This is a genomic window from Streptomyces sp. NBRC 109706 (assembly GCF_000974485.1).
Taxonomy (GTDB): Bacteria; Actinomycetota; Actinomycetes; order Streptomycetales; family Streptomycetaceae; genus Streptomyces.
Genome location: NZ_BBOM01000005.1, coordinates 456,706 through 542,097, shown reverse-complemented (window position 1 = coordinate 542,097; position 85,392 = coordinate 456,706). Strand labels below are relative to the sequence as shown.

General features: G+C 71.7%; 82 protein-coding genes and 1 pseudogene (1 of these 83 only partly in view). 48 read left to right on the top strand and 35 right to left on the bottom strand.

From position 1 onward, the window contains the following. Window positions 1-95: 95 nt before the first annotated feature. From AOM46_RS07370 to AOM46_RS07355, 4 genes are all read right to left on the bottom strand, one after another. Window positions 96-974: an aldehyde dehydrogenase family protein gene (locus AOM46_RS07370; RefSeq protein WP_062207206.1), complete on the bottom strand. Its 879-nt coding sequence runs from the start codon at window positions 972-974 to the stop codon at window positions 96-98. Further along, window positions 967-2,400: an aldehyde dehydrogenase family protein gene (locus AOM46_RS07365; protein ID WP_062207204.1), complete on the bottom strand. Its 1,434-nt coding sequence runs from the start codon at window positions 2,398-2,400 to the stop codon at window positions 967-969. The genes AOM46_RS07370 and AOM46_RS07365 overlap by 8 nt, the downstream gene beginning before the upstream one ends. A gap of 5 nt (window positions 2,401-2,405) precedes the next feature. Beyond that, a complete protein-coding gene (deoC, locus tag AOM46_RS07360) occupies window positions 2,406-3,353 on the bottom strand; it encodes a deoxyribose-phosphate aldolase (protein WP_234313716.1) in 948 nt (315 codons plus the stop codon). 210 nt (window positions 3,354-3,563) lie between these two features. Further along, the gene (locus tag AOM46_RS07355; RefSeq protein WP_062207201.1) at window positions 3,564-4,196 is read right to left on the bottom strand and encodes a PH domain-containing protein; all 633 of its coding nucleotides are present in this window, start codon (window positions 4,194-4,196) and stop codon (window positions 3,564-3,566) included. A 210-nt stretch (window positions 4,197-4,406) separates the two neighbouring features. Here AOM46_RS07355 and AOM46_RS07350 point away from each other — a divergent pair, with 210 nt between their 5' ends. Then, a complete protein-coding gene (locus tag AOM46_RS07350) occupies window positions 4,407-5,696 on the top strand; it encodes a glycerophosphodiester phosphodiesterase family protein (RefSeq protein ID WP_062207199.1) in 1,290 nt (429 codons plus the stop codon). Here AOM46_RS07350 and AOM46_RS07345 read toward each other — a convergent pair. Then, the gene (locus AOM46_RS07345) at window positions 5,693-6,055 is read right to left on the bottom strand and encodes a hypothetical protein (RefSeq protein ID WP_062207197.1); all 363 of its coding nucleotides are present in this window, start codon (window positions 6,053-6,055) and stop codon (window positions 5,693-5,695) included. The two genes, AOM46_RS07350 and AOM46_RS07345, sit on opposite strands and share 4 nt — an antisense overlap. Window positions 6,056-6,344: 289 nt before the next feature. Here AOM46_RS07345 and AOM46_RS07340 point away from each other — a divergent pair, with 289 nt between their 5' ends. Further along, window positions 6,345-7,232 carry a S1 family peptidase gene (locus tag AOM46_RS07340; protein ID WP_062207195.1) on the top strand — a complete coding sequence of 296 codons (888 nt, stop codon included), beginning with the start codon at window positions 6,345-6,347 and terminating at the stop codon, window positions 7,230-7,232. A 155-nt stretch (window positions 7,233-7,387) separates the two neighbouring features. Here the strand turns inward: AOM46_RS07340 and AOM46_RS07335 are convergent, their stop codons facing one another. The 3 genes from AOM46_RS07335 to AOM46_RS07325 form a co-directional block, all read right to left on the bottom strand. After that, window positions 7,388-9,106 (bottom strand): phospho-sugar mutase, encoded by a 1,719-nt coding sequence (locus tag AOM46_RS07335; RefSeq protein WP_062207193.1) that lies wholly within the window; start codon window positions 9,104-9,106, stop codon window positions 7,388-7,390. Between the two features lie 31 nt (window positions 9,107-9,137). Continuing rightward, on the bottom strand, window positions 9,138-9,923 hold the full coding sequence (locus AOM46_RS07330; RefSeq protein WP_062207191.1) for a purine-nucleoside phosphorylase: 786 nt from the start codon (window positions 9,921-9,923) through the stop codon (window positions 9,138-9,140). A gap of 120 nt (window positions 9,924-10,043) precedes the next feature. Continuing rightward, window positions 10,044-10,490: a gamma-glutamylcyclotransferase gene (locus AOM46_RS07325; RefSeq protein WP_062207188.1), complete on the bottom strand. Its 447-nt coding sequence runs from the start codon at window positions 10,488-10,490 to the stop codon at window positions 10,044-10,046. Between the two features lie 127 nt (window positions 10,491-10,617). Between AOM46_RS07325 and AOM46_RS07320 the strand changes: the two genes are divergently transcribed. Then, on the top strand, window positions 10,618-12,060 hold the full coding sequence (locus tag AOM46_RS07320; RefSeq protein WP_078856576.1) for an NAD(P)H-quinone dehydrogenase: 1,443 nt from the start codon (window positions 10,618-10,620) through the stop codon (window positions 12,058-12,060). 168 nt (window positions 12,061-12,228) lie between these two features. Then, window positions 12,229-13,125: a DeoR/GlpR family DNA-binding transcription regulator gene (locus AOM46_RS07315; RefSeq protein WP_062207186.1), complete on the top strand. Its 897-nt coding sequence runs from the start codon at window positions 12,229-12,231 to the stop codon at window positions 13,123-13,125. An 887-nt stretch (window positions 13,126-14,012) separates the two neighbouring features. On the opposite strand, the gene AOM46_RS07310 is transcribed toward AOM46_RS07315, so the two are convergent. Both AOM46_RS07310 and AOM46_RS07305 read right to left on the bottom strand, forming a co-directional pair. Next, a complete protein-coding gene (locus AOM46_RS07310; protein ID WP_062207184.1) occupies window positions 14,013-15,788 on the bottom strand; it encodes a biotin carboxylase N-terminal domain-containing protein in 1,776 nt (591 codons plus the stop codon). A 718-nt stretch (window positions 15,789-16,506) separates the two neighbouring features. After that, entirely contained in the window at window positions 16,507-17,094 is a 588-nt protein-coding gene (locus tag AOM46_RS07305) for a nucleoside triphosphate pyrophosphatase (RefSeq protein WP_062208644.1), read from the bottom strand. A gap of 165 nt (window positions 17,095-17,259) precedes the next feature. Here AOM46_RS07305 and AOM46_RS07300 point away from each other — a divergent pair, with 165 nt between their 5' ends. Both AOM46_RS07300 and AOM46_RS07295 read left to right on the top strand, forming a co-directional pair. Further along, complete coding sequence (locus AOM46_RS07300) at window positions 17,260-17,601, top strand: hypothetical protein (protein ID WP_062207182.1); 342 nt, start codon at window positions 17,260-17,262, stop codon at window positions 17,599-17,601. Between the two features lie 73 nt (window positions 17,602-17,674). Continuing rightward, window positions 17,675-18,001, top strand: a complete 327-nt coding sequence (locus tag AOM46_RS07295) for a hypothetical protein (RefSeq protein WP_062208642.1) — start codon at window positions 17,675-17,677, stop codon at window positions 17,999-18,001. A gap of 26 nt (window positions 18,002-18,027) precedes the next feature. Here AOM46_RS07295 and AOM46_RS07290 read toward each other — a convergent pair whose 3' ends face one another. The 3 genes from AOM46_RS07290 to AOM46_RS07280 all read right to left on the bottom strand — a co-directional run bounded on the left by AOM46_RS07290 (window position 18,028) and on the right by AOM46_RS07280 (window position 20,276). Continuing rightward, entirely contained in the window at window positions 18,028-18,924 is an 897-nt protein-coding gene (locus AOM46_RS07290; protein ID WP_078856573.1) for a DUF2797 domain-containing protein, read from the bottom strand. Beyond that, entirely contained in the window at window positions 18,921-19,802 is an 882-nt protein-coding gene (locus tag AOM46_RS07285) for a helix-turn-helix transcriptional regulator (RefSeq protein WP_199823944.1), read from the bottom strand. Before AOM46_RS07285 ends, AOM46_RS07290 begins: the two co-directional genes overlap by 4 nt. 78 nt (window positions 19,803-19,880) lie before the next feature. Beyond that, window positions 19,881-20,276 carry a helix-turn-helix domain-containing protein gene (locus tag AOM46_RS07280; protein ID WP_062207181.1) on the bottom strand — a complete coding sequence of 132 codons (396 nt, stop codon included), beginning with the start codon at window positions 20,274-20,276 and terminating at the stop codon, window positions 19,881-19,883. A 25-nt stretch (window positions 20,277-20,301) separates the two neighbouring features. On the opposite strand from AOM46_RS07280, the gene AOM46_RS07275 reads away from it, so the two are divergent. The 3 genes from AOM46_RS07275 to AOM46_RS07265 all read left to right on the top strand — a co-directional run bounded on the left by AOM46_RS07275 (window position 20,302) and on the right by AOM46_RS07265 (window position 22,049). Then, window positions 20,302-20,760, top strand: a complete 459-nt coding sequence (locus tag AOM46_RS07275) for a nuclear transport factor 2 family protein (RefSeq protein WP_078856572.1) — start codon at window positions 20,302-20,304, stop codon at window positions 20,758-20,760. A gap of 66 nt (window positions 20,761-20,826) precedes the next feature. Next, complete coding sequence (locus tag AOM46_RS07270; protein ID WP_199823932.1) at window positions 20,827-21,282, top strand: hypothetical protein; 456 nt, start codon at window positions 20,827-20,829, stop codon at window positions 21,280-21,282. A gap of 71 nt (window positions 21,283-21,353) precedes the next feature. Further along, window positions 21,354-22,049, top strand: coding sequence for a maleylpyruvate isomerase family mycothiol-dependent enzyme (locus AOM46_RS07265; protein ID WP_062207179.1), 696 nt, complete (start codon window positions 21,354-21,356; stop codon window positions 22,047-22,049). A 56-nt stretch (window positions 22,050-22,105) separates the two neighbouring features. On the opposite strand, the gene AOM46_RS35155 is transcribed toward AOM46_RS07265, so the two are convergent. Together AOM46_RS35155 and AOM46_RS35150 are read right to left on the bottom strand one after the other, a co-directional pair. Beyond that, entirely contained in the window at window positions 22,106-22,351 is a 246-nt protein-coding gene (locus tag AOM46_RS35155) for a helix-turn-helix domain-containing protein (protein ID WP_234313715.1), read from the bottom strand. A 229-nt stretch (window positions 22,352-22,580) separates the two neighbouring features. Continuing rightward, window positions 22,581-23,018: pseudogene (locus AOM46_RS35150) on the bottom strand (AraC family transcriptional regulator); the annotation flags it as partial. 171 nt (window positions 23,019-23,189) lie between these two features. On the opposite strand from AOM46_RS35150, the gene AOM46_RS07255 reads away from it, so the two are divergent. Beyond that, entirely contained in the window at window positions 23,190-23,834 is a 645-nt protein-coding gene (locus AOM46_RS07255) for a class I SAM-dependent methyltransferase (protein WP_062207175.1), read from the top strand. Window positions 23,835-23,841: 7 nt separating this feature from the next. On the opposite strand, the gene AOM46_RS33040 is transcribed toward AOM46_RS07255, so the two are convergent. The 5 genes from AOM46_RS33040 to AOM46_RS07230 form a co-directional block, all read right to left on the bottom strand. Then, a complete protein-coding gene (locus AOM46_RS33040; RefSeq protein ID WP_062207173.1) occupies window positions 23,842-24,045 on the bottom strand; it encodes a hypothetical protein in 204 nt (67 codons plus the stop codon). A 117-nt stretch (window positions 24,046-24,162) separates the two neighbouring features. Next, window positions 24,163-25,005 carry a helix-turn-helix transcriptional regulator gene (locus AOM46_RS07245; RefSeq protein ID WP_062207171.1) on the bottom strand — a complete coding sequence of 281 codons (843 nt, stop codon included), beginning with the start codon at window positions 25,003-25,005 and terminating at the stop codon, window positions 24,163-24,165. Between the two features lie 180 nt (window positions 25,006-25,185). Further along, the gene (locus AOM46_RS07240) at window positions 25,186-25,386 is read right to left on the bottom strand and encodes an acyl-CoA carboxylase epsilon subunit (RefSeq protein ID WP_062207169.1); all 201 of its coding nucleotides are present in this window, start codon (window positions 25,384-25,386) and stop codon (window positions 25,186-25,188) included. Between the two features lie 36 nt (window positions 25,387-25,422). Then, a complete protein-coding gene (locus AOM46_RS07235) occupies window positions 25,423-27,003 on the bottom strand; it encodes an acyl-CoA carboxylase subunit beta (protein ID WP_062207168.1) in 1,581 nt (526 codons plus the stop codon). Between the two features lie 59 nt (window positions 27,004-27,062). Next, complete coding sequence (locus AOM46_RS07230) at window positions 27,063-27,683, bottom strand: TetR/AcrR family transcriptional regulator (RefSeq protein WP_062207166.1); 621 nt, start codon at window positions 27,681-27,683, stop codon at window positions 27,063-27,065. A gap of 202 nt (window positions 27,684-27,885) precedes the next feature. On the opposite strand from AOM46_RS07230, the gene AOM46_RS07225 reads away from it, so the two are divergent. The 7 genes from AOM46_RS07225 to hutH all read left to right on the top strand — a co-directional run bounded on the left by AOM46_RS07225 (window position 27,886) and on the right by hutH (window position 36,145). Further along, entirely contained in the window at window positions 27,886-28,833 is a 948-nt protein-coding gene (locus AOM46_RS07225) for an NmrA family NAD(P)-binding protein (RefSeq protein WP_062207164.1), read from the top strand. Window positions 28,834-29,444: 611 nt separating this feature from the next. Further along, complete coding sequence (locus AOM46_RS07220; RefSeq protein ID WP_062207162.1) at window positions 29,445-29,876, top strand: GrpB family protein; 432 nt, start codon at window positions 29,445-29,447, stop codon at window positions 29,874-29,876. Window positions 29,877-29,905: 29 nt separating this feature from the next. After that, window positions 29,906-30,793 carry a biotin--[acetyl-CoA-carboxylase] ligase gene (locus AOM46_RS07215; protein WP_062207160.1) on the top strand — a complete coding sequence of 296 codons (888 nt, stop codon included), beginning with the start codon at window positions 29,906-29,908 and terminating at the stop codon, window positions 30,791-30,793. A gap of 213 nt (window positions 30,794-31,006) precedes the next feature. Then, window positions 31,007-32,065, top strand: coding sequence for an adenylate/guanylate cyclase domain-containing protein (locus AOM46_RS07210; RefSeq protein ID WP_062207158.1), 1,059 nt, complete (start codon window positions 31,007-31,009; stop codon window positions 32,063-32,065). 33 nt (window positions 32,066-32,098) lie between these two features. Further along, window positions 32,099-32,935, top strand: a complete 837-nt coding sequence (locus AOM46_RS07205; protein WP_062207156.1) for an enoyl-CoA hydratase/isomerase family protein — start codon at window positions 32,099-32,101, stop codon at window positions 32,933-32,935. Window positions 32,936-33,005: 70 nt separating this feature from the next. Continuing rightward, on the top strand, window positions 33,006-34,052 hold the full coding sequence (locus AOM46_RS07200) for a diguanylate cyclase (protein ID WP_062207154.1): 1,047 nt from the start codon (window positions 33,006-33,008) through the stop codon (window positions 34,050-34,052). A gap of 551 nt (window positions 34,053-34,603) precedes the next feature. Next, window positions 34,604-36,145 carry a histidine ammonia-lyase gene (gene hutH / locus AOM46_RS07195; protein ID WP_062207152.1) on the top strand — a complete coding sequence of 514 codons (1,542 nt, stop codon included), beginning with the start codon at window positions 34,604-34,606 and terminating at the stop codon, window positions 36,143-36,145. Window positions 36,146-36,308: 163 nt separating this feature from the next. Here hutH and AOM46_RS33860 read toward each other — a convergent pair whose 3' ends face one another. Continuing rightward, entirely contained in the window at window positions 36,309-36,482 is a 174-nt protein-coding gene (locus AOM46_RS33860; RefSeq protein WP_158920279.1) for a hypothetical protein, read from the bottom strand. A 105-nt stretch (window positions 36,483-36,587) separates the two neighbouring features. On the opposite strand from AOM46_RS33860, the gene AOM46_RS35145 reads away from it, so the two are divergent. Together AOM46_RS35145 and AOM46_RS07185 are read left to right on the top strand one after the other, a co-directional pair. Further along, complete coding sequence (locus AOM46_RS35145; protein WP_234313669.1) at window positions 36,588-37,274, top strand: hypothetical protein; 687 nt, start codon at window positions 36,588-36,590, stop codon at window positions 37,272-37,274. Between the two features lie 175 nt (window positions 37,275-37,449). After that, window positions 37,450-38,706: an Ig-like domain-containing protein gene (locus AOM46_RS07185; protein ID WP_062207150.1), complete on the top strand. Its 1,257-nt coding sequence runs from the start codon at window positions 37,450-37,452 to the stop codon at window positions 38,704-38,706. Window positions 38,707-38,787: 81 nt separating this feature from the next. On the opposite strand, the gene AOM46_RS07180 is transcribed toward AOM46_RS07185, so the two are convergent. Further along, window positions 38,788-39,450, bottom strand: coding sequence for a GntR family transcriptional regulator (locus AOM46_RS07180; RefSeq protein ID WP_062207148.1), 663 nt, complete (start codon window positions 39,448-39,450; stop codon window positions 38,788-38,790). Between the two features lie 224 nt (window positions 39,451-39,674). Between AOM46_RS07180 and AOM46_RS07175 the strand changes: the two genes are divergently transcribed. The 14 genes from AOM46_RS07175 (at window position 39,675) to AOM46_RS07110 (ending at window position 53,568) form a co-directional block, all read left to right on the top strand. Further along, window positions 39,675-40,358, top strand: coding sequence for an RraA family protein (locus AOM46_RS07175; protein ID WP_062207146.1), 684 nt, complete (start codon window positions 39,675-39,677; stop codon window positions 40,356-40,358). A 50-nt stretch (window positions 40,359-40,408) separates the two neighbouring features. Then, a complete protein-coding gene (locus AOM46_RS07170) occupies window positions 40,409-41,275 on the top strand; it encodes an NAD(P)-dependent oxidoreductase (RefSeq protein ID WP_062207144.1) in 867 nt (288 codons plus the stop codon). Between the two features lie 45 nt (window positions 41,276-41,320). Further along, window positions 41,321-42,313, top strand: coding sequence for a carbohydrate ABC transporter permease (locus AOM46_RS07165; RefSeq protein WP_078856567.1), 993 nt, complete (start codon window positions 41,321-41,323; stop codon window positions 42,311-42,313). Then, a complete protein-coding gene (locus AOM46_RS07160; RefSeq protein WP_062207140.1) occupies window positions 42,310-43,203 on the top strand; it encodes a carbohydrate ABC transporter permease in 894 nt (297 codons plus the stop codon). The genes AOM46_RS07165 and AOM46_RS07160 overlap by 4 nt, the downstream gene beginning before the upstream one ends. Window positions 43,204-43,213: 10 nt before the next feature. Continuing rightward, window positions 43,214-44,563, top strand: coding sequence for an ABC transporter substrate-binding protein (locus AOM46_RS07155; RefSeq protein WP_062207139.1), 1,350 nt, complete (start codon window positions 43,214-43,216; stop codon window positions 44,561-44,563). Window positions 44,564-44,593: 30 nt separating this feature from the next. Further along, window positions 44,594-45,814, top strand: a complete 1,221-nt coding sequence (locus AOM46_RS07150; protein ID WP_062207136.1) for a CaiB/BaiF CoA-transferase family protein — start codon at window positions 44,594-44,596, stop codon at window positions 45,812-45,814. Continuing rightward, window positions 45,811-46,611, top strand: a complete 801-nt coding sequence (locus AOM46_RS07145) for an enoyl-CoA hydratase (protein ID WP_062207134.1) — start codon at window positions 45,811-45,813, stop codon at window positions 46,609-46,611. Before AOM46_RS07150 ends, AOM46_RS07145 begins: the two co-directional genes overlap by 4 nt. 2 nt (window positions 46,612-46,613) lie before the next feature. Next, window positions 46,614-47,477, top strand: coding sequence for an amidohydrolase (locus AOM46_RS07140; RefSeq protein WP_062207132.1), 864 nt, complete (start codon window positions 46,614-46,616; stop codon window positions 47,475-47,477). Next, the gene (locus AOM46_RS07135) at window positions 47,474-47,986 is read left to right on the top strand and encodes a gamma carbonic anhydrase family protein (protein WP_078856563.1); all 513 of its coding nucleotides are present in this window, start codon (window positions 47,474-47,476) and stop codon (window positions 47,984-47,986) included. Before AOM46_RS07140 ends, AOM46_RS07135 begins: the two co-directional genes overlap by 4 nt. Window positions 47,987-48,003: 17 nt before the next feature. Further along, the gene (locus tag AOM46_RS07130; RefSeq protein WP_234313668.1) at window positions 48,004-49,200 is read left to right on the top strand and encodes a fumarylacetoacetate hydrolase family protein; all 1,197 of its coding nucleotides are present in this window, start codon (window positions 48,004-48,006) and stop codon (window positions 49,198-49,200) included. Continuing rightward, a complete protein-coding gene (locus AOM46_RS07125; RefSeq protein ID WP_062207128.1) occupies window positions 49,197-50,153 on the top strand; it encodes a C-terminal binding protein in 957 nt (318 codons plus the stop codon). Before AOM46_RS07130 ends, AOM46_RS07125 begins: the two co-directional genes overlap by 4 nt. Window positions 50,154-50,459: 306 nt before the next feature. Beyond that, complete coding sequence (locus AOM46_RS07120) at window positions 50,460-52,055, top strand: alkaline phosphatase (protein WP_062207126.1); 1,596 nt, start codon at window positions 50,460-50,462, stop codon at window positions 52,053-52,055. A 182-nt stretch (window positions 52,056-52,237) separates the two neighbouring features. Next, complete coding sequence (locus AOM46_RS07115) at window positions 52,238-52,909, top strand: lytic polysaccharide monooxygenase (RefSeq protein WP_062207124.1); 672 nt, start codon at window positions 52,238-52,240, stop codon at window positions 52,907-52,909. Between the two features lie 218 nt (window positions 52,910-53,127). Further along, entirely contained in the window at window positions 53,128-53,568 is a 441-nt protein-coding gene (locus tag AOM46_RS07110) for a helix-turn-helix domain-containing protein (protein WP_078856678.1), read from the top strand. Between the two features lie 863 nt (window positions 53,569-54,431). Here the strand turns inward: AOM46_RS07110 and AOM46_RS07105 are convergent. The 5 genes from AOM46_RS07105 to AOM46_RS07085 all read right to left on the bottom strand — a co-directional run bounded on the left by AOM46_RS07105 (window position 54,432) and on the right by AOM46_RS07085 (window position 59,722). Beyond that, window positions 54,432-55,025: a ClpP family protease gene (locus AOM46_RS07105; protein ID WP_062207123.1), complete on the bottom strand. Its 594-nt coding sequence runs from the start codon at window positions 55,023-55,025 to the stop codon at window positions 54,432-54,434. Window positions 55,026-55,062: 37 nt separating this feature from the next. Then, the gene (locus tag AOM46_RS07100; protein WP_062207121.1) at window positions 55,063-55,686 is read right to left on the bottom strand and encodes a ClpP family protease; all 624 of its coding nucleotides are present in this window, start codon (window positions 55,684-55,686) and stop codon (window positions 55,063-55,065) included. 224 nt (window positions 55,687-55,910) lie between these two features. Next, a complete protein-coding gene (gene msrA / locus AOM46_RS07095; RefSeq protein WP_062207119.1) occupies window positions 55,911-56,555 on the bottom strand; it encodes a peptide-methionine (S)-S-oxide reductase MsrA in 645 nt (214 codons plus the stop codon). An 810-nt stretch (window positions 56,556-57,365) separates the two neighbouring features. Beyond that, window positions 57,366-58,190, bottom strand: a complete 825-nt coding sequence (locus tag AOM46_RS33855; protein ID WP_158920277.1) for a hypothetical protein — start codon at window positions 58,188-58,190, stop codon at window positions 57,366-57,368. Between the two features lie 1,337 nt (window positions 58,191-59,527). Beyond that, window positions 59,528-59,722, bottom strand: coding sequence for a hypothetical protein (locus AOM46_RS07085; protein WP_062207116.1), 195 nt, complete (start codon window positions 59,720-59,722; stop codon window positions 59,528-59,530). Window positions 59,723-60,013: 291 nt separating this feature from the next. On the opposite strand from AOM46_RS07085, the gene AOM46_RS07080 reads away from it, so the two are divergent. Next, window positions 60,014-60,277, top strand: a complete 264-nt coding sequence (locus tag AOM46_RS07080) for a hypothetical protein (RefSeq protein WP_062207115.1) — start codon at window positions 60,014-60,016, stop codon at window positions 60,275-60,277. 118 nt (window positions 60,278-60,395) lie between these two features. Here AOM46_RS07080 and AOM46_RS07075 read toward each other — a convergent pair whose 3' ends face one another. From AOM46_RS07075 to AOM46_RS07060, 4 genes are all read right to left on the bottom strand, one after another. Then, on the bottom strand, window positions 60,396-61,091 hold the full coding sequence (locus AOM46_RS07075; RefSeq protein ID WP_234313667.1) for an aminoglycoside phosphotransferase family protein: 696 nt from the start codon (window positions 61,089-61,091) through the stop codon (window positions 60,396-60,398). Window positions 61,092-61,435: 344 nt separating this feature from the next. Then, window positions 61,436-61,843, bottom strand: coding sequence for a hypothetical protein (locus AOM46_RS07070; protein ID WP_158920275.1), 408 nt, complete (start codon window positions 61,841-61,843; stop codon window positions 61,436-61,438). A gap of 1,318 nt (window positions 61,844-63,161) precedes the next feature. Next, window positions 63,162-63,824, bottom strand: a complete 663-nt coding sequence (gene msrA, locus AOM46_RS07065; protein WP_062207113.1) for a peptide-methionine (S)-S-oxide reductase MsrA — start codon at window positions 63,822-63,824, stop codon at window positions 63,162-63,164. Window positions 63,825-63,868: 44 nt separating this feature from the next. Then, window positions 63,869-65,008 (bottom strand): hypothetical protein, encoded by a 1,140-nt coding sequence (locus AOM46_RS07060; protein ID WP_062207112.1) that lies wholly within the window; start codon window positions 65,006-65,008, stop codon window positions 63,869-63,871. Window positions 65,009-65,278: 270 nt separating this feature from the next. Here AOM46_RS07060 and AOM46_RS07055 point away from each other — a divergent pair, with 270 nt between their 5' ends. Beyond that, window positions 65,279-66,439, top strand: coding sequence for a cystathionine gamma-synthase (locus AOM46_RS07055; protein ID WP_062207111.1), 1,161 nt, complete (start codon window positions 65,279-65,281; stop codon window positions 66,437-66,439). A 95-nt stretch (window positions 66,440-66,534) separates the two neighbouring features. Here AOM46_RS07055 and AOM46_RS07050 read toward each other — a convergent pair whose 3' ends face one another. Further along, window positions 66,535-67,122: a MarR family winged helix-turn-helix transcriptional regulator gene (locus tag AOM46_RS07050; RefSeq protein WP_078856560.1), complete on the bottom strand. Its 588-nt coding sequence runs from the start codon at window positions 67,120-67,122 to the stop codon at window positions 66,535-66,537. 106 nt (window positions 67,123-67,228) lie between these two features. Here AOM46_RS07050 and ilvA point away from each other — a divergent pair, with 106 nt between their 5' ends. The 4 genes from ilvA (at window position 67,229) to AOM46_RS07030 (ending at window position 74,104) form a co-directional block, all read left to right on the top strand. Next, window positions 67,229-68,443: a threonine ammonia-lyase gene (gene ilvA / locus AOM46_RS07045; protein ID WP_062207110.1), complete on the top strand. Its 1,215-nt coding sequence runs from the start codon at window positions 67,229-67,231 to the stop codon at window positions 68,441-68,443. Window positions 68,444-68,632: 189 nt separating this feature from the next. Next, the gene (locus AOM46_RS07040) at window positions 68,633-69,682 is read left to right on the top strand and encodes an ATP-binding cassette domain-containing protein (RefSeq protein WP_062207108.1); all 1,050 of its coding nucleotides are present in this window, start codon (window positions 68,633-68,635) and stop codon (window positions 69,680-69,682) included. 2 nt (window positions 69,683-69,684) lie between these two features. Beyond that, a complete protein-coding gene (locus AOM46_RS07035; RefSeq protein ID WP_234313714.1) occupies window positions 69,685-70,548 on the top strand; it encodes an ABC transporter permease in 864 nt (287 codons plus the stop codon). Window positions 70,549-70,816: 268 nt separating this feature from the next. Further along, complete coding sequence (locus tag AOM46_RS07030) at window positions 70,817-74,104, top strand: tetratricopeptide repeat protein (protein ID WP_062207107.1); 3,288 nt, start codon at window positions 70,817-70,819, stop codon at window positions 74,102-74,104. A 751-nt stretch (window positions 74,105-74,855) separates the two neighbouring features. On the opposite strand, the gene AOM46_RS07025 is transcribed toward AOM46_RS07030, so the two are convergent. Continuing rightward, window positions 74,856-75,071, bottom strand: a complete 216-nt coding sequence (locus AOM46_RS07025) for a hypothetical protein (RefSeq protein WP_062207106.1) — start codon at window positions 75,069-75,071, stop codon at window positions 74,856-74,858. 1 nt (window position 75,072) lies between these two features. Then, complete coding sequence (mca, locus tag AOM46_RS07020; protein WP_062207104.1) at window positions 75,073-75,948, bottom strand: mycothiol conjugate amidase Mca; 876 nt, start codon at window positions 75,946-75,948, stop codon at window positions 75,073-75,075. Window positions 75,949-76,178: 230 nt separating this feature from the next. Between mca and AOM46_RS07015 the strand changes: the two genes are divergently transcribed. From AOM46_RS07015 to AOM46_RS07005, 3 genes are all read left to right on the top strand, one after another. Further along, window positions 76,179-76,595: a DUF4307 domain-containing protein gene (locus AOM46_RS07015; protein ID WP_062207102.1), complete on the top strand. Its 417-nt coding sequence runs from the start codon at window positions 76,179-76,181 to the stop codon at window positions 76,593-76,595. A gap of 196 nt (window positions 76,596-76,791) precedes the next feature. Then, complete coding sequence (greA, locus tag AOM46_RS07010) at window positions 76,792-77,289, top strand: transcription elongation factor GreA (RefSeq protein WP_062207100.1); 498 nt, start codon at window positions 76,792-76,794, stop codon at window positions 77,287-77,289. A 326-nt stretch (window positions 77,290-77,615) separates the two neighbouring features. Next, on the top strand, window positions 77,616-78,347 hold the full coding sequence (locus AOM46_RS07005; RefSeq protein WP_234313666.1) for a restriction endonuclease: 732 nt from the start codon (window positions 77,616-77,618) through the stop codon (window positions 78,345-78,347). A gap of 7 nt (window positions 78,348-78,354) precedes the next feature. Here AOM46_RS07005 and AOM46_RS07000 read toward each other — a convergent pair whose 3' ends face one another. After that, window positions 78,355-79,611, bottom strand: coding sequence for an MFS transporter (locus AOM46_RS07000; protein ID WP_062207098.1), 1,257 nt, complete (start codon window positions 79,609-79,611; stop codon window positions 78,355-78,357). 381 nt (window positions 79,612-79,992) lie between these two features. Here AOM46_RS07000 and AOM46_RS06995 point away from each other — a divergent pair, with 381 nt between their 5' ends. From AOM46_RS06995 to AOM46_RS06970, 6 genes are all read left to right on the top strand, one after another. Next, window positions 79,993-81,207, top strand: a complete 1,215-nt coding sequence (locus AOM46_RS06995; RefSeq protein ID WP_158920273.1) for a glycosyltransferase — start codon at window positions 79,993-79,995, stop codon at window positions 81,205-81,207. Continuing rightward, window positions 81,204-82,247 carry a glycosyltransferase family 2 protein gene (locus AOM46_RS06990; protein ID WP_062207093.1) on the top strand — a complete coding sequence of 348 codons (1,044 nt, stop codon included), beginning with the start codon at window positions 81,204-81,206 and terminating at the stop codon, window positions 82,245-82,247. Before AOM46_RS06995 ends, AOM46_RS06990 begins: the two co-directional genes overlap by 4 nt. Window positions 82,248-82,322: 75 nt before the next feature. After that, a complete protein-coding gene (locus tag AOM46_RS06985; protein ID WP_062207091.1) occupies window positions 82,323-83,537 on the top strand; it encodes an MFS transporter in 1,215 nt (404 codons plus the stop codon). Continuing rightward, window positions 83,509-84,612: a hypothetical protein gene (locus tag AOM46_RS06980; protein ID WP_062207088.1), complete on the top strand. Its 1,104-nt coding sequence runs from the start codon at window positions 83,509-83,511 to the stop codon at window positions 84,610-84,612. The genes AOM46_RS06985 and AOM46_RS06980 overlap by 29 nt, the downstream gene beginning before the upstream one ends. A 124-nt stretch (window positions 84,613-84,736) precedes the next feature. Further along, a complete protein-coding gene (locus AOM46_RS06975) occupies window positions 84,737-85,114 on the top strand; it encodes a DUF4259 domain-containing protein (RefSeq protein ID WP_062207086.1) in 378 nt (125 codons plus the stop codon). Window positions 85,115-85,189: 75 nt separating this feature from the next. Continuing rightward, on the top strand, window positions 85,190-85,392 hold the start of the coding sequence (locus tag AOM46_RS06970; RefSeq protein ID WP_062207084.1) for a pyridoxamine 5'-phosphate oxidase family protein. The gene runs 226 nt beyond the window's last position; only the first 203 of its 429 coding nucleotides appear in the window; the start codon lies at window positions 85,190-85,192; its stop codon lies beyond the right edge, outside the window.

The window sequence follows — 85,392 nt, the reverse complement described above, 5'->3', positions numbered from 1 at the left end:
TCGGTCGGCCGGGGGGTCCGGCCAACCCCCGCGCCCCCGCCGCGTTTTCTGCGTTTTCCGTGTTATCTGCGGTTTCCGCGAAGGGGCCCCGGAGGTCAGACGCCGGTGGGGTGCCAGACCGTCTTGGTCTCCAGGAAGCCCAGCAGCCGCCCGGTGCCCGGATCGGCCGCGAAGTCCTCCGCCGGGTCGGGACGCCGCACCCGCTTGAGGTTCTCCGCCGCCAGCACCTCCAACTCGGTCGCCAACTCCGCGTCGGCGCCCGTCAGATCGATGGCGTTGACATCCTGGTGCGCGGCCAGCGGACGGCCCAGTTCGGCGGTCCGCCCGCTGAGCACGTTGACCACCCCGCCGGGCACATCCGAGGTGGCCAGCGCCTCGGCGAACGACAGCGCCGGCAGCGGCGCGCGCTCCGAGGCGACCACCACGGCCACACTGCCCGTGGTCAGCACCGGCGCCAACACCGACACCAGCCCCAGCAACGAGGACCCCTGCGGCGCCAACACCGCGACCACACCCGTCGGTTCGGGCGTCGACAGATTGAAGAACGGGCCGGCCACCGGGTTGGCGCCACCCGCGATCTGGGCCACCTTGTCGGACCAGCCCGCGTACCAGACCAGCCGGTCGATCGCCGCGTCGACGGCCGCCGTGGCCTTCGACTTCGACAGCCCCTCGCTCAGCGCCACCTCGGCGCGGAACTGCTCCCGGCGGCCCTGCACCATCTCCGCGATCCGGTAGAGGACCTGGCCCCTGTTGTACGCCGTCGCCCCCGACCAGCGCGGAAACGCCTTACGCGCGGCGACCACCGCGTCCCTGGCGTCCTTCCGCGAGGCCAGCGGGGCGTTGGCCAGCCACTCGCCCTTGGCGTCGGTCACCTCATACACCCGCCCGCTCTCGGATCGGGGGAACGCGCCCCCGACAAACAGCTTGTAGGTCTTGAGAACGGGCAGCTTGAGACCCGACTGCGACTCAGACATCAAGGTAGGCCCCCAGACCGTGACGGCCACCCTCGCGGCCGTAACCCGACTCCTGATAGCCGCCGAACGGCGAGGTCGGATCGAACTTGTTGAACGTGTTGGACCAGATCACGCCCGCCCGCAGCCGGTTGGCCATCCACAGGATGCGCGAACCCTTCTCCGTCCAGATGCCGGCGGAGAGCCCGTACGGCGTGTTGTTCGCCTTCTCCACCGCCTCCTGCGGGGTGCGGAATGTCAGCACCGAGAGCACGGGGCCGAAGATCTCCTCCCGCGCGATCCGATGCGCCTGGGTCACCCCGGTGAACACCGTCGGCGCGAACCAGAAGCCCTGGGACGGCAGTTCGCACTCCGGCGACCAGCGCTCCGCGCCCTCGGCCGCCCCGGCGTCCGCCAACGCTCTGATCCGCGCCAGCTGTTCGGCCGAGTTGATGGCCCCGATATCGGTGTTCTTGTCCAACGGATCGCCCACCCGCAGGGTGCTCATCCGCTCCTTCAGCGCGGCCAACACCTCGTCGGCGACCGACTCCTGCACCAACAACCGCGAACCGGCGCAGCACACATGGCCCTGGTTGAAGAAGATGCCCTGGACGATGCCCTCGACCGCCTGGTCGAGCGCCGCGTCCTCGAAGACGATATTGGCCGCCTTGCCGCCCAGTTCGAGGGTGAGCCGCTTGTCGCTGCCGGCCACCGAACGGGCGATCGCCTTGCCCACCTCGGTCGAACCGGTGAACGCCACCTTGTCCACGCCCGGATGCGCCACCAGCTCGGCACCCGAGGAACCGTCCCCCGTCAGGATGTTGACCACCCCGCGCGGCAGCCCGGCCTGCTGGCAGATGCGGGCGAACAGCAGCGCGGTCAGCGGCGTGGTCTCGGCCGGCTTGAGCACCACGGTGTTGCCGGTGGCCAGCGCCGGAGCGACCTTCCAGGCCAGCATCAACAGCGGGAAGTTCCACGGGATCACCTGCCCGGCCACCCCCAACGGGCGTGGCACGGGCCCGAATCCGGCATACGGCAGCTTGTCGGCCCAGCCGGCGTAGTAGAAGAAGTGCGCGGCCACCAACGGCAGATCGACGTCCCGCGACTCCCGGATCGGCTTGCCGTTGTCCAGCGACTCGAGCACCGCCAGCTCGCGCGACCGCTCCTGGATCAACCGGGCGATACGGAACAGGTACTTGGCGCGCTCGGCACCCGGCAGCGCCGACCAGCCGGCAAACGCCTTCCTGGCCGCCCGCACCGCCGCGTCCACATCCTCGGCGCCCGCCTGCGCCACCTCGGAGAGCACCTCCTCGCTGGCCGGCGACACCGTCTTGAAGACCGCCTCGTCGGCCGCCGGCCTGAACTCCCCGTCGATGAAGAGGCCGTGGGACGGCGCGATGTCCACGATCGCCCTGGACTCGGGGGCCGGCGCGTAATCGAAGGTCGTCATGCTCCTCAGTCCACCGTCACATAGTCGGGACCCGAGTACCGTCCGGTACTGAGCTTCTGACGCTGCATCAGCAAATCGTTCAGCAGGCTGGAGGCGCCGAACCTGAACCAGGCCGGATCCAACCAGTCGGCCCCCGCGGTCTCGTTCACCAGCACCAGGAACTTCACGGCGTCCTTGGCGGTGCGGATGCCGCCCGCCGGCTTCACCCCGATCTGCCGACCGGTGGCGGCGCGGAAGTCCCGCACGGCCTGCAGCATCAGCAGGGTGTTGGCGGGCGTCGCGTTCACCCCGACCTTGCCGGTCGAGGTCTTGATGAAGTCGGCCCCGGCCAACATCGCCAGCCAGGAGGCCCGGCGGATGTTGTCATAGGTGACCAGCTCGCCGTTCTCCAGGATCACCTTGAGATGCGCGTCGCCACTGGCCTCGCGCACCGCGACGATCTCCTCGAAGACGGAGAGATAGCGGCCGGACAGGAACGCGCCCCGGTCGATCACCATGTCGACCTCGTCGGCCCCGGCCGCGACCGCCTCGGCGGTGTCGGCCAGCTTGACCGAACGGGCCGCCCGGCCGGCGGGGAACGCGGTGGCCACCGAGGCCACCGCGATATCCGTGCCGGCCAGCGCCTCCTTGGCGACGGCCACCAGATCCGAGTACACACAGATCGCCGCGACCCGGGGGGTGCCGGGGTCGGTCGGATCGGGCGCGGCGCCCTTGGCGCAGAGGGCCCGCACCTTGCCCGGGGTGTCGGCGCCTTCAAGAGTGGTCAGATCGATCATGGAGATGGCCAGATCGATGGCGTACGCCTTGGCCGTTGTCTTGATCGAACGTGTCCCCAGGGCGGCGGCACGGGCCTCCAGGCCCACCGCGTCGACTCCGGGAAGTCCGTGCAGAAAGCGGCGCAGCGCGGCATCGGACGACGTCACGTCCGCCAGCGTCGTTGCGGTGGATGGCATGGTCACCAGATGAGCATATCTACGCGCGTAGTGGCCTGTCATCCCCCCAACCGTTTCCGGCCAGGGGCCGGGTCGGCCCTCGCCCCGGTTGGGGATCGACGCGGACGCGTCCTCCGCACGCACGCACGGGTGGCGGGTGTCCGGTACCCGTGATCGCCGTCGCACGGTTACGGCGCTCGCGGGGTGGCAGCGGCGGCGTCGAAGCCGCCCTCAGGAGGTCAGCCACAGGATCAGCAGGCCGACGGCGCCCAGGCCCAGGGGGGCCAGGATCTCGTAGCTCCAGCGAACCGTGACCGTACCATCGGCTGCCTCCGACTCGCCGTGGCGTTCGGAGAGCTCGCGCAGTTCGGCGACCGCCATGTCGCCGGGGGCCGCACGGTCGCCGTCCGGTTCGGGGCCGCCGACGTGGCCGCCCAGGCCGAGGAAGGAGCGTGGGGTACGGCCCGAGGCGGCCTGTTCGTTGCGGCGGTTGGCCTTGGAGCGGGCGCGCAGGGAGACCGGGATCGCCCACAGCTGGTACTTGACGCCGCCCGCCAGCAGCTCGGTCGAGTAGCTGGCCCTGATGCTCTCCACCGCGCCCCAGGGCGCTGTGACGGTGCGGAACGGGTTGCGGACGCGAATGCGTTCGTCGGAGGCGAAGACCGCCGGGCGCAGGGTGAAGGCGATCACCAGGGGTGCCACGAAGAACAGCGTGGCCAGGGCGGTCACCGGCGTGCGGCCGTCGCCGCGCAGCAGGGCGTCGCCGGCGAGCCAGCCCACCAGGCCGAGCAGCAGCACGCCGGCGGCCAGCGCCGACCCGGAGCGGTAGATGCGGTCGGCGTACTTCTCGGGCTCACTCGTCATACCCACGATTCTGCCGGACCCTCGCTCCGCTTCGGCCAACCGTTACCCCATAGTTCCCATTGTTCCCGTCGGCCCCACCGTGATCAGCCCACCGACTGGACGATTGCGCTTTGTGTCACGTTCGCCGACCGTACGCGGATGCTTCGTAGGGTCTCTGGCGCCCCAGGAAGCCAAGAAACCGAACACTCAGATGATCGAGGTGCGTTACGGATGCGGGTACGTCCCCTGGTGATTCCTCTGACGGCGGCGCTGGCCGTCGCCCTGACCTCGTTGGCCGGCGTCCAGGCCGGTCCGGCGCCGGCCACCCCCCGGGAGCCGGCGGCGGAGACCGCGTCGCGCGGCGGCGGGCACCATCGGGACGTGCCGGTGGTGTCGCACCGGGGCGCGCCCCGGCACGCTCCGGAGGAGACCGCCGCCGCCTACCGTGAGGCGCTGGCGCAGGGCGCCGAAGTCCTGGAGGGCGACGTCCAGTTGACGGCCGACGGGGAGTTGGTGCTGCTGCACGACGACACCCTGGCACGGACCACCGATGTCGCCGAGGTCTTCCCCGACCGGGCGGGCGAGGACGTGGGCGCGTTCACCCTGGAGGAGATCAGGCGGCTGGACGCCGGCTCCTGGCACCGCGCGGAGTACGCGGGCGAGCGGGTGCCGACCGTCGAGGAGATCCTTCGGCTCAACCGGGGCCGCGCGGCGTTCACGTTCGAGCTGAAGGCGCCGGCCAAGAGCCCGGGGGTGGCGACCGCGCTGGCAGAACTGCTCGCCGAGTACGGCCTGGACGACGGTTCCAGGACGCGGTCCGGCGCCTTCCGGATCATGGTGCACTCGCGGGACCAGGACGCATTGCGCGAGTTCAGCGCGGTGCTGCCCGAGGTGCCGATCGCCTATCTCACCGGCGGGGCGATGCTGGAGGACGCGGAACTGGCCGAACTGGCCGACTGGACCGTCGGCGTCTTCGCCGACCCCCGTGTGACGCACGCCGGGGACATCCGGCGGGCGCGGGCGGCCGGGCTGCTGGTCTACAGCGACCCGGTGGACAGCCCCGAACAGATCGAGATGGCGCTCGACCAGGGCTACGACTATCTGGTCACCAACCTCACCGACACCGCGCTGCGGGTCCGTGCCGGCCGCGACCCGTTGCCCAGAGCGGCCGGCGTGGTGGTCGACCATGTCTACCCGAACCCCTCGGGCGACGACATGCAGGAGGAGAACTCCGAGTATGTCGCGCTGCGCAACACCACCGACCGCCCGATCGACGTCGGCGGCCACTATCTGCGCGACCAGGCCGGCAATGTCCGGGTGCGGATCGAGGACGGCTACCGGATCGAGCCGGGCAGCCTGCTGCGGGTGCATATCGGCCGGGGCACCAATGGCCCGACCGACTACCACGCGGGACTGGACACGGGAATCCTCAACAACACGCTCGGCGACACCATCCAGTACTACAACGAGCGCCATGTGATCGAGGACGTCTACTCCTATATCGTCCCCGCCGTGGCCTAGCCGGCACCGTCGGCCGCGTCCGTCAGGCCCGGGAGGGTGTAGCCCTGGGGCTCCGCCCAGGGGATGTCCAGATCGTCCATGTGTACATGCCAGTCGGAGCCGGGGAGGGCGCGGCGCAGTGCGGTGAGGGAGGCCAACACATGGGCGATCACCGGTAGTTGTCGATCCGGATCGCTCGGCAGCTTGGTGGATCCGGCGAGTATCTCCTCCGGGGCGCGCCGCCGTCGGTCATAGAGGAACAGCGACTCCTCGTCGGCATAGGGGAAGGACGCCTCGCGCGCGGCCACCACCCGCTGGATCTCGGCCACCGCCGCCGGCGTCGCCGCCCCGGTGGCGCGGTAGTAGAGGGAAACACTCATGCGGAAACCCTAGACCGAGGGTCTGACAACGGCCGCCCGTCGAGCGGCGCCCGCCGGGGGAGTGGTCGCGCCGCCGGAGGGCAGGAGCGGGCCCGGGGCAAGTGGCCAAATCCCGTCCTTGCCAACGCGGTTCGCGATGGGAAGATTCTGTGGAGCACTTGTCGTGGGCATGACCCTCGCGAGTGCTACGCGCACGTTACAGGCACCTCACGGTCAGCTCATCCACCGGATCCATGAATCCCAACGGAGGCAGCAAGTGAGTACGCAGCGCACCACCCGTCGCGGCCGAATGGCCCGCGGGCTCAAGGTACTTGCCGTGGCCACCGGCCTGATCGCCGGCTCCGCACTCGCGGTGCCGGGAGCAGCCCAGGCCGATTCGGCCCAGACGTTCAGCGCCACCCAACTCGCCACCGTCGCCGAGGCCGTTGACGCCGCCGATGTGGGTGGCACCGCATGGGCCGTGGACGAGGCGGCGGGCACGGTGCACGTGCTCGTCGACGACTCCGTGACCCGCGCGGAGATCGCCGAGATCAAGGAGAGCGCGGGGACGCTGTCCGGCGCGCTCGACATCGAGCACACCCCCGGCGTGTTCGAGCAGTACCTGCAGGGCGGTGACGCCATCTACGCCGATCTCGGTTGGCGCTGCTCGCTCGGCTTCAACGTCCGCTCGGGAAGCACCTTCTACTTCCTGACGGCCGGCCACTGCACGGACGACCCGTACGGCCCCACGCCGCCGTACCCGCTGTGGAGCGACGGGGTCAGCCAGATCGGCTTCACCGTCAGCTCGTACTTCCCCGGCGACGACTTCGGCCTGGTGCAGTACGACCCGCAGCCCGCGTCCGTGCCCGGCACGGTGGTCGGCGGCGGCACCATCACCTCGTTCGCCGACCCCGCGGTCGGCACGCAGGTCTGCCGCAGCGGCAGCACCACCGGCGTGCACTGCGGCAGCGTCACCGGCCTCGGCTACACCGTGGACTACGGCAACGGCGAGGTCGTGTACGACATGATCAGGACCAACGTCTGCGCCGAGCCCGGCGACAGCGGCGGTCCGCTGTGGGGCGGCAGCGTCGGCTACGGCCTGACCTCCGGCGGCAGCGGCAACTGCTCCGTCGGCGGCACCACCTTCTACCAGCGCGTCACGGAGGCGGCCGCCGTCTCCGGGGTGACGCTGCCCTGACCGGGCGCACGCGCTGACCCGCACGTCCGCCGACCGGGCCGCCTGACCGAGTCGGCCGAGTCCCCGCCCGTACGCACCGGGGCGGGGACTCGCTCATGTCCGGGTGCGCTCCGTCGTCGGGGCCGGTGCGGCGGTTCGGACGGGCCGTCGCCGGATCACCCCGGGAGGCCGGCCTGGGCGGCCAGGTCCTTCTTCAGCGCGGCCAGGGTACGGGCGGCGACGGCGCGGGCGGAGGGCAGGGCGGCGAGATCGGCCGCCGGGACCACCACCTCCAGATAGCACTTGATCTTGGGCTCGGTGCCGGAGGGCCGGACGATCACCCGGGCCGCCGCCACCTCGCCCTCGCCGGTCAGGTGGTAACGGAGCCCGTCCGTCGGCGGCAGTTCGGCGCTGCCCTCGGTGAGATCGTCGGCCGCGGCCACCGCCAGCCCTGCCAGCGCGGTCGGCGGCGCGGACCGCAGCCGGCGCAGCGCGTCGGCGATCAGCGAGAGATCGGCCACCCGGACGGAGAGCTGGTCGGTGGCGTGCAGCCCGTGCCGCACCGCCAGTTCGTCCAGCAGATCCGTCAACGTCCGCCCCACGGCGCGGAGTTCGGCGGCCAGCTCGGCGATCAGCAGGGCGGCCGTGATGCCGTCCTTGTCACGCACGCCGGCCGGATCGACGCAGTAGCCGAGCGCTTCCTCGAAGGCATAGCCCAACTCGGGTACCCGGGCGAGCCACTTGAAGCCGGTCAGCGTCTCCGTATAGCGCAGCCCGGCGTCGGCGGCGATGCGGCCGACCAGGGACGAGGACACGATCGAGGTGGCGAACGTGCCCCGGCGGCCGCGCCGCACCAGATGGCTGGCCAGCAGCGCCCCCACCTCGTCGCCGCGCAGCATCCGCCAGCCGCCGTCGGCCGCCGCGTCCGGGACGCCCACGGCGCAGCGGTCCGCGTCCGGGTCGTTGGCCAGCACCAGATCCGTGCCGGGGGTGGACCTGGCCAGATCGAGCGCCAGATCCATGGCGCCCGGCTCCTCCGGATTGGGGAAGGCCACGGTGGGGAAGTCCGGGTCGGGCGCGGACTGTTGGGGCACTTCGACGGGGGCCGCGAAACCGTTCCTGGTGAAGGCCTCGGTGAGCACCGACTGGCCCACACCGTGCAGCGGCGTGTACACCGTGCCCAGCGTGCGCGGTGCGCCCTCGGTGAGGGCGGCGCCGGTGCGGGCCAGATAGGCGGTGACGATGTCCTCGCCCAGCACCTCCCAACCCTCCGCCGGCCTGGGCACATCCGCCAGCGCGCCGACGGCGGCGATCTCGGCGGCGATCTCCGCGTCGGCCGGCGGCACGATCTGGCTGCCGTCGCCGAGGTAGACCTTGTAGCCGTTGTCCCGGGGCGGGTTGTGGCTTGCGGTCACGGCGACGCCGGCCACCGCGCCCAACTCCCTGATGGCGAAGGCCAGTACGGGAGTGGGCAGCGGCCTGGGCAGCAGCACGGCGCGCAGCCCGGCGCCGGTGAACACGGCGGCGCTGTCCCGGGCGAAGCGTTCGCTGTTGTGCCGCGCGTCATAGCCGACGACGACGAGCCCGGGGGAGCGGTCCCGGAGATAGGCGGCGAGCCCGGCGGCGGCGCGGATCACCACGGCGCGGTTCATCCGCATCGGGCCCGCGCCCATCTCGCCGCGCAGCCCGGCGGTGCCGAACTGGAGGGTGCCGGCGAACCGTTCGGCGAGCGCCTGGGCATCGTCCGCGTCCAGCAGGGCGGCCAGCTCGGCGCGGGTGTCCGGGTCCGGATCCTCGGCGAGCCAGGCCCTGGCCCGTGCGATCAGCTCGTTCCTGTCGCCGCCGGTGTCGCCCGCCACGTTCTCGCTCCCGCCGCTAGGGGTGTTCGTCCGCATGAGTACTCGTTCGGGGGTGGTCCTGTCGCGTTCAGGACTTGATGAGCACCTGGGCCAGGAGGTCGCCCATCCGGGCGGCCGAGTCCTGGCCGGCCCGCAGGACCTCCTCGTGGTTCAACGGGGCCCCCGTGATCCCGGCCGCGAGGTTGGTGACCAGGGAGACGCCCAGCACCTCGGCGCCCGCCTCGCGGGCCGCGATGGCCTCCAGCACGGTGGACATGCCGACCAGATCGCCGCCGAGGGTGCGCACCATCCGGATCTCGGCCGGCGTCTCGTAGTGCGGACCGGGGAACTGCACATAGACGCCCTCTTCGAGGCTTGGATCGATCTCCCGACAGAGGGCCCTCAGGCGTGGCGAGTAAAGATCGGTCAGATCAACGAAGTTCGCGCCCACGATCGGCGAGGTCGCGGTCAGATTGATGTGGTCGCTGATCAGTACCGGCTGTCCGACATGCATCCCGTCGCGTAGCCCGCCGCAGCTGTTGGTGAGCACCACCGTCTTGCAGCCGGCGGCCACCGCCGTGCGCACCCCGTGGGTGACGGCGCCGACGCCGAGCCCCTCGTAGAAGTGGGTGCGGCCGACAAAGACCAACGCGCGTTTGTCCCCCACCTGGTAGGAGCGGATCTTGCCCGCGTGCCCCTCGGCGGCCGGCGGCGGGAAACCGGGAAGTTCGGTGACGTCCAGCTCCCGGATCGGTGTCCCCAGCCGCTCGGTGGCGGGGGCCCAGCCGGACCCCATGACCAGTGCGACGTCATGGCTGTTCACACCGGTCAACTCGCGTAGGCGAGCGGCTGCGGCGTCGCCCGAGCGGGCCATGTCAGATGCGTTCACAAGGTGAGCCTAGCCGCTTTGTCCCTACGCGCGTAGACGGGATATGCCCCCGGGATCGGGTACCAGCCATCGGACGGCGGCCGGTGGGTGCTTCGGGGGCCCGTCTCAACAGGGGCGTTTGCGGATTTCCATCACATAGTCGTGCGGCGCCCCGGCCGATTCGGCGGCATCGGCGATCTCGCCCAGATACCGGGCCGACGGCAGCCCGCCCTCGTAGCCGTTGAGCACATAGGCCCACGCCGAGACCTGGCCGTCCAGGGTGTCGACCCGGACCCGCGTCCGGCGGTAGATGTCCAGACCGACGCCCTCCCAGCGGTCGAGGCGTTCCTCGTCCATGGGGGCGATGTCGTAGAGGGCGACGAAGACGTCGGGCGCCGGGGGGACGCCGGCCTCGGCCAGGGTGGCCAGGGCGCCCTCCCAACCCATCTCCTCCCCGCCGAAGGTGAGGCGCCAGCCGGAGATCCAGCCGGTGCCGCGCAACGGGGAGTGCGGTGCGCGCCGGGCCATCAGCCGGGGGTCGAGGTTTCCGGCGTAAGCGGCGTAGAGGGACATGGCCCTAGAGCGTACGGGAGAGGCGCGCCGGCACTACCGGGATCGACGCGGAAGACCGCTCCCGTGGGTGACGTGCCCCCGCTCCGGGGGTCGGGAGCGGAAGGGACGAGTCGTGCGGGACACTGGAATGGTGACTCGAATCGTGATCATTGGTGGCGGACCAGGCGGGTACGAGGCGGCGCTGGTGGCGGCGCAGCTGGGCGCGGAGGTGACCGTTGTCGACCGGGACGGCCTGGGCGGCGCCTCGGTGCTCACGGACTGCGTGCCCTCCAAGACCCTGATCGCGACGGCCGAGGTGATGACCGGCTTCGACTCCTCGCACGAGGAGCTGGGCATCGAGATCGATCACGACGGGGACGGCGTCGGGGACGAGGTGCGCGGCATCGGCGTCGACCTGGGCGTGGTCAACCGGCGGGTGAAGCGGCTGGCGCTGGCCCAGTCCCACGACATCACCGGCTCGGTGCAGCGGGCCGGGGTCACGGTGCTGCGCGGACGCGGCCGGCTGCTGCCCGGCCAGGACACGGACGGCACCCGGAAGGTCGCGGTCACGGACGAGCGCGGCGCGGAGCGGGAGCTGATCGCCGACGGCGTGCTGGTGTGTACCGGCGGTCACCCCAGGGAGATCCCGGACGCCAGGCCCGACGGGGAACGCATCCTCAACTGGACCCAGGTCTACGACCTCAAGGAGCTGCCCGAGGAGCTGATCGTGGTCGGCTCCGGCGTCACCGGGGCCGAGTTCGCCGGCGCCTACCAGGCGCTGGGCTCCCGGGTGACGCTGGTCTCCTCGCGCGACCGGGTGCTGCCGGGGGAGGACCCGGACGCGGCGGCCGTGCTGGAGGACGTCTTCCGGCGGCGCGGGATGAACGTGCTCTCCCGCTCCAGGGCCGCCTCGGCCAAGCGGGTCGGGGACCGGGTGGAGATCACCCTCTCGGACGGTCGCACCCTCTCCGGCACGCACTGTCTGATGGCGGTCGGCGCGGTGCCCAACACGGCCGACATGGGCCTGGAGGAGGCCGGCGTCAAGCTCACCGAGTCCGGCCATATCCTCACGGACAAGGTGTCCCGCACCACGGCGCCCGGCGTCTACGCGGCCGGCGACTGCACCGGCGTCTTCGCGCTGGCCTCGGTGGCGGCGATGCAGGGCCGCATCGCGATCTACCACTTCCTCGGCGACGCGGTGGCCCCGCTCGATCTGAAGACGGTGTCGGCGAACATCTTCACCGACCCCGAGATCGCCACCGTCGGCTACAGCCAGCAGGACGTGGACGCCGGGCGGATCGACGCCCGGGTGGTGAAGTTGCCGCTGCTGCGAAATCCCCGCGCCAAGATGCAGGGCGTTCGGGACGGCTTTGTGAAGCTCTTCGCCCGACCCGGAACGGGCATTGTGGTCGGCGGTGTGGTGGTCTCCCCTCGGGCCAGCGAACTGATTCACCCGATAGCGATTGCGGTGGACAACAGTTTGACGGTGGAGCAGATCGCAAAAACGTTCACCGTTTACCCCTCGTTGTCGGGTTCGATCGCTGAGGCGGCACGCCAGTTGCATACCCGAAAAGGGCTGGAAGAACAGTAGGCATAGGGCGGCGCTGGAAGCATTGGGGTGCGCCCCCGGCGCGTAGCACGCCTGGGGCGTGCGTATAGACAACTTCGATAGATCCTCGCAACCTGCTGAAAGCAGATGGTCGTTGGGGTTACTGTCGGTTCCGTGTTCGCTGCAGAACGTCGTCAGATGATTCTCGAAATGGTGCGCGCCAACGGAGCCGTGTCGCTCCGCGAGCTGGCCCGCGTCGTCCAGACCTCAGAAGTGACCGTCCGGCGCGATGTCCGCGCCCTGGAGGCAGAAGGACTGCTGGACCGCAGACATGGAGGCGCGGTCCTCCCGGGTGGCTTCACCCGGGAATCCGGATTTCCCCAGCGGGCGATGGCCGCGACGGCGGAGAAAACCGCCATCGCGGAACACGCGGCCTCGCTGGTGCGGGAGGGCGAGGCCATCGTGGTCGGCGCCGGCACCACCACACAGGAGCTGGCCCGCCGGCTGGCCCGGGTCCCCGGGCTCACGGTGGTCACCAACTCGCTGCTGGTCGCCCAGGCGTTGGCGCACGCCAACCGGGTGGAGGTGGTGATGACGGGCGGCACCCTGCGAGGCTCCAACTACGCGCTGGTCGGCAGCGGTGCCGAACAGTCGCTGCTCGGCCTGCGGGTCAGCCGCGCCTTCCTGTCCGGCTCCGGGCTCACCGCTGACCGCGGGCTGTCCACGTCCAACATGCTCGCCGCCAGCGTCGACCGGGCGCTGCTGCGCGCGGCCGCCGAGGTGGTGGTGTTGGCCGACCACACCAAGCTGGGCGCCGACACGGCGTTCCAGACCGTGCCAACCGACCTGATCACCCAGCTGATCACCGACCAGCCGCCGCCGGAGGCGGAGAAGGCGGGAGCCGAGCTGGAGGCTCTTGCCGACCAGGGCGTGCGGATCTCGGTGGTCGGCGCGCCGCCGACGCCGAGCGCCAAGCAGCCGGCCGATCGGGGCGGCGACGCGGTCCGCCGCGATCTGTCCCTGCCGGCGCCGAGGGCGACGGGGCACCTCTCCGGCACCCCGCCGATGGGCCAGCGCGTCTCGGACCTGGCGCCGCGTCGCCGATAGCGGGTAGCTCCACGGCCGCGCGGCCGTGGCCGCCCGCCCTCGCCCCGGCCCGGCAGGCCGAGGCGAGGGCGGGGAAGTGCCAACGCCGCGGTGCCTGCCGGCGGCCGGTTGTGCGTACGGACGGTGCCGGGCGGACCACGTCCGAACCGGCCGGTGGCCGGGCCCGGGGCGGTACCGTCCTGGCGGACGGGCCCCCGCCGATCAGGCCGCGCCGGGCCGTTGGTTGGGCCATGACGGAACGCGCCCGGTGGCCGGGTTGTTCGTGCGGGCTCCCGCCGGTCAGGCCGTGCCGGGCCGTTTGTTGGGTCACGCCGTAGCCCGCCGTCGGCCGGCTGTTCTTACGAGCTTCCGTCGGGCCGCGTCCGAACCGGCTGCTGGCCGGGCCCGGGGCGGTACCGTCCTGGCGGACGGGTCCCCGCCGATCGGGCCGTGCCGGGCGGTTCGTTGGGCTATGACGGAACGCGCCCGGTGGCCGGGGCTCGCGCCGGCCGGTTGTTTGTGCGGGCTCCCGCCGGTCAGGCCGTGCCGGGCCGTTTGTTGGGTCACGCCGTAGCCCGCCGTCGGCCGGCTGTTCTTACGAGCTTCCGTCGGGCCGCGTCCGAACCGGCTGCTGGCCGGGCCCGGGGCGGTACCGTCCTGGCGGACGGGCCCCCGCCGATCGGGCCGCGCCGGGCGGTTCGTTGGGCCATGACGGAACGCGCCCGGTGGCCAGGTTGTTCGTGCGGGTCCCCGCCGATCGGGACGTGCCGGGATGTCCGTTGGGTCATGCCCCAACCCGCCGCCGGCCGGCTGGTCTTACGGGGCCTTCGTCGGACCACGTCCGAACTCGCCGCCGGCCGGCGGGGTGGTGGTGGGGCTGGCCGGCGCGGCCAGCGCTCCGCCGGAGATCAGTCCTTGATCTCGCAGATGACCGCGCCCGCCGAGAGGGAGGCGCCGACTTCGGCCTTGAGGGCGCCGACGGTGCCGGCGCGGTGGGCGTTGATCGGCTGTTCCATCTTCATCGCCTCAAGGACGATGACCAGCTCGCCCTCCTCGACGTGCTGCCCCTCCTCCACCGCGACCTTGACCACCGTGCCCTGCATCGGCGACGGCAGTGCGTCGCCGGTCGGCGCGGCCGCCGCCCGCTTGCCGGCCTTGCGGCGCGCCGGCCGCGCGCCGCCGGCGACGGCCGCACGGGCCAGCGGCATCGCCAGCGTGGCGGGCAGCGAGACCTCCAGCCGCTTGCCGGCGACCTCGACGACGACCGTCTCCCTGATCCCGCTCTCCTCGGCCTCGCTCGGCACCGAGTCGAAGGCGGGCAGGGCGTTGTTGTACTCGGTCTCGATCCACCGGGTGTGGACGGCGAACGGCTCCCCCACGCGGCCGTTCACCTCGGGGGCGAACGCCGGGTCGGTGACCACGTCGCGGTGGAAGGGCAGCACGGTGGCCATCCCCTCGACCTGGAACTCGGCCAGCGCGCGCGACGCCCGCTGGAGGGCCTGCCGCCGGTCCGCGCCGGTGACGATGAGCTTGGCGAGCATGGAGTCCCACGCCGGGCCGATGACCGAGCCCGACTCGACGCCGGTGTCCACCCGCACGCCCGGGCCGAGCGGCGGCGCGAACGTGGTGACCGTGCCGGGCGCGGGCAGGAAATTGCGGCCCGGGTCCTCGCCGTTGATCCGGAACTCGAAGGAGTGGCCGCGCAGCGGCGGGTCGTCGTAGCCCAGGGCCTCGCCCTCGGCGATGCGCAGCTGCTCGCGCACCAGGTCGATGCCGGTGACCTCCTCCGTCACCGGATGTTCCACCTGGAGACGGGTGTTGACCTCAAGGAAGGAGATGGTGCCGTCCTGGCCGACCAGGAACTCGCAGGTGCCGGCGCCGACATAGCCGGCCTCGCGGAGGATCGCCTTGGACGCCGCGTAGAGTTCGGCGTTCTGAGCGTCCGTCAGATAGGGCGCGGGGGCCTCCTCCACCAGCTTCTGGTGGCGCCGCTGGAGGGAGCAGTCGCGGGTGGAGACCACCACGACATTGCCGTGGGTGTCGGCGAGGCACTGCGTCTCGACATGGCGCGGGCGGTCGAGATAGCGCTCGACAAAGCATTCGCCGCGGCCGAAGGCGGCGGTCGCCTCGCGGACCGCCGAGTCGAACAGCTCGGGGATCTCCTCCAGCGTGCGGGCGACCTTCAGGCCCCGACCGCCGCCGCCGAAGGCCGCCTTGATGGCCACCGGAAGCCCGTGCTCGCGGGCGAAGGCGACGACCTCGTCGGAGCCGCCGACCGGGTCCTTGGTGCCGGCGACCAGGGGCGCGCCGGCGCGTTGCGCGATGTGCCGGGCGGCCACCTTGTCGCCGAGCGAGCGGATGGCGTCGGGCGACGGGCCGATCCAGATCAGGCCGGCGTCCAGCACGGCCTGCGCGAAGTCGGCGTTCTCGGACAGGAATCCATAGCCCGGGTGCACCGCGTCCGCCCCCGCGACGGCCGCGGCGTTGAGCACCTTGTCGAAGTCCAGATAGCTGCTGGCCGGTGTGTCGCCGCCCAGGGCGAACGCCTCGTCGGTGGCCCGCACATGCAGGGCGTCCCGGTCCGGCTCGGCGTAGACGGCCACGCTGGCGATGCCGGCGTCCCGGCAGGCCCGGGCTACCCGCACGGCGATTTCGCCGCGGTTGGCGATGAGCACCTTACGCACGATGGCTCCCTCCTTGGAACAAAGCGATTTTAGGTACTGGCGACACCTCGCAACGAGTCGCCCACAGGGGTGACCTCGCCCACACCTTGGGTGGGAGGCAGCGCCCTTGGGCGCTTGCAGCCTTGCGATACCAAGGTACGCGCCCTGTTGACGGTGATCACTTGACCCGCGCCCGAGAGGGGGGCAGGTCAGCGAGGTCAGGGGCTCGCAGGGGCTGTTGTTGTGGGAATCGCACAATGGTTCATGAAATTCTTTGCGGCCGCGAGAAGCCTTGTCCGACCCGTTACCCGGCAGTAGCGTGCGAGGCGTGAACCGGGGCGGACGAAGCGTGACGGCGGTCACCGCCGCAGTGGTCATCGGTTGGGCGGCGGCCCTCGGGCTGCTGCTCTGGATTCTCGGAATGACGGTCGACCGTCAGCGGATGTCGGTCGCCGGAGTGTCGGCCACCACCCTCAGCGTGGCCGCCTGGGCGGCGGGCGCGGCGTTGGCCGGGTTTCTGGGCTGGGTGGGTGGGTTGTTGACGTGGCTGGCGGTGCGGAACGTGGCGCCCGGCCGGTTCGGTCGGGCACTGCTCGGCGTCGCCGCCGCGCTCCAACTGGCCCTGGGCGCACTCTCGGTCGGGTTGGTCGGCTGGTGGGCCTTCGCCCTGGTGATGGTGGTCTTCGGCCTGTTGGTGCTCTGCCTGGTACTCCACCCTGCCGAGGGACGGGGTGCCGGGTCAAGGTGCCCACAGGTCGGTGATGGCGACCCCGACCCCGGCGAGCAGCTTCCGCAGCAGCGGCAGGGAGAGGCCGATGACGGTCCCCGGGTCGCCGGTGACGCCGTCGACGAACGGGGCGGACCGCCCGTCCAGGGTGAAGGCGCCGGCGACATGGAGCGGTTCGCCGCTGGCGACATAGGCGGCGATCTCGGCGTCCGAGGGGTCACCGAAGTGGACGGTGGTTGACGCGACGGCCGTTCGGCGGCGTCCGTCGACCGTGTCGACCAGGCAGTGGCCGGTGCGCAGCACGCCGTCCCGGCCGCGCATCGCCTTCCAGCGGGTGGTGGCCTCCTCGGCGTCCGCCGGCTTGCCGAGCGCGGCGCCGTCCAGCTCCAGCACGGAGTCGCAGCCCAGCACCAACGCGCCGGCCGCGGCCGGCCGTTCGGCGACCGCCAGGGCCTTGGCCTCGGCCAGCAGCCCGGCCAACTCCTCGGGGGAGTCGGCGATCAGCGCCTCCTCGTCCACCCCGCTGACGATCACCTCGGGCGCCAACCCGGCCTGCCGCAGCAGCCCGAGCCTGGCCGGGGACTGGGACGCCAACACCAGCCGCCGCGCGGCGGCCCCGCTCTCACTCACGCGCTCTCACCCATGGGCGGGAGGTTAGCCGCCCCGCCGGAGGCGAGGGCCGCCGGCCCGTTTGGGATCGGGGCGAGCGGTCACTCGGGGGCGTGCAGCCGCAAACCGTGCAGCACACGCAGTGAGGAGGAGCAGATGGGCCGCGAGGAACTACCGATAGCGGACTGGGACCAGCAGGCGATCGGCACCCTGCAGCACCGTGTCCGCGCCCTGGACGCGCCGGAGCTGCGGACGCTGCTGGATCATGAACGTGACCATGCGGACCGCCCTGCGGTGAAGAACCTGCTGGTGGGACGGTTGCGGCGGTTGGACGACGGGGCGGAGCCGACGGCCGGCGGCCAGCCGCCGCACAGCGATGCGCCGGCCGGCGCGCGATCCGGTCCGCCGGTGACGCCGGCCACCTCGGCGCCGCCGTCCCACGCCCCGCCGCACGGCACCCCGCAGCAGCCGGGGAGCGGCTTCCGGGACGGCCCCTGAACGTTCGTCCGTGGCGGCTTCGCAGCGCGCGGCGGCTTCGTGGCGCGGCGGCATCGAGGAGGAGGCGATCAGCATGCCCAGCGGTTCCTCTCCCAAGCGGGAACGGCAGTACGAGGACATCAGGAAGAGCGCCAGAGAACGTGGCGAGAGCGAACGTCGGGCGAAGGAGATCGCCGCCCGCACGGTCAACAAGGTGCGCGCCAGGACCGGCGAGAGCCGCACCGCCAGCCGGATCTCGACGCGCGACATGTCGCCGTCGAAGCGCGGCGGCGAACGCTCCCACCGGGGCGCCAGGGGCCCGACCTACGACCAGCTCTACGCGGAGGCGCAGCGCCGGAAGCTGCCCGGCAGATCCCAGATGAACAAGGACCGGCTCCGCAAGGAGCTGGGCGAGGAGTAGCCGGTGCGGACACCGGGCCGCCGCGCTCAGAACAGCGCGGCCTGGTCCTCCGGTTGCTCCCGGTGCTCCACCGGTGCCAGCGGGGCGCTGAACCCGGCGTCCGGCGGGGCCGGGGCCAGGGCCCAGCCGGCGAGCAGCCGGGTGTCCAGCAGCACCAACCGCCCGCCGGGCGCGGCGAGATAGACGTCCCCGCCGATCCGGCAGCGCACCGTTCCCGTCAGCACGTGTCCTGGCGCGAGCGGTGCCACGGCCGAGGCGGGGCGGAGCCCGTCCGCCGGCAGCGGATAGGCGGCGGTGTGGTCGACGACGGCCGGTTCGCGGCGGGCCTGCCCGTCCGGCCAGCCGGGCAGCCGGTGGGCCCGTTCGGTGGTGGCGAGCAGGGCGGCGGCCCGTTCGTCCGCCGGGGCGGGGCGGAGCCTGGCGGCTCTCTTCCGGGCGGCGGTGACCCGGTCGGGCAGGCCGAGGGCCGCGCCCAGCAGATGCTCGCAGCGGCGGGCGGCCGGCAGGGGGCCGGTCGACAGCACGGTGGAGGCGAGCGCGCCCTGCTCCAACAGCCGGGATGCGCCCCGTTCGACGGCCGTGATGCCGACCTTGACCACCGAACCGTGATGGGCGAGATAGACGGTGAACGGGCGCGGATCGTCGAGGCCGGTGTCGGTGGCGACCGAGTGGCTTCGGTCCAGCGTCTGGCAGGAGGCGCAGCGCGCGCCGCGCGCCGCCGGATCGATCAACGCGGCGGTGGGGCACGCCAGTTGTCGCCCCGAGCGCCAGACGCCGACACAGCGGCGATCGGCGCCGACGGTGAACGCCAGCTCGGCGCCCACCGGAAGCGGGCTGGAGCGCGCGACCCCGCCGGGCCCGGCCCACTCCCAGCCGGCCGCCCCGTCGCGCCAGCCCACGCCGAGGGTCCGCCAACCGCTCACTCCGCCAACTCCCCGCCCGCGGCCGCCCGTTGGTCGGCAACCTGGCCCGAAAGCAGCCGCAGCGCGTCCGCTGACGGATCGTCATAGGGCGTGTAGATCTCCAACCGGTGGTCGACGCTGTCGGGTTGGAGCCACACCTGGTAGTCGACGTCGACCCGGCCGACCGTCGGATGGCGCAGCCGCATGGTGCCCACGGTGCAGTCGGCGACATCGCCGACGGCCCACAGCCTGGCGAAGTCCTCGCTGTGCATGACGAGTTCGCCGATCAGCCGGGCGAGCCTGCGGTCGGTGGGGTTGCGTCCGGCGGTGAACCGCAGATACGCCACGTGGACGCGGGCCAACTCGTCCCAGTTCCGGTGCAGTTCACGGGTGTGGGAGTCGAGGAAGAACATCCGGGGGATGGACGGCCTGCGTTCGGGGTCCTGGGGCGCGTCGAAGTCGAGGTGCCCGGCGACCAGGGCGTGCCCGGTGCGGTTCCACGCCAGCACGTCCCCGCGCCGCCCCAGGACGACGGCGGGCGTCAGCTGGTCGAGCGACGCCAGCAGCGCGAGCACCCGGGGGTGCGGCCGTTCGCACCGCTGGCGGACCGGGGGCGGCCCGGCCGGTCGACGGGCCAGATTGTGCAGATGCGCGGTCTCCGTCGCGTCGAGCCCCAGCGTGCGGGCGAGGGCGTCGAGGACCTGCCGGGACGCCGTGCCGGCCTGGTCCTGTTCCAGCCGGGTGTAGTAGCCGGCGCTCACGCCGGCGAGTTGGGCCAGCTCCTCGCGCCGGAGGCCGGGAACGCGGCGCGCCGTGCCATAGGTCCTGAGCCCGGCGGCGGCCGGGGTGACCCGCGCGCGGCGACTCTTGAGGAACGTTCCGACGCTCTCCGCACCCATGGCCAGTTCCATGCTTCCGAGCATAGGGCGGCGACGGCATCCCCCGGGTGCCCATGGACGGATGCCGCTGGACGGTGCCTAGGCGGTGGGCGGCGCCGCGCCCCAGTCCCAGAGGGCCTGGAGGACGGGGCCGAGGGCCCGGCCGTGCGCGGTCAGCCGGTAGGTGACGGTCGCCGGCCAGCCCGGGTGGCGCTCGCGCCGGACCACGCCGGCGGCGGCCAACTGCCGCAGCCGGTCGGTGAGGACCTTGTCGGACAGCTCGGGCAGCGCGGCGGACAACTCGCCGTAGCCCAGCGGTGCCTCCGCCCGCAGCAGCTCCCGCACCAGCAGCGTCGTCCACCGCCCGCGCAGCGCCGCCAGGGTCACCTCCACCGGACAGTCCGGCCGCGGCCGCGAGGTCTCCGCGCGCGGATCCTCGGGCAGCCCGGGGCGGGCCGGGGCCGGTGTCCGGTGGCGCACCGTTGGGTGAGTCACGAGGGGGCCTCCTAGGGTCGCCGGCATGAACACAGCCATGAGCGGATCGTCGTCCGCGGCGTCCCCGCACGATAGTCCGCCGCCGACCCGACCCCTGCCGCCGGCCCGGCCCCTGCCCCTGGCGCGGGAGGCGGAACGGGTCCCCGAGGTCTTCGCGTCCCGTTTCAACAGTGGTGACGCGGCGGCGCTCGCCGAGATATACGTGCCCGACGCGGCGTTTGTCACCGCCGAGGGGCGGGTGGCGCGCGGAGCCGACGCCATCGCGGCGGCCAACGCCGGTTTCCTCGCCCTGGGTTACCCCATCGCGGTGCGCCCGCGCGCGGTCACGGTGGTGGGCGACACCGCGCTGCTGGTCGTGGACTGGGAGCTGCCGGGCGCCGAGGTAGCCGGTACCGCCACCGATATCGCCCGACGCGGCGCCGACGGCCGTTGGCGTTATCTCGTGGACAGCCCGTTCGGCGGCGGTCGGGCCGGGGCGCGTTGATCGGTGACCCTATGGCGGGATATGCGCCGTTGACCGGAGACATGCCGGTGGTCATACCGTTCTGTCATGGCCACGAACAGTGAACCCGTGATCCTCGACAGCGACGTCGACGGGCGGGAACTCCCGTCCACCACCCGCCCCAGCGTCCTGGTCGTCGCCGTCGACTCCAGGCTGGTCGACCTCCGCACCCTGCCGGACTTCAGGACCACCAGGGTGCGCGCCTCGCGCGCGGCGATCGACGCCGAACTGACGGCGCTCGGGCTGACCGTGGAGCGCTGCGTCATCGACCTCGGCGCGACGGCGGAGGCCGTGGTGCGGGAGGCCCTGTCGCGCGGCGACTTCGACTGCGTGCTGATCTGCGCCGGGGCCCGGGTGGTCCCGGAGAACCTGCTGCTGTTCGAGCGCGTCATCAACACCGTCCACCGGCACGCCCCCCGGGCGACCATCTGCTTCAACAGCTGCCCGGCCGACACCGTGGACGCCGCCCGGCGCGGGCTGGCCGCCGCGGCCGCCAACCGTTAGCCGCCGGCCTTCGAGGGGGCGTCGGGGCGGTGTCCGGCCGGATTGTCAGTGGGGCGCGCTACCTTCTCCCCATGGAATCGGCACTGCTTCTCCATCATCTGCACACCGGGTTGACCGCCTTCCGCGCCTGCCTCGACGGCGATCTGTCCGCGCCCGTCGCGCACTGCGGCGACTGGACGCTGCTCGATCTCGCGGAGCATCTCGGCAGCGAGAACATCTGGGCGGCCACCGCCGTGACGGAGGGGCACGGCGACGGCGGCGGCGGCGGGCCGGCGCCCCGCGAACGGGCGGCGCTGATCCGCTGGTTCGAGGACACCTCGCGGACGCTGCGCACCGCCCTGGACACGGATCCCGCCGCCGAGGCCTGGACGTTCCATCCACCCCGTACGGTCGGCTTCTGGCAACGACGCCGCGCCCTGGAGACGCTGGTGCACCGCTGGGACGCCGAATCCGCCCTGGGCGCCGCCCGCCCGCTCGACCCCGAGCTGGCGGGCGAGGGCGTGGCGGAGGTCTTCGACACGATGGCCCCCCGGCAGGTGGCCCGTGGCCGCGCCCGACCGCCGCGCCAGGCGCTGCGCCTCACCGCCACGGACACGGGCGCCAGCTGGGTCCATGGGGCGGGCGTCCCGGCGGCCACGATATCGGCGCCGGCGGAGCAGCTTCTGCTGCTGCTCTGGGGCCGCATACCCACCACCAGCCCCGCCCTCCACTGGGCCGGCGACCGCGAGACCGCCCTCGCTGTCCTCGCCGGCCCGCTCACCCCCTGAGGACCCCGCTCACCCCTGAGGGCCCGTCACCGGCGGCGGTGCTTCCCGGCTGAACGTCAGGGCTTCGGCGCGCGGTTGAGGTCGACGCCGCGCAGGGCCGCGGCGCGGTAGTCGCGTGGTGGGACGCCATAGGCGGCGCGGAAGGCCCGGCTGAACTCGGCGGGCCGCCGGAAGCCGAGGCGGAGTGCGATCGCGCTGACCGTGACGCCGGCCAGCAGGGGGTTGGCCAGCTCGCGACGGGCCCGTTCCAGCCGCTGGCGGCGGACGAAGCCGGTGACGGTGGTGCCGTGCTGTTGGAACAGCCGGTGCAGCGAACGGGGGGGGGGAGAGATGGTGGGCTCTGGCGATGGCCTCCGGGGTCAACTCCGGATCGGAGAGGTGGTGGTGCACAAAGCTCTGGACGTGCAGAAAGAGCGCGTGCGGATACCGTTCGGCCGGCTCATGGGGGCGCTGGTCGACATGCTGCCCGATGGTGGCGGCGAGCAGCTCGATGAGCACCGCGCCGAGCCGGGGCGCGTCCTCCGGGCCGTACTCGTGCGGACGTTCGGTCAGCTGGGTCAGCATCCGCGCCAGGATCTCGCCGAAGCCCCCGTCGCTCGACAGCGCGGTGGAGAGCAGCGCGGTGAGCTGGTCCGGCCGGGCCGGCAGCAGCCGACGCGGCAACTGCACCAGGATCTGGTGCACACCGTCCCCCCTGCTGGGCAACGCCCAGCCGTCGAACGGATGGGAGGAGTCATAGAGCACCATGCCGCCGTCGCCGAAGCACGCCTCGTTCCGCGACTGGGCCAGCCGCATCCGGCCGCTGACGGTCAGGGAGAGCTGCAGATACTCGGGGTCGCCACGGCGAATCAGCCTGGGCGTGCGGCGGACCCGGGAGATGGAGGGATAGAACATCGACGAGACCTGGGCGAGCCCCAGATCCACCATGGTGAGCGAGGCACGGAAGTCGTCCGGATGCTCCGTGCGCATCGCGGTCGGGATCAACGCCGCCATGGTCATGTCGTGCCACCAGGCGAACCGATCCGCCGAGGGAAGGTCGTCGGCCGACTGCGTGACGGTGAACATTTCCGTCAACACCTCTGCTGCGCCTACGAGTTGGGGACCAAGCCAAGGATACCCGCGGTTGACTACGTTACGGCCATGAACGAGAACGACTGGCTGGCCGACACCCGAGCCTCCTATGACACCGTCGCGGCCGACTACGCCGAGTTGCGGCGCGGCGCCCTGGCCGAACAGCCGTGGCTACGGGCGGCGTTGGGTCTGTTCGCCGAGCAGGTGAGCGCTGCCGGCGGTGGCCGGGTCGCCGATATCGGCTGCGGTTCCGGCACCGTCACCGCCCATCTGCGCACCCTGGGCGTCGACGCCTTCGGGATCGACCTCTCGCCCGGCATGGTCGAGACGGCCCGCCGCGACCATCCGGGCGTGCGGTTCGACGTCGGCTCGATGACGGACCTCACCCTCCCCACCGGCTCGCTGGCCGGGCTGCTCGCCTACTGGTCGCTGATCCACCTCCCGGACGACGAGGTGCCCACCGTCCTCGACCACTTCCACCGGGTCCTGCGCCCGGGCGCACCCCTGCAACTCGGTTTTCATGTCGGCGACGGGTCACGGCTGAAGACCCAGGGCTACGGCGGCCACCCGATGCGGGTCCGGGTCCACCGCCGCCGTCCCGAGCGGATGGCCGACTGGCTCCACGCCGCCGACTTCGAGATCGAGGCCCAACTCCTCCTCGATCCGACCAACCCCGTCCCCCAAGCCCTCCTCCACGCCCACCGCCGCCGCTGACCCACGGCTATCCCCGGACGGGAACCGGACACTCCGGAGTGTCCAGCCACGACCGCCGGCCGCCGTCGCCCGTGCCGCCGCCGTTGGTGTCACTGTGCCCCGAGTCCTGCCCCTCGGAGCCGCCACCCCCGTGGCCCGCGCCCGACTGGCTGTCGTCCTGCTGGCTTCCGCCCTGCCCGCCGCCCGTGCCGCCGCCGTGCTTTCCACCCATCGTGTGCTCCCTCGCATCGTCGATGTGCCTGTGCGAGCCACGTTAGGGACGGGCGAGGGCCGCTGTCGGAGCTGATGCGCCGTTATTCCCGTACGGGCGCCCGCTGTTCCCCATGATTCAGCGGGAGTCCAGGGCCCGCCTGGCGCGGGAGATCACCCGATGGGCGTCCGCGCCATAGACGGCGGCGTCCGCCAGGGACCGCCACACCTTGCGGTGGACACCCACACTGTCGGCATCGTCCAACCAGAGTTCCGCGTGCCAGTCCTCCACGATCACCAGGCGGTCGTCGTAGACCCAGAACCCGTTGGCCGGTGGGATGTCGAGCGGGGCGTCGAACGGGACGATGCCCAGGGTGAGGGTGTCGAGACCGATGGCGCCCGCCAGCCGGTCGAGCTGCGCGGCGAGCACGGAGGGCGGGCACACCAGAGCGCGGAGCGCCGCCTCCCACATCACGATGTGGAAGGTGCGGCCCCGCTGGTACAGCATGTCCTGATGCCCCATCCGCGCCCGCACGGCCTCGTCCGTGTCACGGACGGACTGGTGCAGATCGGCGTAGCGGAGAAAGACATGGCGGGCGTAGTCGGCCGTCTGGAGTATCCCGACGACCATGGCCCCCTCCCAGACGTGGAAGGTCCGGGTGCGTTGGTACTCGACCGTCAGCGCGTCCTGAACCGGCTTGTGCCCGGCGGCGAGTCGGCGGCGCCAGGAGCGGGTGCGGGACTCCAGGCTCCGCAGCCGGGTGATCAGCTCCTCGGCGGCCTCCGGCCGGTCGGTGCCCTCCGCCCAGGCCAGCAGGTCCTCCGCCGTCGCGGTCTGGCGGCCGGTCTCCAGCTTGCTGACCTTGGACTGCGGCCAGCCGAGCCGAGCCGCCAACTGACGCCCGGTCAGGCGCCGCTCGGCGCGCAGCTCACGCAGCCGCGCACCGAGGGCCACCCTCGCCTGCTGATAGTCGGTGCTCACGCCGCCGGTGGCACCTGTTTCGTGAACGACTCGGTGCCGATGAACCGGAGTCGTCGCGCCATTGTCGTTGTTCCTCTCACAGCGGGACAGGTCCCGATCAGGATGGGAGGGGAACGGCCCTGCTGTCCCGGGTGATTCGCGGTGATTCTCCGGATGGTGGTGGGCGGAGTCGGCCTCGCCCTACCTGGGCCAGTAGCTGGTGCGCCAGGCGTGGGGGCCCGGGGTGGGGAGGGGGGCGGGTGGGGTCGGGGTGGACCAGGTGTTGGCCGGGGTGGGTGGGGTGGGGGGCGGTTGGGCGTGGGTTCTGGCGACGGCCAGGGTCGCCGCGATGGCGGCGGCCAGTTCCTCGGGTGTCGGGTTGCCCCGGACAACGCTGATCAACTTCTCCGACCTCCTCAACGCGCTTACCGTGGCGGGCTACAGCGGGATGTTGCCGTGCTTCTTGGGCGGCAGCTGCGCCCGCTTCCCGCGCAGCGCGCGCAGTCCACGGACGATATGGCGGCGGGTGTCGGAGGGGGCGACCACCGCGTCGACATAGCCGCGTTCGGCGGCGACATACGGGTTGAGCAGCGCCTCCTCGTACTCGGCCGTCAACTGGGCGCGCGCCGCCTCGCGTTCGGGGCCCTCGTCGATCGCGGCGAGCGCCCGGCGGTGCACGATGTTGACCGCGCCCTGGGCGCCCATCACCGCGATCTGCGCGGTGGGCCAGGCCAGGTTGAGGTCGGCGCCCAGATGCTTGGAGCCCATCACGTCATAGGCGCCGCCGAACGCCTTGCGGGTGATCACCGTGATCAGCGGGACCGTCGCCTCCGCATAGGCGAAGATCAACTTCGCGCCGCGTCGGATGATCCCCTGGAACTCCTGCTCGGTGCCGGGCAGGAAGCCGGGCACGTCGACAAAGGTGAGCACCGGGATGTTGAACGCGTCGCAGGTGCGGACGAAGCGCGCGGCCTTCTCCGAGGCGTGGATGTCCAGGCAACCGGCGAACTGCAGCGGCTGGTTGGCCACCACGCCCACCGGGCTCCCCTCGACCCGGCCGAATCCGGTCACGATGTTGGGCGCGAACATCGGCTGGGTCTCCAGGAACTCGCCCTCGTCCAGCACCCCCTCGATGACCCGGTGCATGTCATAGGGCTGCTGCGCCGAGTCCGGGATCAGCTCGTCGAGTTCGAGGTCGCCGGCGCTGACCGCCAGGTCCGCCTCCTCCGGGAAGGCGGGCGGGTCGGTCAGGTTGTTGGACGGCAGATAGGAGAGCAGCGCCTTGACGAAGTCGATGGCCTCCTGCTCGTCGCCGGCCATCTGGTGGGCCACCCCGGAACGGGTGTTGTGGGTGCGGGCACCGCCCAGCTCCTCGAAGCCGACATCCTCGCCGGTAACGGTCTTGATCACATCGGGGCCGGTGATGAACATATGTGAGGTCTGGTCGACCATCACCGTAAAGTCCGTGATCGCGGGGGAGTAGACCGCGCCACCCGCGCAGGGGCCCATGATCAACGAGATCTGCGGCACCACGCCGGAGGCGTGCACATTGCGCCGGAAGATCTCCGCGAACAGGCCGAGCGCCGCGACCCCCTCCTGGATCCGCGCCCCACCGCCGTCGTTGATCCCGATCACCGGACAGCCGGTCTTCAGCGCGAAGTCCATCACCTTGACGATCTTCTCGCCGTAGACCTCGCCGAGCGAGCCGCCGAAGACCGTGAAGTCCTGCGAGTAGACACAGACCGGGCGCCCGTCGACCGTGCCGTAGCCGGTGACGACGCCGTCGCCCAGCGGACGGTTCGCGTCCAGTCCGAACGCCGTGGAACGGTGCCGCGCGAACTCGTCCAGCTCGGTGAACGAGCCCTCGTCCAGCAGGAGTTCGATCCGTTCCCGGGCCGTCAGCTTGCCCTTGGCGTGTTGTTTCGCCACCGCGCGTTCGGACCCCGCGTGGGTCGCCTCCTCGGTGCGCCGCCGGAACTCGGCGATCTTGCCGGCGGTGCCGTGGCTGTCAACATCCACGCGAAGGCTCCTCCTCGTCCCTGGCCACCCGGCAGCCGGCTGGGCTACCGCACCGTAGGTTAGCCGCACCCGCGCCGTTCGGCGGGTGCGACCCCGGTCACTTCGCCGTCGGGGCGGGGGCCGAGGCCCGTCACCGCCAGACGGAAGAGGCGGTGGGCCGAGGCCGCCGGGTCCCGGTGGTGTTCGGTGGCGAGGACGACGCCGACGGCCAGGGTGATCAGGTCGGCGACGGTGACGCCCTGCGTCACCGCGCCGTCGTCCGCCGCGCGGCGGAGCAGCGGCTCGCCCGCCGTCTCCAGCGCCGCCGAGCAGGCGTTCTCGGTGATCGAATCGGACGAGGGGCCCTCGTAGGCCAGCGCGGCGGCCAGCCCCCGGGCGGCGACGCAGTACGCGACCACATCCGTCAGCCACTCCAGCAACGTGCCCCGGCTGTCGCGTTCGGCGGCGACGCTCAGCTCGTGGGCGCGGACGGACAGCGCCTCGATCCGCTGCCGGGAGACCGCCTCCAACAGCGCGTGGCGGGTGGGGAAGTGGCGGCGCACCGTCGCCGAGCCGACGCCGGCGACGCGGGCGATCTGTTCCAGCGAGGCGCCCGCGCCATGGGCGGCGACCTCCTCCTCGGCCACGGCGAGGATCCGCGCGTAGTTGCGACGGGCGTCCGCGCGCTGACGTTCGGGCATCGCGTTCGCCTCCTGGATCGTTCTGGACCGCTCTGGATCGTTCTGGATCGTTCTGGATCGTCGGGGGCCGTCCTGGACCGTCCTGGATCGTGGGGGCCGATTGCTAAGTGGCGGGCCCCGCCATATCGTAGCCGAAGATAAACGGCGGACCCCGCCACTTAACGGGGTCCGTCTGCCGACGCCCGAACCCGAGGAGCCCCCCATGTCCAACGAGTCCCGGCACGCCGATCCCTCCGCGCCCGTTCTGGTGACCGGCGCCACCGGGCGGCAGGGCGGGGCCACCGCCCGCGCCCTGCGCGCGGCCGGCGTGCCCGTCCGCGCGCTGGTGCGCGACCCGACGACCCCGCGCGCCCGGGCCGTCGCTGCGCTCGGCGTCGAACTGGTCACCGGCGACCTGCGCGACCGCGACTCCGTGATCCGGGCGGCGACGGGCGCCCGCGCCGTGTTCTCCGTGCAGATGGCCGAACTCACCGCCAGCGGCTTCGGGTTCGACTTCGACGGCGAGGTCGCCCAGGGCGTCAACCTCATCGAGGGCGCGCGGGCCGCCGGCGTGCCGCAGTTCGTCCACACCTCCGTCACCGGCGCCGGCCAACACGTCGACGAACCGGGCTGGTCGGCGACCCGTTACGCCCCGATCGCGGCCAGCCTGGGCGCCAAGAGCGCGATCCAGGACCGACTCCGCACGGCCGGCTTCCCGCACTGGACGCTGCTCAAGCCGGGGTTCTTCATGGCCAACTTCCTGCCGTCCATGGGGTTTCTGTTCCCGCGTGGCGTGGAGGGCGGGCTGGTCAGCGTGCTGAAGCCGGAGACCAGGCTCTCGCTGGTCGCGGTGGAGGACATCGGCCGGGCGGCGGCGGCCGCCATCGCCGCGCCGGACCGGTTCGACGGGGTGGAACTGGAGCTGGCCAGCGACCATCTGTCGATGATGGAGATCGCCGAGGTCCTGGCGCGTGCGCTGGGCGTCCCCCTGTCCGCACCCGAGATGACGGTGGAGGAGGCCCTGGCCGCCGGCATGCCGCCCATGGGCGCATCCCACGAGTGGCTGAACATATCCGGCCAACCGGGCCGCCCCGAGTACGCGCGGGACCTCGGCATCCAACTCACCACCTTCGACACCTGGACCCACCGAGAGCTGTCCCCCACCCCCTGACCGCCCCCGCCGCCCGCGCCTGCGCCGCGCCGCGCCACGCCACGCCGCGGGCCCGGCCTTCCGGCCTGGCGGCCGGAGAAAACCGTCCGACCCTCCGCGCCGGCCCGGGACCAGGGGGCTGCGCCCCGGGCCCCGCCGGCCGCTGGAGGCCGTTGGCCCCTTCGTGCCGACCCGACCCCGGGCCTTCGTCCTCGCCCCCGCGCAGCGGCCCGCGTCCACGATGCGGGCCCGGTTTCCGGCCCCGCGCAGCGGCCTGCGCCTCTGGCTCGGCGCGTAGCGCCACTTCGTCCCTGGCGACCCATGCAGCGACCCGTTTTCCACGACGGTTCCGCTGGCCTCGGGCTTCCGCCGCCGCACTCCGCACCTCGCGCGCAGCGCCCCCCGCCGGTCCGGCCGACGCCCCGTTCCGGCCCGCGCAGCGGCCCGCGCGCCCGCCCCGGCCCCCGGCTCAGCGCCGCGCAGCGGCCTGCGGGCCGCTGTCCGGCGGGTGTTTATGATCATCGCATGACCATCCTTATTGCGGATTATGACCCTTCGTGGCCCGAGCAAGCGGCAGCGGCCAGTGCTGAGTTGGTGGAGGCGTTGCCCGGGATGTTCTGGAGATCGAGCATGTGGGGAGCACCTCCGTGCCGGGGCTGGCGGCCAAGCCGGTGATCGATCTGATGACCTCGGTCAACACCCTCGACGACGTGACCGACGAACGAGTGGCCGTGCTGGAGCGGTTGGGCTATCGCTTCGAGGACGTCGGGATGCCCAACCGGCTGTTCTACTTCCGCGAGAAGGCGCAGGGCGAGCGCAGCCACCACCTCCATATCGTCACCGCCGACACCTGGCCGACGCGCAACGAGCGGCTGTTCCGCGACCATCTGCGGGCGCATCCCGAGATGGCGGCCGAGTACGAGGCGGTGAAGCGGCGTCTGGCGGCCGAGACCGACGACGGTTTCACGTACACCAAGAGCAAGACCGAGGTGATCCAGCGCGGCGTGGACGCCGAGCGCACCGCACGCGGCCTGCCCCTGGTCACCGTCTGGGAGGAGGTCTGACGGCGAGCGCGCGGCTCTAGGCTGGCGGCATGAGCACCTCCCGTGGCCGTTGGTCCGACCTCGACCGTCCCCCGCTGGGCGCCGCCGCCCTGCGCTCCGCGCTGATCAGGCCCGGCGGGCCCTGGACCCGGCTGCGGGTGGTGGAGGTGACGGGCTCGACCAACGCCGACCTGGCGGCCGCCGCCAAGGCCGGCGACGCCGCGCCCGGCGAGATCCTGATCGCCGAGGAACAGACCAGCGGGCGTGGCCGGTTGGGGCGCGGCTGGAGCGCGCCGCCCAGGTCGGGGCTGTTCTTCTCGGTGCTGCTCGCGCCGGAGCCCGAGGTGCCGACCGAGCGGCTGCCCTGGCTGCCGCTGCTCGCCGGCGTCGCGGCGGCCAGCGCCCTCAGCCGGACGGCCGGCGTCGACACCGCGCTGAAGTGGCCCAACGACGTGCTGGTCACCGTGGGCGGGGAGGAACGCAAGCTCGGCGGCATCCTCGCCGAACGGGTGCCGCCCGGCGAACGGGTGCCGTCCGGCGGCGTGGTCCTCGGGATGGGCCTCAACGTGTCGCTGCGCGCCGACGAACTGCCGGTGCCGGGCGCCGGTTCGCTGCTGCTGGCCGGCGCCCCCGTCCGGGACCGCGACCCGCTGTTGCGCGCGGTGCTGCGTGCGCTCGGCACCTGGTACACCGGCTGGGTCGCGGCCGGCGGCGATCCGGAGACCGGCGGCGATCCGGCCGTGGGCGGGCTGCGCGACGCCTATGTGGCGGGCTGCGCCACGCTCGGCCGCCCCGTGCGGGCCGAGCTGCCGGGCGGCGACGAGGTGCGCGGCGAGGCGATCGCGCTGGACGGCGACGGCCGGCTGGTGATCGCGGACGCCGATGGCGTGCGGCACCCGCTGGGGGCGGCGGATATCGTCCACCTCCGGGCGACGTGACTTGGGGCACACCTGCCGTAGGGTTGGTGCTCGGGGACTCGTGACGGCGCGGTCGCGCCAGGGTGGCGGATCGTTCCAGGTCCGCCGGGCCCGGCGCGGCGCGGCGGCGGGCACCCCAGGACCGCGCCAGTGGGGGCGTGGCGGAGCGGAACGGTAGGACAGTGCGCGACGTAGGGACTCTCCCGTCAGGGGCTCTCCCGGTAGGGGCGGGCGGTGGCTGTGGCGGAGGCTGACCCAGGCCCGCCGGAGCCGACGGAAGGCGAGGACCCCCTCGCGTTGCGTATCGAGCAGCTGATCCTCGGCGCCGGTCGGCAGTACACGCCCTTCCAGGCGGCGCGGGCCGCCGGGGTGCCGATGGATCTGGCCTCGCGGTTCTGGCGTGCCATGGGCTTTCCCGATATCGGCCAGGCCCGCGCCCTGACCGAGGCCGATGTGCTGGCGCTGCGCCGGCTGGCCGGCATGGTCGAGGCCGGGCTGCTGAGCGAGTCGATGGCCATCCAGGTGGCGCGGTCGACGGGCCAGACCACGGCGCGGCTGGCGGACTGGCAGATCGACTCCTTCCTGGAAGGGCTCACCGAGCCGCCCGAGCCCGGCATGACCAGGACCGAGGTGGCGTATCCGCTGGTCGAGCTGCTGCTGCCGGAGCTGCAGGAGTTCCTGGTCTATGTCTGGCGGCGGCAGCTGGCGGCGGCCACCGGCCGGGTGGTGCAGGCGCAGGACGACGCGGAGATGGTGGACCGGCGGCTGGCCGTCGGCTTCGCCGATCTGGTCGGGTTCACCCGGCTCACCAGGCGGCTTGAGGAGGAGCAGCTGGGCGAGCTGGTCGAGGCGTTCGAGACCACGGCGGCCGACCAGGTCGCCGCGCACGGCGGCCGGTTGATCAAGACGCTGGGCGACGAGGTGCTGTTCGCCGCCGACGACGCCGGCACGGCGGCCGAGATCGGGCTGCGGCTGGTGGAGACGCTGGGGGACGATCCGATGATGCCCGAGCTGCGCGTCGGCATCGCGTTCGGCACGGTCACCACGCGGATGGGCGATGTCTTCGGCAACACCGTCAATCTGGCCAGCCGGCTCACCTCCATAGCGCCCAAGGACATGGTCCTGGTCGACGGCGCGCTGCGCGAGGAGCTGACGGTGGCGGGCCTGGCGCCGAGGTCGGAGAAGGCCGCCGAACGCAGCGAGGCGTACTCCTACGCGCTGCAGCCGCTCTACCAACGTCCGGTCCGTGGCCTCGGCATTGTCGAACCCTGGCTGTTGACCCGCCGGGGCTGACGTCCCGGGCGCGGCGGGTCGATAATGCCGCCCATGAGCGAGCGGGACGAGGACGCGGGACAGCGGACGGAGCGGCGGTACGGGGACGGGATCGCCGTGCTGCGGGACGAGGAGACCGGCGTGGTCCAGCTGTTGCTGGACCGGCCCGAGGCGATGAACGCGCTGTCGTCCCGGCTGGCCGCCGCGCTCGCCGAGGCGTGCGCGGCGCTGGCGGCCGACCCGACGGTGCGCGCGGTGGTGCTGGGCTCCACGCACGAACGGGCGTTCTGCGTCGGCGCCGACCTCAAGGAACGGAACGGTCTCGACGACGCAGGGCTGCGGCGTCAGCGCGCGGTGCTGCGCGCCGCGTTCGGCGGGGTGCTCGACCTGCCGATGCCGGTGATCGCGGCGGTGCGCGGCTTCGCGCTGGGCGGCGGCTACGAGCTGGCGCTCAGCTGCGATCTGATCGTGGCCGACGAGAGCGCGGTGGTGGGCCTGCCCGAGGTGTCGGTCGGGGTGCTGCCGGGCGGCGGCGGCACCCAGCTGCTGCCCCGGCGGGTCGGCGCCGCCAGGGCCGCCGAGCTGATCTTCACCGCCCGCAAGGTGCCGGCCGCCGAGGCGCACACCCTGGGCCTGGTCGACCGGCTGGCCGCGGCCGGCGCGGAGCGCACCGAGGCGCTGGCGCTGGCCCGGCGGATCGCGGGCAACTCGCCCGTCGGGGTGCGGGCCGCGAAACGGGCGTTGCGGCTGGGCGTCGGTCTGGACCTGCGCTCAGGGCTTGAGGTGGAGGACGCGGCCTGGAACGCGGTGGCCTTCTCCGCCGACCGCGTCGAGGGCATCGCCGCGTTCAACGAGAAGCGCCCCCCGAACTGGCCGGGCCTGAACGCCTGAACCCGCTAGGGAAAGGGACAGGGAGTAGCTGAAGGTAACAAAGCGGAGGGAACGGCCATAGCCTGGGCCCATGGCTGAGCAGAGGCTGTGGTCGCTGGTCGAGGTGGCGCGCGGGATGGCCGCCGAGCACGGCCTCGCCGAGGCCGCCAGGGCCGGCGCGGAACGCGCGCGCCACGCGCTCGGCGGCTCCTTCGCCGCGATATCCGTCCGCGAGTGGGCACGGGAGCCGGCGCGGCCCCGGCTGCGGGTGCTGGTCAACGTGGGGGAGTTGGGGGCGGACGAGGAACCGTTCCCCGACGCCGAGTTCCATCCCGCCGAGGCGCCCGGCGCCGAGGGCGCGGCGGCGGCGCTGACGGCGCCGGGGGAACGGGGGCGGGGCAGCGCGCTGACGGCGCCGATCCTGATACGGGGGGCGGTCTGGGGGGAGCTCTATGTCGCCAGGGGGCGCTCGGATCCCGTCTTCGGCGCGCGCGATCTGACGTTCGCGCCGGCGCTCGCGGCGGTGCTGGCCGCCGGCCTGGCCCAGTACGAACGGCTCGCCGAGGCCCGGCGGTTGGCGTTCACCGACGCGCTGACCGGCCTGGCCAACCGGCGGGCCGTCGACCACGCCCTGGCCGACGGCCTGCGGCGGCATCAGGCGTCGGGGGCGGAGCTGAGCCTGGTGGTCTGCGATGTGAACGGGCTGAAACGGGTCAACGACACCTATGGCCACGCGGCGGGGGACCGGCTGCTGGTCCGGTTCGCCGGCGTACTGTCAGGGGCCGCCGCCGATCTGCCGGGGGCGCTGGCCGCGCGTCTCGGCGGCGACGAGTTCTGCCTGTTCGCGGTGGGCGCCGAGGTGGCCGACGTGGAGCGGACGGCCGGCGAGGTGTGCCGGGGCGCCTCGGCGCTCGAACTGAGCGAGGGGGTGGCCTGCGGAGTCGCCTCCACGGTCGCCGTGCCCGGCCGGCTGCGGTCCAGCCGCCGCCTCCTCCGGCTCGCCGACGCGGCCCAGTACCGGGCCAAGGCCGCACGATCCCCCGCGCCCGTGGTGGCCGACCACACCGACTGGCAACGCGTCGCCTCCCTCCCCACCACCCCCACCACCCCCAACCGCCGCACCTTCCGCGACCGCTGACCCGGTCCGGGGCCCCCGGCCAGCCGGCCGTCCCGGCGCCGGCATGCGGCCGCCACCCACGCGCCCGCCGCCGTGCGCGCCCTGCCCTGGCCAAGGGCCCGGCTGCCCTCCGCCCGGCGGTCGGCCGGCTGGTCCGGCGCCGCGCTGCCACGATCCGGCCGGAGCTGCATGCGGTCACCGCCTGCCCGCCGCCGTACGGGCCCTGCCCTGGCCAGGGGCCCGGGCTGCCCCCCGCCCGGCGGCCGGCCGTCCCGGCCGGGCGCCGTGACCGCTAAAGCGCCGCGGGCCGGTCGCCTCGGCCTGGCCGGCCGCAGCCCGGGGCCTTGCCCGGAGGGCTCGTCGCCTTCGGCTGCCCCGCCGCAGAGCGCGCGCCCTCACCTCACCCGTTCCCGCTCTGCTCCCGCCGACCGGCGGCCGGCCGTCCCGGCCCCGCCCCCGACTTCGGTCCGCCCCCCGCCGACCGGCGGCCGGCCGTCCCGGCTCCGCCGCACCTTCCGCGACCACTGACCCGGTCCGGGGTCATTCATTCGCCTAGGCTGATGAATATGGATATGCAGAGCGTTGTGGTGCACTCGACTCCTCCCACCGTCGCCGAGGTGGTCGCCGTCGCGAGGGGCGGTGCGGGCGTCGAGTTGGCCGATGACGCGCTTGCCGCGATGGCCTCGGCGCGGCGGGTGATCGAGCGGTTGGCGGCGCGCACCGAGCCGGTGTACGGGGTGTCAACCGGCTTCGGCGCGTTGGCCGTTCGTTCCATCGAGCCGGATCTGCGGGCCCGCCTGCAGCGGAACATCGTCCGCTCGCACGCGGCCGGGCTCGGCCCCCGGGTGGAGCGCGAGGTGGTGCGTGCGCTGATGTTCCTGCGGCTCAAGACCGTGGCCTCCGGGCACACCGGCGTCCGTCCCGAGGTGGCGCACGCCATGGCCGCGTTGCTCAACGCCGGCATCACGCCCGTCGTGCACGAGCACGGTTCCCTCGGCTGTTCGGGCGATCTCGCCCCCCTCGCGCACTGCGCGCTGACGCTGCTCGGCGAGGGGGAGGCAGAGGGTCCGGACGGTCGGGTGCGGTCCGCCGCCGAGCTGTTGGCCGAGCACGGCATCGCGCCGGTCGAGCTGCGGGAGAAGGAGGGGCTGGCGCTGCTCAACGGCACCGACGGGATGCTCGGCATGCTGCTGATGGCCTGCTCCGACCTCGGCCGGCTGATCACCTCGGTCGATATCACCGCCGCGCTGACCCTGGAGGCGCTGCTGGGCACCGACCGGGTGCTCGACGCCGAGCTGCACGCCGTGCGCCCGCACCCGGGGCAGGCCGCCAGCGCCGACAACATGCTGCGGGTGCTGGCCGGTTCGGGGCTCACCGGGCACCATCAGGACACCGCGCCCCGGGTGCAGGACGCCTACTCGGTGCGCTGCGCGCCGCAGGTGGCCGGCGCCGGCCGGGACACGCTGGCGCATGCCCGCGCGGTCGCCGAGCGCGAGCTGGCCGCCGCCGTGGACAACCCGGTGGTGGTCGACGGGCGGGTCGCGTCCAACGGCAACTTCCACGGTGCGCCGCTCGGCTATGTGCTGGACTTCCTGGCCATCGCCGTCGCCGATCTGGCGTCGATGGCGGAGCGTCGCACCGACCGGCTGCTGGACCGGCACCGTTCGCACGGTCTGCCGCCGTTTCTGGCCGACGACGCGGGGGTCGACTCCGGGCTGATGATCGCCCAGTACACCCAGGCCGCCCTGGTCAGCGATCTCAAGCGGTTGGCGGCGCCGGCCTCGGTGGACTCCATCCCGTCGTCGGCGATGCAGGAGGACCATGTCTCCATGGGCTGGTCGGCGGCGCGCAAGCTGCGCACCGCGCTGGATCTGCTGACCCGGGTGATCGGCATCGAGCTGTATGCGGCGGCCCGCGCCCTGGAGCTGCGCGCCTCGGCCGAGCTGCGGCCGGCGCCGGCGACCAGGGCGGTGCTGGCGGCGGCGCGGGGGGCCGGGCTCGGCGGGCCGGGGCCCGACCGTTTTCTGGCGCCCGAGCTGGCCGCGGCCGAGGCCCTGGTGCGCGACGGCGGCCTGGTGCGCGCCGCCGAACGGGTGACGGGGCCGCTGGCCTGAGCGGCCGGGCCGAGATCACCAACCGGCCTGACCCGCGCGAAAGGGGACGGAACCGGCGCGGGGCCGGCCGGGGTTGTACGGGGGCAGGTAAATCCTGGGTAAAGAAATGGTGGAGATGGTGAGGGGTGATAGCGGGGCATCACCCGACAACTCGGGCGCCCGGCTAGCGCGATCCGGAGTCCAGGGGCTGGTCCAGGGGGATCACCGAGGGGGTCGAAGAGGCCTCGCCGTTGTCGCTGTAGGCGGAGGGCAGAAGCCAGACCACACAGAGGGCACAGGCGGCCACCATGCCGCTGATCAGCGATCGACGGTCGAGAGCACGAGGGGAACCGTTCACGGGGCGCTCCGGAATTGCTGCGTATCGGCGGCGTGAGAAGCGATGTTACGGGCCGGTGCGGGTCGTGGGGAAGAGGTGACGGCCTCGCGTCTTACGCTCCCCGTCATGAGCGAAGAGGTGGCCCCCGGGGCACGTCACGTCCGGGTTCGAGTCGAGATGGTGTTGGAGATCGCGGAGCCGGACGAGCTGATCAGCGCCGCCTGGTCGCGGATCGAGGGCGACACGCTGATGCCGGCCGAGGAACGGGAGCAGGCGGCCCGTGCCGTCTCCCGCGACGAGGCCGAGGCGGTGGCCTATCTGATCGACCCCGTCGACCTGGTCGGGGAGGTCCCCGGCGTCGTGCTGGCCCAGGCGTCGTGGAGCAGCGAACGCGCCGCCTTCGACCCCGACATCGCCTGGGACGCCGCGGACGACATGGACGAGGGCCTGGACGACGACGGCCTGGACGACGACGGGCCGGACGACGACGGGCCGGACGGGGGCCTGGACGACGGCTACGAGGGCGACGACACCTATGACGACCCCCATCGGATCGACGGCTACCCGCCCGAGGGCCGTCCGGCCGACGCCTATGTCTCCGACACCTACGAGGACGAGCTGGACGACGAGGGGCTGGACGAGGACGGGCTCGACCGGAACGGCCGGGATCCGCGCGGCGAGGCGGCCGCCCATGAACGCGACCTCTTCGAGGACGGTCTGGACCACGAGGAGCTTGCCGACCTGGCCGGCGACCCGATCGAACCCCCGCGCGGCGTCCGGGAGTTGGACGAGGGGGACGAGAGCCGCCGCTGATCCGACGAGCCCCCGCGGGGGCCACCGGCGCCCGGCCGTCCGCCGCGCGCCGCCCACGCACGCCCCCCGGGGAACCGTCGCCCCGCTTCGCCTATGGTGGAACAGGCTGCCGCCATATCACGTTCTCCCATAAGTCTTCCAGGGAAGCGCGGCAGCGGACGGAGAAACGATTCGGATGAGGGACGTCATGCGGCGCAAGGGCCTGACCACCGCAGCCGCGCTGCTGTGCGGAGTGCTGACGCTGGCCTCGTGCAGCGGCGGAGACGACGGGGACGAGACCCCGGGCGCCGAGGAGACGGGACAGAGCGAGGCGGACCAGGCCGCCGAGGACGCGAACACGTCGGACGCGGTGATATCGATCACCCCCGACGACGCCGCCACGGGCGTCGGCATCAACGACGACGTGCGGGTCGCGGTCGAGAGCGGCACACTGGACGAGGTGGTGCTGACGGCCCCCGACGCGGGGGTCGAGGTCGCCGGCTCCATATCCGACGACCAGGCGTCCTGGCAGCCGGACGAGCAGCTGGAGCGCGCGACGCGGTACGAGCTGACGGTGGTGGCCGTCGACGCCGAGGGGCGCGCGGCGCACCAGGCCACGACGTTCACCACGGTCGCGCCGGAGAACAGCTTCATCGGCTACTTCACCCCCGAGGACGGCTCCGAGGTCGGGGTGGGGATGCCGGTCTCGCTCAACTTCGACCAGGAGATCACCAACCGGGCCGCCGTGCAGCAGGCCGTGGAGATCACCGCGAGCAGCGGTCAGGAGGTCGTCGGCCACTGGTTCGACGGCAACCGCCTGGACTTCCGGCCCGAGACCTACTGGGACGCCGGCACCGAGGTCAATGTCTCGCTGGACTTCGACGGGGTGGAGGGCGCCCCTGGCATCACCGGCGTCCAGGACCGCGACTTCTCCTTCACCGTGGGCCGGTCCCAGATCAGCACGGTGGACGTGGAGAGCAAGCAGATGGAGGTCATCCGCGACGGTGAGACGCTGCGTACCGTGCCGATCTCGGCCGGCAGCGAGGAGACGCCCACCTACAACGGCCAGATGGTGATCTCCGAGAAGTACAAGGAGACCCGGATGGACGGCGCCACCGTCGGGTTCACCGACGACGACGGCGAGGGGGAGTACGACATCCCGGACGTTCCGCACGCGATGCGGCTCTCCACCTCCGGCACCTTCATCCACGGCAACTACTGGGGCGCGGACAGCATCTTCGGCAGCGTCAACACCAGCCACGGCTGTGTGGGGCTGAACGACGAGCAGGGCGCCGACGATCCGGACCAGGACGGGGCCTGGTTCTTCGAGGAGTCGCTGCTCGGGGACCTGGTCGTGGTGGTCAACTCGCCGGACGAGATGATCGCGCCGGACAACGGCCTCAACGGCTGGAACATGAGCTGGGACGACTGGGTCGCCGGCAGCGCGATCTGACCGCTTCATCCATGGCCCGGGACTTCGCGAAGTCCCGGGCTTCGGCGCGTGGTTGACGCCCCGCGCGTGGTTGACGCCCCGTCAGCCCGTTTCCCGGGGCGCGCGGTCGGCCAGCTGGGAGAACGAACGCTCGCCGTGCACCGCCAGCTCGGCCAGCACCGCCTCCGGATCGCCCGCCTCCACCAGCTCCAACAGATGGCGGTGGCGCGCCACATGGACGTCCAGGTCCTCGTAGTAGCGCTCCCTGGCATAGAGGTTGCGCGCCATGCAGAGCAGCAGCTGCCGGTGCAGTGAGGAGTAGATCTCCTCGATCCTGCGGTGCCCGGCCAGCCCCACCAGGGCCGCGTGGAAGGCGTAGCCGCTCTCCACCAGCGCCGCCCGGTCCTCCTCGGCTGCGCTCCGCTCCATCCGGCCGAGCGCGTCCCGGCAGACGGCGAGCCGTTCCGGCAGCCGCACCGGCACGCCCAGTTCTATCGCGGTGCGCTCCAACGCCGAGCGCAGCGTGAGGATTTCATAGACGTCCTGGTCGGTCAGCGCGGCCACGGTGGCGCCGCGCCTGGGCTGGACCAGGATCAGACCCTCCTGCTGGAGCAGCCGCATCGCCTCGCGCAGCGGCGGTCGGCTGATGCCGAGCCGCTCGGTCAGTGCCAGCTCGATCAGCCGGTCGCCCGGGCCGAGTTCGCCGGAGAGGATCATCTTGCGGATCGCGCCGGCGGCGAGTTGCACCAGGCTCGGCGGGTCCAACTGACCTTCCCCCGTTGGTTCTTCCGGGGGCGACGCCGGTGGGCGGGCGCTGGAAGCCATGGGCAGCCTTTCTTGGCTCAACGGATCTCACAACAGATCTCAGGATGGATCTCATCACAGAGTGTTGACGATGACATCGTCCCAGGGGCTTGTCGTTCGCCAGTGACTATTGTAGACAATAGGCCAGACAAACCGGGAACCGAGTCGATTGAGGACTGAGATCGATGGAGAAAGCTGAGCTGCTGCGCCTGTTCGACGGCCTGCGCGTGGCCGACGTACGGGACGGTCTGGACTGGGCGGGGCTGCATGCCAAGGGCACCGTCTCGCCCGAGATCACCCCGCTCTACGAGGGCGCCCGGTTCACCGGCATCGCCCGCACCATGCGCTTCAAGCCCACCGAGAAGGCGGTGCCCCCGCTGACTCCCGAGGAGTACACGAGCTGGGCCAACAACTGGTACCGGAACATCTACCCCAACAAGATCACCCCGACCATCGAGGAGGGCGACATCGTCGTCATCCAGTCCGCCGGGCTGCCGGTGGGCGAGATCGGCTCCAACAACTCCCTCGAATGGCACGCCGCCGGCGCCACCGGCATCGTCACCACCGGCGGGGTGCGGGACACCGACGAGTGCGTGATGCAGCGGGTGCCGATCTTCTGCCGCTACCGCGCGCAGTCGATGGTGCAGGGCCGCGTCGAGTTCGACGCCCTGCAGGTGCCGGTGGACATCGGCGGCGTCCTGATCCGGCCGGGCGATGTCGTCGTCGGTGACGGCGACGGCGTGGTGGCGGTCCCGGTGGAACACGCCGAGACGGTCGCCAAGTACGCCAGGCAGGAGCTGGAGAACGACAAGATCGGACGGCGGCGGCTCTACGAGAAGCTGGGCCGCCCGCTGGACGACACCGTCTGATCCCGCCGCCGCCCGTCAACCGTGCCCCCTCGCCGAGGAGTTCGAGCGTCATGACCCTGCACCGTGAGCACACCCGGGTCGGCTTTGTCGGCCTCGGCAATCTGGGGCTGCCCATGGCCGAGGCCCTGGCGGCGGACGGCTGGCGGCTGGCGGTGCACGATGTGTCGCCCGCGCGTGCCATCCCCGCCGGTTCCGAACGGGTCGCCGACAGCGCCGAGTTGACGGACTGTCAGGCGCTCTGTCTGGCCGTCCCCGACGACGCGGCGGTGGCCGGGCTGCTCACCGGTGAGCACGGTCTGCTGGCGCGGCTCGCGCCCGGCGCCGTGGTGCTGGTGCACAGCACCGTGCTGCCGGCGACCGCGCGGGAGCTGGCCGCAGAGGCGGAACGGGCCGGCGTCGGCCTGCTGGACGCGCCGGTCAGCGGGGGCGCGGAACGCGCCGCGCTGGGCGAGCTGTCCGTGATGGTCGGCGGCCCGGCCGACGTGCTGGAGAAGGCCCGTCCGCTGCTCGACTCGGTGGGGAACGACATCCGTCATGTCGGCCCCGCCGGGGCGGGCGCGGCCGTCAAACTCGCCAACCAACTGATGATGTTCGCCGCACTGGCCGGTGCCCACGAGGCGCTGGAGCTGGCCGCCGCACACGACGTCGCCGAGGACGCGGTGCTCGCCGTGGTCGCCGGCGGCACCGGTGACTCCTGGGTGGCCCGCAACTGGGGCTTCTTCGACCGGGTCGCCGACGCCTACGACGCCGGTGGCACGCCCGTGCGCGAACGTCCCTGGAGCAAGGACCTGTGGGAGGTGACGGCCGCGGCCCGCGCCGCCGGCGTCGACGTCCCACTGGCCGGTCTCCTCGCCCAGACCATGGCCGACCGCGTGGAGCACCACGCGCGCACGACCAGGGAGCGCCCGCCGCGTTGACGCGGGCGCCACCCCATGACCCCACGCCGAAGTGGAGGTTTCGCGATGCAGAAAAACGATCCGGGGCCGGCCGGAGGAAGACCCCAGGTCCTTCCCCGACCAGAGCCGGCCCCACCGGGGAAGCCCCCCGCCGAGCGGCGCCGCCGCTCCCGCCGGGCCAGCTCGGACAACCGGGCGGCCTACGCCTTTCTCACGCCCTGGCTGATCGGGATGCTGGTTTTCACCATCGGCCCGATGCTGTTCTCGCTCTATCTGGCGTTCACCCGCTACGACCTGTCCAGCGCGCCCGAGTGGGTCGGCTTCGCCAACTTCGAGCGGATGTTCACCACCGATCCGCGCTATATGGAGTCGGTGAGCGTCACCCTCACCTATGTCGCCTGGTCGGTGCCGCTGCTGCTGGCCGTCTCGCTGGGCCTGGCCATGCTGCTCAACCGGGGGCTGCGCTTTCTCACCGGCTACCGGGCGCTGTTCTACATGCCCTCGCTGATCGGCGGCAGCGTGGCGGTGGCCGCGCTGTGGCGGCAGATCTTCGGCGAGGAGGGCATCGTCAACAAGGCGTTGGCGCTGGTCGGGATCGAACACGCCAGCTGGGTCGGCGATCCGGACTCCGCGCTGTACACCATCGTGATCCTCCAGGTGTGGACGTTCGGCTCGGCGATGGTGATCTTCCTGGCCGGCCTGCGGCAGATCCCGCAGGAGCTGTACGACGCGGCCTCGGTGGACGGCGCCGGCGCGCTGCGCCGGTTCCGCAGCGTCACGCTGCCCATGCTGTCGCCGCTGGTCTTCTTCAACCTGCTGCTCAGCGTGGTCAACGCGTTCCAGGCGTTCACCAGCGCCTATGTGGTGAGCAACGGCAGCGGCGGACCCTCGGACTCGACGCTCTTCTACACCCTCTACCTCTACGAGCAGGGCTTCGCCCAGCTGAACATGGGCTATGCCGCCGCCATGGCCTGGGTCCTGGTGCTGGGCCTGGCGCTCTTCACCGGCGCCCTCTTCCTCAGCTCCCGTTACTGGGTCCACTACGGAGACGAGCGATGAGCCAGACCAACCCGGCGACCCGTCCCCGGCGCCTTCTCTTCGGGAACCGTCCCACCCGTAGTCCGCTGCTGCGCGGGCTGGCCAAGCACAGCGTCATGATCATCACGTTGACGCTGATGCTCTATCCGCTGCTGTGGATGTTCGGCGCCTCGCTCCGTCCCGACAACCAGGTGTTCAACACCCTGGGGCTGTGGAACGGCGCCTTCACCCTGGACAACTACACCGACGGGTGGGCCGGCGGCGGGCAGTTGAACTTCTCCCGGTTCTTCTTCAACTCGCTGACCATCACCGTGCTGAGCATCCTCGGCAACCTGTTCGCCTGCGCGTTGACCGCCTATGCCTTCGCGCGGCTCGAATTCCGGTTCAAGAAGACGCTGTTCGCGCTGGTGATCGGCACCCTGCTGCTGCCGTACCACGTGACGCTGGTGCCGCAGTACATCCTCTTCAACCAGCTGGACTGGGTCGGCACCATCCTGCCGCTGGTGGTGCCCAAGTTCATGGCCACCGACGCGTTCTTCATCTTCCTGATGGTGCAGTTCATCCGCGCCCTGCCGCCCAGCCTGGACGACGCGGCCCGGCTCGACGGCTGCGGTCACTGGGGCATCTTCTGGCGGGTGGTGCTGCCCCTGTCCGTCCCGGCGCTCGGCACCACCGCGCTGTTCACCTTCATCAACACCTGGAACGACTTCCTCGGCCCGATGCTCTATCTGACCGAACCCAAGTCCTGGACCGTCTCCCAGGGCCTGGCGACGTTCCTGGACGCCACCGGCCAGTCGGCCTACGGCTCGCTGTTCGCGATGTCGACGCTTTCCCTGGTGCCGGTGCTCGCGTTCTTCATCGCGGCCCAGAAGCTGCTCGTCGAGGGCATCGCCACCAGCGGGCTGAAGTGAGGAGGACCCCATGAGATCACCATCGCGAACCCTGTCGCGGCGACGTCGAAGCGGCCCGGCCGCGCTCGCCCTGCTGGGGGTCACCGTCCTCGCCGCCTGCGGCCAGGGGATGCCCGACCACACCCGGGACGAGCTGGCCGGCCAGGGCGAGATCGGCGGCGAGATCCGCCTCTCCTGGTGGGGCTCGGGCTCCAGGAACGAGAAGACCAACGCCGTCGCCGACATATTCGAGGAGGACCACCCCGGCGTCGAAGTGAGCCGGGAGACCGCGGACTTCGGCAACTACTTCAAGCGGCTCAACGTCCAGGGCGCCGGCCGCAACATGCCCTGTGTCACCCAGCTCCAGGCCCGCACCCTGGGCGATTTCACCGCCAGGAACGCGCTGCTGCCGCTGGATCCGATGATCGAGTCCGGCGCCATCGATGTCAGTGACATCCCCGAGGCCGTGCTGGACACCGGCAGGGGAGAGGACGGCAAGCTCTATATGCTGCCGACCGGCGCCGCCTATGACGCGCTGATGGTCAACGAGACCCTGGCCCAGGAGGCCGGCGCCGCACTGCCGGAGCCCGGCTACGACTGGGACGACTACATCGACTTCCTGCGCGACGCGGCCGAGGGGCTGCCCGACGGCATCCCGGCCACCTCGCTCAGGGGCGGGCTGCCCAACTTCTTCATCGCCTATGTGCAGGGCCTCGGCGAGGAGATGTTCGCCGGCAACGAGCTGGGCTTCGACCGGGAACTCCTCATCGAGTACTGGGAGATGTGGGAGGAGATCCGCGCCGAGGGGCTCGCCAACAGCCCCACGGCCAACGCCGAGGAGCCGCCGTCGCCCGAGGCCAGCTATGTGGCCAGCGGCGACGTCCTCTCCGACAACCGTCCGGGGAACGCCCTCACCCCCATCCAGGGCACCCTCGACGGGCAGGGCCAGGACCAGCGGATGACCAGCCTGCCGCTGCCCAGCGGGCCCGCCGGATCCGGCAACGTGCTGATCGCCTCCGGCCTCTCCATCCCCCGCAACTGCGACAACCTGCCCACCGCCGCCGCGTTCATCGACTTCTGGGCCAACGACCCGCGCAGCGGCGACACCTATGCCTCGGACAACGGCGCGGTCACCAACACCGCCCTGCTGCAACGCCAGTTGGACGATCCGGAACTGCCCGAGCTGAAGAAGCGCGAACTCGCCCTCTATCAGCGGATCGTGGCCGACGACCCGCCCAACGTGGTCTACCCGCCGGGCTATCTGGCCGTCTTCGAGTCCGCGTTCACCCGGGCCTACCAGGACGTCGCCTTCGGCGACCAGACCGTGCCCGAGGCCGTGGACACGTTCTTCGCCGAGGCCAACGACGGACTCGCCCGTTGACCCCACGTGCATCGAGCAGGAAGAGACACCATGTCGGATGACGCTATGGACCCCAGCCCGCGGGCCGCCCTCGCCGGGATGCGGGTGGTGGACCTCACCCAGGTGATGGCCGGACCGTTCTGCACCATGATCCTCGCCGACCTCGGCGCCGATGTGATCAAGGTCGAGAACCCGGGCGGCGGCGACCAGACCCGGCACTCCTGGGGCGAGACCGGCGAGGGCCGGGACAGCACCGCCTTCTTCGCCCTCAACCGCAACAAGCGCAGCGTGCTGCTCGACCTCAAGACCGAGCAGGGCCTCGCCGACCTGCACGCGCTGGCGCGCACCGCCGACGTGGTGGTGCACAACTGGCGGCCCGGCGTCGCCGAACGCCTCGGCGCCGACTACGACACCCTCGCCGCGCTCAACCCCGGGCTGATCTACGCCAGCGTCTCCGGCTTCGGCGGCACCGGACCCTATGCCGACCGGCCCGGCTACGACCTGATCGCGCAGGGTATGGCCGGCGCCATGAGCGTCACCGGCGAACCCGGCGGCCGGCCCGTCAAGAACGGCCTTCCGGTCGGCGACCTCGGCGCCGGAATGCTGCTGATCAGCGGCATTCTCGCCGCCTATGTGCACCGGCTGCGCACCGGACGCGGCCAGCGGGTCGAGACCTCCCTCTTCGAGGCCGTGCTCGCCATGTCCATCTGGGAGTCCACCGAGTACTGGGCCACCGGCAGCCCGCCGGAACCGCTGGGCTCCGCCAACCGGATGTCCGCTCCCTACCAGGCGCTGCGCACCGCCGACGGCTATCTCACGGTCGGCGCCAACAACCAGCGGCTCTGGCAACGCCTCTGCGCCGCCCTTGAGTTGACGGAGCTGGTCGACGATCCGAGGTTCGTCACCAACATGGACCGGATGCGCAACCGCGACGAACTCGCCGCCCTGCTGGAGGAGCGGCTGGTCGGCGACACCACCGCCCACTGGGTCACCACCCTGCTGGACGCCGGCGTCCCCGCCGGCCCGATCCAGGACTACGCCCAGGTCCTGGAGCAGGATCCACAGGTCGCCGCCCGGGAGTTGGTGCGCGAGATCGACCATCCGGTGGCCGGCCGGGTGCGGGTGCTCGCCTCACCGCTGCACCTCAGCGACAGCCCAGCCGACATCCGCGCCCACCCGCCGCTGATCGGCGAGCACACCGAACAGGTGCTCGCCGAGATCCGCGCGGCCCGCACGGACCACGAGGGCGGAGAACGGGGGGACGCCGCATGACTCAGGAGGCCGAGGGCCGCGTCCAGGTCACCCGCCGGGGCCCCGTGGTGGAGCTGCTGCTGGACAACCAACGCCGCCGCAACGCCCTGACGTTCCCCATGTACGAGCAGCTGGCCGCCGGTTGCGAGGTCGCCGACGAGCCCGGGGTGCGCGTCGTGGTGCTGCGCGGCGCCGGCGGCCGCGCCTTCGCCGCCGGCACCGACATCCGGCACTTCGCCGACTTCCCGACCGACCCGGGGGCCGCCGGCGAGGCCGGGCTCGCCTACGAGCGCCGCGTCGGCCGGGTGCTGGCGCGGCTGCTGGCGCTGCGCGCGCCGCTGGTCGGCGTGGTCGAGGGCCCGGCCTTCGGCGGGGGCCTCGCCCTGGCCGCCGCCTGCGATCTGCTGCTGGCCACCCCCGACGCCACCTTTGGCGCGCCCATCGCCCGCACCCTCGGCAACTGCCTGCCGGCGCCCGTCGTCGCCCGGCTCGCCGACCGGCTCGGCACCGCCCGCACCATGGCCCTGCTCCTCACCGCCGAATCCCTGGACGCCGCCACCGCGCACACCGCCGGCTTCGTCCACCAGCTCGCCGCACCGGCGGAGTTGACCGAGCGGCTGGACGCCCTCCTGGAACGCCTCGTCAACCAGGCGCCGTTGACGCTGGCCGCGCTCAAGGAGACGGAACGCAGGCTCAGTTCGGCCGCAGCCCGGGTCGACACCGACGATCTGCTGCGCCGCGCCTACGGCAGCGCCGACTTCCGCGAGGGCGTCACCGCGTTCCTCGACCACCGCACCCCCCGATGGGAAGGCCGCTGACCATGCCCAGCTCCACCGGCGGCGGCGTCATCGACGCCCACCACCACCTCTGGCAGGTCTCCCGCCAGGACCAGCCGTGGCGCACCCACCACCACGCCGCCATCGCCCGGGACTTCGAACCCGAGCAGCTGCGCCCCGAACTCGAAGCCGCCGGCGTCGACGCCACCATCCTGGTGCAGTCCGTCGACAGCGCCGAGGAGAACGACCGGATCGCCGACTACGCCCGCCGAGCCCCGTTTGTCGCCGGCCTGGTCGGCTGGCTGCCGCTCGCCCAACCCGACGCCGCCCGCGTCGAGTTGAGCCGCTTCACGCCCGAGGCGCTGTGCGGGGTGCGCACCCTCGTCGCCCGCGATCCGCTGCACTGGCTCACCGAACCCGGCACCGTCGACCTCTGCCAGGAGCTGGCCGAACGCGGCCTGGCCTGGGACGTGGTGCCCGTCACCGACGAACAGGTGCGCGCCGTCACCGCGTTGGCCGGGGCGGTGCCCGGACTGCGGATCGTCGTCGACCATCTGGCCCGGCCCCCCGTGGAGAGCGGCGACCGCCGTGCCTGGTCCGAGCGGCTGGCCGCGCTGGCCGCCCACCCTGGGGTGGCGCTCAAGGTCTCCGTCGGCATCGATGTGCTCACCGCCTGGGAACGCTGGGACGCCGACGCGCTGCTGCCCCATGTCACCGAGGCCGTACGGTACTTCGGCCCCGAACGGCTGATGCTCGCCAGCAACTGGCCGGTCTCCCTGCTGCGCCGCGACTATCTCGGCACGCTCACCGACCTCACCGAACTGCTGGTCCGCGCCGGCCTGGACGAGGACGCGTTGGCCCAGGCCCGTGGCGGTACCGCCGCCCGATGGTATGGAGTGGGCGCATGAGACTGATCGAGTTCAACGGACACATCCCCGAGATCGCCGACAGCGCCTGGCTGGCGCCCGACGCCACCGTCATCGGCGACGCCGTCGTCGCCGATGAGGCCGGCGTCTGGTTCACCGCCGTGGTCCGCGCGGACGCCGAGGCCATCAGGATCGGCGCCGGCAGCAACATCCAGGACGGCTGCGTCCTGCACGCCGACCCCGGCTTCCCCACCCACGTCGGCGCCGGCGTCTCGGTCGGCCACCGCGCCGTGCTGCACGGCTGCCGGATCGGTGACGACTCGCTGATCGGCATGGGCGCCGTGCTGCTCAACGGCAGCCGGGTGGGCGCCGGTTCGCTGATCGCCGCCGGCACCGTGCTGCTGGAGGGCACCGAGGTGCCGCCCGGATCCCTGGTCGCCGGCGTGCCGGGAAAGGTACGCCGCGAGCTGACCGCCGAGGAGGCCGACGGCATCCGCCTGAACGCCGCGCACTACCGCGAACTGGCCCGCCGGTACGCGGGACAGGACTGAGGAGGAGACCCCACCCCGTGACCACATCCGACATCACCGTGCCCGATCCGACCGCACTGGCGCCCCGCGTGCTGCCCGAGGACGCGGCGCGCGCCACCCTGATCGCCCGGCTGTACGATCCGGCCGTCGGCGGCCCCTGCGTGGTCGCACTCCGCGGCGACCGGCTCGCCGACCTCACCCCGGGCACCCCCACCGTCGCCGAACTGCTGGACCGTCCCGACGCCGTGGAGCTGGCCCGACACGCCCCGGCGGAACGGGACTTCGACCTCGCCGAGGTGCTGGACGCCACCCTCGCCGGCCACCGCGACCGCCCCCACCTGCTGGCCCCCGGCGATCTCCAGGTGCTCAAGGCGTGCGGCGTCACCTTCGTCCGCAGCATGGTCGAGCGGGTGATCGAGGAACGCGCCGGCGGCGACCGGGCCGGCGCCGCCGCCGTCCGGGCCCGCGTCCTGGACGCGCTCGGCGGCCAACTGGACGATCTGGTGCCGGGATCGGCCGAGGCCGCCCGCGTCAAGGAGGTGCTGACCGTCGAGGGCCTGTGGTCGCAGTACCTGGAGGTCGGCATCGGCCCCGACGCCGAGGTCTTCACCAAGGCCCCCGTGCTCTCCGCCGTCGGACTCGGCGCCGAGATAGGCATCTGGAGCCGGTCCGTCTGGAACAACCCCGAGCCCGAACTCGTCCTCGCCGTCAACTCCCGGGGCGAGACCGTCGGCGCCACCCTCGGCAACGACGTCAACCTCCGCGATGTCGAGGGCCGCAGCGCGCTGCTCCTCGGCAAGGCCAAGGACAACAACGCCTCCTGCGCCATCGGCCCGTTCCTGCGCCTCTTCGACGACGCCTTCACCCTCGACGACGCCCGCGGGCTCGACATCACGCTCGATATCACCGGCCCCGACGGCTTCCACCTCGAAGCCGTCAGCTCCCTCGCCGAGATCAGCCGCGACCCGCTGGACCTGGTCCGCCAGACCATGGGCCGACTCCACCAGTACCCCGACGGCGTGCTGCTCTTCACCGGCACCATGTTCGCCCCCACCCAGGACCGCGACACCCCGGGCGAGGGCTTCACCCATCACCTCGGCGACCTCGTGCGGATATCCACGCCACGCCTCGGCACCCTCGCCAACGTCGTCGCGCACGCCGAGGACGCCCCACCCTGGACCTTCGGCATCCGCGCCCTGATGGCCAACCTCGCCGAACGGGGCCTGCTCCGATGACGCCCCGAGTCGTCGTCACCGACCAGGCGTTCGGCCAGGTCCACCACGAACGGGCCACCGCCGAACGGTTCGCCGCCGCGTTCGCCGAACACCACTGCGCCGACGAGCCGGACACCGTCGAGGCGGTCAGGGGCGCCGATGTCGCGTTCGTCAACTTCGCCCCGATGACCCGCCCCGCGCTCGCCGCCCTCGCGCCCGGCGCCACCGTGATCCGCTATGGCATCGGCTACGACAACGTGGACCTCGACGCCGCCCGCGAGCTGGGCGTCCGGGTCGCCAACGTCCCCGACTACGGCACCGAGACCGTCGCCGACCACGCCGTCGCCTGCCTGCTCACCCTGCTCCGCCGGCTGCCCGCCTACGACCGCGCCATCCGCGCGGACGGCTGGGCCGCGCCCGCCGACGTCGGCCCGCTGCCCAGCCTCGCCGCCACCACGGTGGGGCTGGTCGGCACCGGCCAGATCGGGATCGCCGTGCGCGAACGGCTACGGCCCTTCGGCTGCCGCGTCCTGGCCAGCGACCCCTACGCCGACGGCGCGACGCTGGCCGGCCACGGCATCGAACTCGTCGCGCTGCCCGAGCTGTTGGCCCGCTCGCACGCCGTCTCGCTGCACGCCCCCGCCACCCCCGCCACCCACCGGCTGATCGGCCCCACCAATCTGGCGCTGATGCGCCCGGGCGCCGTGCTGGTCAACACCTCACGCGGCACCCTGGTCGACCAGGACGCGCTCGCCGAGGCGCTGCGCACCGGACGGCTCGCCGGCGCCGCCCTCGACGTCCACGACCCCGAACCGCTGCCGCCCGACTCCCCGCTGCGCGCCCTGCCCCAGGCGCTGCTCACCCCGCACGCCGCCTTCTACTCCACGGAGTCGCTGGACGCCCTGCAGCGGCTGGCCGCCGAGGAGGCCGCCCGCGCCCTGGCCGGCGAACCACTGCGCTGCCGGGTCGCCTGACCCCGGGGAGGTGCGGAACGCGCGGACGCCCTCCTCGCCCCCCGCCGCCGGGCGTCCGCTCCGGCACCGGCGGCGGATTCTCCAACGCCACCTCGAAGTTGCCCCAGCCCGTCGTCGACCCCCCGGGCCGCGGAGCCCCGGCCAAGGCTTCACCGAGGGTCGATCCCGTCGGCGGCGCCGCGCCCACGTCACCGCGCGTTATCCCGCCGGGGCGGTGAGTGTCAGGCGAGCCTCCGCCGAAATCCGGCCGCCGGCCTGGAAGGTGGCGCCTCGTCAGCATCTCTGCACAGACGGGCCTCTCTCTCGATGGATCTCACGCGACGCCGCCTGCTCGGCCTGGCCGGTGCCTCCCTCTCCGGAATCGCCCTGCACGCCGCCGGTTTCAGCACCGGCAGGGCCTGGGCCGCGCCCCGGTTCGCCGGCGACCCGTTCGCCTTCGGCGTCGCCTCCGGCGACCCGGTGCCCGACGGCGTCGTTCTCTGGACCAGGCTCGCCCCCGACCCACTGGCCCTGGACGGACGCGGTGGGATGCCCGAGCGGGTGGTGGACGTCCAGTGGGAGATCGCCGAGAACGAGCGCTTCACCACCGGGGTGAAACGGGGCAGCACCCGCGCCACCCCCGAACTGGCGCACTCCGTCCACACCGAGGTCAGCGGCCTCGCCCCCGGCCGCGACTACTTCTACCGTTTCCGCGCCGGCCGCGACCTCAGCCCGGTCGGCCGCACCCGCACCGCACCCACCAGCACCAACGCCCTCACCTTCGCCTTCGCCTCCTGCCAGTGCTGGTACGAGGGCTTCTACACCGGCTACCGCCATATGGCCGGCGAGGACCTGGACCTGGTGGTCCACCTCGGCGACTACCTCTACGAGTACGGCGTCGGCGAGACCGGCGGCGTGCGCAACGTCGCCCTGGACGCCTCGTTCCAACGCGAGACCCACAGCCTGGTCGACTACCGCAACCGCCACGCCCTGACCCGACTCGACGCCGATCTCCAGGCCGCCCACCAGGCGTTCCCCTGGGTGCTGACCTGGGACGACCACGAGGTGGAGAACAACTGGGCAGGAGACTTCGCCCAGTTGGACACCGACGGCCTCCCCGACCAGGACCCGGAAGCCTGGCGCGCCCGCAAGGCCGCCGCCTTCCAGACCTACTACGAACACCTCCCGCTGCGGCTGCCCCAACGCCCCAACGGCGCGGACGCCCGGATGTTCCGCCGACTCGGCTTCGGCCAACTCCTCGACCTGCACGTACTCGACACCCGCTCGCACCGCGACGACCAGGTCTGCGGCGACGGCACCAAACCCGGCTGCGACGTGGAACGTTCCGCCCCCGAGCGCACCATCCTCGGCGCGGAACAGGAGAGTTGGCTGCTGGACGGCGCCGGACGGTCGAACGCCACCTGGAACGTGTTGGCCAACCAGACCCTGATCGCCCAGGTCGACCAGGACCCCGACCCCCTGGTCCACAGCTCGGGCCTGGACATGTGGGACGGCTACACGGCGGCCCGCGACCGGCTCCTCACCGGCCTCTGGGAACGCGGCGCCAACAACCCCGTGGTGATCACCGGCGACATCCACCGCGCCGTGGTCGCCGACCTCACCCTGGACTTCGCGGACGAACACGCCCCGGTGGTCGCCACCGAGTTCGCCGGCAGCTCCCTCACCTCCGGCAAGGACGGCTCCCCGACGGACGAGGTCGGCGCGGCCTGGATGGCCCCCGGCGCCAACCCCCACCTCCGCTGGCACAGCTCCCAGCGCGGCTACACCGTCGTCCACCTCACCCCCGAGGCCCTCACCGCCGACTACCGCGTCACCCCCTTCGTCACCACCCCGGGCTCGGGGCTGACCACCGTCGCCACCTTCCATGTCGACCCGGGCCGCCCCGGCGCCCAACGGGCCTGAATTGGACGGCCGGTTAGGCATCCCGACGCGGAAATCGTTTACCGGCCGTCGAAGTTGTTCGCGAACGTGTCGAACTCCTGGCCCCCGGTTTCGCGTTGATGTCCCCGGGTAACGCCACGGTGAACCAATGGGAGCGCTTTCCTCATTCCGATACCCCCATAACCGGAAGTGGAGAACGCAGCATGTCCGCACAGGAAAAGGTGCGACCGGGCCGCTGGTCGCCGCGCGCCGTCGCGCTGCTGGCCGTCGCACTGTTGGTGGTGCTGGTGCCCGGCGCCAACACCGCGTCCGCACACGGCTCGGTCATCGACCCGTCGTCCCGCAACTACGGCTGTTGGGAGCGCTGGGGTCACGACTTCCAGAACCCCGCCATGGAGCAGGAAGACCCCATGTGCTGGGAGGCGTGGCAGTACGACACCAACGCCATGTGGAACTGGAACGGCCTCTACCGCGAGGGCGTCGCCGGCGACCACCAGGGCGCCATCCCCGACGGCCAACTGTGCAGCGCCGGCCTCACCGGCGACGGACGGTACGCCGCGATGGACACCCCGGGACCGTGGCAGACGACCGATGTCAACGCGAACTTCACCGTCGACCTCTGGGACCAGGCCCTCCACGGCGCCGACTACATGCTGGTCTATGTCACCGAGCAGGGCTTCAACCCCCTGACGGACCAACTCGGCTGGGACGACCTGGAGTTGCTGGCCGAGACGGGCCGCATCGCGCCCAGCGACCACATGACCGTGGACGTCTCGGCCCCGGGCCGCAGCGGCCACCACATCGTGTACACGATCTGGCAGGCGTCGCACTCGGACCAGTCGTACTACATCTGCAGCGATGTGAACTTCGGCTGACCGAACCGTCGTTCCGCCGGGCGGCCCCGACCGCCCGGCGGAACGGGCGATTTCGCGGGCGTTTTCTCGCGTGGGGCGATCGGGCGGCGATTTCGCGGGGGGCGGAACGTCTGCCCCGTTACGTCGGAGCGGTCCGCTTCTACCCTGAAGGGGTGAGCAGCAGCCATGCCCCGAACCGTGTCCCTGCCCGTGCCCAAGGCCGCACCGGGGGCGGCTTCCTGCGGCCGGTCCCGGCCCCCGGCGCCGCGCCCGAGCCGGCCCCCGCGCCGGTGACCGTCAGGGAACCGCTCTTGCGGCATGTGGTGGGCGCCGCCCTCCGCCGCGAACGGCTGGCACGCGGCCGCACGCTCAAGGAGGTAGCCGAGCGGGCGCGGATCTCCATGCCGTACCTCTCCGAGGTGGAACGCGGCCGCAAGGAGGCGTCCTCCGAGGTGCTGGCCGCGGCGGCGCAGGCGCTGGGCCTGGGCCTCGCGGAGCTGCTGGCCCTGACCCAGGCCCAGCTGACCGACGCCCACCCCGCCACCGCCCCGGCCCCCGCCGCCCCCGCCCCCGCCCCCGAACAGCCGACGGACGGCCGCGCCACGTCCCTCCTCACCCACCGCACCCCCCGCCCCCAGCGGCCGGGCGACACCGCCGACACGATGCTGCTGGCAGCCTGATCCCCCCGCCGCAGACGCGAACACCTCCGCCCCGAGCACCAACCCCGGGCGGGCCTGGCCCCACACCCCGGACCGGTGCCCACGACCCAGCGGCTTCATCGGGGTTGGGCGGCCTGGCGGTTCGCCCCTGGGCCCGCGCTTGCGGCCCAGGGGCCTCACCGGGGTTGGGCGGCCTGGCCGTTCGCCCCTGGGCCCGCGCTTGCGGCCCGGGGCCTCACCGGGGTTGGGCGGCCTGGCGGTTCGTCCCGGGCCGGTGCCTGCGGCCCAGGGGCCTCACCGGAGTTGGGCGGTCTGGCGGGGTCCGCTCCGGGCCGGTTCCTTCGGCTGAGCGATCGTGGCCCCGCTCCGCCGCACGGCCCCACCAGGGGTCGGTGGCCTGGCCGTTCGCTCTCGGGCCGTGCCTGCGGCCCAGGGGCCTCACCCAAATGCGGCGGTCTGGCGGTCCGCTTGGGGGGCCTCTACCCCCCCCCGCACTAGGGATTCCGGCCCTGTCCCCTCACGCCCGGCTGCCTGGTCGTTCGCCCCCGGTCCCGTGCCTGCGGCCCGGGGCCTTCATTGGGGTTCGGCTGCCTGGTCGTTCGTTCCGGGCCGGTGCCTCCGGCCAAGGGATGGTGTCCTGTCCCGCCACACGCCCTCGTCGGGGGCCCGTGATGCCACCACCCCTACCGGGCCCACCGGGCCCGTACCCCCGGCCCCCGGTACGCCCCAACCCCCCACCTCCCGCTGGCCATTGAACGTTCCCGCACAGCCGCCCCCGCCCTCCCGCACCCGCCCCCGACGCGGCCTCCCCTGCTGGCCGCGAGAGCGCGGCCAGCAGGGGAGCCGCGCCGCGCCTGGCGCCGCCGCTGCCACGGCGGCAGCCGTCACGCGCGGCGGGTGACGACCTGGTCCGCGAGGCCGAACTCGACGGCCTCCCGTGCGGTGAAGACCCGGTCGCGGTCCATCTCCGCCCGTAGCGCGGCCACTTCGTGCCCGGTGTGCTCGGAGAGCACCTCCTCCACCTGGGCGCGGATGCGCAGCATCTCCTTCGCCTGGATACTGAGGTCGGAGACGGTGCCCCGGTGTCCGCCGCTCACCGGCTGGCCGATCAGCACCCGCGCGTGGCCGAGTACCGCCCGGCGGCCCCGGTCCCCGGCTGCCAGCAGCACGGCGGCGGTGGACGCCGCCTGCCCCACGCAGAACGTGGAGATCGGCGCCTTGACGAACGACATGGTGTCGTAGATCGCCATCAGCGAAGTGGGCGAGCCGCCGGGGGAGTTGATGTAGATGGAGATCTCCTGCTCCGGGTCGGCGGACTCCAGATGCAGCAGTTGGGCGATCACGACGTTCGCCACGCCGTCGTCGATCTCGGTGCCCAGGAAGATCACCCGGTCGGAGAGCAGCCGGCTGTAGACGTCGTAGGCGCGCTCGCCGCTCGACGTGCGCTCGACCACGGTGGGAATCGTGTACTGGCTCATGGTGAGAACCGTCCTGTTCCTGAGAGTTCCGGGCGCCCTAGAAGCCGGTCCGGCGAGGGGAAGTAGGTGCGAGATCGGCGAGGGAGACGACCACCCGGTCGATCAGCCCGTACTCCCTGGCCTGGTCCGGCGTGAACCAGCGGTCCCGGTCGCCGTCCCTGGCGATGGTCTCCTCGCTCTGGCCGGTGTGCTCGGCGGTGATCCGTTCCACGGCCCGCTTGGTGAACTCCAGGTTCTCCGCCTGGATCGCGATGTCCGAGGTGGAGCCGCCGATGCCGGCGGACGGCTGGTGCATCATGATCCGCGCGTTGGGCAGCGCGTACCGCTTGCCGGGGGTGCCGGTGGTGAGCAGGAACTGGCCCATGCTGGCGGCGAATCCCATGGCCAGGGTGGTCACGTCGTTGGGGATCAGCCGCATGGTGTCGTAGATCGCGAGCCCGGCGGTCACCGACCCGCCGGGGCTGTTGATGTAGAGCCTGATGTCGTCGCGTGGGTCCTCGGCGGACAGCAGCAGCAACTGTGCGCAGACCCGGTTCGCCGAGACCTCGTCCACCTGGGTGCCCAGGAACACGATGCGCTGGGTCAGCAGCCGCGCGGTCAGCTCGTCGTCGAACCGCGTCGCCCGGGTGTCGTCCTCGGTGGCGGTGACCGGTGTGACCATCACCTTTCCCTCCTCCTCGCAGCGGCGCGACGCCGAAGCCGCGCCCTCCCCACCACCATCCGCCGCGCGCCCCGGTATCCCGGCATCAATCGGCCGGGAGCAGATTCGCCCATGGCAGAGCGTTCGACGCGACCGGTGCCCGCCGGACCGCCGACGGCCGCGTACCCACCCGGTGGGTACGCGGCCGTCGCGGAGCTGGAGCCGGAGCCGGAGCCGGCGTGCGGTCAGTCCACCTGGCAGGTCAGACCGGTGCCGCCGAGGCCGCAGTAGCCCCGGGGGTGCTTGTCCAGATACTGCTGGTGGCGGGCCTCCGCCGGATAGAACGGGAACTCCTCGACCGGAAGGATCTCCGTGGTGATGGGGCCGTAGCCGTTGGCGCCGAGCACCTTCTGGTAGCCGTCCCTGGTCTCCTCGGCGGCCGCGCGCTGCGCGGGGGAGTGGTAGAAGACGATGGACCGGCAGTGGGTGCCGATGTCGTTGCCCTGACGGAAGCCCTGGGTCGGGTTGTGACCCTCCCAGAACACCTTGAGCAGCGCGCGGTAGGTGACCTTCGACGGGTCGAAGACGGCCCGGACGGTCTCCGCGTGGCCGGTGCGCCCGGAGGCGACCTCCTCGGAAATGGGATGCGTGGTGGCGCCACCCTGGAAGCCGGTCAGCGTGGTCCACACGCCCTCCGTCCGCCAGAAGCGGCGCTCCGCTCCCCAGAAGCAGCCGAGCGCGAACTCGGCGATCTCGAACCCCTCCGGATACGGCCCCAGCAGGCGCGTCCCCAGCACGGTGTGCTGTTCCGGCACGGTGAACATGGGCTCCGAACGACCGGGTAACACCTCGTCGGGCGTGGGCAGTTGCTGCGTGAAGTCGGTCAGCATCGTCGGTGCGTCCTCAAGTCCTCGGCGACATCGTTCCGTTCCAACAACTGCCTACCCACCACCACGCCGAAGCACCGACACCGATCCGGCCGGAGTTCCACTCGCCGGCGACGGAGGTCGCACGGAGAGACGATCGTGATCACCCATGGTGGGCGACGCCTGGCGCCGCTGGCTCCCGAGCCCGCGGGCAGGGTTTTGGGCGTCACACCCGGTGGACACGGCGTCGAGGACCAGCATCGCGCCAACGGCGCCACCGCGCGGCGCCTCGGCTGGTCGGTTGTCGCGGCGACCACCGACAACAACCCATCGGCGAGGGCAACACCTTCAGCACCGGCCTCTCCGAGTGGCGCAAAGTCGAACCCCCCACGGTCACACGAGGCCACACCGCAACGACCACAGGGCCGCGCGCTCGAACTGGACGGGGCGAACCAGTGTCTTCATCGTCGACCGTCTCCTCGCCGAGCCACCCACGGGCACCCGCGCCATGCACCGCACGGTGATCCCGTTCGTCACAGCGGACAGGTTCGAGGAGTTGGCGAGCGCGTCGGACATGCCACCGGAGCAGATCTACGCGGTGTTCGCTGCTGCCGGGTGTGAACTTGCTTGGACCGAAGCTGTTACGGCTCGGATGCCGCTGCCAGATGAGAAGGCCGCGCTAGGCAACGGCGAAGGAGAGCCGTTGTTGACTACTTGCAGAGTGTTGCTCGGAAATGCAAGCAAGAATTACCTCGTGGACGAAATGCGGATTGGCGCTCATGCGGCACGCTTCTCATACCCGCACGGAGAACCAAAGAGAGTTTCGACTTTTGGTCACTGACCACCAAATGGGGAAAGAATAGATAGGCGCCGCATGGCTTCCCGACGGTATACGACAGCGAGAGCGAACAGACCGACTCCGCCAACCGCCACCGTGCTAGCCAGATCCGACAATTTGAGCGAAGCGATACCGATGGCCCCAGCGGTTACAAGCGTTGCAAATAAGCATAGACGCAGAGGTTCACGGTCTCGCGCAGGTCTAACGCCTGCCAACTTTTCGTCGGTAATGTCATCTTCATCCAACAGGGCGCCCACCCTTCCTTGGGTGTACCGCTCAGCGATGGTGAGGAGCAGTTCAGCTATGTCGCGGATTGCGATATACCCCTTGTTGTCCACTTGCCCCTCACTTGCCTTGAGGCGAGCTACTACCCTGGCCGCGTGACGCTTGAGATGCTTGTGGCGATGGGAAAAGAAGGGGACTGTTCCACTAGTGCGATGCGCTCTTCGTACTTCCTTCTCCACCATCCTGACGGCGTCGGAAAGCGAACGCAGGGCAAATGGGCTGGGGAGTTGGCGCTCTTCATAGGCTTCGCCGCAAGCTTCAAGAGCGTAGCTGACCTTGTTCACCAATTCATAGCTATGGGCCCGCAGTAGTGGGGTCTCGCCAATGTACACCCAGTATCTTGGGGTCCTCAAGACGTACGCAGTCACGAGAGGCATGAGTAAAAATGTGACCAATACCGGCAAGGCCAGCGCCGCGATTAGCGCTAGAGATAGATTGCCGATGATGACTCCGGGGGCCTCTTCGGCCGTGGAGGCCAGCTTGCTGCGCAATTCGGCAGCGACGGTTGAAGAGTTACCGGAGAAAAGCTTCAACATGGCCGCAATGTCCTGCGCGTACCGAATGATCGACCCCAAAGTGAACAAGAAGACCAACATCAACAAGAGGTCCCGCAGGGGAGTTGCCCTAGCGCCAAGATTACGCAGGCGCAAGGCGCGCCGAAATCGAAAGTCCAACTTCCGTGAGACTCCCATGCGATACAAGGCTCCCTCAATCGCCCCCACTTGGCGCCGCGTCTTTTCTGCGGCCCCTCTTCCGCTTCCTCGATTCCTGACCCTCTGCAGGGATGTAAAAGACCACGGAGACGCCACGTTTCGCCAATCCCTATAGTGCTCCGGTATCCAAGACAACTAGCCATGGATACGGCCATGCTCGCGACTGTCGGGAAACCCCCTGTCGCGGGAACATCTTGACTGAAGCTTCCTGTTGATGTTCAAGGTTTCGTGAGTTTCACTGAGCGAGTCGCTGACCGCTTCAGAGCACAACGCTGTCGAAACCCGTCTCTACTTCCTCAAGGGCGCGCCTGCGGCGCGCCGGTCGGGCGGGCTGCCCTGGCCGGGCGTGCGGCCTGGCGGCCGGTCCCGGCCGGGTGCCCGCCGTCCCTGCCTACGGTTCGCCACCAGAGCCGCAGGGTCGCCGACTGACGGTCCGTGACGTGAAGAACTGGAAGCGTGGCACAGCCCGTCGGCCGGTCAAGGTGGCCAGCGCACCCCGGCGGTAAGCCGGCCGTTTCGTCGTGGCGGGCTTTCGTCGGCTGAGCCATCAGCCAGTACGCACATAGCCTCCCCCCGCCCGCCGCAGCCGTGCCGCTGTCACCCGGGCCAACAGCGCGAAGTTCCGCGCTGTCTCTGCCGAGCAGCTGAGCCGGACGAGCCCCGAGCCGTTGGGGGCGGCGTCGGCCCGCACGGTGACGTCGTCTCCGGCCAGGCCGGCGGAGGCCAACGTATCGGACAGCTCCCTCGCTGCGCCCCTGGCGTCGAGCTACCCGCCGACGTAGTTGACGCCCCGCACCCACAGCACGGCGTCCGGGTCGAACTCCTCGTTGAGTGGTCCCATTTCGTTATCCGGGCCGTGCACGGCCTCAACACCTCTTCTCACGCGCTGACTTGGAGTGGCCTGAGGCGGTGCGTCGGCTTGATCGGCACGACCGAGGCCCCGATACCCCCGGCATCGGGGTTTGGCGGAATCCCTGCCGGACCACCCGCGTGCCTGCCAGAGTTCAGGGGTGGTCCGGTCTCGTTATGCGGTTGTGGGAGATGTCTGGGCAAAGGTCGGCGTCAGAGGAACACCGTCTGGTTCGGGTCGCTGATCACCGCCAACGGCCCGGCGACCAGCAGCCAGAACACCCAGATCCCGGCGCACAACAGGCGTTGCCTCATGGCGCGTTCTCCTTCTCCTGGTCATGGAGCGGGTTGCCGGGCGCGGGATCGACGCGCAGGAACCACTCAGTGGTGAGCCGGAACTGGCGATGGTCGGTGTTGAGCGCGGTGTGGCGCAGCGCCCATGTCTCGATGGGCTCGGGCTCGTTGTCCACGAACCCGGACTCGGCGCCGCACTTCAGGCACGTCACGCCGAAGATGGCGCGGGACGCACCCTCGGCCGTCTCCTCACTGAGCGTTTACTCAGCGGCCTTGATCACCGACCGGGGCGTGATCACGCCACACCGCCGAATGCAGAGAGTTCGGGCGCCCCGCCGGGGATGGGGGAGCCGAGGTTGACGTTCTCCCCGGGGGGCGCCCACCGTGCCGGAGCCTTGCGCCGCTCCGGGCGGTCCCCGAACGATCGCTGCACACCGCCACTGTGGACTGGCAGGGCACAGCTGATCGTCCGGGAGTCTTGGGCGGTCTTTGCCGAATGCGCCGTGTCCTTCACCGACCCCAAGTACGTCCGCACGCTGGGGTTCTGCCGGTTGGTGCTGGCGCAGAGCCACCTTCTCAACGGCGCACTCGAAGCCGCCGCCACCACGGCCACACTCGCGGTCAAGGCCGGAGACGCCCTCCAGTCATCCCGCTTCGTCCGCTACGTCACCGACTTCCAACGCCAGGTCTCGGCCCACGCCACCAACCCGGCCGTCCAGGAGTTCAACGAACGCGTACACGTCGCCATGACCGAGATGGACGAGTAACGGGCCTACCCCGGCAGCCAGTTGTGGGGCGCGTCGTCATCGCGCAGAGAGGCGATCCGCCGCTCGTACTCCGCCGCCACGGCTTCACTCTCGCCGACGTTCTGCATGAGCCACGTCGTCATATGGAACTCCTGAATGCCGCGCAACACGGAAACCCCTCCCAATCCCGCAGATCCCGCCCGTACGCGGTGACGAAGTCCGCGTACTGCTCGCGCGTCTGCCACCCCAGGCTGTGGTGTTCGGTCGCGGTGACCATGAGGTCCCACTCGGGGTGGTCAAAGCTGAAGTTCTCGAAGTCGATCAGCAACACCGTGCCCGAGGTGTCCACCATGAGGTTCTGCACATGAGTATCCCCGTGCACCGGGCCCTTCCGCGAGGCAAACCGCAACCCGGCCAACCGCTCCCGCAGCTCCCGCCCCCGCTTCCGCAGAAACTCCCGGTCGTCCTCAGGTATCCCGGTCACCCGCTCCACCCGCAGATCGGTACGCCCGAACGCCGGGTACGCAGCCAGTGTTCGAGAACATCTGGCGGCGTCAGCCCGTGCAGATCCCCGCAGCACCCCGCCCAACTCCCCATAGCTGGCCTTCCGATCCCCCTCCCGAATCAGATGCCAGAACGTCTCCGGATGCCCATCCACCACCACCGGCTGCTCAACACCCTCCACCACCCGCGCCGCCGGAAACCCCTCCCACGCCAACCACCGCGAGACCCCCACCTCGGTCCGCACCGACCCCAGGTAGTCCACCGATCGAGCCACCCGCACGATGACGGGAGCCGTCGCCAGCCGGAACAACGCGTTCTCCCCGAACCGCACCAACTCGGCCCCGGCCCCCGTCGAGCCCGACCGCCCTGCAAGCGGCTTGAGCTACCCGCTCCGCCTCTGCGGACGAGAACCCCACGGACTGCCCAGCTTCGGCAGGCTTCATGCCAACCAACTCCCTCGAACGACCCACAGCCACGTAACCACCCTGACAGATGGCCATGTGTGGCAGTTGTCGGGGCGACCGTATTGGGCGACATGGACAGTTCCCATGAAGCCGGAATACCGCCTTATTGGTAGAGGGAATCTCTGTGATCTGAGACGGCCGCTTTTTGGCGGCTAGTGTGTTGAGTAATGAGGTCGGTAAGTCGTGTCGATGGATTCAGTGTCTCGGCGTCTCAGCTGCGACGGAGAGATGCTCGCAATCGACTGCGTTCCACCGCGAATTGGCGTGCGACTTCCGCGTCGCCGCTGATGGTGAGAGGTAGTGACACCTTGATGATGCCCTCTTGGGAGTTCCAGTCGATCTCGGAGAACTTGTCGAACTCTGAGACGGCAAGGTCGACAAATGTGCGAAATTGATGTACGGGGTTATTGGCGTAGTCGGCGGCCAGATGGAAAAGTTTCAATAGGGAAGCCGGCGGTCTGGCCGAACGGAGGTCGATAGCCCAGTCCATGCATCCTTCGTAGGCGCCGACCAGCCGATTGGCCATGTGTTCGATTGCGGTGATGTCCCCGGAATTTCCTGGGGTGCCGAAGGCTGATTCCTGCACCTCTGGGGAAAGCCAGTATTCGATTTGCTCCACAATGCTAAGCATGTGGTGTAGGGCGTCATCGATGTATTCGTAGGCTTCCTCGGCGGAGGTGTAAATGCGTCCGGTGCTCGGACTCCCTACCTTGTGATCTAGCCACTTGGGGTGTAGCCCCTGCACTCCGATTGCCAGGTGGGCGGCCCAAGCCAAGTGCTGCCACATTGGGGGTTGGTGGTCGAGCAGTGTGGCGAGTTCGTCGGTTGTTCGGGGGACCTTAGGGGTGACTTTTGGTCCTTCTGTTTTGGAGTCTTCCTCCGTAGATTGTCTTGTAGGTGGCGGTCCCGGGTATTGAATGATCGTCACAGATCCATTGATCTGCCCGGCCTGTAGTACTGAGCCGTGGACGATCCCAGAGAGGTCATTCTGTGTATCGGCGAAGACTTGCACCTTCGCGAGGTCGGCCGGCCTATGGGGCGAGGTTGGCTTGCCTGGTACACCGGCCGACTTCCTCTCTGAGTCCCCGCCGGCTCCGGTATCACCGGTCGGGGAGGTGTCGCGGTGTCCGCCTCCCGCGCCGGAAACTGCTGTGCTTGTCGCAGTCGGGCTAGGCCAAAGTGCGGCCCACGGGCCCGGGCCGGAGTCCAACGTGGGCACCTGCGAGGAGGGGGGAGCGCTCAGTGCCGCGTGACGCCGTGCCCACACCCACCGTCGAAATACAAGGCGCAGCCATGCAGGGAGAACACCGAGGCATGCCATGATGGCGATGGTCGCGAGAACCGTGTTCAGCCAGACTGGCATCTGTTTGCTTTCGTCTGACGGAGCCGAGATCACCATGGTCACGCCCCAGAGGGTGGTCATCCAGAACAGCCAGTCGAGGTAAAGGGGCGCGTCGTAGAGGTGCAGCACCGCGTTTCTGCGTAGCAACGAAGCCGGGGGAGGCGGAGGCTGGTGCCCACTACCTGCCTGCGCTTCACTTCTGCGGTCCCTCAGGTCAGGTGCGGCTCTTCGCCAGTTGAGTAACAAGGGTTCCCACCCCACCGGTAGGCCATGTCGTTGCTTGAAACTCTACCGTCTGAGGGGCTTCAGAAGCCAAGTTGCCGACTACAAGACACCATGACCTGCTGCAGGCTGTGAGCGTTTTTCGGCTTGACCGCACGGAGGTTGTTGCCGTGAGGACAGGGCTCGAGAGTTGAGGAAGCTTGCGATAGACGCGCAGACGTCGAGTTCTTAAGCCCGGGAACGGCCGTGGAGCCGACTATTCCGCTGACGCCCATGAGTTCACGGCTTACGTCGACCGGCGGGTGTGTCCGATATGTCTTCACGGCACACCCGCCTGGGCGGCGGTGGCGCGGGATGGGGCTGCGAACGGGCCTCACCGCTGCGCCCGCGCCACCCCCACCGGGCAGCTCAGGCCCGTGCCGCCAAGGCCGCAGTAGCCGGCCGGGTTCTTGTCGAGGTACTGCTGGTGGTAGCCCTCCGCCGGGTAGAAGGGGAGCGGGGTGGCGGAGGCCAGTTCGGTGGTGATCTCGCCGTAGCCGGAGTCGGTGAGGACCCGCTGGTAGGCATCGCGGGAGCGCTCGGCCGCCTCCTGCTGGGCCGGGTCGTGGGTGTAGATCGCCGAGCGGTACTGGGTGCCCACGTCGTTGCCCTGGCGGAAGCCCTGGGTCGGGTCGTGGGACTCCCAGAAGACCCGCAGCAGATCGTCGTAGGAGACCTTGGTCGGGTCGAACACCACGCGCACCACCTCGGTGTGCCCGGTCATCCCGCTGCACACCTCCTCGTAGGTGGGGTAGCCGGTGACGCCGCCCTGGTAGCCCACGAGCGTGGTCCACACCCCCGGGGTCTGCCAGAAACGCCGCTCGGCGCCCCAGAAGCAGCCCAGACCGAAGTCGGCCACCTCGTAACCCTCCGGATAGGGGCCCTGCAGCTCCGTGCCCAGCACCGTGTGGGTGGTCGGCACCGGGAACGGGCTCTCGGCCCGGCCCGGCAGGGCCTCCTCCTGGGACGGCAGTCGGCTCTTGAACGCGTACAGCATGTCTCTCTCCTCGTCGCTCCTTGGTCCGAATGCCCGGCAGCTGGCTACCGGCGGGCGATGGCGATGGCCCGGTACGTCGCGTACTCAGCGGCGGGGTTCTCGCCGTCGACCCAGGGGATCGCCCCCACATAACCGTCGACCGCCCGTACCTGTTCCGCCGCCTCCGGGTACCGCTCCGCGCGCACCAGGAAACACAGCAACAGATGGCGCACATGTGGCTCCATCGGGTGATCGGGGCGGACGTTGTGCAACGCGAACCGCGCCGCCTCGATCGCGTCGGAGACCACCGCGCCCTGGTACATGCCCGGCGAGTACTGCATGTCGGGCAGATGGTCGTACACCGCGAAGAGCGGCAGCGCCGGCAGCAGGCTGCCCGCCTCGGCCGAACCGGCCGCCGTGCGGGCGAAGCCCTCCGCCTCGGTCCGGGAGCCGTGCCACTTCTCCGACCAGTAGGGCAGCGCCGCCAGATGCGCGCCCATATGCGCCTTGTCGCGCTCGGTGACCCGCTGCCAGACGGCCCCGAACTCCTCCCGCGGGTAGTCGAGGCCGCGAGCGATCACCAGCTCGGTGATATGCGGAACGGGGTCCTCGGGGGCCAACTCGGCGGCCTCGGCGCAGACCGCGCGGGCCTCCTCCAGGATGATCCGGTACTCGGCCGCGCTCGGGTCCGCCATCGCCTGCCAGACCAGGAACTGGGCGTACACCTGCGCACCGCCCGGGTCCCTCGGCTCCTCGGCGCGCCAGCGGCGCAGCCAGCCCGCGTCCCGCTGCCCCTCGCCGGTGGCGCTGCCCGAGGCGCGCCACTCGGCCAGCTCCATCGCGGCGGCCCCGGCCAGCGACTGCACCCGCTGCCAGCGCTGCTCGCTGTCGTCGGTCAGGGCCAGCAGCTGTCCGGCGGGCCGCCAGTCCTGGCTGCCGCGCGCTTCCTCCAGCGCGTGCACCAGCGCGTCGTCCGGGCCCGGCAGGCGCACGTCGAGCTGGTCGACGGGGACCAGCCCGGCGCTGGCGGCCGGCTGTTCCTCGCCCTTGCTCAGGGAGATCCCCGGCGGCCCGGAACGGGTTTCCGCGTCCGCCTGGGCCACGGCTCGCTCGAACTCCTGCCGTTCCCGGCGCCGGCGCAGCGCGGGCAGCACCAGCACGCCGAAGATCGCGGTGAAAGCGATGAGCAGCAACAGGGCTTCCATGGCGGCTTGACTCCCCCTTGTTCCTTCTGGTTCCTTGACCGTTCCGTATCGGATCGGTCACTGACGCGTTCTGATCGGGCGAACGGACGGACAAACGGACGCGCGGACGGGCGGGTGCGGCGCGGGCCGACCGCGACCGTCGTGCGTCGGTTCGACACGGGACGACCGAAGTGTGACGACAAATGAACAGCCTATGTCGCCGGCGGTCCGGGGCTCTCCCAAGGGCGATCCCGGGCTTCCACACCACGGTAAGGCCACTACCGTGGACCCATGAACGAGCAGCACTTCGGGCAGCGATTCGAGACGTTGGCCATTCACGCCGGGCAGGAGCCCGACGCGCTGACCGGGGCCGTGGTCCCGCCCATTCACCAGGTGTCCACCTACAAGCAGGACGGGGTCGGTGGGCTGCGCGGCGGCTACGAGTACAGCCGCTCCGCCAACCCCACGCGCACCGCGCTGGAGGAGAACCTGGCCGCCCTGGAGGGCGGCGTCCGGGGTCTCGCCTACGCGTCGGGGCTGGCCGCCGAGGACTGTGTGCTCCGCACCATGCTGCGGCCCGGCGACCATCTGGTGATCCCGAACGACGCCTACGGCGGCACCTTCCGGCTGGTCGCCAAGGTGGTCGAACGGTGGGGCGTCGCCTGGTCCGTGGCCGACACCTCGGACCCGATGTCCGTCAGGGCCGCACTGCGTCCGGAGACCAGGGCGGTCTGGGTGGAGACCCCGTCCAACCCGCTGTTGGGCATCACGGACATCGCCCTGATCGCCGAGCTGGCGCACACCGCCGGCGCCCGGCTGGTGGTGGACAACACCTTCGCCAGCCCCTATCTCCAGCAGCCGCTGGCGCTGGGCGCCGATGTGGTGGTGCACTCCACCACCAAGTACATGGGCGGCCACTCCGACGTGGTCGGCGGCGCGCTGGTCACCTCGGACGCGACGCTCGGCGAGGAGCTGGCGTACCACCAGAACGCGATGGGTGCGATCGCGGGGCCGTTCGACTCCTGGCTGGTGCTGCGCGGGATCAAGACGCTGGCGGTGCGGATGGACCGGCACTGCGCCAACGCGGCGCGGATCGCGGAGATGCTGGCGGCGCACCCCAAGGTAGCCGATGTGCGCTACCCGGGGCTGCCCTCGCATCCGGGGCACGAGACCGCGGGCAAGCAGATGCGGGACTTCGGCGGCATGGTGTCCTTCCGGGTCGCGGCCGGGGAGGAGGCTGCGGTCGCGGTCTGCGACCGGACCGAAGTCTTCACGCTGGGCGAGTCGTTGGGCGGCGTGGAGTCCCTGATCGAGCACCCGGGCCGGATGACGCACGCCTCGGCGGCCGGCTCCGCACTTGAGGTGCCGGCCGATCTGGTGCGGCTGTCGGTCGGCATCGAGTCGGTGGACGATCTGCTCGCCGACCTCGGCCAGGCGCTCGCCCAGGTCTGACCGGATCAGGTCCGACTGGATCCGATCGGCCCCGGCCTTGTTCCGGCCCGGTCTTGACCGGAACCCGCTCGGATCGGAGTCGATCGGCTCTCTGACTATCGCCGGTTGCCCTCGCCGTCGCGGCCGTGGAAGCGGGAGATGGCTCCGTTGAGACGGGCCAGGAGCGTGTGGAAGTCCGCGCGTTCCTGGCCCGTCCAGTCCTCCGTGAGCAGCGCCACCAGGGCGCGGCGCGAGGCGCGGACCTCGTCGAGGCGCTGTCGTCCCGGCGGCGTCAGCCGCAGCAGCACGGCGCGCCCGTCCTCCGGGTCGGCCGCGCGGCGCACCAGTCCGGCGTCCACGAGCGGGGCGACCTGTCGGGTGACGGTGGAGGAGTCGATTCCCATCGCGGCGGCCAGCGCCTTGACGCCGGCGGGGCCGCCCTGGTCCAGGCGGCTGAGCAGCAGATAGGCCGCCCGATCCATGGAGTTGCGGGCCGGGCCGAGGCCGCCGAGCCTGGTCTGCTCGGCGCGGCGGGCGAACACCGCGACCTCGTGCTGGAAGGCGTCCAACAGCGTCGCGTCCCGGTCGGTCGGGGGCTGACCGGTCGGCGGCGTGGGTGGGATGGGGGAGGAGGAAGGGGAGGGGGAGGTCGGGGAGGGGTTGCCGGGGTGCGGGTCCTGGGGAAGGGAGGCTTCAGGCGTCATGTCCGTCTGAGGTAGCGGGAGGCGGGCCGTGCGGCGCCCTGATGTGGGCCATAGCGTAGCGCCGGCCGGAGCGGCCGACTCCCGCGATGCCTGACAGACTGGGGCCATGCCCACGCCCCACCGGCCCACCCTGGAGGATGTGCTCGCCGCCCGGAAGACGCTCGCCGGGATCACCCGGGTGACCGCTCTTGAGGGCAGCCGTTACCTGAGCCGTCTGACCGGCCATCCCGTGCTGTTGAAGTGTGAGAACCTCCAGCGCACCGGTTCGTTCAAGCTGCGCGGTGCCTACAACCGGATCGCCGGGCTCTCCGCCGCCGACCGGGAGCGCGGCGTGGTGGCGGCCAGCGCCGGCAACCACGCGCAGGGCGTGGCCCTGGCCGCCTCCTTGCTCGGCGTCACCTCGACGGTGTTCATGCCGGTGGGGGCCCCGCTGCCCAAGGTCGCCGCGACCCGCGACTACGGCGCCCGGGTGCGCATGGAGGGCCAGCTGGTGGACGAGACGCTCGCCGCCGCCACGGCCTATGCCAGGGAGACGGGGGCGGTCTTCATCCACCCCTTCGACCACGCCGATGTGGTCGCCGGGCAGGGCACGTTGGGCCTTGAGGTGCTGGAACAGTGCCCCGAGGTGCGGACGGTGGCGATGAGCGTCGGCGGTGGCGGTCTGATCGCCGGCGTCGCGCTGGCGATCAAGGCGCTGCGGCCCGATGTGCGGATCGTCGGCGTGCAGGCCGAGGGTGCCGCCGCCTACCCGCCGTCGCTGGCCGCCGGCCGCCCGCTCTCCCTCCCCGGCGCCGCCACCATGGCGGACGGCATCCGGGTCGGCCGGCCGGGCGATGTGCCGTTCGAGCTGGTCGCCGAGCTGGTGGACGAGGTGCGCACGGTGTCGGAGAGCGCGCTCTCGGCGGCGCTGCTGCACTGCCTGGAGCGGGCGAAGCTGGTGGTCGAGCCGGCCGGCGCGGCGCCGATCGCCGCGCTGCTCACCGAGCCCGACACGTTCGAGGGCCCGTTGGTCGCCGTGCTCTCCGGGGGGAACGTGGACCCGGTGGTCCTGGAGCGCTCGCTCCGGCACGGGATGGCCGCCGCCGGCCGCTATCTGTCGCTGCGGCTCCGACTCCCCGACCATCCGGGGGCGTTGGCCGCGCTGCTCGGGGTGCTCTCGGCGGTGGACGCCAACGTGCTCGCGGTCCACCATGTGCGGACCGACCCGAGGCTGGGGGTGAGCGAGGTGGAGGTCGAGCTGTGGCTGGAGACCAAGGGACCGCGCCACTGCGACGAGGTGATCGTGGCCCTCCGGGAGGCGGGCTACGTCGTGCTCTCGTAGGAACTTTTCTCCGTTCGTTTCCCACCTCTTGACCGCCGGGGCGCACGCTTTGACACGCGCGCCGTGCTTCACTCCCATCACAACTACTCGCCCGGAAAGCTCTATCGCGATACATCGCGACAGTTCTAGACTGGCGGCGCCGTCACAATCGGGCGCCCCTGACCCTGCAGCCCACTTTGGAGAAGACACATGCCAGCCGCCATTTACGCCGAGGGTCTGGTGAAGACCTTCGGCGATGTCCGCGCGTTGGACGGCGTGGACATCGAAGTCCCCGAGGGGTCGGTGCTCGGCCTCCTCGGCCCGAACGGCGCGGGAAAGACCACCGCCGTGCGGGTGCTCACCACGCTGCTCCAACCCGACAGCGGGCGAGCCGAGGTGGCGGGCATCGACGTCTGCGCCCATCCGGGCGAGGTGCGCCGCTCCATCGGGCTCTCCGGGCAGTTCGCCGCCGTCGACGAGTATCTGACCGGCCGGGAAAACCTCCAGATGGTCGGTCAGCTCTACCAGCTCACCGCCCGCGACGCCAAGCGGAGAGCCGCCGAACTGCTCGACCGGTTCAACCTCGCTGACGCCGCCGACCGCACCGCCAAGACCTACTCCGGCGGCATGCGGCGTCGGCTGGATCTCGCCGCCGCCCTGGTGATCAGCCCGCCGGTGATGTTCATGGACGAGCCGACCACCGGGCTCGATCCGCGCAACCGCCAGGGACTGTGGGCGGTGATCGAGGAGTTGGTCGCCGGCGGCACCACCCTGCTGCTCACCACCCAGTATCTGGAGGAGGCCGACCACCTCGCCGACACCATCGCGGTGGTCGACCACGGCAAGGTCATCGCCCGGGGCACATCGGACGAGCTGAAGAGCCGGAGCGGCGGCGACGTGGTGGAGGTCGTGGTCCACGACCGGGCCCATATCGAGCCGGCCGAGCGGGTGCTCAGGCGCCTCGGCGACGGCGACACCACGCTGGTCGAACACACCCGCAAGCTCAGCGTGCCGGCCGCCGGCGGCGCCAAGCTGCTGGCCGAGGTGATCCGCGAGCTGGACGCCCAGGGCGTGGAGATCGACGACATCGGGCTGCGCCGCCCCACGCTGGACGATGTGTTCATCTCGCTGACCGGCCATGGGACGGGGGACGCCGAGGCGTCCGAGGGGATCAAGCCCGAGCCCGGGGCCGCGGAGTCCGGTGCGGGTTCGGACCGGGCAGACAAGCGTTCCGGCACTGCCGGCGAGGAGGAGAAGTGAGTATCACCGCGACGGACCCCAGCCCCAAGCCGGTGGCCCGGCCAAGGGATCGGGTCTCCTTCCGGCAGAGCTGGCGGGACTCCATGGTGGTCGCCAAGCGCAACCTGCTGCGGATGCTGCGCATCCCCGAGGTGGTGATCTTCGGCCTGGTCCAGCCCATCATGTTCGTGGTGCTGTTCAGCTATGTCTTCGGCGGCTCCATCGCCCTGCCGGGCGCCGGCACGGACTCGGGCGCCTACCGCGAGTTCCTGATGGGCGGCATCTTCGCCCAGACGGTCACCTTCGCCACCGCCGGCGCCAGCGCCGGCATCGCCGAGGACATGCAGAAGGGCATCATCGACCGCTTCCGGTCCCTGCCCATGGCCAGGGGCGCCGTCCTCACCGGGCGCACGTTCGCCGATCTGGTGCAGACGGCGGTGATCCTGCTGGTGCTGGCCATCGTCGCTCTGCTGGTCGGCTGGCGCGTCCACGACGGGATCCTCAACGCCATGGCCGGCTTCGGCCTGTTGCTGCTGCTCGGTTACGCCTTCACCTGGATCGGCGCGCTGATCGGCCTCTCCGTCCGCACCCCGGAGGCAGCCACCTCCGGCGGCCTGGTCTGGCTGTTCCCGCTCACCTTCGTCTCGGTGGCCTTCGTCCCCTCGGAGAACATGCCCTCGGCGCTGCAGCCCGTCGCCGAGTGGAACCCGTTCAGCGCCACCGTGGTGGCCACCCGGGATCTCTTCGGCAACCTGCCCCCCGACTACCAGGTGCCGGACGTCTGGCCGATGCAGCATCCGGTGCTCGCCTCCGTGCTGTGGTCGCTGGCGATCATCCTGCTCTTCCGCACGCTCGCCGTCCGGAAGTACAAGCGGGCCTCCTCCTGATCCGGCCGCCCGCGCACGCCCCCCGACGGCGTACTCGTCGCCCTCGGCCCCCGCACGGCCGAGGGAAGTGCCCGCGTTCCGCGACATACCGGTAACGACTTGGTCGAATTCGGCGTGACACCCCGTCGGGCGGGGCAGGCGATCTCTCCGGGTCATGACCACGCACTCGGAACTGCCTTACGCCCAGGGGTGGATCACCGCCGGCCGCACGCCGGCGGAAGGCCGGCGGACAGGACGAGCAACAACGGGGAACGGGGAGGGCACGCGCATGGCGGTGGAGACGGCGACGCTCGACGAACGACACCGGACGGAGGTTGACCGACTGCTGGAGCGGGCGGTCCAGGAGGAGGCGCGCCGTTCGGCGGGCCGCTCCTCGGCCGACCAGCTCCTGCAACGTGCCCGCGCCTCGATCGACGAGATCGTCCGCCCGGCACGCGAGGAGTACACCGCCTTTGTCGAGGCCGAACGGGAGGCGGCGCCCAGCCGGCTCGCCGACCGCTTCGCGCCCCGGGTGCTGGGCGGCCTCGCCGCGGCCGTCGGCGCGGCCGCCGTCGCCACCGTGCTGCTGGTCGGCTCCCTCAACGACTCGGCGAGCACCGCCTTCGGCGACGGCGCCATCGTGGCCGCCGCCGCCGTGCTCGGGTTCGTCCTCCAGGCCCTGCTCGCCCACTTCTGGTCCGCCGAACGACAGGCCGGCAACCGCCACCAGCCGGGCGGCGTCGACCAGTTGCGGCTCGCCTGGCTGACCGCCGTGGAGGTGCGGGGCATCCGCCCCTATCTGGAGCAGCAGCGGGCCGTCGCCCCACGCCGCCGCCAACTCCGCGCCGACCGCGGCACCAACCGCCAGCGCCCCAGGGACCGGTCAGCCGAGGCCCGTGGCCGCGCGGTGATCGGCAAGTCCTTCGACCGACTGGCCGATCTGGAACGCCCGTTCATCGGCCGGCGCAGCCAGCTCACCCAGATCGTCCAGTGGGTCAACCGCGACCGCGCCAGCAGCGACGCCCACCCCACCGTGGTCGTGCTGCACGGCGCCTCCGGCTCCGGCCGCACCACGCTGGCCAGTTGGGCCGCCCTGGAGACCCGCGAGCAGTTCCGCGGCGCCTGCCTGGTGGACCTCAGGGGCCAGAGCCAGGATCCCCTCCCCACCAGGGACGCCGTTCTGCACCTGATGAACCGTCTGGGCGCCCCCAGGGACCAGCTGCTGTTCCGCGACGGCGCCGGCCGGGCCGCCGACGCCCAACAGCTCGGCCGGCTCGTCGAGCGCTACCAGCAGCACCTCACCGACCTCCCGGTGGTGCTCATCCTGGACGACGCCACCGACGCCGAGCAGGTCTGCACCCTGATCCCGGCCCGCTCCCCCTCCCTGGTGCTGGTCACCGCTGCCGAACCGCTGGACATCCGGCCCTCGTTCCCCGCCTCGGTGCACCAACTGCCCATCGACGCCCTGGACGACGAGGCGGCCGAGGAGCTGCTGCGGGCCTCCATCACCGACGGCGGCCGCATCGGCCCGGGGCCCAGGGACGACACCAGCTGGCGCCGGATCAACGAACTGTGCGCCGGCCGCCCCATCCTGCTCCGGCTCGCCGGCTCCGCGCTGGACGCGCGGTCCCCCGGCGCCGTCGCCGACGATCTGGCGGCCTTCGAAGCCCCGGCCGCAGCCGGCGAGGCGCCGGCCGACCCGGCCGAGCGCGTGCTGGGGCTGCGCTACGCCGACCAGCCCGAGACCGGGCGCCGGCTGCTGCGCCGACTGGCGCTGGCCGGCCGCGCCAGCCTCGGCGCCCGCGCGGCCGCCGCCCTGCTGGACGTCGGCCAGCAGGAGGCCGCCGGGCAGCTGGAGTCGCTGGCCCAGGCGGGGCTGCTCCGCCGGGTGCGGGGCAACCGCTACCGCCTGCACGAGCTGGTGCGGAGGTTCGCCCGCGCCAGGATGTACGAGGAGGACAGCGACCGGCAGGTCTCCGCCGCCCAGGAACGCCTGATCCGCAGCTATGCCGAGCTGGCCGACACGGTGATCCGCCTCGTCGACGGCAAGACGTCCACCCGCGCCGATCTGCTGCCGGCCGCGGCCGGTGGCCATGGCTTCACCTCGCTGGACGCCGCGCTGCGCTGGCTGGACGACGAGACGAGTTTCATCACCTCCACGCTGCGCTACGCCGACGAGCGAGTGGACCGCCAGGCCGTGCAACACCTGCTGGGCGCCCTCTGCGACTACTGCCTGCTGCGCGGTGACCTCTACCGCCTGGGCGAGCTGAACGAGCTGGCGGAGGCGGTCAACCAGGGCCTGTTGACGCGTTCCGTGCGCTGGCGCACCGGTGTCGCGGCGCGTCAGCTCGGCGAGTTGGACAAGGCACGGTCCACGCTCACCTCGGTCGTCACGCTGTACCAGCAGGCCCACCACGACGCCGGCGCCGCCCGTGCCCTGCGCGATCTGGGCATCACCCTGCAACACCAGGGGCAACTCCAGGACGCCGGCGAGAAGTTGCGCCAGGCCCTGGAGCTGCAACAGGCCGAGAACCTGGCCGGCGACCGGGCCTGGACGCTGCACGCGCTGGCCGCGACCGAGCGGGAGCGCGGCCGGGTGTTCTCGGCCCGCCGGCTCCTCGCCGAGGCCCTGCCACTGCACCAGAACAGCGGCAGCGTGCACGGTGAGGCATGGACACGCTTCCAGCTCGGCCAGACCATGCTCTGGCAGGGCCAGCTGCGCGACGGCGAGCGCGAACTGCGCCTGGCGCTCGACCTCTACGAACAGTCCCGCGATGTGCGCGGGGTGGCCTGGGCGATGAGCGAGCTGGGGCTGGCCCGCGTCCACGACGGCGAGAACGCCACCGCCGTCGACGAACTGCGCGCGGCCCTGGCCCGACACCAGGAGACGGAGGACGCGCGCGGCGAGGCATGGACCCTCTACTACCTGGGCCAGGCCCTGGAGGAGACCGGCGACGCCACCGGCGCGGTGCGCACCCTGGAGCGCGCCCGCACCATGTTCAACCGCATGCGGGACGTCTACGGCCTGGCCTGCACCCGACACCACTCGGCCCGCGTCACCCGCGACATGCGCGCCGACAGCACGGGCTCGCTGCGCAACAGCGGCTTCGCCCGCCAGCTGCTCACCGACGCCCGCCGGGACTTCCAACGGATCGGAGTCGCCCAGGGCGAGGCGTGGTCCGCCCTCGAACTGGCCGTGATCGAGGCCGGAAACGAACGCCCGGGCGAGGCACTACGGCTCAGCGACGAGGCGCTGGCGCTCTTCACCGCCGGCTACGGCGGCGAGGGGCCCGACCGACGCGGCGCGGACTGGGCACAGTTCCTGCGCTGCACGCTGCTTCCGCTGGCCTCGCCGGGCGGCTCCGAGGTCGGCCAGGCCGTCGCCCAACAGGAGCTGGCCGAGCTGGCCGACGCCGACCACCCGTCCCGCGACCCCCGCCTCGCGGACGCGGCCCACACCTATGCGCTGATGCTGGAACGCGGCCAGGGCCCCGAAGACGGCTGGCCGGCCTGGCGCCTGGGCCTGGTCCCCCAAAGAGCGGCCCGAGACACCATCGGCGTCACCCCCCACCCGTAGCCGCCCCCACTGCACCGTGCCCGGCGGGCCCGGCGCCAAGAGGCTGACACGCTGCTCCACGCCCCCGTCCTGCCGTCCCGGGCACGACACGGCCGGCTCCGCATCGCGTCCCGGCGTCCGGCTTCCCCAACCTCCCACCCCGTCGTCCCGACGTCGGCGCATCCGCGCCATGGCCGGCTTCGCCGGGCCCGGCCACCTGCGGGTCCGCTTCGGCGCCCCCGCACCGACGCGGCCGGCCCGCCACCCCACGGCTCCCGCCCCGCCGTCCCGGGTGCGGCGCGGCCGGGCCCGCTGCTCGCCACCTGGGCCGCGTCCGGCCTGGTGACTCCGCGCGGCTTCCGTCCCCCGGGTCTCCCGGGCTCTGGCGGGGCGTCCCGGCCTGAGCCGGACGTGACTCGATGCCGGTCTCCAGCCGCCCCGACCCGATCTCCCGGCGGGTACTGTTCCGCGATGGCGGCCCGCCCGCCCGCCGATACGGCGGCTCCGGCTCGGTCGCCCCGGAGTCCAGCGGCGCCGAACTGCCCCGGTCCGCCCGCGCCGAGGCAGGTTCTGCCGCCGATGTGTGCGGGCCCCGGCAGTCCGTGGTACCCCGATGCCCCGAGACCTTGATACGTCGTGCCCGCGTCTTGCAGGCCCTGGCACGCCAGGGCCTGCAAGACCCGGCCGCTGCCTCAGCCCGGCGCGGGCAGCGCACCGCGCATGCCTCAGCTCCGCGTGGCCCGGGCCACGCGGAGCGGTGCGGGCGGAGTGGTCAGGAGGCGGCGGCGGAGGAGGCGGTCGCCGCCTCCTCCGCGCTGTCCTTACGGCCCTGGTTCTCCTCGAAGTCGATCTTGCCGAGGTGCCGGCTCATCGACTTCAGCAGGATCCAGACGCCCACGCCCAGCACCGCGAACACGATGAAGCCCAGCACACCGGGGGTCACCGTGTACTCGTTCAGCTCCTTGGCAAGCGGCAGTACGTCAGTCATGTCATCGATTCTCGCGGATGCCCGCGAACAGGTCGGACTCGGGTAGCGAGGTGTCGACGAGGGAGCGGGCCAGCTCGAAGTCCTCGGTGGGCCAGACCTCCTGCTGGACGTCCATCGGGACCCGGAACCAGCCCCCGTCCGGGTCGATCTGGGTGGCGTGCGCGATCAGCGCCTTGTCCCTGATGGGGAAGAACTCCGCGCAGGGCACCCGCGTGGTCAACTCCCGCTCGGGCATGGAGGATTCCTCCCACCGCTCAAGCCACTCCGCGTAGGGGGACTCAAGCCCCCGCGCCAGCAGCCCCTCGTGCAGGGCCACGGTCCGCGCCCGGTTGAAGCCCTGGTTGTAGTAGAGCTTCAACGGCTGCCAGGGCTCGCCCGCGTCCGGGTAGCGGTCGGCGTCGCCGGCGGCCTCGAACGCCACCATGGTGATCTTGTGCGTCATGATGTGGTCGGGGTGCGGATAGCCACCGTTCTCGTCATAGGTGGTGACCACCTGCGGCCGGAACGAACGGATCAGCCGCACCAGCGGTTCGGCCGCCTCGTCCACGTCCTTGAGGGCGAAGCACCCCTCGGGCAGCGGGGGCAGCGGGTCGCCCTCGGGGAGGCCCGAGTCGACGAAGCCGAGCCATTCCTGCCGGACGCCGAGGATCTCCCTCGCCTCCGCCATCTCCTTGGCCCGCACCTCGTGGATGTTCTTCTCGATATAGGGGTCGCCCTGGAGTTTGGGGTTGAGAATGGAGCCGCGTTCGCCCCCCGTGCAGGTGGCGACCAGCACCTCGACGCCCTCCGACACGTACTTGGCCGTCATCGCGGCGCCCTTGCTGGACTCGTCGTCCGGATGGGCGTGCACCGCCATGAGTCGCAGTTGCTCTGTCAAGGCTCGGTCCTCGTCGCTCGATCCTGGTCGTCTCTGCCTCGGAGACGCCTTCTATAGTGACGGATGGAGTGTGCGGTGGTATTCCGCGCCTTCGGTGCCGATCCGGGCCCCCGAGGGTGCGGGGGCGAGGGCCGTGACACCATGGCGTCGGGCCGGTATCGGCCCGCCGAAGCCGGACGGCCGAGGGAAGCCACGGGATCCGCCAGGACGCGAGGAAACGAGGAGAGGGCATGGCGCAGGCGCCGACCGAGTTGCCCGAGGGGCGCTACGGCCGCTCCACCTCGAACGACGCGCGGACCGACCGTAGGCTCAAGCTGGTCGGCCTGGTGCTGGGCGTCGCGCTGGTGGCCTTTGTGGCCTGGGCCGGCGTCTCGTACATCACCGAGCAACGGGTCTCCGGCGAACTGACCGGCTTCGAGGTGATCTCCGACGAGGAGATCGACGTCCGGGTCGCCGTCCGCAAGCAGGTCGATGCGGTCGGGGTCTGTACCGTGCGGGCCCAGGCGGAGGACGGTCTGGAGGTCGGGCGGGGACAGATCCGCTTCGACGAGCCGGACGACAGCCTGCACGGTTCCGTCACTCTGCGTACTCTGGAGCGCGCCACCTCGGCCGAGCTGACCGGCTGCACGACGGCCGACGAGGACTGACCGGGCCCGGCGCGGCGCGCCGGGGGAGGGCGGGACCGCCCCCTGGTTTGTCCGGGTGCGCGCAGGGTAATGCTTCCGCACATCGACCGTTTCGTTGTTAGAGTCGATATTTCGATCGATCGATCCGCCCGCCCAGGAGCGCACATGTCTGGGACGGGCCTTGTTTTTATCCCCTCTTGCTACCCGAGGAGCACCTGTGACGCAGACCAGCGACACTGTCACCTGGCTGACCCAGGAGGCGTATGACCAGCTCAAGGCGGAGCTGGATCAATTGTCGGGTCCTGCCCGCGTCGAGATCGCGAAGAAGATCGAGGCGGCGCGTGAAGAGGGCGATCTCAAGGAGAACGCCGGCTATCACGCCGCCAAGGAAGAGCAGGGGAAGATGGAGGCGCGGGTCCGGCAGCTGACGCAGCTGTTGGAGACGGCGCAGGTCGGCGAGGCCCCGGCGGACACCGGGGTGGTGGCCCCCGGCATGGTGGTGACCATCGCCTTCGACGGCGACGAGGACGACACGATGAAGTTCCTCCTGGCTTCCAGGGAGTTCGCCACCTCCGACATCGAGACCTACTCGCCGCAGTCGCCGTTGGGCGGTGGGGTGTTGGGCAAGAAGGTCGGACAGGACGCGGAGTACGAGTTGCCCAACGGCAGCGTCGCCAAGGTCAAGGTCCTGGAGGCCAAGCCCTACCAGGCATGATCCTGGGGCGGGGACGTGGCCGATCGGCCGAGCGCCGAGCCCTCCCCCTGTCGCCCCAGTGAGCCGAGCCCGGCGGACCGACGGCCCTGACCTCCACGGAGGTTCAACGAGGCCCGCCGCCGGGAAGCGGTTCCACCAGCCGCCGAGCGCGCCGACGCCGGCGGCCGTTGATTGATCCCGCGGGTGAACACATCCCGGCGGCCCCCGTCTGACCTGTCGACGCCTCGCGTTGACGCGCGTCCGGCCGGGGCCGCCGGCCTCTTTACCCGTGGCGGTCGAGCCGTCACGCTGGGGTGACTGGCCGTCCGCCCAGAGGAGTCGACACCGTGGCCAACCGACGTTCCGGCCGACGTTCCCAGCGCACGCCCCGGCGGGGCCCGCTGGTCGGCGGCGGGCTTCTCGTCGCCTTATGCCTCGTCAGCTGGGGCTGGCTCGCCGTGTGGGCTATCGGCCTGCTGGCGGGAGCTGCCGCCCTGTCGTGGTGGGGGTGGCGGGCGCACCGTCATGCGGTCGCCGGCGAGCGGGAGTGGCGCCGCCAGGACGCCGTCCTGGCGAACAACCGCTCCCTCGCCGATGTCGACGAGCTCTCCGGCACCCAGTTCGAGGAGTTGGTCGCCGCCCGGCTGCGCGCCGACGGCTGCACCGAGGTGGAACGGGTCGGCGGCGGTGGGGATCAGGGGCGGGATATCGCAGGACAACTCCCCGACGGCCGCGGCATGGTCGTCCAGTGCAAGCGCTACGCGCCCCACCGGGCCGTCGGCGCCCCCGCGATGCAGCGGCTGCTGGGCACCAGAACGCATTTCGCCGCAGATATCGCGCTGTGCGTCACCAACACCCGATACACCGCGCAGGCCGTGGAGTTCGCCCGCGCCAACGGCATCGCCCTGGTCCACCGCGACCTGTTGGGCCCCTGGCTGGGCGGCGCCCGGCTCGACACCCTGATCGAGCTGAACGGAGCCGGCCTCGGCGATCGGCGCCATCTCCGTGTCTGGCGGCGCGCCTACGGGGACGGCCCCCGCCGCAGGCGCACTCCACGCCCCGGGACTCCGACGTCTTGACGGCCCCTCATGGTGCCGCGCCGTCGGGCGTGGGCCGGAGGGACGGGACGGTCCGCACCGTGTCGGCCGTGGGCTCGTTGGCGGCGGCCCTTCTGGTGGCGATCAGCAGTCCGACAGCGGCCGACGCCATCGCCGCGCCGATCAGCAGGAGCAGGAGGCGATAGGGAAGGACGGCGATCAGCGCGGCGCCCAGGGCCACCGACCCCGCCATGGGCACGTTGAACAACATGCCGAGCGCGGCATACGCGCGGCCCTGTACCTCCCTGGGCGTCAGGCGCTGGAGCAGGGTCACCGCGCCCACCGTGATCCAGGGGATGCCGAACCCGAACAGCACCGTGGCCGGCAGCACCAGCCACGCGGTGGACGCGGCCGTCAGCCAGATTCCTGGGCCGCACACGGCGAGGCCGGCGACGACCGTGGGCGCCTCGCCTATCCGTCTGATCGTGGCGGCCGCCGTCAGGCCGGCTATGACGGCGCCGAGCCCCTGCGCCGCCATCAGGACACCGACGAACGCGGCGGGGCGTCCCAGCCCCTCGTCCACGACGGCGAAGACGACGGACTCCGTGAAGCCGAACACCGTCAGCGCCAGGCAGCAGGCCACGACGATCCGGCGCAGCGGCGGCACGGCCGTCAGATGGCGTATGCCGCCCAGCACTTCGTGCCGGAACCCCTCGCCCCCTGGGCGCTTGCCCGGCTTGGGCTCGTGGTGCCGCACGGTGCACTGGAGCAGGGCGGCCAGGGCGAAGAGCGCGGCGACGACGAGGACGACGCTGGTCGGGCCCAGCGCCGCATAGGCGCCGGCGCCGACCAGAGGGGCCAGCAGCCGCAGCGCCTCGCGGACGGTGGAGAGGACACCGTTGGCGTCCGGGAGCCGGGGCTTCGGGATCATGTCGGCTATCAGCGCGGACTGCGCCGCGTTGATCAGGCTGCCGACGAGCCCGTAGACGAACATCACCGTGTATATGAGCCACAGTTGACCCCGGTCCTGGACCAGGAGCAGAAGGAGGACGAGGGCCGCGAGGGTCGCGTCCGCCGCGATCAGCAGCCGTCTGCGGCGCAGCCGGTCCACCAGCACGCCCGACAGGGGAGCGCCCAACGTGCCCAGGATGTAGGCGAAGGCCACGAGGCCGGCCGCCGAGTTGCTGCCCGTCAGTTCGCGGGCCCAGATGCCCATGGCCAACCACAGGGAGCTGGTGCCCAGCATGGCGAGCGTCTGGCTCGCCATATAGCGCCGGAAAACGGGCAGGCCGAGGATATGCGCCATCGACAGTTCTCCTCACCGGGAATCGGATGATCGGTGAGCCGACCGGCGACATCCCCCCGCCGTGCCACCCCGGGTCCGTGCACACGGTGCCCGACCGGGGTGGCCCTCACCTGACAACAGCCATCATGTCACGCTCCGTAATCGTCTGTCACCCCCCGACACCGAACCCGTGTCCGATTCGGCCACCTCGTCACCGTTCGCCACCGCCGGGTCCCAGGCGTTGAACCGGGCTACGGCGACCGGGATTTGGCGGAAAATCATCTGCGACTCATGGGGCTGATGGTGAGAGCGTGGTAAGGACCACTGTGATCAACGGGGCGCGTTCCGCGTCGAGGTGAGTTCGTCCGCCTCGATCACCGCGCGGTGCCACGGCCCCGAGGCGTGAGCGAGTCGGGGGATCTGATGCGCGTCCTGCTGTTGACGTTCTTCCACGGGCTCGGCCATGTGGTGCGGACCGCACGGGTCGGCTCGGCGCTGGTCGACGCCGGCGCCGAGGTGCTGGTCGGCACGGCGGAGCCGGCACGGCACATCATGACGGCCCGCGGGCTGGATTCGTTCCCGCTGACGGAGCTGCCGCCGTTCCCGCCGCGGGAGCCGGGCGAGGAGCCCCCGCCGCCCCCCGACGGCCGGATCCGACTGGCCGATCCGGAGTACCTCACCACCTGCCTCGCCGAGGAGCGCGCCGCGATCGCGGAGTTCCGGCCCGACATGGTGGTCAGCGACTTCCGGGTCACGGGCGCGGTCTCCGCCGCCCTGGAGGGGGTCCCGGCCGCCTGGATCGTCAACTCCGGGTTCTTCGAGTTCCCGTTCCCGCAGGTGCTGCGCGATGTGGTGCCCCAACTGATCGAGCTGGGCGTGCCGGAGGAGACCGCGCGCCGGGTCCTCGGCGATGTCCTCTACATCCCGGACTGGTCGCGGTTCGATCCGCTCTCCGGCATCGCCTCCCGGGAGTCCGGCGCCGCCCTTGGCTCGCTGGCCGAGATCCGGCATGTGGGGCCCGTGTTGAAGGAGGCGCCCGACCGGGCGCCGTCCCGCGCCGAGGCCCGGAAGCGGCTCGGCGTCGACGCGGACGTTCCGCTGGTGTACGTCAGCCTCGGCGGCACCGCCCAGGGCTATGGCTCGCTCACCACCATCGCCTCCCTGCTCGGCTCGGTCCCCGCGCACACCGTGCTGGTCACCGGCCCCAACATCCCGCCCGAGCGGCTGCCGGCGCACACCGCCGACACGGTGCTGGCCTACACCGAGGACAGCATGGCCTGGACACGGGCCGCCGATCTGGTCGTCACCCACGGCGGACACACCTCCACCATGGAGGCGCTCTGCCTGGGCACCCCGCTGCTGGCACTGCCCGGCCACGCGGAGCAGGAGTGGAACGCCTCCCGCGCGGTCTCCCTCGGCACCGGCGAGATCCTGCCGGCCGACGCGGTCGCCGATGCGTTCCTGCCGACCGTCACCCGTCTCCTCGACGACCAGGGCCTGGCCCGCCGCGCCCGCGAGGTCGGCGAGGCACTGGCCGACCGCGACGGCGCCGCCGAACTCGCCTCGCACGTCCTGGCGTTCGCCTCCCTCTCCGCCCTGGCGCGGGGTGCGTCATGACCGGGCCGGAGCCGGCGCCCGAGCTGTCGGTCGTCGTCATCGTCCGGGACGACGAGTCGGCCCTGCGCGGCCTTGTCGCCTCCCTCGGCGCCGCCGTCCAACGCACCGAAGCGGCCTACGAGATCGTCGCCGTCGACGACGGCTCCACGCCGCCCGTCCGCGCCGACCTCGCCGAGCTGGCCGGCGGCGTCCCGCTCACGCTGGTCCGGCGGAACGGCGCGGGCAACCGCGCGGCCGCCCGCGCGGAGGGCGCGGCCGAGGCGCGCGGGCGGTATCTCGCCTTTCTCGACGCGGACCAGGAGGCCCCGCCGCACTGGGTCGCCGAGCACCTCCGTTGGCAACGCGCTCTCCCCGGGGCCGTGGTCGCCGGCCACCGGCGGCACCGCGACGAGTCCGACGCCGGCCGCTGGCGGCCCGAGGTGCGCACCCGGGTCACCGCCGAGTACTCGCAGAACTACGCGCGCATCGCCGCCGCCTGGTACCTGCCGTTCAGCTGCAACATCTCGGTGCCCGCCGAGGCCTACCGTCAACTGGGCGGCTACAGCGACATGTTCGTGGGCTGGGGCTATGAGGACCACGACTTCGGCTACCGCGCCTGGGCCGCCGGCGTCCCCACCGTGCACAACCCCCTCGCCTGGACCTGGGACCGGCACCACGCGGTGCGCACCGACGCCGACCGGGTCGCCGAATGGGAGGCCAACCGCGACCGTTTCCTGACCGCCCACCCCGAGCCGCACGCCCAGGCGGTGCGGCTCGTCGACAACTACCCGACGGGCACCGGTTCGTCCCCCGGGCAGCTGTGGATGGACTCCTTCCGCCGCTTCGACGCGGAGCTGCGCCGCATCGACGGCGTCCGGGCCCCCGCGCCGCCCACCCGCACCCTGACCATCCTGTCGTCGGCCGACGCCGACCACGCCCGGGCGCTGCTGCACGACGACGTGCCGCTGCGGATCATCGACGGCCTCCACGGCTCGGGTCTCGACCTGGAGATCCAGCGGGACGGCCTCGGCCATATCGAGTACCACACGCTCCTGAGCTGACGGGCCGCCCCTCGCACCCCTCGGGCTCACGGACCGGGACCCTCGGCCCCTGGACGGAATCTGGACGGACGAAAGATGGCTCCCCTGCTGCGTTCCCCGCTCGGCCTGTGCCTGCTGTTCGTGTCCGCGATGACGGGCGTGATCAGCGTCGGCTACCCCCTGGCGCTGGACTCCGCCGGCTTCGCCAAGGCGGATATCGCGCTGTTCTTCGTCGTCAACTCGCTGATCGCGTTCACCCTTGCCCTCTCCTCCAGCCGGCCGGCGGCCCTCCGGCACGCGCCCCGGCTGCTCACCCCGGCCCTGCTGGTCGGGGCGGCCGGGGTCGCCCTGGTGACCACGGGGAACGCGCTGCCGCTGGTGTGTCTCGGCGGCGCGCTGTCCATGGCGGGCGCCGTCTCGCTGCCGCTGATCCTCCGTCGGCTGCAGTCCACCCCGCAGGCCGCGGGACTCTCCGACGCGGTGCTCGCCACCCGCACCCGGTGGATCGCCGTCGCCGGCTATGTCGCCGGCGTCGCCGTCTTCGCCGGCTCCAGCTCCCTGACCGAGTGGTGGTCCGACTGGCCGCCCGTCGGCGCCGCCGCCCTTCTCCTGGCCGCCGCGGCCGTCCTCGCCACGCTCGACCGGCGCGCGCTGCCGATGCCCGCGCCCCCGCCGGCGCCGGTGGGCGCCGGTCGGCTCGGTCTCGGCCCGGCCCTGGTCATCGGCGTGCTGGCGATCGTCCTCCTCAAGGCGGCGGACAGCCTGCGCCTGGTGTATCTGCCGCTGTTCGTCGTCAACTCCGGCTGGGACCCACGGCTCAACAGCGCCCTCTTCATGGCCACCGCCCTCGTCGAACTCGCCGTGCTGCCCTGGCTCGGCCGCGCCGGCGAGCGCCACCCCGCCACCCGGCTGCTCGCACTGGCCGCCGTCGGCGGCGCGCTGTCCTTCACCCTCACCGCCGCCTGGGCGTCCGTCGGCTCCCTGCTGGCCTCCCAGATGATCTACGCGGTCTTCGCCGCCGCCCTCCAGTCGCTGGGGATGGTGGTCCTCGCCGGCCTGGTCAGGGGCGGACTGCCGGCCGGCGCCGGCCTCTTCGCCGGGGTGATGCAACTCGGCTCCCTGGTCGGCATCCTCGCCCCCCTCACCATCTCCGGCTACCGACCGGTCCTGTTCTGGATCGCGGTCGCCTTCTGCACCGCCTCCGCCCTTGTGCTGCTGCTGCTGAACCGGTTGACCAGCACGGCCCGACCCGCCGTCCCTCCCCACCCCAGAGGAACCCACGATGACGCCGTTGACCAGGCTGCCCGCTGACGCCCGACGCCGACTGCACGACACCTCACAGACCGACCTCACCCCCGACCGGCTGGCCCAGCCCATCGATGTGGACCTCGGCCTCGACGAGGAGCGCCGGGAACCCGTCGAGGCGATCCCCGGCTGGCACAGCTACGGCGTCGCCGCCGCCGTGGAACGCGTCCGCGAGGGCCACGCCCTCGGCATCGGCGAGTTCGTGCTGCGCGTCTCCGACACCTCAGCCGAGGAACAGCCCACGCCCGCACGGCTCGACCGACACATCCGGGTCATCGCCCGCCTGGTGCGCGAGGCGCCGCAGGGCGTCCGCTGCACCGTCGACCCCTTCGCCCTCGCGCTCAACCCCGACGGCAGCTGGGGCCTGCGCGACGACACCGACCGACTCGACATCCCCGCCACCTACACGCTGCTGCGCGACACCGCGGCCGGCGTCGCCACCGTCGGGGCGCACGGGATCGTCACCTTGGGCCGGCTCCCCCTTGAGGTGTCGCACACCCGCGCCGGCATCGACTCGGTGCGGGGCGACACCCGGCTGTACTCGTTCTCCCAGAACAGCGAGACCAGCACCGCCTATGTCTATCTGGACGCGAACCACCGCGACACCGGGCAGAAGATCCTCCCCGGCAACCTGCCGGAGATGACGCTCTGGTCCCTGCTCGACGCCTTCCAGGGCACCCAGGTCTCGGTGACCAAACCGCTGGAGAACGCCCATGCCACCCTCGATGTGGCGCGGCATATCGAGCACGAGGAGCTGACCGACCGTCTGCTGCGCTCCCTCGAACGGGCCGACTCGGGGCTGCCCCGGTTCACCGGCGATGTGGCCGGCCTGGTCAGCGAGGTGCTGGACTCCCCGGCGACGCTTCAGAAGTCCCTGGCACAGCTGGAGTTGTACGGCTACACCGTCTCGGGCAGCACCCGCGCCCTGGGCGTCCTCGCCGCGGTGGACGGCCTCCGCCTGGCGCGGGCCCGGCTGGAGGAGTCCTGGCACAACTGGCTCGCCGCCGCCGGCACCCATGGCGGCCGGATCATCGACCGCAACGCCATCAGCTATCTGCGGGGCGAACTGCTGGGCGTCTGACCCCCGACCGACCACCGGCGAGCGGCCCCCGGACGCGGCGGGGCCGCTCGCCGGCCCGCATTGTCAGTGCCACCTGTTTCCATGGTTCCAGCGTGCGGTGACACCACCACGCGAAGGAGAAGACATGGGCACATGGGGCAGCGGGAACTTCGAGAGCGACACGGCCAGGGACTATCTGTCGTCCTTCATGGACCGGCTGGTCGCGGAGGTCGCCGAGGTGATGGACGGCGATCCGGTCGCCATCGAGCCCGACGAGTACTGGGGCGTCGCCATACCGTGCCAGCTGGAGCTGCTGCAGGTCCTCACCCGGGCCGGCCACAGCTCCGACACCCCCCTGCGCCCGGAGGTGGTGGAGCGGTGGAAGGAACACTTCATGGCCGTCTGGGAGCGGACCATCGACGATCTGGGGCCCGCGCCCGGCTACAAGGAACAACGACGCGCGGTGCTGATCCGCACCTTCGACCAGCTGGCCGATGCGGCAGCGGCCGGACACGCGGCCTAGCCGGCCCGATCCCGACCTGGCGCCGATCCGGTGCGGGCGGCGGGCCCGGCCGCGTCGCTCGGTAGGCTTCCCGGCATGGCCAACGTACTGCTCCTCCAGGAGGAGAACTACCTGGAGTTCTGGCACGAGTACCATCTGTGCACGCTCACCACCACCCGCCCGGACGGAACGCCGCATGTGGTGCCGGTCGGCGTCACGGTCGACGCGGACCAGGGGGTGGCGCGCGTCATCACACGCAGGACCAGCAGAAAGGTCGCCAACGTGAGCGGCGCCACCGC

What these genes read in the sequence shown, in the direction of transcription:
- ilvA (WP_062207110.1), top strand. Translation starts at nt 67,229, where the DNA reads ATGCCCACGCCCCACCGGCCCACCCTGGAGGATGTGCTCGCCGCCCGG.
- AOM46_RS07330 (WP_062207191.1), bottom strand. Translation starts at nt 9,923, where the DNA reads ATGGCCCGCTCGGGCGACGCCGCAGCCGCTCGCCTACGCGAGTTGACC.
- AOM46_RS07135 (WP_078856563.1), top strand. Translation starts at nt 47,474, where the DNA reads ATGAGACTGATCGAGTTCAACGGACACATCCCCGAGATCGCCGACAGC.
- AOM46_RS07300 (WP_062207182.1), top strand. Translation starts at nt 17,260, where the DNA reads ATGGGCCGCGAGGAACTACCGATAGCGGACTGGGACCAGCAGGCGATC.
- msrA (WP_062207119.1), bottom strand. Translation starts at nt 56,555, where the DNA reads ATGCTGACCGACTTCACGCAGCAACTGCCCACGCCCGACGAGGTGTTA.
- AOM46_RS07170 (WP_062207144.1), top strand. Translation starts at nt 40,409, where the DNA reads ATGACCCTGCACCGTGAGCACACCCGGGTCGGCTTTGTCGGCCTCGGC.
- AOM46_RS07355 (WP_062207201.1), bottom strand. Translation starts at nt 4,196, where the DNA reads ATGACGAGTGAGCCCGAGAAGTACGCCGACCGCATCTACCGCTCCGGG.
- AOM46_RS07205 (WP_062207156.1), top strand. Translation starts at nt 32,099, where the DNA reads ATGAGCGAGCGGGACGAGGACGCGGGACAGCGGACGGAGCGGCGGTAC.
- AOM46_RS07165 (WP_078856567.1), top strand. Translation starts at nt 41,321, where the DNA reads ATGCAGAAAAACGATCCGGGGCCGGCCGGAGGAAGACCCCAGGTCCTT.
- AOM46_RS07255 (WP_062207175.1), top strand. Translation starts at nt 23,190, where the DNA reads ATGAACGAGAACGACTGGCTGGCCGACACCCGAGCCTCCTATGACACC.
- msrA (WP_062207113.1), bottom strand. Translation starts at nt 63,824, where the DNA reads ATGCTGTACGCGTTCAAGAGCCGACTGCCGTCCCAGGAGGAGGCCCTG.
- AOM46_RS07225 (WP_062207164.1), top strand. Translation starts at nt 27,886, where the DNA reads ATGTCCAACGAGTCCCGGCACGCCGATCCCTCCGCGCCCGTTCTGGTG.
- AOM46_RS07295 (WP_062208642.1), top strand. Translation starts at nt 17,675, where the DNA reads ATGCCCAGCGGTTCCTCTCCCAAGCGGGAACGGCAGTACGAGGACATC.
- AOM46_RS07055 (WP_062207111.1), top strand. Translation starts at nt 65,279, where the DNA reads ATGAACGAGCAGCACTTCGGGCAGCGATTCGAGACGTTGGCCATTCAC.
- AOM46_RS07215 (WP_062207160.1), top strand. Translation starts at nt 29,906, where the DNA reads ATGAGCACCTCCCGTGGCCGTTGGTCCGACCTCGACCGTCCCCCGCTG.
- AOM46_RS07185 (WP_062207150.1), top strand. Translation starts at nt 37,450, where the DNA reads ATGAGGGACGTCATGCGGCGCAAGGGCCTGACCACCGCAGCCGCGCTG.
- AOM46_RS07335 (WP_062207193.1), bottom strand. Translation starts at nt 9,106, where the DNA reads ATGCGGACGAACACCCCTAGCGGCGGGAGCGAGAACGTGGCGGGCGAC.
- AOM46_RS07140 (WP_062207132.1), top strand. Translation starts at nt 46,614, where the DNA reads ATGCCCAGCTCCACCGGCGGCGGCGTCATCGACGCCCACCACCACCTC.
- AOM46_RS07015 (WP_062207102.1), top strand. Translation starts at nt 76,179, where the DNA reads ATGGCGCAGGCGCCGACCGAGTTGCCCGAGGGGCGCTACGGCCGCTCC.
- AOM46_RS35145 (WP_234313669.1), top strand. Translation starts at nt 36,588, where the DNA reads ATGAGCGAAGAGGTGGCCCCCGGGGCACGTCACGTCCGGGTTCGAGTC.
- AOM46_RS07345 (WP_062207197.1), bottom strand. Translation starts at nt 6,055, where the DNA reads ATGAGTGTTTCCCTCTACTACCGCGCCACCGGGGCGGCGACGCCGGCG.
- AOM46_RS07000 (WP_062207098.1), bottom strand. Translation starts at nt 79,611, where the DNA reads ATGGCGCATATCCTCGGCCTGCCCGTTTTCCGGCGCTATATGGCGAGC.
- AOM46_RS06975 (WP_062207086.1), top strand. Translation starts at nt 84,737, where the DNA reads ATGGGCACATGGGGCAGCGGGAACTTCGAGAGCGACACGGCCAGGGAC.
- AOM46_RS33040 (WP_062207173.1), bottom strand. Translation starts at nt 24,045, where the DNA reads ATGGGTGGAAAGCACGGCGGCGGCACGGGCGGCGGGCAGGGCGGAAGC.
- AOM46_RS07120 (WP_062207126.1), top strand. Translation starts at nt 50,460, where the DNA reads ATGGATCTCACGCGACGCCGCCTGCTCGGCCTGGCCGGTGCCTCCCTC.
- AOM46_RS07315 (WP_062207186.1), top strand. Translation starts at nt 12,229, where the DNA reads ATGGTGCGCGCCAACGGAGCCGTGTCGCTCCGCGAGCTGGCCCGCGTC.
- AOM46_RS07365 (WP_062207204.1), bottom strand. Translation starts at nt 2,400, where the DNA reads ATGACGACCTTCGATTACGCGCCGGCCCCCGAGTCCAGGGCGATCGTG.
- AOM46_RS07115 (WP_062207124.1), top strand. Translation starts at nt 52,238, where the DNA reads ATGTCCGCACAGGAAAAGGTGCGACCGGGCCGCTGGTCGCCGCGCGCC.
- AOM46_RS07030 (WP_062207107.1), top strand. Translation starts at nt 70,817, where the DNA reads ATGGCGGTGGAGACGGCGACGCTCGACGAACGACACCGGACGGAGGTT.
- AOM46_RS07230 (WP_062207166.1), bottom strand. Translation starts at nt 27,683, where the DNA reads ATGCCCGAACGTCAGCGCGCGGACGCCCGTCGCAACTACGCGCGGATC.
- deoC (WP_234313716.1), bottom strand. Translation starts at nt 3,353, where the DNA reads ATGCCATCCACCGCAACGACGCTGGCGGACGTGACGTCGTCCGATGCC.
- AOM46_RS07125 (WP_062207128.1), top strand. Translation starts at nt 49,197, where the DNA reads ATGACGCCCCGAGTCGTCGTCACCGACCAGGCGTTCGGCCAGGTCCAC.
- hutH (WP_062207152.1), top strand. Translation starts at nt 34,604, where the DNA reads ATGCAGAGCGTTGTGGTGCACTCGACTCCTCCCACCGTCGCCGAGGTG.
- AOM46_RS07160 (WP_062207140.1), top strand. Translation starts at nt 42,310, where the DNA reads ATGAGCCAGACCAACCCGGCGACCCGTCCCCGGCGCCTTCTCTTCGGG.
- AOM46_RS07200 (WP_062207154.1), top strand. Translation starts at nt 33,006, where the DNA reads ATGGCTGAGCAGAGGCTGTGGTCGCTGGTCGAGGTGGCGCGCGGGATG.
- AOM46_RS07145 (WP_062207134.1), top strand. Translation starts at nt 45,811, where the DNA reads ATGACTCAGGAGGCCGAGGGCCGCGTCCAGGTCACCCGCCGGGGCCCC.
- AOM46_RS07150 (WP_062207136.1), top strand. Translation starts at nt 44,594, where the DNA reads ATGTCGGATGACGCTATGGACCCCAGCCCGCGGGCCGCCCTCGCCGGG.
- AOM46_RS07270 (WP_199823932.1), top strand. Translation starts at nt 20,827, where the DNA reads ATGGCCACGAACAGTGAACCCGTGATCCTCGACAGCGACGTCGACGGG.
- AOM46_RS07265 (WP_062207179.1), top strand. Translation starts at nt 21,354, where the DNA reads ATGGAATCGGCACTGCTTCTCCATCATCTGCACACCGGGTTGACCGCC.
- AOM46_RS07370 (WP_062207206.1), bottom strand. Translation starts at nt 974, where the DNA reads ATGTCTGAGTCGCAGTCGGGTCTCAAGCTGCCCGTTCTCAAGACCTAC.
- AOM46_RS07275 (WP_078856572.1), top strand. Translation starts at nt 20,302, where the DNA reads ATGAACACAGCCATGAGCGGATCGTCGTCCGCGGCGTCCCCGCACGAT.
- AOM46_RS06985 (WP_062207091.1), top strand. Translation starts at nt 82,323, where the DNA reads ATGGCTCCCCTGCTGCGTTCCCCGCTCGGCCTGTGCCTGCTGTTCGTG.
- AOM46_RS07175 (WP_062207146.1), top strand. Translation starts at nt 39,675, where the DNA reads ATGGAGAAAGCTGAGCTGCTGCGCCTGTTCGACGGCCTGCGCGTGGCC.
- AOM46_RS07040 (WP_062207108.1), top strand. Translation starts at nt 68,633, where the DNA reads ATGCCAGCCGCCATTTACGCCGAGGGTCTGGTGAAGACCTTCGGCGAT.
- AOM46_RS07340 (WP_062207195.1), top strand. Translation starts at nt 6,345, where the DNA reads ATGGCCCGCGGGCTCAAGGTACTTGCCGTGGCCACCGGCCTGATCGCC.
- AOM46_RS07105 (WP_062207123.1), bottom strand. Translation starts at nt 55,025, where the DNA reads ATGAGCCAGTACACGATTCCCACCGTGGTCGAGCGCACGTCGAGCGGC.
- AOM46_RS07320 (WP_078856576.1), top strand. Translation starts at nt 10,618, where the DNA reads ATGGTGACTCGAATCGTGATCATTGGTGGCGGACCAGGCGGGTACGAG.
- AOM46_RS07100 (WP_062207121.1), bottom strand. Translation starts at nt 55,686, where the DNA reads ATGGTCACACCGGTCACCGCCACCGAGGACGACACCCGGGCGACGCGG.
- AOM46_RS07350 (WP_062207199.1), top strand. Translation starts at nt 4,407, where the DNA reads ATGCGGGTACGTCCCCTGGTGATTCCTCTGACGGCGGCGCTGGCCGTC.
- AOM46_RS07285 (WP_199823944.1), bottom strand. Translation starts at nt 19,802, where the DNA reads ATGGGTGCGGAGAGCGTCGGAACGTTCCTCAAGAGTCGCCGCGCGCGG.
- AOM46_RS06980 (WP_062207088.1), top strand. Translation starts at nt 83,509, where the DNA reads ATGACGCCGTTGACCAGGCTGCCCGCTGACGCCCGACGCCGACTGCAC.
- AOM46_RS07025 (WP_062207106.1), bottom strand. Translation starts at nt 75,071, where the DNA reads ATGACTGACGTACTGCCGCTTGCCAAGGAGCTGAACGAGTACACGGTG.
- AOM46_RS06990 (WP_062207093.1), top strand. Translation starts at nt 81,204, where the DNA reads ATGACCGGGCCGGAGCCGGCGCCCGAGCTGTCGGTCGTCGTCATCGTC.
- AOM46_RS07060 (WP_062207112.1), bottom strand. Translation starts at nt 65,008, where the DNA reads ATGGAAGCCCTGTTGCTGCTCATCGCTTTCACCGCGATCTTCGGCGTG.
- AOM46_RS07155 (WP_062207139.1), top strand. Translation starts at nt 43,214, where the DNA reads ATGAGATCACCATCGCGAACCCTGTCGCGGCGACGTCGAAGCGGCCCG.
- AOM46_RS07050 (WP_078856560.1), bottom strand. Translation starts at nt 67,122, where the DNA reads ATGACGCCTGAAGCCTCCCTTCCCCAGGACCCGCACCCCGGCAACCCC.
- AOM46_RS07325 (WP_062207188.1), bottom strand. Translation starts at nt 10,490, where the DNA reads ATGTCCCTCTACGCCGCTTACGCCGGAAACCTCGACCCCCGGCTGATG.
- AOM46_RS33855 (WP_158920277.1), bottom strand. Translation starts at nt 58,190, where the DNA reads ATGTTGAAGCTTTTCTCCGGTAACTCTTCAACCGTCGCTGCCGAATTG.